The sequence below is a fragment of the Streptomyces flaveolus genome (assembly GCF_044765825.1).
Lineage (GTDB): Bacteria > Actinomycetota > Actinomycetes > Streptomycetales > Streptomycetaceae > Streptomyces > Streptomyces flaveolus.
Map to the genome: position 1 here is coordinate 375930 of NZ_JBIWKU010000001.1, position 110144 is coordinate 486073.

108 protein-coding genes, 1 tRNA gene, 1 other RNA gene and 4 pseudogenes (2 of these 114 cut by a window edge) are annotated in these 110144 nt (G+C 72.8%); 60 read left to right on the top strand and 54 right to left on the bottom strand.

Going from position 1 to position 110144, the window contains the following annotated elements:
* Both efeU and ACIRG6_RS01685 read left to right on the top strand, forming a co-directional pair.
* A protein-coding gene (efeU, locus tag ACIRG6_RS01680; RefSeq protein ID WP_364677417.1) for an iron uptake transporter permease EfeU crosses the window boundary here: on the top strand, positions 1 to 471 show its 3' portion. It extends 402 nt beyond the left edge of the window; the window shows 471 of its 873 coding nt (coding positions 403-873); its start codon lies off the left edge, out of view; it ends in the stop codon at positions 469 to 471.
* Positions 431 to 1423, top strand: a complete 993-nt coding sequence (locus ACIRG6_RS01685; protein ID WP_189228085.1) for a hypothetical protein — start codon at positions 431 to 433, stop codon at positions 1421 to 1423. The genes efeU and ACIRG6_RS01685 overlap by 41 nt, the downstream gene beginning before the upstream one ends.
* A 22-nt stretch (positions 1424 to 1445) precedes the next feature.
* Here ACIRG6_RS01685 and ACIRG6_RS01690 read toward each other — a convergent pair whose 3' ends face one another.
* Positions 1446 to 2177 (bottom strand): bifunctional DNA primase/polymerase, encoded by a 732-nt coding sequence (locus tag ACIRG6_RS01690; RefSeq protein ID WP_318218324.1) that lies wholly within the window; start codon positions 2175 to 2177, stop codon positions 1446 to 1448.
* 92 nt (positions 2178 to 2269) lie between these two features.
* Positions 2270 to 2893 carry a TetR/AcrR family transcriptional regulator gene (locus ACIRG6_RS01695; protein WP_239768468.1) on the bottom strand — a complete coding sequence of 208 codons (624 nt, stop codon included), beginning with the start codon at positions 2891 to 2893 and terminating at the stop codon, positions 2270 to 2272.
* 110 nt (positions 2894 to 3003) lie between these two features.
* On the opposite strand from ACIRG6_RS01695, the gene ACIRG6_RS01700 reads away from it, so the two are divergent.
* Positions 3004 to 3192 (top strand): DUF6243 family protein, encoded by a 189-nt coding sequence (locus ACIRG6_RS01700; RefSeq protein WP_318218326.1) that lies wholly within the window; start codon positions 3004 to 3006, stop codon positions 3190 to 3192.
* On the opposite strand, the gene ACIRG6_RS01705 is transcribed toward ACIRG6_RS01700, so the two are convergent.
* The 3 genes from ACIRG6_RS01705 to ACIRG6_RS01715 form a co-directional block, all read right to left on the bottom strand.
* Positions 3193 to 4185, bottom strand: coding sequence for a small ribosomal subunit Rsm22 family protein (locus tag ACIRG6_RS01705; RefSeq protein ID WP_403320216.1), 993 nt, complete (start codon positions 4183 to 4185; stop codon positions 3193 to 3195).
* Between the two features lie 327 nt (positions 4186 to 4512).
* On the bottom strand, positions 4513 to 5688 hold the full coding sequence (locus ACIRG6_RS01710) for a serine hydrolase domain-containing protein (RefSeq protein WP_364677414.1): 1176 nt from the start codon (positions 5686 to 5688) through the stop codon (positions 4513 to 4515).
* Positions 5640 to 6974 carry a multidrug effflux MFS transporter gene (locus tag ACIRG6_RS01715; RefSeq protein ID WP_364677413.1) on the bottom strand — a complete coding sequence of 445 codons (1335 nt, stop codon included), beginning with the start codon at positions 6972 to 6974 and terminating at the stop codon, positions 5640 to 5642. The genes ACIRG6_RS01710 and ACIRG6_RS01715 overlap by 49 nt, the downstream gene beginning before the upstream one ends.
* Positions 6975 to 7058: 84 nt before the next feature.
* Here ACIRG6_RS01715 and ACIRG6_RS01720 point away from each other — a divergent pair, with 84 nt between their 5' ends.
* Positions 7059 to 8096 (top strand): Gfo/Idh/MocA family protein, encoded by a 1038-nt coding sequence (locus tag ACIRG6_RS01720; protein ID WP_318218330.1) that lies wholly within the window; start codon positions 7059 to 7061, stop codon positions 8094 to 8096.
* Here ACIRG6_RS01720 and ACIRG6_RS01725 read toward each other — a convergent pair.
* The gene (locus tag ACIRG6_RS01725) at positions 8083 to 9750 is read right to left on the bottom strand and encodes an alkaline phosphatase D family protein (RefSeq protein ID WP_364677409.1); all 1668 of its coding nucleotides are present in this window, start codon (positions 9748 to 9750) and stop codon (positions 8083 to 8085) included. The two genes, ACIRG6_RS01720 and ACIRG6_RS01725, sit on opposite strands and share 14 nt — an antisense overlap.
* 143 nt (positions 9751 to 9893) lie before the next feature.
* Here ACIRG6_RS01725 and ACIRG6_RS01730 point away from each other — a divergent pair, with 143 nt between their 5' ends.
* Positions 9894 to 10688 (top strand): SDR family oxidoreductase, encoded by a 795-nt coding sequence (locus ACIRG6_RS01730; protein ID WP_364817623.1) that lies wholly within the window; start codon positions 9894 to 9896, stop codon positions 10686 to 10688.
* A 346-nt stretch (positions 10689 to 11034) separates the two neighbouring features.
* On the opposite strand, the pseudogene ACIRG6_RS01735 reads toward ACIRG6_RS01730, so the two are convergent.
* Together ACIRG6_RS01735 and ACIRG6_RS01740 are read right to left on the bottom strand one after the other, a co-directional pair.
* Positions 11035 to 11169 (bottom strand): annotated as a pseudogene (locus ACIRG6_RS01735) (aldo/keto reductase); the annotation flags it as partial.
* Between the two features lie 67 nt (positions 11170 to 11236).
* Complete coding sequence (locus ACIRG6_RS01740) at positions 11237 to 11563, bottom strand: nuclear transport factor 2-like protein (protein ID WP_189228074.1); 327 nt, start codon at positions 11561 to 11563, stop codon at positions 11237 to 11239.
* A gap of 162 nt (positions 11564 to 11725) precedes the next feature.
* Between ACIRG6_RS01740 and ACIRG6_RS01745 the strand changes: the two genes are divergently transcribed.
* The 3 genes from ACIRG6_RS01745 to ACIRG6_RS01755 are packed head-to-tail and all read left to right on the top strand — an operon-like array spanning position 11726 to position 13816.
* Positions 11726 to 12268: a DoxX family protein gene (locus ACIRG6_RS01745; protein WP_318218335.1), complete on the top strand. Its 543-nt coding sequence runs from the start codon at positions 11726 to 11728 to the stop codon at positions 12266 to 12268.
* 36 nt (positions 12269 to 12304) lie between these two features.
* Positions 12305 to 12700: a MazG-like family protein gene (locus ACIRG6_RS01750; RefSeq protein ID WP_364817621.1), complete on the top strand. Its 396-nt coding sequence runs from the start codon at positions 12305 to 12307 to the stop codon at positions 12698 to 12700.
* Positions 12701 to 12742: 42 nt separating this feature from the next.
* Positions 12743 to 13816, top strand: a complete 1074-nt coding sequence (locus ACIRG6_RS01755) for a PASTA domain-containing protein (RefSeq protein WP_364677404.1) — start codon at positions 12743 to 12745, stop codon at positions 13814 to 13816.
* A 57-nt stretch (positions 13817 to 13873) separates the two neighbouring features.
* Here the strand turns inward: ACIRG6_RS01755 and ACIRG6_RS01760 are convergent, their stop codons facing one another.
* The 3 genes from ACIRG6_RS01760 to ACIRG6_RS01770 all read right to left on the bottom strand — a co-directional run bounded on the left by ACIRG6_RS01760 (position 13874) and on the right by ACIRG6_RS01770 (position 17676).
* Positions 13874 to 14872, bottom strand: coding sequence for a polysaccharide deacetylase family protein (locus ACIRG6_RS01760; RefSeq protein WP_350721807.1), 999 nt, complete (start codon positions 14870 to 14872; stop codon positions 13874 to 13876).
* Between the two features lie 35 nt (positions 14873 to 14907).
* A complete protein-coding gene (locus ACIRG6_RS01765) occupies positions 14908 to 15906 on the bottom strand; it encodes a glycoside hydrolase family 11 protein (protein ID WP_364677402.1) in 999 nt (332 codons plus the stop codon).
* 213 nt (positions 15907 to 16119) lie between these two features.
* Positions 16120 to 17676: a hypothetical protein gene (locus ACIRG6_RS01770; RefSeq protein WP_364677400.1), complete on the bottom strand. Its 1557-nt coding sequence runs from the start codon at positions 17674 to 17676 to the stop codon at positions 16120 to 16122.
* A gap of 187 nt (positions 17677 to 17863) precedes the next feature.
* Between ACIRG6_RS01770 and ACIRG6_RS01775 the strand changes: the two genes are divergently transcribed.
* Positions 17864 to 19090: a cytochrome P450 gene (locus ACIRG6_RS01775; protein WP_239768437.1), complete on the top strand. Its 1227-nt coding sequence runs from the start codon at positions 17864 to 17866 to the stop codon at positions 19088 to 19090.
* Between the two features lie 70 nt (positions 19091 to 19160).
* Here ACIRG6_RS01775 and ACIRG6_RS01780 read toward each other — a convergent pair whose 3' ends face one another.
* The 10 genes and pseudogenes from ACIRG6_RS01780 to ACIRG6_RS01825 all read right to left on the bottom strand — a co-directional run bounded on the left by ACIRG6_RS01780 (position 19161) and on the right by ACIRG6_RS01825 (position 26893).
* On the bottom strand, positions 19161 to 20423 hold the full coding sequence (locus ACIRG6_RS01780) for a cytochrome P450 (protein WP_364677398.1): 1263 nt from the start codon (positions 20421 to 20423) through the stop codon (positions 19161 to 19163).
* Complete coding sequence (locus tag ACIRG6_RS01785) at positions 20420 to 21037, bottom strand: GTP-binding protein (protein ID WP_318218343.1); 618 nt, start codon at positions 21035 to 21037, stop codon at positions 20420 to 20422. Before ACIRG6_RS01785 ends, ACIRG6_RS01780 begins: the two co-directional genes overlap by 4 nt.
* A complete protein-coding gene (locus ACIRG6_RS01790) occupies positions 21018 to 21374 on the bottom strand; it encodes a DUF742 domain-containing protein (protein WP_364677397.1) in 357 nt (118 codons plus the stop codon). The genes ACIRG6_RS01785 and ACIRG6_RS01790 overlap by 20 nt, the downstream gene beginning before the upstream one ends.
* On the bottom strand, positions 21371 to 21790 hold the full coding sequence (locus ACIRG6_RS01795) for a roadblock/LC7 domain-containing protein (RefSeq protein WP_239768433.1): 420 nt from the start codon (positions 21788 to 21790) through the stop codon (positions 21371 to 21373). Before ACIRG6_RS01795 ends, ACIRG6_RS01790 begins: the two co-directional genes overlap by 4 nt.
* Before the next feature lie 118 nt (positions 21791 to 21908).
* Positions 21909 to 23711, bottom strand: a complete 1803-nt coding sequence (locus ACIRG6_RS01800; RefSeq protein WP_364677395.1) for an ATP-binding protein — start codon at positions 23709 to 23711, stop codon at positions 21909 to 21911.
* A 463-nt stretch (positions 23712 to 24174) separates the two neighbouring features.
* Positions 24175 to 24588: RNase P RNA component class A (gene rnpB, locus ACIRG6_RS01805), an RNA gene on the bottom strand.
* A 70-nt stretch (positions 24589 to 24658) separates the two neighbouring features.
* Positions 24659 to 25486, bottom strand: a pseudogene (locus ACIRG6_RS01810) (DMT family transporter); the annotation flags it as partial.
* 22 nt (positions 25487 to 25508) lie between these two features.
* Positions 25509 to 26333 carry an AraC family transcriptional regulator gene (locus tag ACIRG6_RS01815; protein WP_364677393.1) on the bottom strand — a complete coding sequence of 275 codons (825 nt, stop codon included), beginning with the start codon at positions 26331 to 26333 and terminating at the stop codon, positions 25509 to 25511.
* Between the two features lie 26 nt (positions 26334 to 26359).
* Positions 26360 to 26464 (bottom strand): annotated as a pseudogene (locus tag ACIRG6_RS01820) (Uma2 family endonuclease); the annotation flags it as partial.
* A 78-nt stretch (positions 26465 to 26542) separates the two neighbouring features.
* Entirely contained in the window at positions 26543 to 26893 is a 351-nt protein-coding gene (locus ACIRG6_RS01825) for a hypothetical protein (RefSeq protein WP_364817616.1), read from the bottom strand.
* A gap of 99 nt (positions 26894 to 26992) precedes the next feature.
* On the opposite strand from ACIRG6_RS01825, the gene yaaA reads away from it, so the two are divergent.
* Both yaaA and eda read left to right on the top strand, forming a co-directional pair.
* On the top strand, positions 26993 to 27775 hold the full coding sequence (yaaA, locus tag ACIRG6_RS01830; RefSeq protein ID WP_403320224.1) for a peroxide stress protein YaaA: 783 nt from the start codon (positions 26993 to 26995) through the stop codon (positions 27773 to 27775).
* A gap of 86 nt (positions 27776 to 27861) precedes the next feature.
* Positions 27862 to 28521 carry a bifunctional 4-hydroxy-2-oxoglutarate aldolase/2-dehydro-3-deoxy-phosphogluconate aldolase gene (gene eda / locus ACIRG6_RS01835; protein WP_364677387.1) on the top strand — a complete coding sequence of 220 codons (660 nt, stop codon included), beginning with the start codon at positions 27862 to 27864 and terminating at the stop codon, positions 28519 to 28521.
* Here eda and ACIRG6_RS01840 read toward each other — a convergent pair.
* The 3 genes from ACIRG6_RS01840 to ACIRG6_RS01850 are packed head-to-tail and all read right to left on the bottom strand — an operon-like array spanning position 28496 to position 31679.
* On the bottom strand, positions 28496 to 30022 hold the full coding sequence (locus tag ACIRG6_RS01840) for a bifunctional RNase H/acid phosphatase (protein ID WP_364817973.1): 1527 nt from the start codon (positions 30020 to 30022) through the stop codon (positions 28496 to 28498). The two genes, eda and ACIRG6_RS01840, sit on opposite strands and share 26 nt — an antisense overlap.
* A gap of 59 nt (positions 30023 to 30081) precedes the next feature.
* The gene (locus ACIRG6_RS01845; protein WP_239768590.1) at positions 30082 to 30825 is read right to left on the bottom strand and encodes a zinc ribbon domain-containing protein; all 744 of its coding nucleotides are present in this window, start codon (positions 30823 to 30825) and stop codon (positions 30082 to 30084) included.
* A complete protein-coding gene (locus ACIRG6_RS01850) occupies positions 30822 to 31679 on the bottom strand; it encodes a Nif3-like dinuclear metal center hexameric protein (protein ID WP_364677385.1) in 858 nt (285 codons plus the stop codon). Before ACIRG6_RS01850 ends, ACIRG6_RS01845 begins: the two co-directional genes overlap by 4 nt.
* Positions 31680 to 31877: 198 nt before the next feature.
* Here ACIRG6_RS01850 and ACIRG6_RS01855 point away from each other — a divergent pair, with 198 nt between their 5' ends.
* Together ACIRG6_RS01855 and ACIRG6_RS01860 are read left to right on the top strand one after the other, a co-directional pair.
* Positions 31878 to 33050 (top strand): hypothetical protein, encoded by a 1173-nt coding sequence (locus ACIRG6_RS01855; protein ID WP_364677384.1) that lies wholly within the window; start codon positions 31878 to 31880, stop codon positions 33048 to 33050.
* 97 nt (positions 33051 to 33147) lie between these two features.
* Positions 33148 to 33315, top strand: coding sequence for a hypothetical protein (locus ACIRG6_RS01860; RefSeq protein WP_239768414.1), 168 nt, complete (start codon positions 33148 to 33150; stop codon positions 33313 to 33315).
* A 92-nt stretch (positions 33316 to 33407) separates the two neighbouring features.
* Here ACIRG6_RS01860 and ACIRG6_RS01865 read toward each other — a convergent pair whose 3' ends face one another.
* Positions 33408 to 34271 carry a MaoC/PaaZ C-terminal domain-containing protein gene (locus ACIRG6_RS01865; protein ID WP_364677382.1) on the bottom strand — a complete coding sequence of 288 codons (864 nt, stop codon included), beginning with the start codon at positions 34269 to 34271 and terminating at the stop codon, positions 33408 to 33410.
* 139 nt (positions 34272 to 34410) lie between these two features.
* Here ACIRG6_RS01865 and ACIRG6_RS01870 point away from each other — a divergent pair, with 139 nt between their 5' ends.
* From ACIRG6_RS01870 to ACIRG6_RS01905, 8 genes are all read left to right on the top strand, one after another.
* Entirely contained in the window at positions 34411 to 35628 is a 1218-nt protein-coding gene (locus tag ACIRG6_RS01870) for a sensor histidine kinase (protein ID WP_403320227.1), read from the top strand.
* A 100-nt stretch (positions 35629 to 35728) separates the two neighbouring features.
* Entirely contained in the window at positions 35729 to 36355 is a 627-nt protein-coding gene (locus ACIRG6_RS01875; protein WP_364817611.1) for a response regulator transcription factor, read from the top strand.
* 167 nt (positions 36356 to 36522) lie between these two features.
* On the top strand, positions 36523 to 38262 hold the full coding sequence (locus ACIRG6_RS01880; protein WP_350724604.1) for an MFS transporter: 1740 nt from the start codon (positions 36523 to 36525) through the stop codon (positions 38260 to 38262).
* 98 nt (positions 38263 to 38360) lie between these two features.
* Positions 38361 to 39011 carry a class I SAM-dependent methyltransferase gene (locus ACIRG6_RS01885; RefSeq protein WP_364677379.1) on the top strand — a complete coding sequence of 217 codons (651 nt, stop codon included), beginning with the start codon at positions 38361 to 38363 and terminating at the stop codon, positions 39009 to 39011.
* Positions 39012 to 39057: 46 nt separating this feature from the next.
* The gene (locus tag ACIRG6_RS01890) at positions 39058 to 39321 is read left to right on the top strand and encodes a hypothetical protein (protein WP_189228049.1); all 264 of its coding nucleotides are present in this window, start codon (positions 39058 to 39060) and stop codon (positions 39319 to 39321) included.
* A gap of 47 nt (positions 39322 to 39368) precedes the next feature.
* The gene (locus tag ACIRG6_RS01895; RefSeq protein WP_403320230.1) at positions 39369 to 40352 is read left to right on the top strand and encodes an N-acetylmuramoyl-L-alanine amidase; all 984 of its coding nucleotides are present in this window, start codon (positions 39369 to 39371) and stop codon (positions 40350 to 40352) included.
* A 158-nt stretch (positions 40353 to 40510) separates the two neighbouring features.
* On the top strand, positions 40511 to 41356 hold the full coding sequence (locus tag ACIRG6_RS01900) for a hypothetical protein (RefSeq protein ID WP_403320233.1): 846 nt from the start codon (positions 40511 to 40513) through the stop codon (positions 41354 to 41356).
* A 109-nt stretch (positions 41357 to 41465) separates the two neighbouring features.
* Positions 41466 to 41753, top strand: a complete 288-nt coding sequence (locus ACIRG6_RS01905) for a hypothetical protein (protein ID WP_350724595.1) — start codon at positions 41466 to 41468, stop codon at positions 41751 to 41753.
* 16 nt (positions 41754 to 41769) lie between these two features.
* On the opposite strand, the gene ACIRG6_RS01910 is transcribed toward ACIRG6_RS01905, so the two are convergent.
* Genes ACIRG6_RS01910 through ACIRG6_RS01920 form a run of 3 tightly spaced genes read right to left on the bottom strand, consistent with a single transcriptional unit; the run spans position 41770 to position 44950 of the window.
* Positions 41770 to 42840: a prenyltransferase/squalene oxidase repeat-containing protein gene (locus ACIRG6_RS01910; protein ID WP_403320236.1), complete on the bottom strand. Its 1071-nt coding sequence runs from the start codon at positions 42838 to 42840 to the stop codon at positions 41770 to 41772.
* The gene (locus ACIRG6_RS01915) at positions 42837 to 43571 is read right to left on the bottom strand and encodes a class I SAM-dependent methyltransferase (protein WP_189228044.1); all 735 of its coding nucleotides are present in this window, start codon (positions 43569 to 43571) and stop codon (positions 42837 to 42839) included. The genes ACIRG6_RS01910 and ACIRG6_RS01915 overlap by 4 nt, the downstream gene beginning before the upstream one ends.
* Positions 43565 to 44950 carry a glycosyltransferase family 4 protein gene (locus tag ACIRG6_RS01920; RefSeq protein ID WP_318218361.1) on the bottom strand — a complete coding sequence of 462 codons (1386 nt, stop codon included), beginning with the start codon at positions 44948 to 44950 and terminating at the stop codon, positions 43565 to 43567. The genes ACIRG6_RS01915 and ACIRG6_RS01920 overlap by 7 nt, the downstream gene beginning before the upstream one ends.
* A 202-nt stretch (positions 44951 to 45152) precedes the next feature.
* Between ACIRG6_RS01920 and ACIRG6_RS01925 the strand changes: the two genes are divergently transcribed.
* The 7 genes and pseudogenes from ACIRG6_RS01925 to ACIRG6_RS01955 all read left to right on the top strand — a co-directional run.
* Complete coding sequence (locus tag ACIRG6_RS01925) at positions 45153 to 45809, top strand: TetR family transcriptional regulator (protein ID WP_364677373.1); 657 nt, start codon at positions 45153 to 45155, stop codon at positions 45807 to 45809.
* A gap of 267 nt (positions 45810 to 46076) precedes the next feature.
* Entirely contained in the window at positions 46077 to 47330 is a 1254-nt protein-coding gene (locus tag ACIRG6_RS01930; protein ID WP_364817597.1) for a prenyltransferase/squalene oxidase repeat-containing protein, read from the top strand.
* Positions 47327 to 47983 (top strand): SCO2322 family protein, encoded by a 657-nt coding sequence (locus ACIRG6_RS01935; RefSeq protein WP_403320240.1) that lies wholly within the window; start codon positions 47327 to 47329, stop codon positions 47981 to 47983. The genes ACIRG6_RS01930 and ACIRG6_RS01935 overlap by 4 nt, the downstream gene beginning before the upstream one ends.
* A gap of 187 nt (positions 47984 to 48170) precedes the next feature.
* Positions 48171 to 49367 (top strand): energy-coupling factor transporter transmembrane component T, encoded by a 1197-nt coding sequence (locus tag ACIRG6_RS01940; protein ID WP_403320242.1) that lies wholly within the window; start codon positions 48171 to 48173, stop codon positions 49365 to 49367.
* The gene (locus ACIRG6_RS01945) at positions 49364 to 51040 is read left to right on the top strand and encodes an ABC transporter ATP-binding protein (RefSeq protein WP_403320244.1); all 1677 of its coding nucleotides are present in this window, start codon (positions 49364 to 49366) and stop codon (positions 51038 to 51040) included. Before ACIRG6_RS01940 ends, ACIRG6_RS01945 begins: the two co-directional genes overlap by 4 nt.
* Positions 51037 to 51861, top strand: a complete 825-nt coding sequence (locus ACIRG6_RS01950; protein WP_189228037.1) for an ECF transporter S component — start codon at positions 51037 to 51039, stop codon at positions 51859 to 51861. The genes ACIRG6_RS01945 and ACIRG6_RS01950 overlap by 4 nt, the downstream gene beginning before the upstream one ends.
* A gap of 297 nt (positions 51862 to 52158) precedes the next feature.
* A pseudogene (locus ACIRG6_RS01955) lies at positions 52159 to 52284 on the top strand (lytic transglycosylase domain-containing protein); the annotation flags it as partial.
* Between the two features lie 107 nt (positions 52285 to 52391).
* Here ACIRG6_RS01955 and ACIRG6_RS01960 read toward each other — a convergent pair.
* Entirely contained in the window at positions 52392 to 53393 is a 1002-nt protein-coding gene (locus ACIRG6_RS01960; RefSeq protein ID WP_364677363.1) for a GlxA family transcriptional regulator, read from the bottom strand.
* Positions 53394 to 53602: 209 nt separating this feature from the next.
* Between ACIRG6_RS01960 and ACIRG6_RS01965 the strand changes: the two genes are divergently transcribed.
* Complete coding sequence (locus tag ACIRG6_RS01965; RefSeq protein WP_364677361.1) at positions 53603 to 54739, top strand: hypothetical protein; 1137 nt, start codon at positions 53603 to 53605, stop codon at positions 54737 to 54739.
* A gap of 18 nt (positions 54740 to 54757) precedes the next feature.
* On the opposite strand, the gene ACIRG6_RS01970 is transcribed toward ACIRG6_RS01965, so the two are convergent.
* Positions 54758 to 55195 (bottom strand): ATP-binding protein, encoded by a 438-nt coding sequence (locus ACIRG6_RS01970; RefSeq protein ID WP_364677359.1) that lies wholly within the window; start codon positions 55193 to 55195, stop codon positions 54758 to 54760.
* Between the two features lie 92 nt (positions 55196 to 55287).
* On the opposite strand from ACIRG6_RS01970, the gene ACIRG6_RS01975 reads away from it, so the two are divergent.
* The 3 genes from ACIRG6_RS01975 (at position 55288) to ACIRG6_RS01985 (ending at position 58036) form a co-directional block, all read left to right on the top strand.
* Entirely contained in the window at positions 55288 to 56136 is an 849-nt protein-coding gene (locus ACIRG6_RS01975; RefSeq protein WP_364677358.1) for a helix-turn-helix domain-containing protein, read from the top strand.
* Positions 56096 to 56299 (top strand): DUF397 domain-containing protein, encoded by a 204-nt coding sequence (locus ACIRG6_RS01980; protein ID WP_364677356.1) that lies wholly within the window; start codon positions 56096 to 56098, stop codon positions 56297 to 56299. Before ACIRG6_RS01975 ends, ACIRG6_RS01980 begins: the two co-directional genes overlap by 41 nt.
* A gap of 99 nt (positions 56300 to 56398) precedes the next feature.
* Complete coding sequence (locus ACIRG6_RS01985; protein WP_403320249.1) at positions 56399 to 58036, top strand: hypothetical protein; 1638 nt, start codon at positions 56399 to 56401, stop codon at positions 58034 to 58036.
* Here the strand turns inward: ACIRG6_RS01985 and ACIRG6_RS01990 are convergent.
* Positions 57990 to 60086: a bifunctional glycosyltransferase 87/phosphatase PAP2 family protein gene (locus tag ACIRG6_RS01990; protein ID WP_364677354.1), complete on the bottom strand. Its 2097-nt coding sequence runs from the start codon at positions 60084 to 60086 to the stop codon at positions 57990 to 57992. The genes ACIRG6_RS01985 and ACIRG6_RS01990 overlap by 47 nt on opposite strands.
* Before the next feature lie 473 nt (positions 60087 to 60559).
* Between ACIRG6_RS01990 and proP the strand changes: the two genes are divergently transcribed.
* Complete coding sequence (gene proP / locus ACIRG6_RS01995; protein ID WP_403320253.1) at positions 60560 to 61948, top strand: glycine betaine/L-proline transporter ProP; 1389 nt, start codon at positions 60560 to 60562, stop codon at positions 61946 to 61948.
* Between the two features lie 527 nt (positions 61949 to 62475).
* Entirely contained in the window at positions 62476 to 63147 is a 672-nt protein-coding gene (locus tag ACIRG6_RS02000) for an O-methyltransferase (RefSeq protein WP_239768366.1), read from the top strand.
* An 18-nt stretch (positions 63148 to 63165) separates the two neighbouring features.
* Here the strand turns inward: ACIRG6_RS02000 and ACIRG6_RS02005 are convergent, their stop codons facing one another.
* Complete coding sequence (locus tag ACIRG6_RS02005; RefSeq protein WP_239768364.1) at positions 63166 to 63558, bottom strand: FHA domain-containing protein; 393 nt, start codon at positions 63556 to 63558, stop codon at positions 63166 to 63168.
* Positions 63559 to 63650: 92 nt separating this feature from the next.
* Between ACIRG6_RS02005 and ACIRG6_RS02010 the strand changes: the two genes are divergently transcribed.
* Positions 63651 to 64058 carry a DnaJ family domain-containing protein gene (locus ACIRG6_RS02010; RefSeq protein WP_364677352.1) on the top strand — a complete coding sequence of 136 codons (408 nt, stop codon included), beginning with the start codon at positions 63651 to 63653 and terminating at the stop codon, positions 64056 to 64058.
* A 10-nt stretch (positions 64059 to 64068) separates the two neighbouring features.
* Here the strand turns inward: ACIRG6_RS02010 and ACIRG6_RS02015 are convergent, their stop codons facing one another.
* A complete protein-coding gene (locus ACIRG6_RS02015) occupies positions 64069 to 64755 on the bottom strand; it encodes a hypothetical protein (protein WP_364677351.1) in 687 nt (228 codons plus the stop codon).
* 5 nt (positions 64756 to 64760) lie between these two features.
* A complete protein-coding gene (locus tag ACIRG6_RS02020; protein WP_350719617.1) occupies positions 64761 to 65423 on the bottom strand; it encodes a hypothetical protein in 663 nt (220 codons plus the stop codon).
* A gap of 163 nt (positions 65424 to 65586) precedes the next feature.
* Between ACIRG6_RS02020 and ACIRG6_RS02025 the strand changes: the two genes are divergently transcribed.
* Positions 65587 to 66090, top strand: coding sequence for a GNAT family N-acetyltransferase (locus ACIRG6_RS02025; protein WP_189228022.1), 504 nt, complete (start codon positions 65587 to 65589; stop codon positions 66088 to 66090).
* Between the two features lie 6 nt (positions 66091 to 66096).
* On the opposite strand, the gene ACIRG6_RS02030 is transcribed toward ACIRG6_RS02025, so the two are convergent.
* Complete coding sequence (locus tag ACIRG6_RS02030; protein WP_403320257.1) at positions 66097 to 68145, bottom strand: MDR family MFS transporter; 2049 nt, start codon at positions 68143 to 68145, stop codon at positions 66097 to 66099.
* Positions 68146 to 68329: 184 nt separating this feature from the next.
* Between ACIRG6_RS02030 and ACIRG6_RS02035 the strand changes: the two genes are divergently transcribed.
* Positions 68330 to 69424, top strand: a complete 1095-nt coding sequence (locus tag ACIRG6_RS02035; protein ID WP_403320260.1) for a peptidoglycan-binding domain-containing protein — start codon at positions 68330 to 68332, stop codon at positions 69422 to 69424.
* 546 nt (positions 69425 to 69970) lie between these two features.
* Here ACIRG6_RS02035 and ACIRG6_RS02040 read toward each other — a convergent pair.
* Positions 69971 to 70633 (bottom strand): HAD family hydrolase, encoded by a 663-nt coding sequence (locus tag ACIRG6_RS02040; protein WP_403320262.1) that lies wholly within the window; start codon positions 70631 to 70633, stop codon positions 69971 to 69973.
* 193 nt (positions 70634 to 70826) lie between these two features.
* A complete protein-coding gene (locus ACIRG6_RS02045; RefSeq protein WP_239768346.1) occupies positions 70827 to 71408 on the bottom strand; it encodes a TMEM165/GDT1 family protein in 582 nt (193 codons plus the stop codon).
* 396 nt (positions 71409 to 71804) lie between these two features.
* On the opposite strand from ACIRG6_RS02045, the gene ACIRG6_RS02050 reads away from it, so the two are divergent.
* From ACIRG6_RS02050 to ACIRG6_RS02065, 4 genes are all read left to right on the top strand, one after another.
* Positions 71805 to 72449, top strand: a complete 645-nt coding sequence (locus ACIRG6_RS02050) for an HNH endonuclease family protein (RefSeq protein ID WP_350719626.1) — start codon at positions 71805 to 71807, stop codon at positions 72447 to 72449.
* A 79-nt stretch (positions 72450 to 72528) separates the two neighbouring features.
* Positions 72529 to 74175 carry an alkaline phosphatase D family protein gene (locus tag ACIRG6_RS02055; protein WP_403320264.1) on the top strand — a complete coding sequence of 549 codons (1647 nt, stop codon included), beginning with the start codon at positions 72529 to 72531 and terminating at the stop codon, positions 74173 to 74175.
* A 233-nt stretch (positions 74176 to 74408) separates the two neighbouring features.
* A complete protein-coding gene (locus ACIRG6_RS02060) occupies positions 74409 to 74861 on the top strand; it encodes a DoxX family protein (protein WP_364817579.1) in 453 nt (150 codons plus the stop codon).
* A gap of 210 nt (positions 74862 to 75071) precedes the next feature.
* Positions 75072 to 75719: a DedA family protein gene (locus tag ACIRG6_RS02065; RefSeq protein ID WP_239768341.1), complete on the top strand. Its 648-nt coding sequence runs from the start codon at positions 75072 to 75074 to the stop codon at positions 75717 to 75719.
* Between the two features lie 33 nt (positions 75720 to 75752).
* On the opposite strand, the gene ACIRG6_RS02070 is transcribed toward ACIRG6_RS02065, so the two are convergent.
* Positions 75753 to 75986: a DUF2277 domain-containing protein gene (locus ACIRG6_RS02070; RefSeq protein WP_225638283.1), complete on the bottom strand. Its 234-nt coding sequence runs from the start codon at positions 75984 to 75986 to the stop codon at positions 75753 to 75755.
* Positions 75987 to 76101: 115 nt separating this feature from the next.
* Here ACIRG6_RS02070 and ACIRG6_RS02075 point away from each other — a divergent pair, with 115 nt between their 5' ends.
* A complete protein-coding gene (locus tag ACIRG6_RS02075; RefSeq protein WP_350719632.1) occupies positions 76102 to 76446 on the top strand; it encodes a hypothetical protein in 345 nt (114 codons plus the stop codon).
* A gap of 67 nt (positions 76447 to 76513) precedes the next feature.
* Here the strand turns inward: ACIRG6_RS02075 and ACIRG6_RS02080 are convergent.
* A tRNA-Val gene (locus tag ACIRG6_RS02080) sits at positions 76514 to 76588 on the bottom strand.
* A gap of 215 nt (positions 76589 to 76803) precedes the next feature.
* Between ACIRG6_RS02080 and ACIRG6_RS02085 the strand changes: the two genes are divergently transcribed.
* The 4 genes from ACIRG6_RS02085 to ACIRG6_RS02100 all read left to right on the top strand — a co-directional run bounded on the left by ACIRG6_RS02085 (position 76804) and on the right by ACIRG6_RS02100 (position 80066).
* Positions 76804 to 77574 (top strand): DUF4097 family beta strand repeat-containing protein, encoded by a 771-nt coding sequence (locus ACIRG6_RS02085; RefSeq protein ID WP_364677336.1) that lies wholly within the window; start codon positions 76804 to 76806, stop codon positions 77572 to 77574.
* 71 nt (positions 77575 to 77645) lie between these two features.
* Positions 77646 to 79052, top strand: coding sequence for a coiled-coil domain-containing protein (locus ACIRG6_RS02090; RefSeq protein WP_364677334.1), 1407 nt, complete (start codon positions 77646 to 77648; stop codon positions 79050 to 79052).
* Positions 79053 to 79107: 55 nt separating this feature from the next.
* Positions 79108 to 79332: an FmdB family zinc ribbon protein gene (locus ACIRG6_RS02095; RefSeq protein WP_189228009.1), complete on the top strand. Its 225-nt coding sequence runs from the start codon at positions 79108 to 79110 to the stop codon at positions 79330 to 79332.
* A 77-nt stretch (positions 79333 to 79409) separates the two neighbouring features.
* A complete protein-coding gene (locus tag ACIRG6_RS02100) occupies positions 79410 to 80066 on the top strand; it encodes a DedA family protein (RefSeq protein WP_381687654.1) in 657 nt (218 codons plus the stop codon).
* A 22-nt stretch (positions 80067 to 80088) separates the two neighbouring features.
* Here ACIRG6_RS02100 and ACIRG6_RS02105 read toward each other — a convergent pair whose 3' ends face one another.
* The 3 genes from ACIRG6_RS02105 to ACIRG6_RS02115 all read right to left on the bottom strand — a co-directional run bounded on the left by ACIRG6_RS02105 (position 80089) and on the right by ACIRG6_RS02115 (position 84731).
* On the bottom strand, positions 80089 to 80898 hold the full coding sequence (locus ACIRG6_RS02105) for an HAD family hydrolase (RefSeq protein ID WP_364677332.1): 810 nt from the start codon (positions 80896 to 80898) through the stop codon (positions 80089 to 80091).
* Entirely contained in the window at positions 80898 to 83501 is a 2604-nt protein-coding gene (locus tag ACIRG6_RS02110; RefSeq protein ID WP_403320754.1) for a phosphoribosyltransferase, read from the bottom strand. Before ACIRG6_RS02110 ends, ACIRG6_RS02105 begins: the two co-directional genes overlap by 1 nt.
* Positions 83502 to 83564: 63 nt before the next feature.
* The gene (locus ACIRG6_RS02115) at positions 83565 to 84731 is read right to left on the bottom strand and encodes an HpcH/HpaI aldolase/citrate lyase family protein (protein WP_364677331.1); all 1167 of its coding nucleotides are present in this window, start codon (positions 84729 to 84731) and stop codon (positions 83565 to 83567) included.
* A 208-nt stretch (positions 84732 to 84939) separates the two neighbouring features.
* On the opposite strand from ACIRG6_RS02115, the gene ACIRG6_RS02120 reads away from it, so the two are divergent.
* Complete coding sequence (locus ACIRG6_RS02120; protein WP_318218391.1) at positions 84940 to 85866, top strand: TerD family protein; 927 nt, start codon at positions 84940 to 84942, stop codon at positions 85864 to 85866.
* 7 nt (positions 85867 to 85873) lie between these two features.
* On the opposite strand, the gene ACIRG6_RS02125 is transcribed toward ACIRG6_RS02120, so the two are convergent.
* From ACIRG6_RS02125 to ACIRG6_RS02150, 6 genes are all read right to left on the bottom strand, one after another.
* Positions 85874 to 86611 carry a TerD family protein gene (locus tag ACIRG6_RS02125; protein WP_318218392.1) on the bottom strand — a complete coding sequence of 246 codons (738 nt, stop codon included), beginning with the start codon at positions 86609 to 86611 and terminating at the stop codon, positions 85874 to 85876.
* A 152-nt stretch (positions 86612 to 86763) separates the two neighbouring features.
* Entirely contained in the window at positions 86764 to 87903 is a 1140-nt protein-coding gene (locus ACIRG6_RS02130) for a DUF475 domain-containing protein (RefSeq protein ID WP_318218393.1), read from the bottom strand.
* A 49-nt stretch (positions 87904 to 87952) separates the two neighbouring features.
* Positions 87953 to 88528, bottom strand: a complete 576-nt coding sequence (locus ACIRG6_RS02135) for a TerD family protein (protein WP_318218394.1) — start codon at positions 88526 to 88528, stop codon at positions 87953 to 87955.
* Positions 88529 to 88639: 111 nt separating this feature from the next.
* Positions 88640 to 89215 (bottom strand): calcium homeostasis/redox stress adaptation protein, encoded by a 576-nt coding sequence (locus ACIRG6_RS02140; protein WP_239768326.1) that lies wholly within the window; start codon positions 89213 to 89215, stop codon positions 88640 to 88642.
* 142 nt (positions 89216 to 89357) lie between these two features.
* A complete protein-coding gene (locus tag ACIRG6_RS02145; protein WP_239768325.1) occupies positions 89358 to 89816 on the bottom strand; it encodes a peroxiredoxin in 459 nt (152 codons plus the stop codon).
* A gap of 124 nt (positions 89817 to 89940) precedes the next feature.
* Entirely contained in the window at positions 89941 to 90378 is a 438-nt protein-coding gene (locus tag ACIRG6_RS02150; protein WP_161165332.1) for a DUF3052 domain-containing protein, read from the bottom strand.
* 377 nt (positions 90379 to 90755) lie between these two features.
* On the opposite strand from ACIRG6_RS02150, the gene aceE reads away from it, so the two are divergent.
* Positions 90756 to 93503: a pyruvate dehydrogenase (acetyl-transferring), homodimeric type gene (gene aceE, locus ACIRG6_RS02155; protein WP_403320272.1), complete on the top strand. Its 2748-nt coding sequence runs from the start codon at positions 90756 to 90758 to the stop codon at positions 93501 to 93503.
* An 86-nt stretch (positions 93504 to 93589) separates the two neighbouring features.
* Here aceE and ACIRG6_RS02160 read toward each other — a convergent pair whose 3' ends face one another.
* Positions 93590 to 93898, bottom strand: coding sequence for a small hydrophobic protein (locus ACIRG6_RS02160; RefSeq protein ID WP_318218396.1), 309 nt, complete (start codon positions 93896 to 93898; stop codon positions 93590 to 93592).
* 251 nt (positions 93899 to 94149) lie between these two features.
* Positions 94150 to 95766 (bottom strand): MFS transporter, encoded by a 1617-nt coding sequence (locus tag ACIRG6_RS02165; RefSeq protein ID WP_364677323.1) that lies wholly within the window; start codon positions 95764 to 95766, stop codon positions 94150 to 94152.
* 136 nt (positions 95767 to 95902) lie between these two features.
* Between ACIRG6_RS02165 and ACIRG6_RS02170 the strand changes: the two genes are divergently transcribed.
* From ACIRG6_RS02170 to ACIRG6_RS02180, 3 genes are all read left to right on the top strand, one after another.
* Positions 95903 to 96583: a TetR family transcriptional regulator gene (locus ACIRG6_RS02170; RefSeq protein ID WP_350719652.1), complete on the top strand. Its 681-nt coding sequence runs from the start codon at positions 95903 to 95905 to the stop codon at positions 96581 to 96583.
* A gap of 72 nt (positions 96584 to 96655) precedes the next feature.
* Entirely contained in the window at positions 96656 to 97873 is a 1218-nt protein-coding gene (locus ACIRG6_RS02175) for an alpha/beta hydrolase (protein WP_403320275.1), read from the top strand.
* A 66-nt stretch (positions 97874 to 97939) separates the two neighbouring features.
* Positions 97940 to 98788 (top strand): DUF4429 domain-containing protein, encoded by an 849-nt coding sequence (locus ACIRG6_RS02180; protein ID WP_364677318.1) that lies wholly within the window; start codon positions 97940 to 97942, stop codon positions 98786 to 98788.
* Positions 98789 to 98897: 109 nt separating this feature from the next.
* Here ACIRG6_RS02180 and ACIRG6_RS02185 read toward each other — a convergent pair whose 3' ends face one another.
* Together ACIRG6_RS02185 and ACIRG6_RS02190 are read right to left on the bottom strand one after the other, a co-directional pair.
* Positions 98898 to 99914, bottom strand: coding sequence for an aldo/keto reductase (locus tag ACIRG6_RS02185; protein WP_364677316.1), 1017 nt, complete (start codon positions 99912 to 99914; stop codon positions 98898 to 98900).
* The gene (locus ACIRG6_RS02190) at positions 99911 to 100402 is read right to left on the bottom strand and encodes a MerR family transcriptional regulator (RefSeq protein WP_239768315.1); all 492 of its coding nucleotides are present in this window, start codon (positions 100400 to 100402) and stop codon (positions 99911 to 99913) included. The genes ACIRG6_RS02185 and ACIRG6_RS02190 overlap by 4 nt, the downstream gene beginning before the upstream one ends.
* Positions 100403 to 100498: 96 nt before the next feature.
* Between ACIRG6_RS02190 and ACIRG6_RS02195 the strand changes: the two genes are divergently transcribed.
* A complete protein-coding gene (locus tag ACIRG6_RS02195) occupies positions 100499 to 100969 on the top strand; it encodes a GNAT family N-acetyltransferase (protein ID WP_364677314.1) in 471 nt (156 codons plus the stop codon).
* A gap of 19 nt (positions 100970 to 100988) precedes the next feature.
* Positions 100989 to 101804, top strand: coding sequence for a serine hydrolase domain-containing protein (locus tag ACIRG6_RS02200; protein WP_403320279.1), 816 nt, complete (start codon positions 100989 to 100991; stop codon positions 101802 to 101804).
* On the opposite strand, the gene ACIRG6_RS02205 is transcribed toward ACIRG6_RS02200, so the two are convergent.
* Positions 101801 to 102451: a pirin family protein gene (locus ACIRG6_RS02205; protein ID WP_364677490.1), complete on the bottom strand. Its 651-nt coding sequence runs from the start codon at positions 102449 to 102451 to the stop codon at positions 101801 to 101803. The two genes, ACIRG6_RS02200 and ACIRG6_RS02205, sit on opposite strands and share 4 nt — an antisense overlap.
* A 62-nt stretch (positions 102452 to 102513) precedes the next feature.
* Between ACIRG6_RS02205 and fasR the strand changes: the two genes are divergently transcribed.
* The 5 genes from fasR (at position 102514) to ACIRG6_RS02230 (ending at position 107455) form a co-directional block, all read left to right on the top strand.
* Positions 102514 to 103719, top strand: a complete 1206-nt coding sequence (fasR, locus tag ACIRG6_RS02210; RefSeq protein WP_239768312.1) for a fatty acid biosynthesis transcriptional regulator FasR — start codon at positions 102514 to 102516, stop codon at positions 103717 to 103719.
* A gap of 89 nt (positions 103720 to 103808) precedes the next feature.
* The gene (locus ACIRG6_RS02215; RefSeq protein ID WP_364677311.1) at positions 103809 to 104720 is read left to right on the top strand and encodes an ACP S-malonyltransferase; all 912 of its coding nucleotides are present in this window, start codon (positions 103809 to 103811) and stop codon (positions 104718 to 104720) included.
* Positions 104721 to 104736: 16 nt separating this feature from the next.
* The gene (locus ACIRG6_RS02220; RefSeq protein ID WP_239768310.1) at positions 104737 to 105768 is read left to right on the top strand and encodes a ketoacyl-ACP synthase III; all 1032 of its coding nucleotides are present in this window, start codon (positions 104737 to 104739) and stop codon (positions 105766 to 105768) included.
* A gap of 79 nt (positions 105769 to 105847) precedes the next feature.
* Complete coding sequence (locus ACIRG6_RS02225; RefSeq protein ID WP_077795951.1) at positions 105848 to 106096, top strand: acyl carrier protein; 249 nt, start codon at positions 105848 to 105850, stop codon at positions 106094 to 106096.
* Positions 106097 to 106183: 87 nt separating this feature from the next.
* Entirely contained in the window at positions 106184 to 107455 is a 1272-nt protein-coding gene (locus tag ACIRG6_RS02230) for a beta-ketoacyl-[acyl-carrier-protein] synthase family protein (protein ID WP_239768308.1), read from the top strand.
* 173 nt (positions 107456 to 107628) lie between these two features.
* Here ACIRG6_RS02230 and ACIRG6_RS02235 read toward each other — a convergent pair whose 3' ends face one another.
* The gene (locus ACIRG6_RS02235; RefSeq protein ID WP_225638308.1) at positions 107629 to 108123 is read right to left on the bottom strand and encodes a DUF3145 domain-containing protein; all 495 of its coding nucleotides are present in this window, start codon (positions 108121 to 108123) and stop codon (positions 107629 to 107631) included.
* 256 nt (positions 108124 to 108379) lie between these two features.
* On the opposite strand from ACIRG6_RS02235, the gene ACIRG6_RS02240 reads away from it, so the two are divergent.
* Positions 108380 to 109294, top strand: a complete 915-nt coding sequence (locus tag ACIRG6_RS02240) for an SGNH/GDSL hydrolase family protein (protein WP_403320283.1) — start codon at positions 108380 to 108382, stop codon at positions 109292 to 109294.
* Between the two features lie 48 nt (positions 109295 to 109342).
* Positions 109343 to 110144 carry the 5' portion of an aldose epimerase family protein gene (locus ACIRG6_RS02245; protein WP_364677306.1) on the top strand. Its footprint extends 170 nt past the window's final position, so only the first 802 of its 972 coding nucleotides appear in the window; the start codon lies at positions 109343 to 109345; its stop codon lies beyond the right edge, outside the window.

A 110144-nucleotide genomic window follows, 5' to 3' on the forward strand; every position in this document is an offset into this window, starting at 1 on the left:
GTGTGGGCGTCGGTGCACGCGGCGAGCGACGGCACCCCGCGTCCGCTGATCGGCGTGGCCCTGGGCCTGGCGTCGGCGGTGCTGCTCGGCTGGCTGTTCTACAAGGGCGCGTTGCGCATCAACCTGGCCAAGTTCTTCACCTGGACCGGCGGCATGCTGGTCGTCGTGGCCGCGGGCGTGCTGGCGTACGGGGTGCACGACCTGCAGGAGGCCGACCTGCTGCCCGGCCTGACGAACCTGGCCTTCGACATCAGCGGCACCATCGATCCGTCGAGCTGGTACGGCACCCTGCTGAAGGGCGTGTTCAACTTCCAGCCCGACCCGACCGTCCTCCAGGTCACGGTGTGGCTGCTGTACCTGGTCCCGGCGCTCGCGCTGTTCCTCGCCCCGGTAGGGTTCGCCTCCGGGAAGGGGAAGGTGAAGGTACCTGATGAGCAGGGATCGCGGCCCTCGAAGGCCCCGCAGGCTTGACCGGAGCGCACTGATAGCGGCCTCGGTGACGGCATTGTCGTTGTCGGCGAGCGGCTGCGTGGTGGTGCACGGCGAGCGCGAGGTGCTCCCCGCGACCACCCGGGCCGAGGCCGCGAAGGCGCTCGAACAGTTCACGGACGCGTACAACAAGGCCGACAAGGCCTACGACGGCTCCCTGGACGCCGAGTACACCACCGGCGCCCTCGCCGCGATCGACTCGGCGCGGCTGAAGGCCGGCCGGGCCAACAACCCGGGCGGCAATCCGGCGCATTCGCCGCTGGAGCTGACGGACGCGAAGTTCACCATCCCCAAGAAGGCCGGCTGGCCGCGCTGGTTCGTCGCGGACACGAGGGCCAACAAGGGCGGTGAGGCGCGCTGGCTGCTGGTGTTCACCCGGGACGGCCTGGAGGACACCTGGGAGGTGGCCTACCTGACGCTGGTCGCCCCCGGTGACGTGCCCGAGTTCAAGACCGACGAGGACGGCTGGGCCGAGGCCGTCCCCGCGAACTCCACCGAACTGGCCGCCGTGCCCGCCGGATTGAGCGAGGACTACACGACGTACCTCAAGGACGGCGGGAAGACCTTCGCAGACGGCGCGCACACCAGCGAGTGGCGGGAGTTGCGCAAGAAGCGGTCGATCAGGCCGGGTCTGGTCACCCAGTACATCGACGAGCCGCTGACCGACGGCGACTACGCGCCGCTGGCGCTGCGCACGAAGGACGGTGGGGCGATGGTGTTCTTCACCACGCGCCACTTCGAGAAGCAGACCGCCGCGCAGGGCACGTCCGTGCCCACGCCGAACAAGGACGTGCAGGCGCTGACGGACGGCGAGATCAAGCAGTCGCTGACGATGGAGTTCGTCTCCAACGAGGTCGCGCTGGACCCGGCGGGGAGCGGCCAGGTGTCGGTCCTGGGCCGGATTCAGGGCATGACGTCGGCGAAGGGCGAGTAGCGCCCTCGCGGCCGGCCCGCGCTCAGCGGCGCAGCGGCCAGGCGGTGCCGACGGGGTCGCTCTCCTCGCCGACGTGCCGGGCGCAGGCGTCGGTGAGGGTCTCCAGCAGGGTCAGCGGGTCGGGCAGCGGATGCTCGGGGCCGCGTACCCAGTGCACCGCGCGGTCCTCGCCGGGCAGCCGTGCGGGGGGTACGAGCACGTAGGAGCCGCGGCAGTGCCAGCGCAGACCGGGGTGCTCGTCCATGGTCTCGGGGTGGCAGTCCAGCTCGCACGGCCACCACTCGTCCTCCTGCTCGGGGGTGCCGCGGGTGAGGGTGAAGAACAGCATGCGGCCGTCGTCGCTCTCGGCGACGGGCCCGACCTCGACGCCCGCGTCGAGCAGCCGCCGCAACGTCTCGCGACCGGCCTCCAGGGGCACGTCGAGGACGTCGTGCACCATGCCGGTCGCGGTGATGAAGTTGGCCTGCGGCTGGTGCCGGACCCAGCGCTCGAGCTGTGCCCGGTCGGTGGTGGACTGCGTCTGCCAGGCGAACGACACCGGGTGCCGGGCGGGGGTGGGACAGCCGACGCGCTCACAGGAACAGCGGTAGCCGACCGGATGGGCGGCGGGCGCGAGCGGCAGTCCCGCGGCGGCGGCGGCGAGCAGCAGGGCCTCCCGGTCGCCGTCGCCGGCGGCCTCCTTCGGGCGGCTCTTGCGCAGCCACTGGGAGAGTTTGTCCCGCAGGCCGGGCCGGCCACCGAAGTCCGCGCTCATCTATCCCCTCGCCTCGCCGTCGTGCGCATCAGCATGCCCTATGGTCCCACCATTCCGCGCTTCAGGGGTCGGGAAGGGACAAACCTCACTGGTCAGCGGGGAGCGAGCCCGTACAGCGCGTAGTCGACGAGGGTGTCGGTGTAGTCGTAGCCGAAGGGGGCGGTGCGCTGGAGCCAGCGCTGGGCGAGCGGCGAGACGAAGAGTTCGAGGGCGATGCGCGGATCCACCTCCGGCCGGACCTGGCCGGCGTCCTGGGCGGCACGCAGCCGGTCGACGTAGAGCTGGAGCGAGGGCTCCAGGAGCTTGGTGACGAACTCCCGCCCGAGCTGTTCGTTGACGACGCCCTCCGCGGCGAGGGCTCGCGAGGGCGCCTCGAACTTCGGGTCGGTGAGCTCGTCGACGGTGGCGCGCAGCACGGCCTTGAGGTCGGCGGCGAGATCGCCGGTGTCGGGGATGGCGTACGACTCCTGCCCCGCCGCCTGCGCGGCCTGGTCGCCGAGGTCGAGGAAGGCCTCCAGCAGGACGTCGGCCTTCGAGGACCACCAGCGGTAAATGGTCTGCTTGCCGACGCCGGCGCGGGCGGCGATGCCCTCGATGGTGGTCCTGGGGTAGCCGACCTCGGCGACGAGTGCGAGGGCGGCGTCGTAGATGGCCCGGCGGGACCTGGCGCTGCGGCGTGTGACGTCGGGGACCTGGGTGGGTTTCTGGGTGGCCATGACGCGAATTTACCAGTTGACAAGACGGTGCGTCTCGCTTGACAGTGGTGAGGGTGAAGAAACGAGACGAACCGTATCGTCACTCTGGAGTGAAGGGAAGTGAGCCTCTGATGACCCGAGGCGGAGCCGGGAACATGCTGGGTGTGGGCGGCGCGCGCCGCAACCTCGGCCGCAAGGCGCTGCGCGGCGGCGGCCGGGGCGACCGGATCGGCGGCGCGCAGGACGCGCGGGCCCAGAAGCGGGAGCTGTTGCGCAGGCTCCAGGAGAAACGGGAGCAGGAGACCCGTGAGGAGTCGTGACTAGCGCTCCGCCGCCGGGGGCCACGGGTCGCCCCAGTCCGCGTCGCGGGCCGCCTTGTACAGGTCGCCGTGGCGCTTGGTGACCGTCCGGCGGCGGAGCTGCTCGTCGGTCTCGCACAGGTCGAGCAGGACCTGCCCCTTGCGGATCTGGGGGCGCCGGACCACGCGGGAGGGGGCGGGGGCGACCGGGAAGCGGGCGGCGGCGACGTAGCTGAACTTCTCGTCCTCGTAGGCGAGGGAGCCGCCCTTGACCTGGCGGTGCAGGGAGGAACGGCTGACCCGCGCCGCGAAGTGGCACCAGTCCGTGCCGGGGACGATGGGGCAGGCGGCGCTGTGCGGGCAGGGGGCGGCGACGTGGAAGCCGGCGGCGATCAGCCGGTCGCGGGCCTCGATGACGCGGGCGTAGCCGTCGGGGGTGCCCGCCTCGACGATCACGACGGCCTGGGCGGCGCCGGCGGCGGCGTCGACGAGGGCGGCGCGGTCGGAGGGGGTGAGCTCGTTGAGGACGTAGGAGACGGTGACGAGGTCGGTGCTCTCCACGGTGAGCGCGGCGCCGATCCGGGAGCGCTGCCAGCGGGTGTCGCGCAGGGCCGGGTGGGTGGCGGCGATCTCCTTGCCGAGGGCGAGCGCGGGCTCGGCCCAGTCGAGCACGGTCACCGGGCGGGCACCGCCCCAGGTGTCGCTGACGGCCCAGGTCGCCGCGCCGGTCCCGCCGCCCACGTCCACGTGGCTCGCGGGGGCCCACTCGGGCACGGCGTCCGCGAACGCGGTGAGCGCCGACCGCACGGCGGCGAAGGTCGCCGGCATGCGGTACGCGGCGTACGCGACGACGTCGGCGCGGTCCCGCAGGATCGGGGCGTCGGTGGGGGTGGCCCCGCGGTAGTTGGCGATCAGCCGCTCGACGGCCTGCGCGGCGTGGCGGGGCGGAAGCCCGTCGACGAGGTCGGCGAGGGCGGTGCGCAGGGTGTCGGCGGGGGTGGCGGGGGCGTTCACCCGGGGATTCTACGGGGCGGGGGTGAACGCGGGTGCTGCCCGGCAAGGTCACGGGGTGCCCGGCGCTGATGCGGGCCGGGGGTAGGTCAGATGGCCCGGCGCCATCGGGGCACCCGGCGCGGGGGCGGGCCGGGGCTGGGTCGCGTGGCCCGGCGCTGCCGGGTGCCGCTGCGCCCACCCGTGCCGCCCCAGCGGCACGACTGCCCGCAGCTACGGCGGCACGGCCCCGACCCACAGACCACCGAAGGCGCTACGCGCACCCCCACCGAACCCCCACAGGCCGCCGCAGGCACGACGCCCCACCGCCGGAGGCACCCGCAGCCGCCGTCAGATCGCCCGCACCGCCCTCGCCACCCGCGTCCCCAGCAATGCCCGCGGGCCGTTGGCCGGTGGGCGTCGGCGGGGGTGGACCGTGTTGGCGAGCAGGATCGCGAACGTGTCCGTCGCGCGGTCGAGGACCAGCATCGTGCCCGTGAAGCCCGTGTGCCCGGCCGCCCCCCGCCCCGCCAGCTCCCCCATGAACCACGGCTGGTCCAGGGCGAACCCGAGCCCCGGCTCGGCGAGGAGCAGCTCCACGAAGTCGGGGCCGAGGATGCGCGCGGGCCCGTACGAGCCGCCCGCGAGCAGCGCCCGGCAGAAGACCGCGAGGTCCCGGCCGGTCGAGAACAGCCCCGCGTGACCGGCCACCCCGCCCAGCGCCCAGGCGTTCTCGTCGTGGACGACGCCCCGCAGCATCCCCCGGTCCGCCTTGGCCCACGGCCGCCGCTGGTCCTCCGTCGCCGCCGCACCCGGGCACGGCCCGAAGTGCGTCGCGGTCATGCCCAGCGGCCGGGTGATCCCGTCGCGCACGAGGACGTCGAGGCGGCGCCCGCTGACGCGCTCCAGCACGTGCTGCAGGAGCAGCATGTTCAGGTCGGAGTAGCAGTACGTGCCGGGCACCCCCACCGGCGGCTCCGCCCGCAGCCGCCGCAGCCGCTCCCCGTCGTCGGCGCAGTCGTACAGCGGCAGTTCGGGCCGCAGCCCGGAGGTGTGCGTGAGCAGTTGCCGCACGGTGACGCCGTGCGCGGCGGCCCCGCGGAAGTCGGGCAGGTACGCCCCCACCTCCGCGTCGATGCCGAGCGTGCCGCGTTCGATCTGCTGCACGGCGGCGACCGCGGTGAACAGCTTGGTCAGGGACGCCAGGTCGAAGGGCGTGCCGACGGTCATCGGCACCCGGGAGCCGGCCGGCAGCTCCACGCCGGTGTCGGTGGCCGGGTCGTAGGACGCGTACCGCACGGCCCACCCCGCCGCCTCCTCGACGGCGAGCACGGGCCCGCGCCCCACGGCCACGACGGCACCCGCGGCCCAGGGCCGCTCGCCGGCCGTGAGGGCGTGCACGTCCGCCACGACACGACGGAGCTCCCCGGGGTCGAGTCCGGCCCGTTCCGGGGTGTCGCTGCGCAGTCTCGGAGCGCTCAGCTCTCCGCTCCCCCCGCGGTCGTACGCCCGGCCGAGGGGCGGCACATGCCCAGGAAGAAGGCGAGCGCCACCAGCGCCGCCACCAGCTGGACGATCGCCATCGGCAGGGCGGTGTCCTTCCCGGCGACCCCGACCAGCGGGGAGGCGATGGCGCCGATGAGGAAGGAGGACGTGCCGAGCAGCGCGGACGCGGAGCCGGCGGACTGCTTGACCCGCATCAGCGCGAGCGCCTGGGTGTTGGGCAGACTGACGCCCATCGCGGACATCAGCACGAACAGCGCGGCGGCGACCGGCGCGAGCCCGACCTCGCCGAAGACACCGAGGGTCATCAGCAGCAGCGCGGTCGCGGCGGCGACGACGACGAGGAGGCCGATGCCCAGCACCCGGTCCAGGCCGACCCGTCCGACGAGGACCTTGCCGTTGATCTGTCCGACGACGACCAGGCCGATCGAGTTGAGCCCGAACAGCAGGCTGAACGTCTGCGGGGAGGCCCCGTAGATCTCCTGGACGACGAACGGGGACGCCGAGACGTAGGCGAACAGCGAGGCGAAGGCGAAGCCGCCGGCGAGCATGTACCCGGTGAAGGCCCGGTCGGCGAGCAGCCCGCGCATCGAGCGGAGGGTGTCGCCGACCCCGCCGGCGTGCCGTTCGGCCTCGGGCAGCGTCTCGGGCAGCTTGGCCCACACGACCCCGCCCAGCAGCACCCCGACCACGGTGAGCAGGACGAACACGCCCCGCCAGTCCGTCACTCGCAGGATCTGCCCGCCGATGAGCGGCGCCACGACCGGGGCGACGCCGGAGATCAGCATGAGGGTGGAGAAGAAGCGGGCCATGGCCACACCGTCGTACAGGTCCCGTACGACCGCCCGCGCGATGACGATGGCGGCGGCCCCCGCGAGGCCCTGCGCCAGCCGGAACGCGACCAGCAGCTCCACGGTGGGCGCGAGCGCGCACAGCGCGGTGGCGACGACGTAGACGGCGAGGCCGGTCAGCAGCGGCCGGCGGCGGCCCCACTTGTCGCTCATCGGCCCGACGACGAGCTGGCCGAGGGCCATGCCGGCCAGGCAGGCGGTGAGCGTGAGCTGGACGGTCGCCGCGGGCGCGTGCAGGGACTCGGTGACCTCCGGCAGCGAGGGGAGGTACATGTCCATCGCCAGCGGCGGGGTGGCGGTCAGACCGCCGAGGACGAGCGTGACGAGCAGTCCGGTGCGGCGGTGGGCGCGCAGCGGACGGACGGCCGGCTCCGTGTCCGGTCCGGCCGCCCGTGGCGTGTTCGGTTCTGTGGTGTTCGACGGTGACGCGTGCGGTATGGACGGACCGCGCTCGGGCATGTGCCCCTCCCTGTCCGAAGGATCCGGCACCTATGCTCTCAGCTCGTACGGACTTGTCTGAACGTGAGCGAGGGTGGGGACAGGGTGGCCGAGCAGAGGGTGCGCTGGGGGATTCTGGCGACCGGCGGCATGGCGGCGACGTTCACGGCGGATCTGGTCGATCTGCCGGACGCGGAGGTCGTGGCGGTGGCCTCGCGGACCGAGGCGTCGGCGAAGGCGTTCGCGGACCGGTTCGGGATACCGCGGGCGTACGGCGACTGGGAGTCGCTGGCCCGGGACGAGGACGTCGACGTCGTGTACGTCGCCACTCCGCATGCGGCGCACCGCACCGCCGCCGGCCTCTGTCTGGAGGCGGGCCGGAACGTGCTGTGCGAGAAGCCGTTCACGCTGAACACGCGGGAGGCGGGGGAACTGGTCGCGCTGGCGCGGGAGCGCGGGGTCTTCCTGATGGAAGCGATGTGGATGTACTGCAATCCGCTGGTACGGCGCCTGAAGGCGCTGGTGGCGGACGGTGTGATCGGCGAGGTCCGCAGCGTTCAGGCGGACTTCGGACTGGCCGGCCCCTTCCCTCCCGCGCACCGGCTGCGGGACCCGGCGCAGGGCGGCGGCGCGCTGCTCGACCTGGGTGTGTACCCGGTGTCGTTCGCGCAACTGCTGCTCGGTGAGCCGTCGGACGTCGCGGCACGGGCGGTGCTCTCGGAGGAGGGGGTCGATCTCCAGACGGGTGCGCTGCTCTCCTACGACAGCGGCGCCCTCGCCTCGGTGCACTGCTCCATCACCGGTGGTACGCCCAACTCCGCCTCGGTCACCGGTTCCCTGGGCCGTATCGACGTCCCGTACGGCTTCTTCTTCCCGGACCACTTCGTGCTGCACCGGGACGGCCGCGAACCCGAGAAGTTCACGGCCGACCCGGCCGACGGGCCGCGGGCGAGCCTCCAGCACGAGGCGCGGGAGGTGATGCGGGCGCTGCGGGCCGGTGAGACGGAGTCGCCGCTGGTCCCGCTGGACGGCACGCTCGCCGTGATGCGGACGCTCGACGCGATCCGGGACCGTGTCGGCGTCCGCTACCCGGGTGAGCACCCCGTCGGGCCGGCCGCGGCGCGTGAGGTCACGCCGGCTTGAGCCCCTGGTCCCCCACCTCCGTCACGAAGGAGGCGGCGGTCGTGAGCGGCGCGCCCTCGGTGGTCACGTGGGACACCGTCTTGAAGTCGGCGCGCGCCAGCTCCCGGCCGAGGGACACCGTCGCGTAGCCGCGCAGGCCGTTGTAGAACCGCAGGTGCGGGTTGGCGGCCAGGTAGGTGTCCCAGTTGGACGGCTTAGCGGAGCCGTTGCCGCCGCTGGTGACGGAGGAGGTGACGATCTCCGTGCCCAGGGTGCGGGAGTCCGGGTCTGAGAAGTCGCGCTTGATGTCGAAGCCGTAGTGCACGTGCACGTCGCCGGTGAGGACCATGAGGTTCTCGACACCGGCGGCCTGCGCGCCGGCCAGCACCCGTTCGCGGGAGGCCGGGTAGCCGTCCCAGGAGTCCATGGAGACCTTGGAGGGCGTGGTGGTGGAGTTGTACCGCTGGGAGAAGGTGACCTGCTGGGGCACCACGTTCCACACGGCGTCCGACCGGTGCCAGCCGTTGATCAGCCAGCGTTCCTGGGCGTCGCCGGTCAGGGTGCGGCCCGGGTCCTCGGACTCGGGGCCGGGGTACTGCCAGCCGTCGCCGTAGGCCTGGTCGGAGCGGTACTGGCGGGTGTCGAGCACGTCGAACTGGGCGAGCCGGCCCCAGTGCAGACGGCGGTACAGCTTCAGGTCCGGGCCCTCGGGCAGCTGCGGGCGCCGCAGCGGCATGTTCTCCCAGTAGGCCCGGTAGGCGGCGGCCCGGCGCAGCAGGAACTCCTCCGGCGGGACGCTGTTCTCCGGGGTGTCGCCCGCGTAGTTGTTCTCGGTCTCGTGGTCGTCCCAGGTGACGACGAAGGGGTGCGCGGCGTGCGCGGCCCGCAGGTCGGGGTCGGACTTGTAGAGGGCGTACCGCAGGCGGTAGTCCTCCAGCGTCACCGTCTCGTGGTGGAACAGGTCGGGCAGGGTGCCGGCCGGGTAGGCGCGGGAGCCGCCGGTGGAGTTGACGGCGTACTCGTAGAGGTAGTCGCCGAGGTGGAAGACGACGTCCACGTCCTCCTCGGCGAGGTGCCGGTAGGCGGTGTAGTAGCCCTGGTCGTAGCGCTGGCAGGAGACCAGGCCGAAGGTGAGCTCGGCGTTGCGGCTGCGGGCCGGGGGCGCGGTGCGGGTGCGGCCGACGGGGCTGATGAAGCGGCCGGCGCGGAAGCGGTAGTAGTAGACGTGGCCCGGGGCGAGGTGGTCGACCTCGACGTGGACGGTGTGGTGGAACTCGGGGTGGGCGGTGGTGGTGCCCCGTCTGACGACGCGGCGGAAGCGTTCGTCGAGGGCGAGTTCCCAGCCGACGTCGACGCGTTGCGCGGGCAGTCCGCTGTCGGCCTGGTACGGCGCGGGGGCCAGGCGCGTCCACAGCAGGACGGAGTCCGGCAGCGGGTCGCCCGAGGCGACGCCGAGCGTGAAGGGGTCGCCGGTGAGCCGGGCGGGGTCGAGTTCGGCGGCGCTCGCGGTGCCGGCGGTGGGCAGGTCGACGGAGAAGGCGAGCGCCGCGGCGGCGCCGGTGACGGTCAGGAAGCGGCGGCGGCCCAGGTGGCGGGCGGCGGCGCGGAGTTCGGGCGCGTGCGTGGCCGGGGTGGCCTGGGCACGGTGGGCGGCCTGGTGGTTCGCGGGTGTCATCCGTTCCTCCCCTTGCGGTGGGTGCAGGGGGCATTCGAATGGCCGGGGACGACGCCACCTTGGCGCGGACATGACGGTGCCATGTCGGACGGATGAGTTCCGCATGATCGCCGGTCGGTCCCCCACGCGTACGCTGCGACCTCATGAACACCGTGAGAACCGCCGACGAGGGGACGTACGACATGACCGGCCGGGAGAGGGTCGCCGTGGTCACGGGTGCCGGTTCCGGCATCGGCCGCGCGGTCGCCGCCGAACTGCTGCGCGCGGGCTGGACGCTGGCCCTGGCGGGCCGCCGCAGCGAGACCCTGGAGGAGACGGCCGCGCTCGCCCCCGGCGGCACCGCCCTCGCCGTACGGACCGACGTGTCACGGCCCGAGGACGTGGCCGCCCTGTTCGCCGCCGTGCGCGACCGGTTCGGGCGGCTGGACCTGCTGTTCAACAACGCCGGGACGTTCGGCCCGGGCGGCGTGCCGGTGGAGGAACTGTCCTACGACGCGTGGCGGCACGTGGTGGACACCAACCTCAACGGGGCGTTCCTGTGCGCGCAGGCGGCGTACCGGCAGATGAAGGAGCAGAGCCCGCAGGGCGGCCGGATCATCAACAACGGCTCGATCTCCGCGCACACGCCCCGCCCGCACTCGGTGGCGTACACGGCGACCAAGCACGCGCTGACGGGCCTGACCAAGTCGCTGTCCCTGGACGGCCGGCCCTACGGCATCGCGGTCGGCCAGATCGACATCGGCAACGCGGCGACCGACATGACGGCCGGCATGCAGACGGGAGCGCTCCAGGCCAACGGGGTGGTGGCGCCCGAGCCGGTGATGGACGTCGCCGATGTGGCGCGCACGGTACGGCACATGGCGGAACTGCCGCTGGAGGCGAACGTGCAGTTCGCGACGGTCATGGCGACGGCGATGCCGTACGTGGGGCGCGGCTGAACGGACCGCGCGGGCGGGGCCGTTGAGGATCCACACAATCGGAATTCAATAGTCCGCACTATTGCGGCCGGTGATGGACTTATGCTCAACTCTCCTTCACCGAAGCTTCACACTCGGAGCGTCGGCCTTCCGGGACCTCCGCAAGCCATACCGAGGGGGGAAGGCGGCAGCCGTTCCGGCCACCGGATGGGGGGTGGATCCCGCGGGGGACCGCGGGATACGCACCGGTGGGCGGACGGCTGCCGCACACACGCCCGTCGGCGTCAGCCCCGGAGGATCAGGCCGGCCGCGGCCGTCTGGCCGGCGGTGAGCGGCCCCTTCTCCAGGGCGCCCGCGTTCTCCTCGGCCCCCGGCCGAGCGGCTGCCCCGAGATGTCCCGCCACTCGCCGCCGGTGGCCCAGCAGCCGAAGCCGAGCGCGCCGACCTCGATGCCGCTGCGGCCGGGGGTTCTGGTGGCGCCGGTCGTTCCGGTGGTCTCCATGCCCGGGGACGCCAGGAGGTGAAGCGCACCCGAAGGCGGGAGCGACCGCGTGGCCCCCCGGTCCCGGTTACGCCTGCCCGGTCTCGAACCGCGCGATCCGGCCGTCGTCGTCGACGGTGAAGCTCCACCGGGTGCGCATCTCGCCCCAGGTGTCGTTGCGGTAGCGGGCGATGAGGGCGCGCCCGCCGTTCGACTCGTTGTCGACCTCCAGGTGACCGTTGGAGGAGAAGATCTCCTGGTCGATCCACTGGGCGAGGTCCCGGTCATCGCCGTCGTCGGCCATGGTGGCGTCCGGCGCGAGCAGCGCCATGAAGGCCTCGCGGTCGTGCGCGTTCACGGCGGCGACGAAGGCCCGGACGGCCGGGTCGCTGAGTCGGGTGGTCTGAATGGTCATGCCGGCCAGCGTCACACCGGCCGCGGCCCCCCGCCACCCGAACGGCGCCCGCCGCGGGCCGGTCGGGTGCGGACGGTGCGACGGTGGAAACCTGGGGAGCGTGGGAACCCTGAGAAGGCACACCACCGCAGTCACCGCCGTCACCGCCCTGAAGGAGCCGTCATGACCTGCTACGACCGACGCGACCTCGGCCTGCTGCTGCTCCGTCTGGGGACGGGCGGCGTACTGGCCGCGCACGGCGCGCAGAAACTGCTCGGCTGGTTCGGCGGCGGCGGCATCGAGGGCACCGGCAAGGCCATGGAGTCCATGGGCTACACGCCCGGCCGGGCGAGCGCGACCGCGGCGGGCCTCGCGGAGGCCGGGGGCGGCGTACTGCTGGCACTGGGCCTGGCCACCCCGGCCGCGGGTGCGGCGGCGGCCGGCGCGATGACGGGCGCCGCCGCGGTGCACGCCCCGAACGGCTTCTTCGCCCAGACCGGCGGCTACGAGTACGCGGCCTCCCTGGGCCTGACGGCCGCCGGCCTCGCGATCACGGGCCCCGGCAGGCTCTCCGTGGACCACGCCCTGGGCCACGCGGTCAACCGGAACTGGATGGTCCCGGCGGCCTTCGCGGCGACGGCCGCCGCCACGACGGTGATCGTCGGGGCGCGTAACCGGCGGGTGCGGAAGGCGGCGGAGGGCAAGCAGGAGCAACTGTTCGACTGACGCGTCGCCCTCCGCCTTCGTGGCAGGCTGCTCGGCATGACCGAGCCCCGAGGCGGCACGCCCGCCGACGACCCGTGGACCACCGTCGACGCCCTGTGGAAGTGGCTGGAGGCGGACCAGCCCGTCGCCGGCCGTGAGGGCCTCCTGCTGCGCATGCTGAAGCTGTCGGAGGAGGTCGGCGAGGCCGCCGAAGCGGTGATCGGCACGATGGGCCAGAACCCGCGCAAGGGGGTCACGCACACCTGGGAGGACGTCGAGGCGGAGCTGTGCGACGTGGTGATCACGGCGATGGTGGCCCTGCGCACCCTGACACCCGACGCCCGCGAGGTGTTCGGACGGCACCTGACACGGGTGGCGGGGCGGTCGCTCCGGGGTCCGGCCCGGCCGGGGGTGGACTGTACGATGCGGTCGCCCGACGGAAGGCCGGACTGACCTCACGGGCCATCACCACCCGCACCAGGAAAGACTCCGCCCATGCACCGCCCGCCCGCCCCTCCCGCGCCACCCGCCCCTCCCGGGCCCGCCCGCCCCGGCACCCGCTGGTGGGCGACCGGCCCGGCCCGCATCGGCTTCGTGGCCGCCGTGCCCCTGCTCGGTCTGGTCAGCGAGTACCTGGGTTTCCTCGCCCTGGTCGCCGCGATCGTCCTGGTGTGGAAGGACAGCCCCTGGCAGAAGGGTGCGAAGGTGGCCGCCACGATCGGGGCCATGGCGCTGCTCGGCGCGGTCCTCCCGGACCCGCCCGAGGACGGGGCGGCGAGCGTGGCGGCGGAGGCGGACGGGAAGGGCGTCGCGGCCGGCGCCCTCGCCCCGGCGTCGCCGTCGCCGGCCGGGACGACCCCGAAGCCCAGCCCCAGGCCCCGGCCGGAGGCCGCGGACTACCGGGGCATGACGCTGGACGACGCCCGGGACAGGGCCGAGGCCGCCGGGTTCGGCGTCGACGAGCACGACGCGTCCGACCAGGACAAGAGCATCATGATGCGGCTCAACTGGACCGTCTGTTTCCAGAAGACCGGCTGGACGTCGTCCGGGACGAAGACCATCGACTTCGGCGCGGTGAAGAACGGCGCCCCCTGCCCCCCGGCGGACGGCGGGGCCATCCCGTGGCCGACGATGCCGGATCTCGTCTGGAAGACGTGGAAGACGGCGCACAAGGAGGTCGCCGCCCTCGGGACCGTCCCGGGCGACCACATCAGGGCGTCCACCGCGTACGTCAACGACCAGCTCCCCGACGAGGGCGAGTACGACGACTGGCGGGTGTGCGTGACCGACCCGGCCGAGGGCGGGGACGTCACCGTCGACCTGTGGGTGACGCTCGAACTGACCCACCCGGAGAACGGCTGCCCGGACCCGGACCGGGAGGACGGCGACCGGCCGAACCTGCCGGACCGGGACGACGACGGCGACCCGGACTACCGGGACCCGTTCCCCGGCGACCGGAACCGCAACAGCGCCTTCCCGAACGGCCTGACGGGCGGCTCCGACGACTCGTCGGACGGGGACGGCGGCGGTGGCGGCCACTGGAACTGCCCGCGCACCCGGTGGTGCTGAGCCGGCGTCCGGCGCGGTGGTCGGACGACCACCGCGCCGCGGGCTCACTCGTTCCAGTCAGCCGGTACTGCAACTGACCGTCGGCCAGGTCCAGTTGCCGTTGGCCTGGATGGTGGCGCCCCAGGTGTTCCCGCTGCCGTTGGGCTTGGCCGTCAGCACCTGTGAACTCGGGTAACTGGCGCTGACGTTCCAGGTGGACAGGACCTTCGCCGGGGACGGCACGTTCATCGTCACGGTCCAGTTGCTCGACCCGCTCACCGAGACGTTGAGGTTGTACCGGTCAGCCCACGCCTGCCCCGCCGACAGCGTCGCGGTGCAGCCGCCGCCACCGCCCCCTCCGCCACCGGTGCCGCCGCCGTCGGGGGCGACCGCGCGCCCGGTCGACGGGGAGATCATGCCGGAGCACAGGCCCTTGCCCGCCAGGGTCTGGGCGATGCGGGGGATGGCCGCGAGCGTGTTGGCCGGCCAGTCGTGCATGAGGATGACCTGGCCGTTGCCCAGGCGGGACACGGCCTGCACGATGGCGTCGGTACTGGCGTTGTTCCAGTCCTGCGAGTCGACGTCCCAGATGACCTCGGTGAGGCCGTACTTGGCCTCGACCGAACGCAGCGTGGAGTTGGTCTCGCCGTAGGGCGGGCGGAACAGCTTCGGCGTACCGCCGCCCGCGCCGGCGACGGCCTGCTGGGTGCGGGAGATCTCCGCGTCCATCTGGGCCTGGCTGAGCTGGGTCATGTGCGGGTGGGTGTAGCTGTGGTTGGCGACCCACATGCCGGCGTCGACCTGGGCGCGGACGAGGGACGGGTTCTGGGCCGCGTACTGGCCCTGGTTGAACATGGTGGCCCGCAGCCCGTTCTGCTTGAGGGCGTTGAGCAGGGCTTGCGTGGTGCTCGACGGGCCGTCGTCGAAGGTGAGGCCGACATAGCCGTTGCAGGCGGCGGCCCGTGCGGGCGCGGCTGCGGGGGCGGCGTCGGCGGCGACGGTGCCCGCGGCGGCCAGCGCGGCGGCGGCCACCCCGGTGACCAGGGGACGCCATGACGGACGGGGTCTGGTGCGCATGCGAAGGGATCCTCCTCGCTCGTCGGTGGGTGGCGTCAGCCCGCGCTGCAACTCACCGTCGGCCAGGTCCAGTTGCCGTTGGCCTGGATGGTGGCGCCCCAGGTGTTCCCGCTGCCGTTCGGCTTGGCGGTCAGCGTCTGCGCGTTGGGATAGCTCGCGCTGACGTTCCAGGTGGACAGGACCTTCGCCGGGGACGGCACGTTCATCGTCACGGTCCAGTTGCTCGACCCGCTCACCGAGACGTTGAGGTTGTACCGGTCGTCCCACTTCTGTCCCGCCGACAGCGTCGCGGTGCAGCCACCGCCACCGCCCCCTCCGCCGCCACCGCCGGAGCTCGTCCCGCCGACCGTGATGTTGGAGCTGCCGCTGCTCTGGTAGCCCTCGGTCGCCATGATCATGTAGTAGTTGAAGCTGCCCAGCGGCATCCCGGCGCGCGACCAGGCGTCGAAGTGGTTGCCCGTGGTGATGGTGCCACCGGTCCGCCTGGACTGCCGCACACTCCAGTACTGGTCGAAGGTCCGGTTGCCCTCGACGGACGGGGCGTTGTACCGCGTCGTCCTGTAGATGTCGTAGGTGCCTCCGTCGCTGTTCACGGTGCCCATGAACGTGCCCGTGGGCCGGTAGGTGCCCCAGTTGTCGACGATGTAGTACTCGACGAGCGGGTTCGACGTCCAGCCGTAGAGAGCCAGGTACGCGTTGCCGGACGGGTTGAACGTGCCCGAGTACTGCACGGTCCTGCGCCCGCCGTTGCTCCAGCCCTTGCCCGCGACGAAGTTGCCGGTGTTGCTCCACGCGGTGCTGTACTGGCCGCCGGACCCCATGTTCATGGAGACGGTGCCCTGGCTGTCGGTCCAGAACGAGTAGTAGTAGCCGTTGTCGGTGCCGGTCTGGTTGGTGGTCACGACCGTGTCGGCGTGGGCGGTGGCCGGCAGCATCAGCGCGGCCAGGGCGGCCAGGGCGACGGCCCACGCGCTTCGGACGAACAACGCGACGCCGCGACTTCCGCGCCGCGCGGGTTGGACGAGCACGCTCATGGCGGTGCTTCCTCTCCTGGGGGGTTCGACAACGGCGCCAGTGTTGGCCTGTCCCCGTCAAGCGTCAATACTTTCGGTAATTGTTTCGAAAGCTTCGGACACGAAGAGATCGAGAGCGGATCGGATACAGGCAGCTCAGGAACCTACCGACCAGCAATGAAGTACTTCCCGGGAGGAACAGCCGCCAGGTAGATCAGAAACGCGAGGACAGCCCTACGAAAGTTTCGACTTGGCGGGCGGTCGTCCCGGGCACGTGACGTTTCCCGACTCCGCCGGCCCCAGCCACACCTGGTTCGCCGGCAGCTTCACCGGTTCGCGGGTGGCCGGATCCCACAGGACCGCCGTCTCTCCCGCGACACCGAAGGAGAGGTAGGGTATGCCCGGCTTCAACGGCGGTCCCTCTCCGGCGAGTTCACCGGCCGGCACCACGAGCCGTACGCAGGTCCACTCCGGCTCGACACCGAAGTACGACGGCGGGTCCTCGCCGCGCCCGGCCGCCGCGACCGTCCGGTCCACGGCCGTCGCGGCGGAATCCCAGGCCTGCAGCCCCGCACCGGCGAGCATCGCCACGAAGAGGCACACGTTCAGGATGATGTTCGTGCCGTCCCCCGGGGTGGCGTACCGATGGTGCCGGTGCTTGGCGAACCCCCACCAGGCGGGAACGATCATGACGAGGCTCAGCATCACCAGCAGCTTCACCGCGGCCGCGAACTGCCAGACCGGGGGCACGTCGAGATCCCCCGGGCTGAGCGAGAGCCCGTCCGCGTACAGGGCGTGCAGGACGGAACCCGCCGCCACGAACGCGGAGACGGTCAGGGTCACCGCCAGCGGAACGGCCCAGGCGACCCACTCGCCCCACGTCCACTGCCGTACCAGGAGCCACAGCCCCGCGAGGACGGAGACCACCACCGCGGTCGTGAGGGTCTCGCGCGGGGTCCAGGCCTTGCCGTCGCTGCTGAGGAGGCCCATCCCGAAGGCGGCGAAGATCAGCAGACAGAGCAGGGCGAGGAAGACGCCCTCCTGCCGCTTGCCCGCCCGGCTCATGTCCCAGCCGGACCAGAGGGAGCCGCAGGCGCCGAAGAGCGCCAGGGTCCCCAGGATCCACCGGGGGGCGCCGGGAATCGCCGCCGAGGCCAGCGTGAGCGCGCCCGCCGACATCAGGGTCCACAGGACCAGCCGGTAGATCGAGCGCTCCAGCTGCTCCTCCCGCCGGTAAGGGGCGGGCTCGCGCCGGCGTCCGTCCAGTGGCCTGACGGCCACGGCGGGACGGGGGCCACCGGCGGGAGCGTCCGCGCGGGCCAGTCGCAGTGCCTGGCGCGGGCCGCCGGCGACGAAGCCGCCGGTGTCGTGTCTGCCGAGCCGCGTGGCGGCGCGGATGAGGTGCCTCCGCCAGGCCGGCTGCCTGCCCGGGCGCCGGTGGGCCGTGCTGACGACCCTCCAGTGGGGGAACAACTCCCGGTCCCGCTCCACTGGTTCGGCCCGGCGGACGTAGCCTTCGAGGTGGGCGGCGCGCAGCACCTTGCGTACCCGGTCGGCCGCGCCCCGGTCGCTGCCCTTGGCCGCGCCGAAGAGGCGGACCTCCACCTCGTACACGCGCGACGCGGGGTCGGGTTCCAGCGCCGCGCCCAGCGGCCCGCTGCCCGCGGGGTGCGCGTCGCGCACCGGCCAGCCGTGCGCCTCGAAGCGGGCCTCCGCCTCCCGCCAGTCGTGCTCACCGCCGCAGACCTGGACGAACACCCGGACCCGTTGGTCGTATCGCGTGTGGGCCATGCGGTCTGCTTCCTCCTGCACCGGATGTTGCGCGAAACAGCCAGGAGACTACGGAACGTCAGGCGCCGGCCGTCACCCGGGATCCCCCCTGTCACCCCGGGCTCAGTCGGCCACCGGACACTCTGTCGCAACTGATGGTTGATCAATAACCTTGTGCGGTACACCAAGTCACGATCCTGGGAGCCCCATGTCCACCGCCCAGCAGGTGCCCGACATCCTCTCGCCCGAGTTCGCGGCGAACCCCTACCCCGCCTACCGGGTCATGCGGGAGACCGCGCCCCTCATCTGGCACGAGGCGACGCAGAGCTACATCGTCTCGCGCTACGAGGACGTCGAGCGCGTCTTCAAGGACAAGGCCGGCGAGTTCACCACGGACAACTACGCCTGGCAGATCGAACCGGTGCACGGCAAGACGATCCTCCAGCTCAGCGGGCGGGAGCACGCCGTGCGCCGAGCGCTCGTCGCCCCCGCCTTCCGCGGCAGCGACCTGGAGCGGAAGTTCCTTCCCGTGATCGAGCGCAACTCCCGCGAGCTGATCGACGCCTTCCGGCACACCGGCTCCGCCGACCTGGTCACGGACTACGCCACCCGCTTCCCGGTCAACGTCATCGCCGACATGCTGGGCCTGGACAAGGCCGACCACTCCCGCTTCCACCGCTGGTACACGGCCGTCATCGCCTTCCTCGGGAACCTCTCGGGCGACCCCGAGGTGACGGCGGCCGGCGAGCGGACCCGGGTGGAGTTCGCCGAGTACATGCTGCCGATCATCCGGGAACGCCGCGAGAACCTGGGCGACGACCTGCTGTCCGCGCTGTGCGCCGCCGAGGTCGACGGGGTGCGGATGAGCGACGAGGACGTCAAGGCGTTCTGCAGCCTGCTGCTCGCCGCCGGCGGGGAGACCACCGACAAGGCCATCGCCGGCATCTTCGCGAACCTGCTGCTCCACCCCGACCAGCTCGCCGCCGTCCGTGCGGACCGCTCGCTGATCCCGCGCGCCTTCGCCGAGACCCTGCGGTTCACGCCGCCCGTTCACATGATCATGCGGCAGTCCGCGACGGAGGTGACGCTCAGCGGCGGCACCGTACCCGCGGGCGCCACCGTCACCTGCCTGATCGGTGCAGCCAACCGCGACGAGAGCCGCTACCGCGACCCCGACCGCTTCGACATATTCCGCGACGACCTCACCACCACGACCGCCTTCTCGGCCGCCGCCGACCATCTCGCCTTCGCGCTCGGCCGGCACTTCTGCGTCGGCGCGCTGCTGGCCAAGGCGGAGGTGGAGACCGGCGTCGGCCAGCTCCTCGACGCCATGCCCGACGTGCGCCTCGCCGACGGCTTCGAACCGGCCGAGCAGGGCGTGTTCACCCGGGGACCGCAGAGCCTCCCGGTGCGCTTCACCCCCGTGAAGGACTGACCCGTACCGGTCCGTCCCCCTCGCCGTCCGCGCCGGAATCCGGGCCCTGGTCACGGGCCCGGAACTCGCGCTACCGCACCACCGGTGTGAACCGCACCGGAAGCGCCGACAGCCCGCGCATCCAGATCGACGGCCGCCAGGTCAGCTCCTCCGGGTCCGCGGCCAGCACCAGGTCCGGCAGCCGCTCCAGCAGCGTCTCGACCGCCGTCCGCGCCATCACGTCCGCGAGCAGGGGAGCCGGATAGGGACAGCGGTGCTCGCCGTTGCTGAACGACAGGTGCGCGGCGTTCTCCGCGCCCACGTGTCCCTCCGGCCAGATCTGCGGGTCGGTGTTGGCCGCCGCCAGCCCCAGCACCAGGCAGTCACCGGCCCGGATCTGCCGGCCGCCGAGCTGGACGTCCCGTGCCGCCCACCGCCCGATGAAGTTCTGCGTCGGCGTGTCCAGCCACAGCACCTCGTTGAGCGCCTCGCCCACGCTGAGCCGGCCGCCGGACACGTTCACGGCGAACCGCTCGTCCGTCAGCAGCAGCCGCAGCGTGTTGCAGATCCAGTTCGCGGTCGGCTGCTGCGCCGCCGCGATCACCGAGATCAGGTCCTGGACGACCTCCTCGTCCGTCAGGCCCGCCGGGTGCGCGAGCATGCGCGAGGTGACGTCCGGGCCTGGGGCGGCCCGCTTGTCCTTCACGAGCTGCCGCAGCCGCTCCCCCACGCGCCCGTACGCCGCCACCGGGTCGTCGCCCTCGCCCGCGTCCAGGGAGATCCGCAGGTCGTCGACGAGCCGGCGGGTGTCCTCGCCCGAGGTCGGCATCCCGCACATCTGCACCACGGTGCGCATCGGCAGGGCGTGCGCGTAGTCGGCCATCAGCTCCGCCTGGCCGCTCCCGGCGAACCGGGCGATGAGATCGTCGGCGATCAGCAGGCAGTCGTGGGACAGCTCGAACTGGTCGACCCCCTCCAACGCCTCGGTGATCACCCCGGCCCGCCGCCGGTGCTCGTCGCCCTCGGCGAAGAGCACCGACGGCTGGTACCCGACGAAGGGCAGCAGCGGCCAGTCCGGCGGGATGGCGTCCCACTGGTTCCAGCGCCGCGAGTCGCGCGCGAACAGCTCGTCATGGCTGGTCACGTACGTGACCTCGGAGTAGCCCAGCACCAGCCAGGCGGGGATGTCGCCGTCGAGCAGGACCGGCGCGACCGGACCGTGCTCCCGGCGCAGCGCGCGGTAGAGCTGCGACGGCGTCTGCTGGTACTCGAGCCCCCCGAGACGCACCGCCCCGGCGTGGGCGGGGCAGCCCGGGGGCGCCGATCGCGCGGAGGGGTAGCCGGAGTCGGTCACAGTGTCGCCTCCTGGGCGATGGCCATGTCGTGCAGGTGGTTGACGAGGGTGAGCAGGACGTCCTTGCCGGACTGCCTGACCCGCGCGTCGCAGTCGACCATCGGCACGTGCGCGGGCAGGGCGAGCGCCTGGCGGATCTCGTCCAGGGAGTAGCGGACGGCGTCGTCGTCGAACCGGTTCACGGCCACCACGAAGGGCGTGCGGTGGTGCTCCAGCCTGTCTATCGCGTACCAGGAGTCGTCCATCCGCCGCGTGTCCACGAGAACCACGGCGCCCAGCGTTCCCGAGAACAGCCGGTCCCACAGGAACCAGAAGCGCTCCTGGCCGGGCGCTCCGAACAGGTACAGCACCATGCGCTCGTTGAGGGTGATCCGACCGAAGTCGAACGCGACCGTCGTGGTGGTCTTCGCCGTCACCGCACCGGTCTCGTCGACGCCGACGCCGGCCTGGGTCATCACTTCCTCGGTGTTGAGCGGCCGGATCTCGCTCACCGAGCGGACCAAGGTCGTCTTGCCGACGCCGAATCCGCCCACGACGACGATCTTCAGACCGGTCTCCGCGGTGTCGTTCAGCGGTGTGCGGTGGGAGGGCAGCTCAGAGGTTGCGGAGCCCATGGAGCACCTCTTGGAGTAGGGCGGAATCAGGCAGGGAGGCGACGGACTGGGCCGCGCGCGGGTGGCGGGCGGTGATGCGGCCCGTGTCCAGCAGATCGCCGAGCAGGATCCGCACCACCGTGACCGGCAGTGCGAGCTCCGCGGCGATCTCGACGACGGCGGTGGGGTGCCGGCACATCTCCAGGATCCGGGCGAGCTCCGACTGCATCCCCGGCACCGGCCCGCTCTCGCTGACGACGAGGGTGACCAGGTCGAAGGACTCGTCGGCACGGCTCCGTCCACGGGTGACGGTGTAGAGCCGGTCGGGATCACCCGTGTCGACGGGCTTGCGCATCACGCGGTGCCGTTCGCCCTGGCCTGGTCCCGCGGCTCGGCCCGCAGATGCTCGCCGATCTGCTCGACCAGCTCCGTCATCTGGTGGCCGACCACTCCGGGATCGGCGTCCTCCCCGGCGACGACGGCGAGGTGCGCGCCCTCGCCGGCCTCCACGATGAACAGCAGGCCGCCGTGGAACTCGGTCATCGACTGCCGGACCCCGCCGGTGCCGTCGCCGAACTCCATGGAGGCCCCTTGGGCGAGGGCCTGGATGCCGGAGCAGATCGCCGACAGCTGGTCGGCCAGGTCGAGCGTCAGGTGCTCGCTCCAGCAGAGCTTCAGGCCGTCCCGGGACAGGACCAGCGCGTGGCGGGCGCCGGGGGTCTGCTCCAGGAGATTCTGCAGGAGCCAGCTGAGGCTGTTGTCGGTGGTCTGCATGATGGGTGATGGGACGGTGGTGCCCGGCTGACCGGCCACCGGCCCGTTCCTCCTATCTCACGAGCTCGAGCGGGAAGGGGCGCCGTCGCTCCGGACGCCGTACGGGAAGGGGTGGGGACTACGGAGCCGCGGGCGGCTCGGATCCGGGCCGGGCAGCCGGTCCGGCGGTACCGTCCGCGGACTGCCGTGCGCGGTGGAAGGCGCCGAACCGCGAGCCCGCGTCGCGTGCCGGGCGCCGGGCCGGCGGTGCGTCACCGGTCTGTCCGGACGCCGAGTGGCGCTGCTCGCGTTCGCGCTCGGCCTCGGCCATGGTGCGGCCCGGGGCTCGCACCGGCAGGCCGTTCGGCGTGGTGCCCTCGGGCCGCCGGTGGCGTCGCTGTCCGGGCAGCTCGGGCGGCTCGGGCCGTGCGGCGGTCGGCTCGGTGGCCGCCGGCAGGGCCGCCGCCGCGGGGCGCTCGGCGGCCGCGGGCAGGGCCGGGGCGGCGGGGGGCTCGGTGGCGTCGGGCACCGGCGCGGGCGCGAGCGCCGCCGGCATGGCCTCGGGCCGGGGGGCCGTCCGGTGCGGGACCAGGTCGCGCTGCTGGGCGAGCAGATGCAGGGGCAGCAGGACGACGACGCCGGTGCCGCCGCGGGAGGAGGGGCGGTAGTTGACGCTGATGCCGTACTTCACCGCGAGCCGTCCCACCACGGCCAGGCCGAGCCGGGTGCCCTGCAGCGAGGCGAGGTCGGTGACGCGGCCGGTCACGGCCTCCTCGGCGCGGCGCATCGCCGCGTCGGCCATCTTCAGACCGCTGTCCTCGATGGTGACGACGATGCCGGCGCTGCGGTCCTCGACGTAGACGTGCACTTCGTCGATGGGCGGGGAGAAGTTCGCGGCGTTGTCCATCAGTTCGGCGAGCAGGTGCATCACGCCCTCGGCGGCGAAGCCGGACACCGCGGCGCGGGTGGAGCAGTGCAGGCGCACCCGCTGGTAGGCGGCGATGCGGCCGACGGCACCGCGCAGGATGCTCTCCATCACGATCGGCTTGTTCCAGGCGCGGCTGGACCTGCCGCCCATGAGCAGCGCCAGCCGGTCGGTCATCAGGCCGAGCTGGGAGGTGCTGTGGTCCAGCTTCAGCAGGTCGCCGAAGACCTCTTCGCCGTGCCGCTCCTGCATGTCGCGCAGGTCGGCGAGCATCCGCACGGCCTTGGCCTGGACGCGGCTGAGCGCCTTGGCGGAGGCGGCCTGTGCCGCGGCGGCGCGCCGCTCACTGTGGGCGAGTTCGCGGATGAACGATTCGGCCGGGACCCGCAGCTCCGGCAGCCGGGGCAGCTCGGATTCGGCGAGCACGGTGTCGGCGGACCGGCCCTCGCGCAGCCGGGCGACCGCGGCGGGCAGCGTCTCCTTCACGAAGCGCTCGTGCTCGGCCGCCGCCTGGTCCATCTCGCCGCGCAGCGCGTGGTATTCGCCCTCCAGGGCGGCCACGCGTCGCGCGTCCTCCTCGACGACCGTGGCGAACGTGCGCGTCAGCCGCTGCAGGTGCGGGTCGGACGGCGGCGGCACGCTGGCCAGTACATCGGCGGCGCTGGTGCCCTCCCGCAGCCGCTCGGCCACGGCGGGCAGCGTCAGACCGGCCAGGTGCGAGATCTCGACCGACAGCCGGGCCGCCTCGGCCCGGAGACGGGCGTTCTCCGACTCCCGCTCGGCGGCCGCGCCGCGGGCCCGGTGGACCAGCCGGTGGCCGACGAGGACGGTGACGGCCACGCACACCCAGGCGACCACCACCACGGCCAGGACCCACGTGAAGGCGTCGGACGGTGCCAGGGCGACCGTCGCGCCGCCGGCGGCGGCGCTCGTCACCAGCACGACCGGCCGTGCGGCGGACGAGGTGCGCGGCGCCGCCGCCGGTCGGTGCTGGCTGGGCGAAGCAGGCACTGGCATGGAGCGGTCCCTCGGTCGGTGAGAGCAGGGGAATCGGGGTGACGGCACGGAGCAGCCGCGGGCCGGGAGAGAGGTCAGCCAACAGGAGGGCGATCTTCCGTCCACGTACGGCTCATGCTAATCACCCTGACGTGCGAGAAAACCCCGCTTGTTGCATGGTCCGTCAGCAATCCGAGTTCGTCGCGAACCCATCGCTCGTACGCCCCGCTGTGGTATCCGGGACGAGGCCGGGCGAGTCCGGCCAAGGGCGGTGATGCGGGCAGGAGCCGCACCGACGCGACGTCACATCGCCTCAATTGCTTGGGCTACACCGGTCCCCCGTCCGCACGTGCTGTCGATTTCCAGCCAACTATACGTACGCCGATCCCCGTTGCACGCACGGGCCGCCGGACCGGCCGGGCCGTCGGGGTGGGGGAATGCCGTTGATCGTGGAGGTTCCGTGACGGCGGCCCGGTGAGGGCGGCAGACGAGTCGGGCTGTACGCCGGGTTCTGTTCCGGCGGGTCCTCGCGGTCCCGCCGGCGACGGCCATCCATCTAGGACCGGCGTTGCCACCGGCCTCCAGCGGTCTACCCGCGGACTCGGGCGGGCAGCCCTCGATCGTCCGCGCAGAGCCGCCCCATCTTGCGAGGAGGCGTCTCCTCTTGACCTTGCTCCGGGTGGGGTTTACCTAGCTGCCCAGGTCGCCCTGGGCACTGGTGGTCTCTTACACCACCGTTTCACCCTTACCGGAGACCGAGGTCTCCGGCGGTCTGCTTTCTGTGGCACTGTCCCGCGGGTCACCCCGGGTGGCCGTTAGCCATCACCCTGCCCTGTGGAGCCCGGACGTTCCTCGGGAAGTCCCACAAGGGACTCCACGCGGCCGCCCGCCCGGCTCGTCTGCCGTATCGACCATGGTACCCGGCGGGCCTCCCGCCGCGGACCGGCGGCGGCCGTCGCGAGGACCGAGCCGGCCAGGATCAGGGTGAAGGCGACGCCGATGCCGAGGGTCAGGTCCTCGTCCAGGAAGAGGGCGCCGGCGGCGACGGCGACGGCGGGGTTGACGTAGGTGATGACGCCGGCGCGGGTCGGGCCGACCTCCTTGATCAGTTCCAGGAAGGCCACGAAGGCGATGGCGGTGCAGACGACACCGAGGCCGGCCAGGGCTGCCAGGACCTCGCCCGGGGGGAGGGCGGCGGGCCGGGTCAGGAAGGCGGCGGGAGCGTACACGACGGCGGCCAGGGTCAGGCAGGGAGTGATGAGCTGGAGGGTCGGGACGTCCTTGAGGTGGCGGGCGGCTATCAGGGGCGCGGTGGCGTAGCCGACCACCGTCACCAGCACCTCGGCCAGCGAGCGGGCGTCGCCGCCGGTGAGGTGCGGCACGGTGAGGACGGCGACGCCCCCGAGGCCGACGGCGAGTCCGGTGACCCGGCGGGCCCCGACCCTTTCCTCCGCGCCGAAGAAGCGGGCCAGGAGGACGGCGACGATGGGCACGCCCGCGATCAGCAGGCCGGCGGTGGAGCTGGAGAGGTGGCGTTCGGCGTCGGTCAGGGTCCACCACGGGCCGATGATCTCGATGACGGCGAAGGCCAGCATCGGTATCCAGTGTGCCCGGACCGTCCGGGCGAGGCCGCCCTGGCGGAGGGCGAACGGGAGCAGGAGGACGGCGCCGAGCGCGCACCGGGTGAACACGACCACGGACGGGGAGAGGTCCTCCACCGCCACCTTGATCATCAGATAGGGGATGCCCCAGACCATTCCCATCAGGGAGAACAGGGCCCAGCCGCGTGCAGTCATGCCCGCAGTCTGCGTGCCGCGCTCACCCGCCGTCTTGAACGCTGTTGCGGTACGCGGCCGGGGTCACGCCGAGGACGCGGCGGAACCACCGGGTCAGGTGCGCCTGGTCGGCGAAGCCCACCAGCGCCGCCGCTTCGGCGGGCCGCAGTCCCGCGTCCAGGAGCCCGCGCGCCCTGGCCACCCGGTGCTGGGCGAGCCAGGCGTACGGCGGTATCCCCATCGTCGTACGGAAGGCGCGCAGGAGTTGGTACCGGGACAGGCCCAGGTCGGTGGCGAGTGCCCCCAGGGAGGGCGGGGCGAGGAGTTCGTCGGCGAGGCGGTCGCGTACGACGCGGGCGACGCGGTCGGCTCCCGGGACCGCGTCGTCGGCCGCGCGGGCCGTGGAGTGGCGGTGGGCCAGGGCCGTGAGCAGCCATGGGAGGCGGGACTCGGCCTCCAGCGGGTCGGGGCGGCGGGCCAGGTCCGTGTGGGCGGCGCGCAGGGCGCGGGCGAGTTCGGGGTCCTGGAGGACGGGTTCGCGGAAGTGCGGCAGGCCGCCGCGCGTGCCGTCGGCGAGCAGGGACGGCGCCGCGTACAGGGCGCGGTAGGAGTAGCCGTCGGGGGCGGCGGGGCCGCCGGTGTGCATCTCGCCGGGTTCCAGGACGACGATGGACCCGGGCCCCGAGTGGATGTGCCCGCCCCGGTAGGCGATGACCTCCAGGCCGCCGACGGTGACGCCGACCGTGAACTCGTCGTGGGCGTGCGGGGCGTAGACGTGGCGGTCGAAGCGGGCGGTGAGCAGGTCGAGGGGCGGCCCGCCCGTCCCCAGCCGGGCCCTGGTCCACCGTGCCTGCTCGCGTGCGGTCACCTTTTTCCACCCCCGTCCCAGGGTGGTCAGAGGAAGTCGGCGGTGTCCAGGTCGAAGGAGAAGGGGGCGGGCAGAGTGAGCGGTTTCCCGAAGGCGACGGTGCAGTGCTGCCGGTAGTCGTCCTGGCCCGGATGGGGTGATCACCTGTCCGAGAGATCGGGAACCGTTCCCTCGCTCGTGGCACAGGATCACCGTCCCCGGGGCGCGGCTCAGCGGACGTACGTCTCGAAGCCGGCGTCCGTGCAGTAGGTCGCCGCGCGGCCTTCGGCTGCGGTGTCCGCGGTGTCGATGGCCAGGGCGGTGTCCTGGAGGACGTGGCTGCCGGACTTGTCGAGGCCCTCCCGGTCGAGCCGTCTCGCGGCGGCGAGGGCCGCGTATCCGGCGACGTCGGCGTTCTCGGACCGGGCTTTCGTCCGCTGCCAGGTCCCGAAGGCGGAGCAGTAGTGCTGTCGCGTCTCGTCGTCCTGCGCGGTGTCGCCCGACGAGCAGCCGCCCGTCAGGCCGACGACGACGGCCGTCAGCACTGTGGTGACGGTCCGCACTCTGCCCCTGCGCCCCATGAGACTCCCCTCCCGGTGATCGGCTTCGGCGAGTATCGGGCACCGGCCCCCCGGAAGGCACCCCGTACCCTGGCCCAGAGCTCGACCGAAGGAGTACGTGTGCTTGTCCTGCTGCCGCCGTCGGAGGGGAAGGCGCCGTCCGGCCGGGGCGCCCCGCTGAAGCCCGGGACGCTGTCCCTTCCGGGGCTGACGCCTGCCCGGGAGACCGTCCTCGGCGAGCTGGTCGAGCTGTGCGCCGGGGACGAGGAGAAGGCGCGCGAGGTGCTGGGGCTGAGCGAGGGGCTGCGCGGCGAGGTGGCCAAGAACGCGGAGCTGCGGACGGCCGGGGCCCGGCCCGCAGGCGAGATCTACACGGGTGTGCTCTACGACGCCCTGGACCTGGCCTCCCTCGACACGGCCGCCAGGAAGCGGGCCGCCCGTTCGCTGCTGGTGTTCTCGGGACTGTGGGGTGCCGTGCGGGTGACCGACCGGATTCCGTCCTACCGGTGCTCGATGGGCGTGAAGCTTCCCGCGCTGGGGGCGCTGGGCGCGCACTGGCGGGCGCCGATGGCCGAGGTGCTGCCCGAGGCCGCCGGGGACGGGCTGGTGCTGGACCTGCGGTCGGCGGCGTACGCGGCGGCGTGGAAGCCGAAGGGTGAGGTGGCCGGGCGGACCGCGTCCGTGCGGGTGCTGCACGCGCCGACCCGGAAGGTGGTCAGCCACTTCAACAAGGCGACGAAGGGGCGGATCGTGCGGAGCCTGCTGAGCTCCGGCAGCGCGCCCGAGGGCCCTGCGGAGCTGGTGGAGGCGCTGCGCGACCTGGGGTACACGGTGGAGGCCGAGGCGCCCGCGAAGGCGGGGAAGCCGTGGTCGCTGGATGTGCTGGTGGAGGAGATCCACTGAGCCAGTAGCCCGGTTTCCCGGGAGGCCCGTTGCGCTGTGCGCAACGTCAATTGCAGAGGATGCACATCGGAGGGCACGATGAGGTCATGACCTCACCGCTGCCCTCCTCCCCTTCCGCCTCGGTGCTCGATCTCGCGCCGGTCGTCCCCGTGGTGGTCGTCGACGACCTCTCGGACGCCGTACCGCTCGCCCGGGCGCTCGTCGCCGGCGGGCTGCCCGCGATCGAGGTCACGCTGCGGACGCCGGTCGCCGTCGACGCGATCCGGGCGATCGCCGAGGAGGTGCCGGGCGCGGTGGTCGGCGCGGGCACGGTCATCACTCCGGAGCAGGTCGGCGAGGTCGTGGCGGCCGGGGCACGTTTCCTGGTCAGCCCGGGGTGGACGGACGCGCTGCTGGAGGCGATGCGGGGCTCCGGGGTGCCGTTCCTGCCCGGGGTGTCGACCACCTCGGAGGTGGTGGCGCTGCTGGAGCGCGGGGTGCGGGAGATGAAGTTCTTCCCGGCCGAGGCCGCGGGCGGCACCGCCTACCTCAAGGCGCTCGCCGCCCCGCTGCCGCAGGCCCGTTTCTGCCCGACCGGCGGCATCGGACCGGCCTCCGCGCCGGAGTACCTCGCACTGCCCAACGTCGGCTGCGTCGGGGGAAGTTGGATGCTGCCGAAGGATGCCGTCGCCGGGCGCGACTGGGCGCGGGTCGAGGCGCTGGCCCGCGCGGCGGCGGGGCTCAGCGCAGGTGCGACGTCTCGTTGAACAGGCGGACGCTGGCACCGCCGTCGGCGTAGTACGCCACGGCCGACAGCGAGGCCGCCGACAGCTCCATGCGGAACAGCGACTCGGGCGGGGCACCGAGGGCGAGCTGCACGAACGTCTTGATCGGCGTCACGTGCGAGACCAGCAGGACGGTGCGGCCCGCGTAGGCGGAGACCAGCCTGTCGCGGGTGGCGGCGATGCGGGCGCCGGTCGCCGTGAAGCTCTCGCCGCCGCCGGTCGGCTCGGCGTCCGGGGAGGCCAGCCAGGCGTTCAGATCGTCCGGGTAGCGCTCGCGCACCTCGCCGAAGGTCAGCCCCTCCCAGGCGCCGAAGTCGGTCTCGCGCAGGCCCTCCTCGACCGTCACCTCCAGACCGAGGCGGGCGGCGACGACGGCGGCGGTCTCGCGGGTGCGGGCCAGCGGTGACGCGACGATCGCCTGGATCGTGCCGCGCCGGGCGAGGCCCTCGGCGACCCTGGCGGCCTGCTCGCGGCCGACGGCCGACAGCGACGGGTCGCTGCCGCCGCTCCCGGAGAACCGCTTCTGCGGTGTCAGGAGCGTCTCCCCGTGCCGCAGCAGTACGAAGGTGGCGGGGGCGCCCAGGTCGGGCGGGCCCCAGCCGGGCGTGGCCACGGTCCTGGCGGCCCGCGCATCGGCGTCAGCCGGGGCGTGGGCGGCCGTAGCGGTGGCGGAGGAGCGAGCACCCGACGCGGTCCCGGCGGCGGAGGAGCGGGCGCCGGGCATGGTCTCGGCGTCGGTCCGCGCCGTCTGCGCGATGCGCTCGCCCACGGCACCGCGCCCGCCCGGCTCGGCGGCGCCCGCGGCAGCCCGGCGTCCGCCCTCAGCGGTCTCCGCCTCGCCTCCGGACCCGGCGGAAGCGGCGCCGTCAGCGCCCGGCTCACCGGCGGTACGACCGTCCCGGACGACGTGACCGTCGGCGGCACCGGCCACGGCCCTGGGTCCCCCCGCGGCGGCCCCGGACGCGGCGCTGCCCGGCTCGCCCCCGGCGCGGCTCGCCCGGGCGGCGCGTCTGCTGCCGGCGGCACCCGCCGTGTCCGGTTCCGCCGTGGACGCCGACGGGGACCACTGCTCGCCGCGGGCCCCCGCGTCCATCGCCTCGTTGGCCAGGCGGTCGGCGTGCTTGTTGCTCGCGCGGGGGATCCACTCGTAGGTCACCCGGCCCGGCGGGAACACGCGTGCCGCCTCGGCCGCGAGCGGCTTCATGTCGGGGTGCTTGATCTTCCAGCGGCCCGACATCTGCTCGACGACGAGCTTGGAGTCCATCCGGACGTGCACGGACGCCGTCGGGTCCAGCTCGCGCGCGGCGCGCAGGCCGGCCAGCAGGCCCCGGTACTCGGCGACGTTGTTCGTGGCGACGCCGAGGTACTCGGCGGCCTCGGCCAGGGTCTCCCCCGTCACCGCGTCGCTCACCACCGCGCCGTAGCCCGCGGGCCCCGGGTTGCCCCGCGACCCGCCGTCGGCCTCCACGACGAACTCCCGCACCGGACCGGTCGCCGGCCCCGTCTCCGGATCTGCCCCCGCGCTCGCCACCGGCCCGGCCCCTACAGCCCGGAGTCGGCCGTGCGCACGAGGATGCGGCGGCAGTTCTCGCAGCGTACGACGGTGTCGGGCGCCGCCGACCGGATCTCGCTCAGCTCGGTGATGGCCAGCTCCTGGCGGCATCCCTGGCAGCTGCGCTGGTACAGCTTGGCCGCGCCGACGCCGCCCTGCTGCTCGCGCAGCTTGTCGTAGAGCTTCAGCAGGTCCGCGGGGATCGCGCCCGCGATGACCTCGCGCTCCTTGGTCACCGAGGCCGCCTCGCCGTCGAGCTGCTCGACGGCCGCGTCCCGGCGCCCGGTGGCGTCGTCGATCTTGCCCTGCACGGAGCCGACCCGCTCGGTCAGCTCGGCGACCCGCTCCTGCGCCGACTCGCGGCGCTCCATGACCTCCAGGACGATGTCCTCCAGGTCGCCCTGCCGCTTGGCGAGGGAGGCGATCTCGCGCTGCAGGTTCTCCAGGTCCTTCGGGGAGGTGACGGCCCCCGAGTCCAGGCGCTGCTGGTCACGGACGGCGCGCTGGCGCACCTGGTCCACGTCCTGCTCGGCCTTGGTCTGCTCGCGGGCGCAGTCGCTCTCCTCGGTCTGCGCGGCGACGAGCAGGTCGCGCAGCTGGGTGAGGTCCTTGGTCAGTGACTCGATCTCGTCGTGCTCCGGCAGCGACCGCTTCTTGTGCGCGATCTGCTGGAGGCGGACGTCGAGGTCCTGGACGTCGAGGAGTCGGATCTGGTCGGCGGGCGCGGCGTTCAGTTGGGGGCTCCCATGGTGTTGGCTGTGGTGGCGGACGCCGCGTGGGCGGTCCAGGGGTCGGTGACCGTCCTGGAGACATGGACCCTGAGGTCCCATCCGTTGCGGTCGGAGATCTCGTCGAGCTGGGCTGCGGCCAGCTCGCACCAGGGCCACTCGGTGGCCCAGTGCGCGGCGTCGAGCAGCGCGAGAGGACTGTGGGCGCGGGCTTCCGACACCGGGTGGTGGCGCAGGTCCGCGGTGAGGAAGGCGTCGACGCCCGCCGCCCGTACGTGGTCGAAGAGGCTGTCGCCGGAGCCGCCGCTGACGGCGATCGTGCGGACCAGGGCCTCGGGGTCGCCGGCGACGCGGATGCCCTGCGCGGTGGCGGGCAGCCGCTCGGCGGCGCGGGCGGCGAGTTCGCGGACGGTGAGCGGGTGCTCCAGCTCGCAGACGCGGCCCAGGCCACGGCGGCCCTCGGGGTCGGCCGGGTCCGGCACCAGGGGGCGTACGACGCGGAGGTCGAGCGCGCCGGCCAGCGCGTCGGAGACGCCGGGGTCCGCGGTGTCGGCGTTGGTGTGGGCGACGTGCAGCGCGACGTCGTTCTTGATGAGCGTGTGCACCACGCGGCCCTTGAAGGTGGAGGCCGCGACCGTCGTCGTCCCGCGCAGATACAGCGGGTGGTGGGTGACGAGCAGGCCGGCGCCCAGCTTCACCGCCTCGTCGACGATCTCCTGGACGGGGTCGACGGCGAACAGGACCCGGGAGACCTCCTGGTCGGGGTCGCCCACGACGGTGCCGACCGCGTCCCAGGACTCGGCCCGCTCGGCGGGCCACAGGTTCTCCAGCGCGGCGATGACTTCTGACAGACGGGGCACGAACGCAAGGCTACCTGGAGGTTCTGGACCGCTGTACCCGCCGCGTGCCGTCCCGGGCGCACCGGCCCCGCGCAGCACACCCCGCATCCTTTCCTCAGGCGAATCGTTCCTGTGCCACACGTACGTGTGATGGGTGCCCTTCCCGGTCCCCCGCCTGTGCGTACGAAAACTAGCTTCGTCGCCGGAGGTGACCGAACGATGACAGCCTGTGCTATCGAGCCTTCGGCGGACCACGGGGACGGTGGTCCGCAGAACGACGGGACCCCGCGGGCGGGCTGCGCCATCACCGCGGAGGGCGCCTACGCCGCGCGTCTCGCCCCGGCCGGCGACTCCTGGTACCCGGAGCGCTGGACGCTGGACGGTCCGGAGCCGTACGCGGTGCCGTTGCCGGGCCGGCAGCCGGAGGAGCCCGGCACGGAGGTGCAGCCGATGGCCGACGGGCGGGTCCTGGTCCACCGCGTCGCGGCCGGGCGGCATCTCTTCGCGCTGCTGTACCCGACCGGCCCCGGCACCGGTGAGCAGCCGCTCGGCGCGATCGAGTGCCCGGACGGCGCCGCCGGGCTGCGGCTGCTGCCGCCGGTACCGGGGGGCGAGCGGGCGTACGCCCTGGCCGTCGGCTCGCGTTCGACGGCGCTGTGGCAGGTGGCGGGGGGCGCCTTCGGGCCCGAGCACCTCGCGGAGATCCCCGGCCGCTGCTCGGGCGGGGTCTGGCTGGACCGCGAGGGACGGATGCTGGCCGTGGACCGGGAGACCGGCGGGCGCACCAAGGCGGTCGTGGTGGACCTGGGGTGCGGCGCCGAGGTGTCGCCGCTGCTGCAGATCGCCGCGGACAGCGACGACCGGATACTGCTGGCCGACCCGGACAGCGGGCTGGTGCTGATCCGCTCGGACGCGCCCTCGCCGGGCCACGCCCGACTGGGCTGGGGGGTGCTGGGCAGCACGCTGCCGGTGCGGTTCCCGGAGTGCCTGCGGATGCCGGACTGCGCGGTGACGCCGTTCGCGGTCCAGCCGGGCCAGATGCTGACGCCGGAGCGCTGCGGGGTGGCGTTGCGGGTGGACGGCGCGCTGGGCAGCTGGGTCGGGGTGTGGCGGCCCGCCGAGCGTGAGGTGCGGCATCTCGCGGCGCCCGACGGCTGGCTGGCCGGGGCCGGGGTGTGGACGGCGGGCGGCGAGCTTCATCTGCCGTACGCCACCCGGGAGTCGCCGTGCGGGGTGGCACGGCTGGCGGTGCCCTTCACCGAGGCCGGAGAGGCGGACGGCGCGGAGCGCCGGGCTCCGGTGGAGGCGGCGGAAACGGAGGCTCCGGCACCCGCTCCGTCGCGTCCGGTTCCGCTGCAACAGGCCCCGTTGGCACGGCTTGTAACGAACTAGTGCCGGTTGGCGTGGCCGCCTGGATTCGGGCTGTGGTGTGCCGGTTACACTCGCCCGGCTGTAGGAAAGATCATGTTGACGGGGTGAATTCCTTCCGATGAACGACACCAGCACGACCCAGCCGATCCAGGCCGCCGGTGCCGACGTTCGCGAGACCGACACCGGCCACGGCCGGCACCGAGGACCGGTCTCCAGTCGGGACGGCGCGGCCACGCCGCGCGGACGCCACCGCAAGCCGGTGGAGGAGACCGAATCGGCGGCCTGACGGCACGCCGGGCACAACGGGAGACACGGCCACGGCCCCGCTCGTCGCACGCGACGGACGGGGCCGTCGTCGTTGCCGTACGCGCCCCCAGCTCACCCGTGCCGGACGACGGTGTCGGCGAGGACGGCCGCGTCGTCGCGTTCGACGGCGCTCACGGCGGCCCGTACGACGTCGTCGCCCGCCCGCCACATGCGCACCCGCAGGGTCTCCCCCGGGTACACGACCCCGGCGAAGCGCGTGCGGTACTCGCGCACCCGGGTCACGTCACCGTCGAGCAGGGTGTCGACGACCGTCTTGAGCGTGCTGCCGTAGGTGCACAGTCCGTGCAGGACCGGCCGGCCGAACCCGGCGCGCGCGGCGAACTCCGGGTCGGCGTGCAGCGGGTTCCAGTCGCCGGAGAGCCGGTACAGCAGGGCCTGATCCTCGCGCAGCGAGCGCTCGACGACCAGGTCGGGTTCCCCGGCCGGCGGCGGTGCCGGGCGCCCGGACGGACCCCGCTGGCCGCCCCACCCGCCCTCTCCCCGGACGAAGACCTCGGCCTCGTCGGTCCACAGCGGTCCCTCGGCGTCCGCGGTCTCGGTGCGCAGGACGAGGACGGCGGCCGTGCCCTTGTCGTACACGGCGACGACGCGCGAGGCGGCGGTCGCCCGGCCCCGCACCGGGACGGGCCGGTGGATCCGCAGCCCCTGTCCGCCGTGCAGGACCCGGGCGAGGTCGACGTCGACACCGGGCACGGACAGCGTGCCGATCACGCCCGGGGGGCCGCCGCCCGCGACGGTGGCGAAGCTCGGCAGGACCCGCAGCCGGGACTCCAGCGTGTAGCGCAGCTCGCGCGGATCGGTGGCGGGGACGCCGGCGCCGATGCCGAGGTGGTAGAGCTGGACGTCCTTGTGGTCCCAGGTGATCTCGCGGACGCGGGGTGCGGCGGCGAGCGCCTGGGCTGCGTCGAGGGGCATGCGTCTCCTGTCGGCCCGGTGAGCACGGTGCTGGACGGCGACGACCGTACGGGACGCCGGCCACCCGGGACATTTGTCCTGCCGGACTCCGGACAATCGCATCTGCCGCGCACCCCGCCGGGTCCGTAGCTTCGTTGGTATGGGACGCACAGGACGTACGGACGGCACCGGCGCGGTGGAGAAGGACCCGGAGGAGGCCATGGGCTGGACACGGGGGCTGAGCCGGATCTCGTGCGGCCCGGACACGCGGGAGCCCACCGCGTCGCCGGAACGGGTCGGCCCGCCCCCCAGCGGCTTCACGCTGCTGCCCTGGCTGCTGATGGGCCTGGGCGCCCTCTCGAACATCTTCCAGGACCGGACGACCGACCCGGTCATCGGCGGCGCGGGCCTGCTGGCCTTCAACTCGCTGTACATCTACGTGGCCTTCAGGTCGTTCGACGAGGAGCGGCGCAGGTCGGTGTCCACCCTGGTGGCGCTCGGCCTCATGGCCGTACTGACCTGCGGTCTGGCGCTGGCGTACGGCGGTGGCTGGCTGCTCTTCTTCCCGCTGCTGGGCCTCGCGGCGGGCGCGGCGCTGCGTGGCCGCCGGCTGGGCCGGTGGGGCTGGTCCCTGGCGGTGCCGGCGGGTGCCGTCGCCGGGTTCAAGGACGGCTGGAACGGCATCAACATCGCGTACGGCACGTTCCTGTCCACCATGGTGACGGCCGCGATCCTGAGCCTGTCCGACGCCGTACGGCAACTGCGGGCGGCCCGCGAGGAGCTGGCGACGCGGGCGGTGGCGGAGGAGCGGATGCGTTTCTCCCGCGACCTGCACGACCTGCTCGGTCACACGCTGTCGGTGATCGTGGTCAAGTCGGAGGCGGCGCGGCGGCTCGCGCCCCGCGACCTGGACGCGGCCCTGGTCCAGGTCGGCGACATCGAGTCGGTAGGCCGGCAGGCGCTGACGGAGGTCCGGGAGGCGGTGACGGGCTACCGCGAGGGCAGCCTCGGCACGGAGCTGGACCGGGCCCGGTCGGCGCTGACGGCGGCGGACGTGGAACCGGTGGTCCGCCGCACCGGCCCGCCCCTGCCGCCGCAGACCGAGGCGCTGCTCGGGTGGGTGGTGCGGGAGGCGGTCACGAACGTCGTACGGCACAGCGGGGCGAGCCGGTGCGAGATCGCGGTGTCGGGCGGGGAGGGCCGGGTGCGGCTGGCGGTGACGGACAACGGCACGGGGGCCGGTGGCGCGTCCTCGGGGCCGGGGACGGGACTGACCGGTCTGACGGAACGACTCACCATGGCCGGGGGCTCGCTCACGGCGGGGGTGCCGGCGGGGGGTGGCTTCTCGGTGACGGCGGAGTTGCCGATGCGGGGCTGAGGCCGCGGGACCGGGTCACATGGATGGCCGCACAGGCCGCCGCAGGCACCCCGCACCACCGCCGGAGGCACCCGCAGGCGTTCGTCCTACGCTGAACCCCGTGACCAATCACGCGCCCCGCCCCATCCGCGTCCTCCTCGCCGAGGACCAGGGCATGATGCGCGGCGCGCTCGCGCTGCTGCTCGGGATGGAGGAGGACATCGAGGTGGTCGCGCAGGTGGCCACCGGGGACGCCATCGTCGGCGCCGTGCTCGAACACCGCCCCGCCGTCGCCCTCCTGGACATCGAGCTGCCGGGCCTCAGCGGCCTGGACGCCGCGGCCCAGCTGCGTGAGCGCGCGCCCGGCTGCCGGGTGCTGATCCTGACGACCTTCGGCCGCCCGGGCTACCTCCGCCGGGCCCTGGAGGCCGGAGCCGCCGGTTTCCTGGTGAAGGACGGCCCGGTGGAGGAGCTGGCCGGAGCCGTCCGCCGGGTGCTGGGCGGCGAGACGGTCGTCGACCCGGCGCTCGCCACCGCCGCGCTCAGCGCCGGCCCCAGTCCGCTCACGCCCCGGGAGTGCGAGGTCCTGCGGGCGTCCGCGGACGGTGCGACCGTCGCCGACGTCGCCGCCGCCCTGCACCTGTCGGAGTCCACGGTGCGCAACTACCTCTCGGCGGCCATCGGCAAGACCGCCACCCGCAACCGCGCCGAGGCCCTGCGCGAGGCCCGCCGCCAGGGCTGGCTCTAGCCACGACGCCCGGCCCGCCCCGACCCCCGGGACACGGGCCCGTGCCAAGAGAAGGTCAAGAAATCGTTAGGGACTCGAAGCAACGGAATAGTTGCCCGGGCGCACGAGGTTCAGCCTGCACACGTCACGCAACGCATTCGCCGAACCCGGCCTGGAGGCCTCACTCAATGTCCCACACGACGACCGACGAGCCCGCCCGCAGAGTGAGCGGGGCCACCGTCCCGGTGCTCGCCTTCGCGGGCATCGTCGTCGCGGTGATGCAGACCCTGCTCGTCCCGGTCATCAAGGACCTGCCCCGACTCCTGGACACCACGCCCAGCAACGCGACCTGGGTCCTGACCTCCACGCTCCTGTCCGGAGCCGTCGCCACGCCGATCATGGGCCGCCTCGGCGACCTGTACGGCAAGCGGCGCATGCTGATCGTCAGCCTGGCCGTGATGGTGGTCGGCGCGCTGGTCAGCGCCTTCACCGACGCCCTGCTCCCCATGATCGTCGGCCGTACCCTCCAGGGCTTCGCGATGGGCGCGATACCCCTCGGCATCGGCCTCATGCGCGACATGCTGCCCCGCGAGCGGCTCGGCTCGTCGATGGCCCTCATGAGCTCCTCGATCGGCGTCGGCGGCGGTCTCGCGCTGCCCGCCGCCGCACTGGTCGCGCAGCACACGGACTGGCACGCCCTGTTCTACGGCGCCGCCGGCCTCGGCGTCCTCTCCATCGTCCTGACCCTCCTCGTCGTACCGGAGTCCCCGCTCCGCGCGAAGGGTTCCTTCGACCTGCCCGGCGCGCTCGGCCTCTCCGCCGGCCTGGTCCTCTTCCTGCTGCCGATCACGAAGGGCAGCGACTGGGGCTGGGGCTCGGCCACCACGCTCGGCCTGTTCGCCGCCGCCGTCGTGGTCCTGCTGCTGTGGGGCCTGATGGAGCTGCGCGTCGCGGCCCCGCTGGTCGACCTGCGCACCACGGCCCGCCGCGAGGTGCTCCTCACCAACCTCGCCTCGATCATGGTCGGCGTCGCCTTCTACGTCGTCTCCCTCGTCCTGCCCCAGCTCCTCCAGCTCCCCTCCGCCACCGGCTACGGCCTCGGCCAGTCGATGGTCGTCGCCGGCCTGTGCGTGGCCCCGCTGGGCCTGACGATGATGTTCACGGCGCCCGTGTACGCCCGGCTGTCCGCCCGCTACGGCCCGCGGACCACCCTGATCATCGGCCTGCTGGTCATCGCGGTCGGCTACGGCGGCGGCCTCGGCCTGATGAGCGCCGCCTGGCAGACCGTCGTCACCTCGGTGCTGCTCGGCGCGGGCATCGGCCTCGCCTACTCGTCGCTGCCCGCACTGATCGTGGGCGCCGTCCCGGCCTCGGAGACGGGCGCGGCCAACGGCCTCAACACCCTGATGCGGTCCATCGGCACATCGGTGTCGAGCGCCGTCATCGGCATGGTGCTCGCCAACACCTCGACGACCGTCGGGGGCGTGGCGATCCCGACGATGCACGGCTTCCGGGTCTCCTTCCTGATCGCGACCGTCGCGGTCGCGGCCGGCCTCGTGCTGGCCTTCTTCCTGCCGCGCAGGCGCCCCGCGGCCACCACGCAGCTCCGGGCGAGCAGCGAGGAGGACGCGAACCTGGCCCGCGCCGAGGAGGTGCTGCGGGGCTTCCGCGGCCGGGTGCTGGCCGCCGACGGCGCGCCCGTCGCCCGCGCCAAGGTGACGCTGATCGACCGCCACGGCCGTCAGGCGGGCGCGACCCTCTCCGCCGGGGACGGCAGCTACACACTCGCCGTCCCGGCCGAGGGCCCGTACGTGCTGGCCGCCCGCGCCACGGGCCACGGCCCGCTCGCCCACGCGGCGACCCACGGGGGCGACGAACGCCCGGTCGACCTGGACCTGTCCCTGCCGGGCGACACGGTCTCCGCCTGACCCGCACCGCCCGCCCGTCCGCACCCCCTGTCGCACCGCGCGGCAGGGGGTGCGGCAGCATGGGGCGCCAGCACGCACGTACCACCGGGAGGAACCCCATGCCCGCGGCACCCACGCCGGAGATCCTGGCCGCCTTCGACGCCGCGAAGGGGTTCATGCCCGCGCACGAGGGACGGGCGCTGTACGCGGCGGCGGCCGAGGCGGGCGGGCTCGGACTGCCGCTCCTGGAGGTCGGCACGTACTGCGGGCGCTCCACCCTGCTGATCGCCGACGCGGCCCGCACGGCCGGGGTCACCGCGCTCACCGTCGACCACCACCGGGGCAGCGAGGAGCAGCAGCCGGGCTGGGACTACCACGACCCGGAGACGGTCGACGCCGAGCTCGGCGTGATGGACACGCTCCCCACCTTCCGCCGCACCCTGCGCCGGGCCGGCCTGGAGGAGCACGTGGTGGCCCTCGTCGGCCGCTCGCCGCAGATCGCGGCGGTCTGGAACTCGCCTCTCGGCCTGGTCTTCGTCGACGGCGGCCACACCGACGAGCACGCGAACGCCGACTACGAGGGCTGGGCCCCGCACGTGGCCGACGGCGGCCTGCTGGTCATCCACGACGTCTTCCCGGACCCGGCCGACGAGTTCACCGGCCAGGCCCCCTACCGCGTCTACCTCCGGGCTCTCGCGTCCGGCGCGTTCACCGAGGTCTCGGCGACCGACTCGCTGCGCGTCCTGCGGCGGACGGGCCAGGGAATCTGACGGCGCCTGCCGCCCTCGGCACGCGTCCGTGTGCGATCGTTCGGCCATGAGCAGTGACTACGACCGCGTCCGCACCGGTATCGAGTTCATGACCGCCTACGTCTCCGGGGACGACCTGCTGGCCGAGTACGTCGCCGAGCGGCGCCGCGAGGACCCGCTGGCGACGGAGGCCCTGATGGACGGCGCGGCCGCGCTCTGCGCCCAGTTGCTGCGGACCATGGCCCGGGTGACGGGCAAGACCGAGCACGAGCTGCTCCAGGAGCTGGCCCGCGGCACCTACCGGCACGAGCAGCAGTCCGACGACGACTGACCGGGCGCGCCCTGCGGAGGGCGCCCGGGGCCTCTAAGGTGGCTGACGTGTCGTACACAGGCCCGGACTTCGATCCACCCCAGCCCCGCCGTTCCCCCCTGCGTCGCCCGCTGACCGTGGCGATCGCCGCGCTCGTCCCCGGTGCGCTGCTCGGGTGGGGGGTGTACGCCGCGGTCGGCGGCCCGGGCGACGGGGGCGACGGTGCGGACCGGGCGGCCGGTGCGTCGGCGTCGTCGTCGCCGTCCTCCAGTGGCCCCGCCTCCCCCGGCGCGGACGCCAGGACGCCCACCGGTACGTCCTCTTCGTCCGCGGACGGCAAGCCCTCCGCGTCCCCGTCCGCGCCCGCCGCCGGAACCGGGCCGCTGAAGGGCAAGGTCGTCGTCATCGACCCCGGGCACAACCCGAGCAACTTCCGGCACGCGTCCGAGATCAACCGCAAGGTGGACATCGGCACGAACCGGAAGGAGTGCGACACGACGGGCACGTCCACCAACGCGGGCTGGCCGGAGGCGGAGTTCACCCTCGCCGTGGCCCACCGGCTGCGTACGCTCCTGGAGGAGCAGGGCGCCACGGTGAAGCTGACGCAGGACGACGACCGTCCCTTCGGGCCCTGCGTGGACGAGCGGGCCCGGATCGGCAACGAGGCGAGCGCGGACGCCGCGATCTCCATCCACGCCGACGGTGCGGGGGCCGGCGACCGCGGCTTCCACGTCATCCTGCCGGGCTCGGTGCACGAGGGTGTCGCCGACACCCGCGCCATCGTGGCGCCCTCCGCCGAACTCGGCCAGCGCATCGCGGGCAACTTCGTCCGCGTGACGGGCAGCGCGCCCGCCAACTACCTCGGCGGCGGCACCGGTCTGGTCACGCGTACGGACCTGGGCGGTCTCAATCTGTCAACGGTTCCCAAGGTGTTCATCGAGTGCGGCAACATGCGCGACAGCGCGGACGCGGCACTCCTGACCAGCGGTGCCTGGCGGCAGAAAGCGGCGCAAGGGATGTCTGAGGGAATCGTGAGTTTCCTGCGCGGGTAGCGATCGCCTCCCAGATCCCTCAGGACACGCCCGGCGTGCGGACGATAGTGTCATCCGTACGATGAGGGGTCACCCCCGCGCTTCCCATCAGGGCCGGACGGCGACATGGTGACAGCGACGCCTCTACCGACGACGAGACGACCTACGAAGGACCTGAAGTGAATATCCGCTCCCTCACTCGAGGCGACGGCGTGGTGATCGGAGCAGCGGTGTTGCTGTTCATCGCGTCGTTCCTCGACCTCTACTCGATCGACGGCGTGCCCGACAGCGTAGAAATGCCCAACTTGTGGGAAAGCGGCCCGGTCCTGATGGGGGTCGTCCTCGCGGGCATCATCGGCGCCGCCCTCGTCGTGGTCTCCCGGGGGCTGCCGCAGCCCAAGAAGGTCGCCGGGCTCGACCTCGGGCAGTTCGGTGCCGCCTTGGCGATTTTCGCCGCATGGAGCGCGCTGGGCAACGTCTTCGACCCGGCCGGCGGCACTGACAACTTCGGTGGCTCCTCCGACGGTCCGGACGCGGGCATGGGCCTGATCCTCGCCCTCATCGCGACGCTGGTCATGGCCGCCGCCGCCCTGGCCACCCCCCTCGTCCCCGCCCTCAAGGGCGCGCTCGTCCCCGCGCCCCGTCCGGCCGCGCCGCAGCCCTACGGCGCCCAGCCGCCGGGTGGTTACGGCTACCCGGGCGCGGGTGCGCCGCAGCAGCCGTACGGTGCGCAGCCGGGCCAGCCCGGTCAGCCGTCGTTCGGCGGTCAGCCGCAGCCGGGTCAGCCGCAGCCGCAGGCCCAGCAGCCGCAGGCCCAGCCGGCCGGGGACTTCTCGCCGTTCTGGTTCGCCGTGCCGGTGCCGCGTCCGCTGTTCGCGGAGGACGGCTCGCCGACGCCGATCGCCGAACTGGCGCCGGGCACCTGGTACCTGGCCGTCGAGCAGCGCGGCGCGAACCTGGTCGCCCAGACGCAGGACGGCCGTCGCGGCGTCCTCCAGGACACCTCGGGCATCCAGCGCGGCTGACCCCGCACCGCCCGCCCTTCACGGCAACGGCCCCTCGCCCACCGGTACTTCCGGGGCGGGGGGCCGTCGTCGTGGGTTTCGGCCGGGCATCCGGGGCCATACGCAAGGCATGTCTAGATACCACGGTTCCACCTCCGCGGGCCGGGCCATCGCGATCGTCGCGGACATCATGGCCCTCATCCTCGGCCTGTGGATACTGATGTACCTGTTGGACGCCAACCGGGCCAATGACCTGGTGCAGTTCGTCCATGACGCGGCCAACTGGCTCGCCGGCTGGTCACGGGACCTCTTCACGTTCGACGAGGCCTGGGCGCGTGTCGTCGCCGGATACGGCCTCGCCGCCGTGGTCTACCTCTTCATCGGCCACGCCATCGCCAACCGGCTCGGCCACCGCTGACCCGTCCGGGCGGCGCTCAGACGCAGCAGTCCGGGTCGAGGCCCCTGGGCAGCCGGTCGCCCGAGAAGACCTGGCAGGTCGCCTCGTGGCCGCCGAGCGCGGCGACGGCGAGCAGCAGGGAACCGGCCGTCCAGGTGGTCAGCTCGCGCGGCCAGACGACCTGGTCGTCGAAGACGTACCCCGTCCAGTACAGGCCGCTGTCCGCGTCCCGCAGGTGCTGGATGGACTGGAGTATCTCCAGGGCGCGGTCGGACTCGCCCACCGCCCACAGCGCGAGGGCGAGTTCGGCGGACTCGCCGCCCGTCACCCACGCGTTGGGGACGACGCAGCGCACGCCGAGGTCCGGGACGACGAAGCGGTCCCAGCTCTCCTCGATGCGTGACCTGGCCTCGGTGCCGGTCAGCGCGCCGCCCAGCACCGGGTAGTACCAGTCCATCGAGTAGCGGCCCTTGTCCAGGAACCGCTCCGGGTGGCGCCGGATGGCGTGCCGCAGCGCGCCGACCGCCAACTCCCAGTCGGGCTGCGGCTCCTCGCGCTGCTCCGCGATGGCGAGGGCGCAGCGCAGCGCGTGGTGGATGGAGGAGCTGCCGGTGAGCAGCGCGTCCTTCGTCGGGGTGCCGTCGTCGTCGCGCCGCCAGCCGATCTGCCCGCCGGGCTGCTGGAGCCGCAGGACGAACTCGGTCGCGGCGACGACGACCGGCCACATCCGGTCCAGGAACGTGTCGTCGCCGGTGGCGAGGTAGTGGTGCCAGACGCCCACGGAGACGTAGGCGACGAAGTTGGTCTCCCGGCCGCGGTCGGTGACGTCGGCGAAGTCGCCGTCGGCGTAGGCGGCGTACCAGGAGCCGTCCTGGTTCTGGTGCCGGGCCAGCCACGTGTACGCCCGCTCGGCGGCGTCGTGTTCGCCGGCCGCGTCCAGGGCCATCGCCGCCTCGACGTGGTCCCAGGGGTCGAGGTGGTGTCCGCGGAACCAGGGGATGGCGCCGTCCTCGCGCTGCACGGCGAGGATGCCGCGGACGGTGGCGGCGGCCTGCTCGTCGGTGAGGACGCCGGGCAGGACGAGGTGTTCCGTGCGGGGCGTGGTCACGTGGCGTCCACCGGCGGGAGGTGCGGCTTGGTCGCGTAGGCCACGAAGCTCTTGCCGATCAGCGGGTTGAGCGCCTGCTCGGCGACCCTCGTCGCCAGCGGCTTCTTCATGATGTCCCAGACCAGCAGCTTGTGGTACGCCCGCACGGGCAGCGCCTTGTCGTTGTCGACGCCGAAGGCGCACTTCAGCCACCAGTACGGCGAGTGCAGCGCGTGCGCGTGGTGGGTGCCGTACGGCTTGAGGCCCGCCTCGCGGATGCGCGCGAGGAGTTCGTCCGCCTTGTAGATGCGGATGTGGCCGCCCTCGACCTCGTGGTAGGCGTCGGACAGCGTCCAGCAGACCTTCTCGGGACCGTAGCGGGGCACGGTGATGGCGATGCGCCCGCCGGGCTTGAGGACGCGGACCATCTCGGCGAGGACGCCCTTGTCGTCGGGGATGTGCTCCATCACCTCGGAGATGATGACGACGTCGAAGGACTCGTCCGGGAAGGGCAGGGCCAGCGCGTCGCCCTCCATGGCGGTGGCGGTGGCACCGGCCGGCGCCTCGCCGGCCTCCTTCATCGCGGCGAACCACTTGGCGACCTCGCGGATCTCCTCGCCGTTCTGGTCCAGCGCCACGACCTGCGCGCCGCGCCGGTAACACTCGAACGCGTGCCGGCCGGCGCCGCAGCCGAGGTCCAGGACGCGGTCGCCCGGGGCGAGCGGGAACCGGGAGAAGTCGACGGTCAGCACGTGGCCCTGCTTTCGGGGTAGACGCCGGTGTCACTGGGGGTCGGGGTCGCGGGCACGACCGTCGGGGCGGTCGTGGCGGAGGGGCCGATGGCCTCGCGGTAGCGGGCGACCGTGCCCTCGGCGGCGCGGGCCCAGGTGAAGTGCCGCAGCACGCGTTCGCGTCCGGCCGCGCCGAGCCGGGCCCGCAGCTCCGGGTCGCCGAGCAGCCGGTTCAGCCCGGCGGCCAGCGCGCCCGCGTCGCCCGGGGGCACGGCGAGGCAGGTCTCCCCGTCGCGTCCGGCGACCTCCGGGACGGCCCCGCCGGTCGTGGCGAGCAGCGCGGTGCCGGTCGCCATGGCCTCGGCCGCGGGCAGCGAGAACCCCTCGTACAGGGACGGCACGCAGGCGACCTGCGCCGAGCGGACGAGGTCGACGAGTTCGGCGTCGGAGATGCCCTTGACGAACTCGACGGCGCCGTCGAGGCCGTAGCGCTCGATCGCCTGGGCGACGGGCCCCTCGGCGGGCCGCTTGCCGACCACGACGAGGTGGGCGTCGGGCTGCTCGGTGCGGACCTTCGCGAGCGCCTCGACGAGGAAGACCAGGCCCTTGAGCGGCACGTCCGCGCTGGACGTGGTCACGATCCGGCCGGGTACCTGCGGCACCGACGGGTCGGGCGAGAACAGGTCGGTGTCGGCGCCGATGTGGACGACGTGGATGCGGTCGTCCCGTACGCCGAGGTGGTCGACGATCTCCTGGCGGGAGGTGCCGGAGACGGTCAGCACGGAGGGCAGGCGGCGCGCGACGCGCTTCTGCATGCGGGTGAAGGCGTACCAGCGGCGCACGGCGTAGCGGCGCCCCCGGCCCTCGGCCGCGTCCAGCTCCAGCTGCCGGTCCACGGTGATGGGGTGGTGGATGGTGGTGACGAGCGGGGCACCGACGTCGCCCAACAAGCCGTACCCGAGGGTCTGGTTGTCGTGGACGACGTCGAAGTCGCCGCGGCGGGCGCGCAGATGGCGGCGGGCGCGCAGCGAGAACGTCAGCGGTTCGGGGAAGCCGCCGGTCCACATGGTGGCGACCTCGAGGGCGTCGACCCAGTCGCGGTACTCGCCGCGCTTCGGGGTGCGGAAGGGGTCCGGCTGGCGGTAGAGGTCGAGGCTCGGCAGCTCGGTGAGGGACAGCCGGTCCTCGTGCCCCTCGTCGAGCACGGGATACGGCTGGGCGCCTATGACCTCGACCCGGTGGCCGAGGCGGGCCAGTTCGCGCGACAGGTGGCGGACGTAGACGCCCTGGCCGCCGCAGAACGGGTTTCCCTTGTAGGTGAGGAGTGCGATGCGGAGCGGTCGCAAGCCGTCGGCGGCGGGCTCCTGACGGGGACCCGCCTGACTGGCCTCAGCGGTCACTCTGGGCCCCTCTCTCCCTGCTTCGTCCCGCGACACTACGCCGGGACGTTAATCTAGAACAAGTTTCAGACTTGATCGTCAGAGCCTCCGAATCTACCGGCAGGTAGGGGCGCTGTGACGAGTGGATCAGGTGATTCACGCCACGACGGCAGCCACGACGGGTCCCCCCGCCGGGCCGGGCGAGGGGAAGAAGGTGACCAAGGTGGACAACCCGGTAACGGGGACGGCGGCCGAGCCCGTGCGCCGCTCCGCGCCCTCCTCCCCGCCCCTGACGGAACGGCAGGCGGCGCGCCGCCGCCGCATCCTCCAGGCGAGCGCCCGGCTGGCCGGCCGCGGCGGTTTCGACGCGGTGCAGATGCGCGAGGTCGCGGAGTCCTCGCAGGTCGCCCTCGGCACGCTGTACCGCTACTTCCCGTCCAAGGTCCATCTGCTGGTCGCGACCATGCAGGACCAGCTGGAGCACCTGCACGCGACGCTGCGCAAGCAGCCGCCGACCGGCGAGACGGCGGCCGAGCGGGTGGCGCAGACCCTGATGCGGGCCTTCCGTGCCCTGCAGCGCGAGCCGCAACTGGCCGAGGCGATGGCCCGTGCCCTCACCTTCGCCGACCGCAGCGTCTCCCCGGAGGTCGACCAGGTCTCCCGCCAGACCACGGCGATCATCCTGGACGCGATGGGCGGGCTGGACCACCCGACCCCGCAGCAGCTCTCCGCGGTCCGCGTCGTCGAACACACCTGGCACTCCGCCCTGATCACCTGGCTCTCGGGCCGCGCGTCCATCGCCCAGGTGAAGGTGGACATCGACACGGTCTGCCGCCTGATCGACCTGACGGAGGCCGGGACGTCCGGGGAGCCGCGCTAGACGCCCCGTCTCCCCGTTCTTACGGCCGGGTAAAGTGGCGGCGTCGTATCACACCCGTACGGGGGGAAGCCGGTGCAATTCCGGCGCTGACCCGCAACCGTGAGCCGTCCGTTCCGGGCGGTGAGCCGGATCGCCCCGGGGCGGGACTGTGACCGGCTCACGTGCCCGGCGCCCGCCGTGCACGGGCACCGTCGAGGCATACGGGGCCGAGCCGCCGGGGGTGCCCCGTGCTGTCCGGCCCCGCACAGGGAAAGGCACCCGCCGATCATGAACGTCCGCCGTCGCAGCGCCGCGGCTCTCGCCGCCATAGCCGTGCTCGGCGCCGCCGCGCCCGCGGTCGCCGCCGACCCGTCACCGTCCGCCTCCGCGTCCACGCCCGCCGGGCTGTACGGCACCTCCGACCCCCAGTACGACGGCGTCTGGCGCCAGTCGCTCGCCCTGCTCGCCCAGGACACCGCGGGCGTGATGCCGTCCACGAAGGCCGTGAACTGGCTCACCGGGCAGCAGTGCGACAACGGCGCCTTCGCGCCCTACCGGGCCGACACCGGCAAGCCCTGCGACGCCAAGACCATGGTCGACACCAACAGCACGGCCGCCGCCGTCCAGGCGCTGTGGGCCGTCGGCGGGCACGGCGACGTCGTCGAGGACGCCCTCGGCTGGCTGAAGTCCGTGCAGAACAAGGACGGCGGCTGGGGCTACACCCCCGGCGGCCCCAGCGACGCCAACTCCACCTCCGTGGTCATCGGCGCCCTGACCGCCACGGGCACCGAGCCGGAGGCCGTCACGAAGGACGGCAAGTCGCCCTACGACGCCCTGTTGACGTTCGCCCTGCCCTGCTCGGAGAGCAAGGGCGCGGGCGCCTTCGCCTTCCAGCCCGACAAGGACGGCAAGCTCCTCGCCAACGACGACGCGACCGCCGCCGGTGTCCTCGGCGCGCTCGGCAAGGGCCTGGTCGCCGAGCCCGGCAAGGCGGCGGGCGGCGACGCCGGCTGCGCCGGCGCGGACAAGCCCACCCGCGAGCAGGCCGCCGCGAACGGCGCCGCCCACCTCGCCCGGGCGGTCGCCAAGGACGGCCATCTGACGTCCGCCCTCTCCGGCGCCGCCGCCCAGCCCGACTACGGCAACACCGCCGACGCCGTCGTCGCGCTCGCCGCGCAGGGCGGGGCCGGCAGCGCCGCGAAGCCGCTGGCCTGGCTGGAGAAGAACTCCGCGGCCTGGGCGAAGCAGAGCGGGCCCGCCGCCTACGCCCAGCTCATCTTCGCCGCCCACGCCACGGGCACCGACCCCCGCGCCTTCGGCGGCGCCGACCTGGTCGAGCAGCTCAACGCCACGGGACCGGCCCCGCAGGGCGTCAAGGTGACCGACCGGGCCACCGGCGCGGACGAGAAGCAGGACGACGGGGCGAAGGACGAGAAGGACGACTCCCCGTTCGGCGTCTGGTGGTTCGTCGGCGTCTGCCTCGTCTTCGGCATCGGCATCGGCATCTTCATCAGCGGTCGCAACCGGAAGCAGCAGCCGTGATACGCCGCTTCGCCCTTCTGCTGCTGGCCGCGCTCGTGATCGTCGCGGGCGCGGGACCGGCGCAGGCCGCCGGCTACCGCTACTGGTCCTTCTGGGACCGTGACGGCGACCACTGGACGTACGCCACCCAGGGCCCCTCCATGGCCCGCCCCTCCGACGGCGACGTCCAGGGCTTCCGCTTCTCGGTGAGCGAGGACTCCGGCGACGCGGCCCAGCCCCGCGGCACGGCGGACTTCGCGGCGATCTGCGCGAAGACGCCCGCGGAGGAGGGCAGGAAGCGGGTGGCTCTCGTCCTGGACTTCGGTACGGCGTCCGACGCCCCGTCCGGCGAGACCCCGCCCGCCGGCCGTACGGCCTGTGCCCGCGTCGCCCCCGACGCGACGACGGCCGACGCCCTGGCCGCGGTCGCCGGCCCCCTCCGCTACGACACCAACGCCCTGCTGTGCGCCATCGCGGGCTACCCGAGGACGGGGTGCGGGGAGCAGGTGACGCAGCAGCAGGACCCGACGACGAGCGCGGCCCCGGCGGAGAAGCCCGCACAGGACGACGACGGCGGCCCGTCGACCGGCCTCGTCACGGGCATGGCCGTCGTCGCAGCCCTGGCGGCAGCGGCAACCTGGCAGTCAAGGCGGCGCAGGAATGCCAACTCCTGACCCGACGAACCCCAACCGGCCCACGGGCAGCCGCCCCACCCAGTCGGCGGCCCAGCCTGAGGGCAGTCGTGCCGAACTGCCCGCCCAGCCCGCGCAGCCTGCGGGCACCCGTACCGCTGGGGCGGTCGAGCCCGCAGGCAGCCACCCCACCCAGCCTGCGGGCAGTCGTGCCGCTGGGGCGGCACGGGTGGGCGCTGGGGGTCCCCCCTCTGGGGGAGGCACCCCGTCAGCGCGGGCAAGCGCCCCCACCCCCCGCCCGCACCAGCGCCCCGCCACCACGCGACCGGCGTCCGGAGCGCACGCCCCGCTCCACCCCGGCGCCTGGTGGCTCTGGGCCTTGGCCCTCGGCACCGCCGCCACCCGCACCACCAACCCCCTCCTCCTCGCCCTCCTCGTCGCCGTCTCCGCCTACGTCGTCACCGCCCGCCGCCCCCACGCCCCCTGGTCCCGCTCCTACGGCGCCTTCGTCAAACTCGCCCTCGCCGTCCTCCTCATCCGCCTCGCCTTCACCACGGTCCTCGGCTCCCCCATCCCCGGCACCCACACCCTCGTCACCCTCCCCGAAGTCCCCCTCCCCCACTGGGCGCAGGGCATCCGCCTCGGCGGCCGCGTCACCGCCGAGGGCCTCGCCTTCGCCCTGTACGACGCGATGAAGCTCGCCGCCCTCCTCGTCTGCGTCGGCGCCGCGAACGCCCTCGCCAACCCCTCCCGCCTCCTCAAGTCCCTCCCCGGCGCCCTGTACGAGATGGGCGTGGCCGTCGTCGTCGCCCTCACCTTCGCCCCGAACCTCATCGCCGACGTGCACCGCCTCCGCGCCGCCCGCCGCCTCAGAGGCCGCCCCGACAAGGGCGTACGCGGCCTGCTCCAGGTCGGACTGCCGGTACTGGAGGGCGCCCTGGAGCGCTCCGTCGCCCTCGCCGCCGCGATGGACGCCCGCGGCTACGGCCGTACCGCCGAGGTCCCCGCCGCCGTACGCCGTACCACCGCCGCCCTCACCCTCGGCGGCCTGCTCGGCGTCTGCGCGGGGACGTACGGCGTGCTGACCGCCGCCGGCGGCACGTACGGCATCCCCGTGCTCCTCGCCGGGCTCGCCGCCGCGCTCGCGGGGCTGTGGCTCGGCGGCCGCCGGTCCCCGCGCACCCGCTACCGCCCCGACCGCTGGAACGCCCGCGCCTGGCTGGTCACCGCTTCCGGCGTGGCGGTCGCGGCCCTGATGTTCGTCGCCGCGTCCCGCGACCCGGCGGCGCTGCACCCGGGCGTGGTCCCGCTGGTCGCGCCGTCGCTCCCGCTGTGGCCGGCCGTGGCCGTGCTCCTCGGCCTGCTCCCGGCGTTCGTCACCCCCGCCCCCGAGCCCGTGTCCGCCCCCGCCAAGGAGCCGTCGTGATCCGCTTCGAGGATGTCTCCGTGACGTACGACGGAGTGGCCGAACCCACCGTCCGTGGCGTGGACTTCGAGGTCCCCGAGGGCGAACTCGTCCTGTTGGCCGGCCCGTCCGGCGTCGGCAAGTCGACCGTGCTCGGCGCGGTCGGCGGCCTCGTGCCGCACTTCACCGGCGGCACCCTGAGCGGCCGGGTCACCGTGGCCGGCCGCGACACCCGCACCCACAAGCCGCGCGAACTCGCCGACGTCGTCGGCACGGTCGGCCAGGACCCCCTGTCCCACTTCGTGACGGACACCGTCGAGGACGAGCTCGCCTACGGCATGGAGTCCCTGGGCCTCGCCCCGGACGTGATGCGCCGCCGCGTCGAGGAGACCCTCGACCTGCTGGGCCTGTCCGACCTGCGCGCCCGCCCCATCGCCACGCTCTCCGGCGGCCAGCAGCAGCGCGTCGCCATCGGCTCGGTCCTCACCCCGCACCCCGACGTCCTGGTCCTGGACGAGCCGACCTCCGCCCTGGACCCGGCCGCCGCCGAAGAGGTCCTGGCGGTGCTCCAGCGCCTGGTCCACGACCTCGGTACGACGGTCCTGATGGCCGAGCACCGCCTGGAACGCGTCGTCCAGTACGCCGACCAGGTCGTCCTGCTCCCGTCCCCGGGCGCGGCACCGGTCCTCGGTTCCCCGGCGGAGGTGATGGCGGTGTCCCCGGTGTACCCGCCGGTGGTGGACCTGGGCCGGCTGGCGGGCTGGTCCCCGCTGCCGCTGACGATCCGGGACGCCCGCCGCCGCGCGGCCCCGCTGCGGGAGCGGCTGGCCGGCCGGCGGCCTCCGGAGCGTGCGCCCTCGGGTTCCGCGCTCCCGGCGCCCCGGCCCGCGCCCGCCTCCTTCCTGCGCCGCCGCCGGAAGACCCGGGACGCCGTCCCCTCCCCGTACGCCGCCGAGGTCCGTTCCCTCGCCGTCCGGCGCGACCGCGTCCAGGCACTGCGCGACGTCGACCTCACCGTCTCCCCCGGCGAGACGGTCGCCCTCATGGGCCGCAACGGCGCCGGGAAGTCCACCCTCCTGTCGGCGCTCGTCGGCCTCGTCGAACCGTCCGCCGGTTCGGTCCGCACCGGCGACGCCGTACCGCACCGCACGCCCCCGCGTGAGCTCGTACGCCGTGTCGGTCTGGTCCCGCAGGAGCCGCGCGACCTGCTGTACGCCGACACGGTCGCCGCCGAGTGCGCGGCCGCCGACCGGGACGCGGACGCGGCGCCCGGCACCTGTCGCGCCCTGCTGACGGAGCTGCTCCCCGGCGTCACCGACGACACCCACCCCCGCGACCTCTCGGAGGGCCAGCGGCTGACGCTCGCCCTGTCCGTCGTGCTGACGGCCCGCCCGCCGCTGCTGCTCCTGGACGAGCCGACGCGCGGCCTGGACTACGCGGCGAAGGCCCGGCTGGCCGGCATCCTGCGTTCCCTGGCGGCCGACGGTCATGCGATCGTGCTGGCCACGCACGACGTGGAGCTGGCCGCCGAGCTGGCCGACCGGGTGGTCCTGCTCGCCGAGGGCGAGGTGATCGCCGACGGCCCGGCGGCGGACGTGGTGGTGGCCTCCCCCTCCTTCGCCCCGCAGGTCGCGAAGGTCCTGGCGCCGCAGGAGTGGCTGACGGTGACGCAGGTGCGGGAGGCCCTGGCATGAGCGACACGCGTCAGGCCCGCGCCGTCCGCCTGGGCCCCCGCTCCGTCGCCGCCCTGGTCCTGGTCAGCGCGGTGGGCGTGGCGGGCTTCGGCTGGCCCTTCCTCGCCCCGCCGGACGCCTCGGTGAACGCCCACGCCCAGGACGCCCCGTGGCTGTTCGCGGGCGTGCTGGTGCTGCTGGTGGCGGTGGTCGCGGCGACGATCTCGGAGTCGGGCCTCGGCCCCAAGGCCGTGGCGATGCTCGGCGTCCTGGCGGCGGCGGGCGCGGCCCTGCGCCCCATCGGCGCGGGGACGGCCGGTCTGGAACCGATGTTCTTCCTGATGGTCCTCAGCGGCCGGGTCCTCGGCCCGGGCTTCGGCTTCGTCCTCGGCTCGGTCACGATGTTCGCGTCCGCGCTGCTCACGGGCGGGGTGGGGCCGTGGATGCCGTTCCAGATGCTGTCGATGGGCTGGTTCACGATGGGCGCGGGCCTGCTGCCCTTCCCGGACCGGCTGCGCGGCCGGGCGGAGCTGCTCCTGCTCGCCGGGTACGGGTTCCTGGCCGCGTTCGCCTACGGCACGGTGATGAACCTGGCGGGCTGGACGTTCATGAACACGCTCGCCTCGAACATCGCCTTCGACCCGGACGCGTCGGTCCCCGACAACCTGGCCCGCTTCGTCGCCTACTGCCTGGCCACGTCCCTCGGCTGGGACGGGGGCCGCGCCGCGATGACGGTCGTGCTCACCCTCGCGCTCGGCACGCCCGTCCTGAAGGCGCTGCGCCGCGCCACCCGCAGGGCGGCCTTCGAGACGCCGGTCACGTTCGACGCGCCGCCGAGGTGAAGCACCCCACAGGCCGGTGGTCCTCTCCTAGGCGGGCTAGTAGCCGGACCACGCCACCGGCCACGCTTCCCCACCCCCTCTGACCTGCGCTGTGCGGCCCACGTCACACGGAGGACCTTTCCTCCTGTGCGACCACCACTAGTAAAAGGGGTGATTGCGGACGCCCTTCCCGCCTGTTTCTCTGGAGCGGTCGAAAGGCGCCGACGCCCTCACGGGTCGCGGCGCCGAGGCATGCCCCCGCCACGCACCACGCGGCCGGTCTGCGCCGACGCCCCTGTCCCGAAGAAAGGCACCCCGTTGACCGTCGCCTCCCTCCTCCGCACCGTCGCCACCCCGAGGAAGGCCCTCGCGGGTGCCGCCCTGGCCGCGGCCACCTGCGGCACGCTGATCGCCGCCGCGCCCTCCCAGGCCGCGACGCCGGCGCAGGCCAACGGCTGGTACTGACACCGGCCCCCACAGACCGAAGGCGGCGGCCCCCCGATCCCCGGGGCCGCCGTCTTCGTGCGTCCGGACGAGCCGGCGGGCCGGCGTCACCGCACCTGCGCCGCCCCCGTGCGGAACCTGCGCCGGTACTCGGTCGGAGTCGTGTCGAGCCGGCGGCGGAACGCCCTGACCAGGGTGTCGACGGTGCCGAATCCGCAGGCGGAGGCGACCCGTTCCAGGGTGGCGTCGGTGGATTCGAGCTGGTGGCGTGCCACCTCGACGCGGGCGGACTCGATGTAGGCGTGCGGAGTCGTACCGAGTTCGTTCTTGAAGATCCGGGTGAGCTGCCGGTCGCTGACGTGGGCGCACGCGGCGAGGTCCGCGACGGTGAGGGGTTCGGCGATGTGGCGCATGATGTGGTGGCGGAGGTCCTCGATGCGCCGGGTCGTGGAGACCTGCTCCAGGGGAACGCTGAACTGACTCTGCCCGCTGGGCCGTTTCAGGTACATCACGAGCTGCCGGGCCACGCGCAGCGCGACGGCCTCGCCGAGGTCGTCGGCGATGAGCGCGAGCGACAGGTCGAGGCAGGCGCTGATCCCCGCCCCCGTCCACACGTCGCCTTCGCGGATGAAGATCGGGTCGGCGTCGACCTCGATCGCGGGATGGTCGGCGGCGAGCTGCTGCGCGGTCGACCAGTGGGTGGTGGCGCGCTTGCCGTCGAGGAGTCCGGCGGCGGCGAGGATGTGCGCTCCGACGCAGACGGAGGTGACCCGCCGGGTGCGGCCGGCGAGTTGGCGCACCCGTTCCACCACGGCGGGGTCGGTGAGCGGGTGCACGCGGCGCTGCTCGTCCACCTCGACGGCACCGGGCACGATCAGGGTGTCGATGCTCTGCGTGACCACTTCGTCGAAGGTGGTGTCGGGCAGGACCCGGACCCCGGCGGCGGTGGTGACCGGTTCCCCGGTCTCCGCGGCGAGGACGACGTCGTAGCCCGCGGCCTCGTCCGTCTCGCGCCGTGCGAGGGAGAACACCTCCGGCGGCCCGGTGACGTCGAGCAGGTCGACACCTTCGAAGAGGACGACGACGATCAGCCGTCTCACGGTGCTCAAGAATCCCCCAAGTCCACGACAACCATGTCGGTTTCTGCATGTTGAATGACATTGCCGACACCGTCGGCGGGCCATAGTGTCACAGGCGCAGGTCACCGCATCGGCGACCTGCCCCCCACCGAACGACGCCTCGACTCCGAGGTCCCCCCACGCTGTTCCCCCCACGCCACAAGGCACTTTCACTCACGAAGAAAGCAGGAAAACGGGGCATGGCAACACGTAGAGGATTTCTGGGTACCGCGTCGGCCGTAGGGGCGGCGACGTTATTCACGGGCCAGACCGCCTCCACCGCCTCGGCGGCCACCACCGGAGCCACCGCGACCGACGAGAAGGCGGCACGCGACGCGATACGCGCCGTCAACGCGAAGATGCGTGCCAACTACGCGACCCTCAAGAGCGAACTGACCACTCAGCTCAGCCCGGTCGTCGTCGTCTCCAACAACGCGGTCGGCGGACGCTTCACCCTCATCAACGGCGGCAAGCAGGTCGAGACCGTCGACCCGGTTCCGGAGTACTTCGAACTGGCCAAGTCGATCGCCCACGTTCCCCTGGGCCTCTTCTCGATCCTCGCCTCCTACCTCAGCGACCAGGTCCCCAACATCCCCAACGCGGACCGCATCGACCCGCACGACCTCGACATGGTCGTCACCAGGGCACCGGGCGACAAGGGCTGGATCACCCCGCTGAACGCCTTCAGGACCACGCTCCAGGGGGCGTACACCAGGCTCGGCACCGCGAACCTCCCCCTCGACCTCGAGAACTCATGCGACAAGATCCTGAGCGAGGCCGTCAAGTTCATCGACGCGTCCGTCAAGGCCCAGGCGTTCGACATGGTGTCGTTCAACAGGTTCGCCGCCACGGTCTATCCGTCCATCCGCGTCAACATGACCTTCGCCGCCACCGCGCAGATCACCGGCATCGAGGGCCTCATGAAGCGGTGGCGCACGCTGATCGGCGAAGCGGCGTGGAGCAACCTCTACGTCACGGTGCTGTCGATCTGGACCACGGCCGAGCTGAACCAGGCGTCCATCATCATCCGCCGCACCATGAACCAGGCGAAGGTGGACACCCACCTGATCGACCTGCCGACCGTGGAGACGCCCTCGGACCCGATCGCCGTGGCCCTGGACAACCTGGCCCGCATCGTCCAGGACAACGTCGCCGCCGAGATGGTCTTCAACACCGACCTCAAGGTCGCCGACGCCCTCAAGGGCAAGGAGGACCTCCTCTCCGACGAGATCCTCCAGCAGATCGGCGGCACGGCGCCCACCGCCCGGACCGCCGCCTTCGGCGCGGCGGCGGCGGCCGGCGCCTGCCCGATCACCGGGCACACCGCGGCGGTGTGATCACGCGGCCTCCCCCGCTCAGCGAGCGGGGGAGGCCCCCTCGCACTCGAACCACACCGTCTTGCCGCGCCCCGGGCCCGGCCCCACGCCCCACTTGTCGGCCACCGCGTCCAGCAGCACCAGCCCCCGCCCGCCCTCGGCGTCGTCGGGCACCTCGTCGGCCAGGCGCGGGCGCCGCGGACTGCCGTCCGCCACCTCCACCCGGACGCCGGACCCGTCCGCCCGCCGCAGCAACAGCAGCGTGCAGCGGCGGTCCGGGACATGGCGTACGACGTTGGCCAGCAGCTCCGTCACGCCCAGTTCCACCGCGTCGGTCAGTCCGGCGAGCTCCCACTCGGTCAGGTAGGAGCGGACGATCCGCCGGACGTGCCGGGCCGAGTGCGCGCCGGCGGTGAAGCGCATCGTGTACTGGTCCGGGCAGTGACCCATGAGGGTCGGGGGAAAGTAATCGTTCACGGCACGAGCCTGACGTCGGACGACTACCGTGGGCTACCGGACGAATACAACCGGTCCGGCAGTGGGCCGAGTTGCGCGAGAGGGGCCTCTGCGTGACCCACGTCAACATCCTCGACCCGGGTGCCTCACCGCTCGACTACTACGGCTTCGAACTGCGCCGGTACCGCGAGGCCGCCGGACTGACCCAGCGGCAGCTCGGCGACATCGTGAACTACACGGGCTCCCTGGTAGGCCAGATCGAGACCGCCCGGAAGCTGCCGACGCCGGAGTTCAGCGAGCGGGTGGACGCGGCGCTGGGCACGGGTGGGTTACTGTCCCGGCTGGTCACGCTGGTGATGCGCAGTCAGCAACCCGCCTGGTTCCAACAAGTGGCCGAGTTGCAGGCGAGGGCCACCGAGATCTACTCGTTCGAGACACACGTCATCCACGGCCTCCTGCAGACCAAGGCGTATGCGCGTGCCGTTCTGGGTGCGCTGGACCGGAGCAACCTCGACGACCGCACCGCCGTCCGGATCGCCCGCCAGGCCATCTTCGAGAAGGAGGAGCCGCCGGTCTTCTGGGCCGTGCTCAGCGAGGCCGCGCTGCGCCAGGAGATCGGCGGCCGGAGCGTCATGCGGGAGCAACTGGCCCATCTGTTGGCCTTCGAGAGCAGCCCTCGGGTCAACATCCAGGTACTGCCGTTCTCAGCGGGAGCGCATGCGGGGCTACAAGGCTCGTTCGACGTCTACCGTTTCGGGAGCGATCCGTCGATCGTCTACACCGAGGGGTACGGGAGCGGGCATCCGACGGCCAATCCGGACACGGTCAAGGACTGCTCACTCCGATACGATCATCTTCAGGCCTCCGCGCTCTCCCTCAGGGAATCGGCGGAGCTCATCCAGCGCTTGATGGAGGAAAGCCATGGAGAGCAAGGCGATTCCGACGGATATCCAGTGGCGTAAGGCCAGTTACAGCGGCGACCAGGGCGGGAACTGCGTCGAAGTCGCCGAACTGCCCGCCGCCGTCGCCGTCCGCGACTCCAAGGACCCGGCAGGCCCCGTCCTGGCCCTCGCCCCCGCCGCCTTCGCCACCTTCCTCGACTGGGCCTCCGCAACGGCCGGATGACCCGGCCCTGGGTCAGGTCAACGTTTCTGTTCGATTTATCGTCTTCGCACGTGTGTCCACACCGGGCACCCCTGACGAAGCCGAACGGAAACCCCGACCGTGGTCCCTGCCGATCTCACCGTCTCCCGGCCCGACCAGCGGTCGGACAGACGCCCGGACGCCGCGCCGCGCGCCCTCTGGCACCGGCTCCGCGTCCCGCTGCTCGCCACGTTGCCCACCCTGCCCCTGTACGGGCTGTGGTGGGCTTTCCTCGCCACCGGCGGCGGTGACCTCGCCGCCCAGCAGGCATGGGCGGACTTCGCGGCGCGGCACGGCGGATCGGCGTACGGACTGTTCTGGTACGGCGGGATGCACACCGCCAACTACAGCCTGATCTCCCCGTACTTGATGGCCGCGCTCGGTGTGCGCACGGTCACCGTCGCGTCCGGGCTGGCGGCCACCTGGCTGACGGCCGTGCTGATCAGGCGGGCGGGGGTGCGCCGGCCGCTGTGGCCCGCGCTGCTGGCCTCTCTCGCGCTGTGGTGCAACGTCGCCTCGGGGCGGACCACCTTCGCCCTGGGCGTCGCCTTCGGGCTGGCCGCCTGCGTGCCGCTGGTCCGCGAGCGGCGGCTCGCCCTCGCCGCCGCCTACGCCGCGCTCGCCACCATGGCGTCGCCGGTGGCCGGGCTGTTCCTGGCCGTGGTCGGGGCCGGCTTCCTGCTGGTGCGGGACTGGGGACGGGCCCTGGTCCTGCTCATACCCCCCGCCGCCGTCGTCGGGCTGACCACACTGTTCTTCCCCTTCACCGGGGAGCAGCCGATGCCGGCGGACCGGATCTGGCCGCCCGTCGTGCTCGGGCTGGCCGTCACCGCGCTGGCGCCCCGCGCCTGGCGGGTGGCGCGGTGGAGCGGGGCCGTGTACGCGGTCGGGACGGTGCTGACGTACCTCATCGCCTCGCCCGTCGGGACGAACGTCGAGCGCTTCGTCGAACTGTTCGCGCCCGCCGCGCTGCTCGCCGCCCTGCTCACCGCGCCCCGGCTGCGGCGCGTCACGAGCGCTCTCCTGGTCGTCGCGCTCGTCTACTCCGTCGGGTGGGCGGGGAAGAAGACCGTCGACGATCTGAGGGTGTCCACGGTGGTGCCCGCCTGGGCCGCCGAGACGGACGGGCTCGTCCGGGCGCTGGACGGGCTCGGCGCCGACCGCACCCGCGTCGAGGTCGTGCCCGCCCGCAACCACCGCGAGGCCGTCGGACTCGCCCCGCACGTCAATCTCGCCCGCGGCTGGAACCGGCAGCTCGACGTGGAGCGTGGGCGCCTCTTCTACGACGGCAGCTTCTCCGCGGCGACCTACCGGGCCTGGCTGGACCGCTGGGGTGTCGGCCTCGTCGTCCTGCCGCTCGGCAGGCCGGACGGCCCCGCCGAGGCCGAGGCGGCGCTCGTACGGGACCCGGAGCTGCGGCCCGAGTGGCTGGAGCCGGTCTGGCAGGACGAGCACTGGCGGGTCTACCGGGTGCGGGACGCCGAACCGCTGGTCTCCGCGCCCGGCACCGTCGTGACGACCACCGGCACGGAGCTGGTGCTGCGCGCGGACCGGCCGGGCCCGGTCACCGTGAAGGTCGCCTGGTCGCCGTGGCTGCGGGCCGACGGCGGGTGCCTGGCCGAGGACGGCGAGTTCACGCGGCTGACCGTCCCGGCGGCGGGCGAGTACCGGATCAGCTCGGCGTACCTTCCTTCGCCGACGACGCCGGACCGCTGCTGACCTCGTCGACCGCGGGACGGGCGGGAGGGACCGGCGCCTGCGCCGCGGCCGTCACCGTCCGGGCCCGGGGGCCCTGGAACAGGTACGTCAGCCCGAAGCCCCCGCCGACGACGACCGCGCCGCCCACCGCGTCCAGCACCCAGTGGTTGCCGGTCGCCACGATCGCCGAGACCGTGAAGAGCGGGTGCAGCAGGCCGAGGGCCTTCATCCACATCTTCGGGGCGATGACCGCGATCGCCAGTCCGCACCACAGCGACCAGCCGAAGTGCAGCGACGGCATCGCCGCGTACTGGTTGGTGAGGGCCGTCAGCGTGCCGTAGTCGGGCTTGGAGAAATCCTGCACGCCGTGCACCGTGTCGATGATCCCGAGCCCCGGCATCAGCCGCGGCGGGGCCAGCGGGTACAGCCAGAAGCCGACCAGGGCCAGCAGGGTGGCGAAGCCGAGGGAGGCGCGGGCCCAGCGGTAGTCCACCGGGCGGCGCCAGTAGAGGACGCCGAGCACGGTCAGCGGGACGACGAAGTGGAACGACGTGTAGTAGAAGTCGAAGAAGTCCCGCAGCCAGCCGACCTTCACCACCGCGTGGTTGACCGCGTGCTCGATGTCGAGGTGCAGGAAACGTTCCAGGTCGAGGATCTGGTGGCCGTGCTCCTCCGCCCGCTCCCGGCCGGCCGAGTTGCTGCCGCCGGTCGCCGCGAGCCGGACCTTGGAGTAGGCGGCGTAGGTGACCCGGATGAGGAGGAGCTCCAGCAGGAGGTTGGGGCGGGTGAGGACCCGGCGCAGGAAGGGCAGCAGGGGGACGTGCCGGAAGCGGGTGGGGACCGGCGCCGCGTAGCTCGTCGGGACCGGGGAGTCGTAGTACGGCGAGGTGCGGGGCAGGAACGGCACGGCGACGGCCGCGGCCAGCGCCGCGAGCAGGACGACGTTGTCGCGCAGCGGGAACAGCGCCGCCATGTTCGGCAGCATCATCTTCGCGGGCAGCGTCATCACCAGGACGACGGCGACCGGCCACACGTACCGGTCGGAGGCGCGCTTGCCGACCCGGCCGACGACCGCGAGCAGCACCCACAGCAGCTGGTGCTGCCAGGTGGTCGGCGACACGGCGACCGCCGCGCAGCCGGTGACCGCGACGGCGAGCAGGAGCTGCCCGTCGCGGGCGTAGCGCACGGCGCGGCGCAGCGCGAGGACCGCGACGGCGGCGCCGAGGACGAGGAAGAGGGCGACCTCCAGGGGCCCGGAGAGACCGAGCCGCAGCAGGACGCCGTGCAGGGACTGGTTGGCTAGGTCGTCGGCCGCGCCGCCGAGACCGACGCCCGCCAGGTGGTGCACCCAGTAGGTGTAGGAGTCCTGCGCCATCGCCGCCCAGGCGATCGCCGTGCAGGCGGCGAAGCCGGCGGCCGTGGAGACGGCGGCCCGTCTGCGGTCGGTGAACCACAGCAGAGGCACGAACAGGAGCACGGTCGGCTGGAAGGCGGCGGCGATACCGATCAGCGCGCCGCCGACGCGTTCGCCGTGCTCACCGCGGACGGCGAAGCAGCCCAGCAGGACGAGCAGGACGGGGAGGATGCTGGTCTGCCCGAGCCACAGCGCGTTGCGCACGGGCAGCGAGAGCATCAGCAGGCTGACGGCGACGGGCGCCGCCAGCAGCGCCGTACGGCGGCCCACCGGCCTGGGCAGGGCGCGGGCGGCGACCAGGCCGAGGGCCACGACCAGCAGCAGCGAGCCGAAGGTCCAGCCCCAGCCGAGGGCCTGTTCGGCGGCGCGGGTGAAGGGTTTGAGGACGAGGCCGACGAAGGGGGTGCCGGTGAACTGCGTGGAGTCGTACAGCGAGCCCTCCACGTGCAGGACCCCGTGCTCCCCGACCCAGGTCTCCAGGTCCGTCAGCCGTTCCCCGCGCGGGGTGCCGAGGACCGCGGCAAGCTGGCGTACGGCGAGGATGGCGGCGACCAGCCACAGTCCCAGCCGCGCCGCGCGCAGCCGTGCTCTGGTCGCTGCGACGGCCGGTGCTCCGAAAGCCTCCGCCGGTCGCCCACTGTGCTCCGCATTCGCCACGCCCCGCGGCCTCCCGCCCCGCTCGTCCGCGCGCCCGTGTGCGCGGTGCTGTCCTTGCGAACCCTATGGGGCTCGCACCGCCCCCTGGGGGAGACGCAGGCAACCCCCGTTCCGCCTGACCGCCGCCGCCATCGGCCGGCCCTTTGGCCGTCTTTTGTCCGCATGACGATAGTCCGGTCGTGCTCGGGGTGCCTCTCGCCACCGTCCCGGGACCCCTCCCCGCCCCGGCCGGAGCGAGAAGGATCACAGGTCAGGGGCTCAGAACGCGCTCCGTACCGAGGAGACGTCCCTGCGTGCACGTCATATTGATGCAGTGAGCAGCGAACAGTTTACCGGGCGTAAGCGGCACACCACCGCCTATGGTCTCTTTTCGGCCTGTGGCGCATTGCCGCGGGTCCCTTCCGGCCCGGCGACAGTGCCGCCGTGCGGGTCGCGGTGTCCCTGTCCCCGTCGAAAGGTAGGCGAGCGGAGTTTTGTCGACTGCCACCGTCGCATCCCCCCTGTCCCTCGAGAAGCCGGCCCGCTCCGGCGCGTCATCCTCCGGCGCAGGCGTCACCGCCACCGACCCCGCCCTCGTCAGGCGCGCCGTGAAGGCGGCGGCCCTCGGCAACGCCATGGAGTGGTTCGACTTCGGCGTCTACAGCTACATCGCCGTCACCCTCGGCAAGGTCTTCTTCCCCTCGGGCAACCCGACCGCCCAGCTTCTCTCCACGTTCGGCGCCTTCGCCGCGGCGTTCCTGGTCCGGCCGCTCGGCGGCATGGTCTTCGGCCCGCTCGGCGACCGGGTCGGACGGCAGAAGGTCCTCGCCGTCACGATGATCATGATGGCGGCGGGCACGTTCGCCATCGGGCTGATCCCGTCGTACGCGACGATCGGCGTGTGGGCGCCGGTGCTGCTGCTGGTGGCCCGCCTCGTGCAGGGCTTCTCGACCGGCGGTGAGTACGCGGGCGCGTCCACCTTCATCGCCGAGTACGCGCCGGACAAGAAGCGCGGGTTCCTGGGGAGCTGGCTGGAGTTCGGCACGCTCGCCGGCTACATCGGCGGCGCGGGGCTGGTGACCCTGATGACGGCACTGCTGTCCGACGGCGACCTCACCTCCTGGGGCTGGCGCATCCCGTTCCTGATCGCCGGGCCGATGGGCATCATCGGGCTGTATCTGCGGATGCGGCTGGAGGAGACCCCGGCGTTCGCCGCCGAGGTCGAGAAGGCGGAGGCCGCGCGGCCCCGCGTGCCCCTGCGGGACATGATCACGGGGCAGTGGAAGACGCTGCTGCTGTGCGTCGGCCTGGTGCTGGTCTTCAACGTCACCGACTACATGCTGCTGTCGTACATGCCGAGCTACCTGACGAGCGAGCTGAAGTACGACGAGACGCACGGGCTGCTGGTCGTGCTGGCCGTGATGGCGCTGATGATGATCGTGCAGCCGTTCGCGGGCGCGCTGACCGACCGGGTCGGGCGGCGGCCGGTGATCGCGGCGGGCTGCGCGGGCTTCCTCCTCCTCTCCGTCCCGGCGCTGCTGCTGATCCGCCAGGGCAGCCTGCTCGCCGTGGGTCTCGGCATGGCCGCGCTGGGCCTGCTGCTGGTCTGCTTCACCGCGTCGATGCCGGCCGCCCTGCCCGCGCTGTTCCCGACGCGGGTGCGCTACGGCTCGCTGTCGATCGGCTTCAACGTCTCCGTGTCCCTCTTCGGCGGCACGACGCCGCTGGTGGTGACGGCGCTGATCGGGGCGACGGGCAACATGATGATGCCCGCCTACTACATGATGGCCGCGGCCGTGATCGGCGGCGCGGCGGTGTGGTTCATGACGGAGTCGGCCGGACGCCCGCTGCCGGGCTCGCCACCCGCGGTCGAGCGCCCCTGAGCCCTGCCGGACGGCACCCGTGCCGAGGGCGCCTGAACCCTGCCGGGCGGCACCCGGATCGGGGGCGCCTGAACCCTGCCGGGCGGCACCCGGATCGGGGGCGCCCGGCGTCCGGCACCTGATCCCTGCCGCGGGCACGTCAGGCCGGGATGTGCCCGCCCCACCCGGGGGCCCGTGCCGCCGGGGGCCGCGCAGCCTGGGGGCGTGTCGCCGGCGGGAACACACCAGGGCAGGCGCGGATGCGCAGGACCGGGCGGGACACAGCGGCGGGTACTACCCACCTGCCGGGGACCCGCCCTGCCGACGGGAACACCAGGACGCGCGCATACGCCCAAGGCCGCGCGGGCCCGACGCGACCGGGAATCCCGCTCCGCCGGCGGGGGCGCACCGCGGGCGGGATGGTGCGAGGGCGGAGACACGCCCCGGGGGACCTCCGTCGGCTCCGGGACGTGGCCTCCCCGCGCGTCTATATTCGTTAGCGCATCTATTTAGAAGTGCTAACCACGCGTACGGGAGGCCTCCCCGGCATGAGCGACTCACGGCTCTGGGACGACGTCGACGCCTACTTCACCCACCACCTCGCACCGGGGGACGACGCCCTGGAGGCCGCCCTGCGGGAGAGCGACGCCGCCGGGCTGCCGCCGGTGGCCGTCACCGCCACCCAGGGCAAGCTCCTCCATCTGCTCGCCCAGGTCCAGGGCGCCCGCACCATCCTGGAGATCGGCACCCTCGGCGGCTACAGCACCATCTGGCTGGCCCGTGCCCTGCCCGCCGACGGCCGCCTCGTCACCCTGGAGTACAGCGCCCGGCACGCCGAGGTCGCCGTCCGCAACATCGCCCGTGCCGGCCTGGAGTCCGTCGTCGACGTGCGCGTGGGCCCGGCGCTGGAGTCGCTGCCGAAGCTCGCCGACGACAACCCGCCCCCCTTCGACCTGGTCTTCATCGACGCCGACAAGGGCAACAACCCGCACTACCTGGAGTGGGCGCTGCGGCTCACCAGCACCGGCAGCCTGATCGTCCTGGACAACGTGGTCCGCGGCGGGCACGTGGCCGACGCCGGCAGCGACGCCGAGGACGTGCGCGGCACCCGCGCCGCCATCGAGATGATCGGCAGTCATCCGCGGCTCAGCGGCACCGCCGTCCAGACGGTCGGCAGCAAGGGCTACGACGGCTTCGCGCTGGCCCGCGTACTGGCCTGAGCGCGGCCGGGCGCCGGCTCACACCTCGTGGTAGAAGCCGACGTTGACGCTGCGCGGCTCGGTGCGGTCCTGGACGACGATCTCGCCGCTGCCGCCCCTGGGCAGCGGCACGGTGCCGCCGTAGACGAGGGTCTGCGTGTGCGCGCCGACGGTCAGCCGGACCTCCGAGGACGGGTCCGGCTGCGAGCCGCGCAGCCAGGTCAACTGCCAGGTGCCGTCGGGGCCGCAGCGGAACTCCAGGTGGACCCGGGAGACGAACAGCCAGTCGTCCGGCGTCGACAGCCGGCACACGGACCTGTCCCGGCCCACCCGCAGCACCGCGCCCGGCTCGCTGGGCGCGTCGGCCATCTGCATGCCGGCGGTGGCGCCCGCGTCCGCCGCGGTGACGGCGGCCATGGTCAGTTCGAGCACGTGCGCTCCTTCGAGACGTCCCGGCTGGGCGTTGGCTTGTCGCCGCCGCATGATAGATCGGCCGGTCGTGTGGTGTCCGGCACAATGGGGTCATGACCGAGCGAAAGCCACCCGGCGTCGACTTCGAGTCCTGGGTCGACAAGCAGATCCGCGACGCGGACGCCCGCGGCGAGTTCGACCGGCTGCCGGGAGCGGGCAAACCCCTCCCGAGCGACGTGGAGAGCACGTACGACGAACTGTGGTGGGTCAAGCGGAAGATGGCCCGCGAAGGTCTCTCCGTGCTGCCGCCGACGCTGGCCCTGCGCAAGGAGGCGGAGGACGCGCTCGCGGCGGCGGTGGACGCCCCGACGGAGGGCGCCGCCCGCAGGATCGTCGAGCAGATCAACGTCAAGATCCGCGACGTCATGTTCAAGCCGCCGCCCGGGCCCCCGCTGGGACTGAAGCCCTACGACGTCGAAGAGGTCGTAGGGCGATGGCGGGAGCGCCGGACGGAGCGGTGACGCCTGCGCGTCACACGTGCATGAGCCGGTCGGCCAGCTCGCGGTAGTCCCGCAGGGCCAGGCGGAGCTGTTCGGTGTCGGTGCTCGTCGCGCGGGTCTGCTCGCCGGTCTCCTGCCAGGAGGTGCGCAGGGTGCGGCGGCGGTGCGCGACGGCGTCCGTGAAGCGGGCGGCGAGCTCCTCCAGGACGCGGTCGGCCTCCTCCACGGAAGCCCGCGGGGCGTCGACGAACTCCGCCACGGCGTGCTGGAGCCGCTGCCCGAGCCTGTCGCACTCCTCGTGCGGCAGCAGCCCGTGCGTGCCCGCGGCGCCTTCGGCGCGGGTACCGGCGCCGGTGTCGTTGCCGGTGCCCGTACGGGTGCCCGTGCCGGTGGCGCGGGTCCGCAGGCCGGGGCTCACGTCGTCGCGGGTGCCGACGCCGTGGTCGGCTCGCGCGCCGGGCGCCGGGGTGGTGGCGCCGGGCGCCGGGCCGGTGCCGTGGTCGGCACCGATGCCCGCGTCGCGGCCGGCGCGGATACCGGCGCCCTGATCGGCGTGCGCGCCGGGCGCCGGGTCGATGCCGCCTGCCGGGCCGGCGCCGTGGCCGGCCTGGGTGCCGCTCGCCGGGCCCGTGCCCAGCGCGGTCTCTCCGCGGGCGTCGGGGGTCTGCGTGTCTCGTTCGGCGGGGTTGCCGCCGGGCTGCCGGGTCACGTCGGACATGTGGCTCAACTCTCCTTCGGCTGGCGCTTGCTGAACGACCAGGTGTGCTGCGCCCGGGCGGGTGCGGGCCGGTCGCCCTCCGCCTCGGTCCGGTGCCGGCCGCCGTCGTGGCGGGCCGGGCGCACCAGGTCCTCGAACAGGGCGCGCGCCTCGACGAGGGACGCGCGCATCTCCTCCGTGCCCGCACCGCTGTCCTGCGCGCCGTCCACGCGGGCGTGGGTCACGCGGTGCACGCGCCGGTAGCCGTCGACGTGGTGGGCGTGGTGCACGGACAGCGCGGCGAGCTGCTCCTCGTACTGTCCGCCGTCCGGGAAGCCGCGGGCGCCGGCCACCTCGGCGATCAGCCGGTCCGCCTCCGCGACCGCCTCGCGCGGGGAGTCGACGAAGCGCTCCTGCGCGGCCGTCCAGCGCGCCTCGAACCGCTCGCGCTCGGCCGCGTCCAGCTGCCTCGTGTGCAGCGACCCGTGCCGTTCGACACGCTCGGCCAGTTCACGCTCGGCGGCCTTGGTGTCGCCGTCGTGCCGGGCCACGGCCCGGTCGTACTCCGGCCCGAAGCGCCGCTTCAGGTTCCCGCCGTGGGAGCCCCGCGCGCGCGAGGCCAGGACGGCCGCGACGACGAGCACGGCCGCCACGATCACGATCAGAGCAATGATCACGCCTGTGGACATGTGTGCCTTCCGGGTTCTCGGCCCAACCGGCTCTCCGAGCGGCCGGTTCGCACTCCGTGTTGCCGCGCAGGGTCCCCTCAAACGGCGCACGGGAAGCGCCGGCGGCGCGGCGGTGGGAAAATACGCTCGCGCACCGCGCCGGCCGGTCCGGACAATGCAGGTCATGACCTGGACCGTCGCCCCGGAACCGTACGACTCCCCCGTCGCCGCCGCCCTGTGGCGCGCGTACTACACGGAGGTCAGCGACCGCTGGTACCTGCTGCACGAGGGCCGGCGCACCGACCCGGCCGAGCTGGAGCGGGAGATCGCCGCGCAGTCCGGCGCCGACCTGGCCCCGCCCCGGGGCCGGCTGCTGGTGGCGCGGTACGCCGGTGAGCCGGCCGGCACCGCGGGCGTGCGGCTGCGGGACGGCACGACCGCCGAGCTGACCCGGGTGTTCCTGCGGGAGGGCCTGCGCGGCCGGGGCGGTGCCGCGCTGCTCGTCGGGGCCGCCGAGGAGGCCGCACGGGAGCTCGGGGCCGCGCGGATCGTCCTCGACACGCGCGGCGACCTCGTCGAGGCCCGTGCCCTGTACGCGCGGCTCGGCTACACGGAGACCGAGGCGTACAAGGACGACCCGTACGCCGAGCACTGGTTCACCAAGCCGCTGGCCCGGGCCGCCGTCTGACGGGGGTCAGGCGGTCCGGGTCAGGGTGCGCTGGTCGTGCGGGCGCTCCCGCTCCGAGCCGCACAGCTCACCGCTGAGCTCCTTCACCAGCCGCACCAGGTCGGTCGGGCGGTCCGGCCCCCACCAGTCGCCCAGCAGCTCGGCCAGGGAGTCCTCCCGGGCCGTCGCCAGACGCTCGGCGGCCTCGCGGCCCCGGTCGGTCAGGACCAGGTCGGGGCCCTCACGGACGGCGAGGTGCCGCTCCTCCACCTGGCGGGCGGCCGCCATGACGGCGGCCAGCGGAACGGTGCTGCGCTCGGCGAGCACGGCCGGCTCCACCCGGCCGTACTTCCTGACCCGCAGCAGCATCCAGCTCGCCGCCGGCAGCAGGTCGTAGCCCGCCCGTTCGGTGATCCGCCGGTAGATCTCCCGGCGGCCCTCGCGGGTGCCGAGCACCGACAGGGCGCGGCACACCTCGTCGTGCGAGGACCGTTCGACCGGGTTGCTGGCGAAGGTCTGGCTGCCGTCGGGCGCCGTGACCGAGCCGCGCAGCCGGTCCTCCTTCAGGAACCAGGCCAGCGCGAAGCCGAGCAGGGCGACGGGGGCGGCGTACAGGAAGACGTCGGTGATGGCGGACGCGTAGGCGTGCAGGGCCTCCGGACGCAGGGCGGGGGGCAGGGCGCCGATGCCGCGCGGGTCGGCCTTGAGCGAGTCCGTGGAGAAGCCGGGCGGGAGCTGCGCGCCGCGGAAGGCGTCGGTGAGCTTGTCGCCGAGGCGGCTCGCGAAGACCGTGCCGAAGACGGCGACGCCGAAGGCCGCGCCGATGGAGCGGAAGAAGGTGGCGCCGGAGGTGGCGACGCCCAGGTCCTCGTAGGGGACGGCGTTCTGCACGATGAGGACGAGGACCTGCATCACCAGGCCGAGGCCCACGCCGAAGACGAAGAAGTAGACGCTCATCTCGGCGGTCGAGCTGTTCTCGTCGAGCCGGTGCAGCAGGAGCAGGCCGAAGGTGGTGACGGCGGTGCCCGCGACGGGGAAGACCTTCCAGCGGCCGGTGCGGCTGACGATCTGCCCGGAACCGGTCGAGGCCAGCAGGACGCCGACCACCATCGGCAGCATGTGCACACCGGACATGGTCGGACTGACACCCTGCACGACCTGGAGGAACGTGGGCAGGTAGGTCATGGCGCCGAACATCGCGAAGCCGACGACGAAGCTGATGACGGCGGAGAGCGTGAAGGTGCGGACGCGGAAGAGCTTGAGCGGCAGGACGGGCTCGGCGGCCCTGCGCTCCACCGCCACGAAGACGGCGGCCAGGGCGACGCCCAGCACCGCCAGGCCGATGATCTGCGGCGATCCCCACGCCCAGGTCGTGCCGCCGAGCGAGGCGACCAGCACCAGGCAGGTGGCGACGGAGGCGATGAGCAGGGTGCCCAGGTAGTCGATGACGTGCCGGGTCGCCCGGTGCGGGATGTGCAGGACCGCGGCGATCACGGCGAGCGCGACGACGCCGACGGGCAGGTTGATGTAGAAGACCCAGCGCCAGTTCAGATGCTCGGTGAAGACCCCGCCGAGCAGCGGCCCGAGCACGCTGGTCGCGCCGAACACCGCGCCGAACAGGCCCTGGTAGCGGCCGCGTTCACGAGGGGAGACCAGGTCGCCGACGATCGCCATCGACAGCACCATCAGCCCGCCGCCGCCCAGGCCCTGCAAGGCGCGGAAGGCGATCAGCTCGGGCATGCTCTGCGCGAGGCCGCACAGCGCGGAGCCGACCAGGAAGATCCCGATCGCCGTCTGGAACAGCTTCTTGCGGCCGTACTGGTCGCCGAGCTTGCCCCACAGCGGGGTCGCGGCGGTCGCGGCCAGCAGGTACGCGGTGACCACCCAGGACAGGTGCTCGAGCCCGCCCAGGTCGCTGACGATGGTGGGCAGCGCCGTCGACACGATGGTCTGGTCGAGGGCGGCGAGCAGCATGCCGAGGAGCAGGGCCCCGATCGGGACCAGGACGCTGCCGGGGACCTCTTCGCGGTCCTCGGGCCGTACCGGCTCCGTCACTTCGCGCACTTCCGCTGCCATCGAAGACCTCCCGGCGCTGAGTCAGGGGTGCCGCCACCCACACTCCATCCTGATCGGTGTGACCGGTTATGGCCTGTTCAGTCCTGCGGGAGGCGGGTGTTCCGGGGGCGTGTACGCGCGACTGTGGAGAAGATCTGCATAATCTCTGGAGGTCGCGAGGGGAGTCGCGAGGGGAGGGACGAGCGTGGAGCAGCAGCAGAAGCCGTCGCAGGAGCCGCGGAGGCCGCAGGGGCGGCCCCCGGAGCATCCGTGCCCGGAGTGCGGAGCGCCCAGGGAGGCGGACAACACGCCGTCCTGCGCGTGCGGGTCCCGCGCGGCCGACGCCCTGCGCGACGAGCGTGCGGCGCAGGCGGCGGCCGCGGAGGACTTCGATCCGCTGCGGATACGGCCGTACGTCGAGCTGGACGGCACCGGTGAGCCCACGGCGCCCCCGGAGCCGGCCCCGCGGGCGGCGGACCCGGACGCCACCATGACGCTGCGCGCCGTCGACGCCGGGGCGTCCGCCGTGCCCCCGGCCACGGAGGCGACCTCCGCGCTGCCCACGCCCCTGGCGCCCTCGGCCGGTGCGCCCAGCGACCAGGACCTGCGCCTGTTCGACACGACGGCGCCCCTGGAGCCCGTGCCGGAGGGCACCGGTGGCCGCCGGCCGCGCGGACGGCGGCGGGGCGTGCTGCTCGGCGCCGCCGGGGCGGTCGTGGTCGTGGTGGGGGCGGCCGGGTACGCGAGCGGGCTGTTCTCCTACGAGTCGCCGTCGCGGGACGACGCCCTGCCGGACGAGGTCCGGGCGAGCGTGCCGGCCCCGTCGGCCCCCGCGTCCTCGACGGCACCGGAGCCGAGCGCCACGCCGTCCGAACCGGCCACCGCGTCCCCGTCCGCGTCGGCGAGCGTGAGCCCCTCGTCATCGCCCTCGTCCTCGTCGTCGCCCTCGCCGTCCCCGTCGGCGTCGAGCACGTCACCGACACCGTCCCGGTCGCCGGAGCCGACCGCGACCACGCCGAGCGCCCCGGCCCTGGCCCCTGGGGCCGACGGGGAGGACGACGACCGCTACGACGGCGGCGGCACCCTGCACCGCGGCGACCGCGGCGCCGAGGTCACGGAACTCCAGCAGCGCCTGGCCCAGCTTCACCTGTACACGGGCGACATCAACGGCAACTACAACCACCAGGTGGAGGACTCGGTCCGCACCTACCAGTGGGCCCGCGGCATCCGCACCGACGACCTGGGCGTCTACGGCGAGACCACCCGCCACATGCTGGAATCAGAAACCCACCAGCCCTGACACCGGGCACGACAACCCCACCCTCACGGGCCTCCACCCGCCCAGCCGCGGACCTTTGCGCGCCCAACCGCGGACCTCCACCCGCTCAGCCGCGGACCTCCACCCGCCCAGCCGCGGACCTTTGCGCGCCCAACCGCGGACCTCCACCCGCTCAGCCGCGGGCCTCCACCCGCCCAGCCGCGGGCCTCCACCCGCCCAGCCGCGGGCCTTCACCCGCTCAGCCGCGGGCAATCGTGCCGCCAGGGGCGGCACGGGTGGGCGCGGCGGCACCCCGCCAACGCCGGGCCACGCACCCCACCCGCGGACCCCCGCACCCACGCCGTGCACCACGGACACGTGATCCGCGGGCAATCGTGCCGCCAGGGGCGGCACGGGTGGGCGCGGCGGCACCCCGCCAACGCCGGGCCACACACCCCACCCGCGGACCCCCGCACCCACGCCGCGCACCACGGACACGTGATCCGCGGGCAATCGTGCCGCCAAGGGCGGCCCCGCACCCACGCCGGCACCCCGGACACCGGGCGCCCTCGACGCCGGCCGGCGCCGTCAGCCCACGTGCAGCCGCAGTCCCCCACGCCCGTCGGCCTCCACCCGGACCTCCGTCAGGTCCCCCACCACCACATCCGGCCCGTGCACACCGGCCCGGGGCCCGACCCCCACGACCCGCATCCCCGCCGCCCGCGCCGCCGTGATCCCCGCCCCGGAGTCCTCGAAGACGATGCAGTCCGCCGGGGCGACACCCAGTTCGGCCGCGCCCTTGAGGAACCCCTCCGGGTCGGGCTTGCTCGCGCCGACCGACTCCGCGGTCACCCGCACGTCCGGCAGCGCCAGCCCCGCGGCAGCCATCCGCGCCGTGGACAGCGCGACGTCCGCGGAGGTCACCAGCGCGTGCGGCAGCCCATGCAGCGAGGCGAGGAACTCCCGCGCCCCGGCGATCTCCACGACACCCTCGGTGTCGGCGGTCTCCTCGGCGAGCATCCGCGCGTTGTCCGCGTGGTTCTGCTCCATCGGCCGGTCCGGCAGCAGCAGCGTCATCGAGGCGTACCCCTGCCGCCCGTGGACGACCTTCATGACCTCGTCGCCGTCCAGCCCGTGCCGGTCGGCCCAGCGCCGCCACACGCGCTCGACGGCGGCGTCCGAGTTGACGAGGGTGCCGTCCATGTCGAGCAGCAGGGCACGGGCGGGAAGAACAGTGGTGGTGGCCGTCATCGGCAGACTCCAAGGCGCGGGGAGGGAACAAGGCGGCCCCGCCCGCCGGTCAGGGAAAACGGGCGGGAGCCACTTTGTTTCTCTACGGTACAAAACAGCGTGGGGATCGCGCCACCGCCCGGACGAACGTTCACCCCCCGTTCGCCCGCACAGCAGCGCGACACGCGGCACGCGGCGCGCAGCGCATCGCCGCTCAGCCCGCGACCGCCTCCCACAGACTCCACACGCCGAGCCCCAGCATCAACAGCGCCGCGACCTTGGTGATCAGCGCCAGCGGCACCCGCTTCATCAGGGCCTTCCCGCCGACGATGCCGAGCCCGGCCACCGCCCACAGCGCGAGCACCGCACCCAGGCCGACGGAGATCGGGTCGTCGTAGCGGGCCGCGAGGTTCGCCGTCATGATCTGCGTGAGGTCGCCGAACTCGGCGACCAGGATGAGCATGAAGCCCGCCCCGGCGACCTTCCAGAAGGACTGGTCCTCGGGCTTGCGGATCTCCTCGTCCTCGTCGTCCTTCTTCATCAGCAGCACCGCGGCGCCGCCCAGGAACAGCACACCCGTCAGCGCGTGCACGATCTGCTGCGGCAGCAGGGTCAGCACGCTGCCGGCCGCGACCGCGAGCACGACGTGCAGGAGAAAGGCGGCGGCGACGCCGGCGAAGACGTACGACGCGCGGTAGCGGGTGCCGAGGACGAGACCGGCGAGCGCGGTCTTGTCCGGCAGTTCGGCGAGGAAGACGACGCCGAAGACGAGCGCCGTCACGGTCAGGCTGATCAAGGAATCCTCTATCGGTCGGGGCCACCCCGCCGAGAGTGCTGGTCCTGCGCGAACGACACCTCGGCACGGCAGCACACGGTCGCCCGCCGTACGGAACGGGCGTGCACTGCTTGCCGAAGGTCTCGCTGACGGCCCCGTGAACGAGGTCCGCCTCCGGGCGCCGGCTCAGACGAGCTGAGCAGTATGTCGACGGTCCGGCGAAGAGCTACTCCCCTTCTGCGCCGTCCATGGTACGCGAGCACCCGGTCGGCCCCAGGGGGCGAAAGTCCCGTCGCGCTTATAGACGTGCCATGCACACGTCACTAACTTCTTACCGGCCGCACATCTGTGCGCCATGCGGCGTCGCGAGCATTCCCTCGCTCGCGCCCAAGACCCCCACACCCCAAGGGAGTTCGCATGCCGAAGTTCTACGCGCGTCGACGCCTCGCCACGCTCGCCGCGCTCACCGGACTCATAGCCTCCGCCGGGCTGTTCAACGGCCCGGCCGCCTCCGCCGCGCTGCCCACCCCGGTGAGCGCCGCCACCGCCCGCTCCTACCTCGCCTCCCTCACGGTGGCCACCGAGAACCGCACCGGCTACGACCGCGACCTCTTCCCGCACTGGATCACCCAGTCGGGCACCTGCAACACCCGTGAGACGGTCCTCAAGCGCGACGGCTCGGGCGTCGTCACCGACTCCGCCTGCGCCGCCACCGCGGGCAGCTGGTACTCCCCCTACGACGGCGCCACCTGGACCGCCGCCTCCGACCTGGACATCGACCACCTCGTGCCGCTCGCCGAGGCCTGGGACTCCGGCGCGAGCGGCTGGACCACCTCCCGCCGCCAGGCGTTCGCCAACGACCTGACCCGCCCGCAGCTCCTCGCCGTCACCGACAACGTCAACCAGGCCAAGGGCGACCAGGACCCGGCCACCTGGCTGCCCTCCCGCACCGCCTACCGGTGCACGTACGTACGCGCCTGGGTGCAGGTGAAGTACTACTACGGCCTCTCCGTGGACTCCGCCGAGAAATCTGCGCTGCAGAACCAGCTCGCGAGCTGCTGAGGCCCCGGTTCCGGCGCGGACACTCCCCGCCGCCCTCCGTCGTTCCGTACCGTACGGGGCGACGGAGGAGGGGATCGCCATGGCGGGACTGCGCCTGGGACCACTGCTGAGGTACAACGACGGCTCGTCCGCGACCATCTGGGCCGAGACGAGCCGTCCCTGCACCGCCGAGGTGCGCTGCGCCGACGGCGCGATCGGCACGGCCCGCACCTTCCAGATCGCGGGCCACCACTACGTCCTGGTCCCGGTGACCGGACTGACGCCCGGGACGGCGACGGAGTACGAGATGTTCCTCGACGGCGCGCACGTGTGGCCGCCGCCGGACTCCCGCTTCCCGCCCTCGGTGATCGCCACGCCCGCCGGCGAGGAGGGCGTGCGCGTCGCCTTCGGCTCCTGCCGCTGGGCCGCGCCGCCGGCCGGCGGGAAGGACCGGGTGGGTCCGGACGCCCTGGACACCCTCTCGGCCCGCGTCGCGGCAGACCCGGAGGGCGCGCGGCCCGACGTCCTGCTGCTGCTCGGGGACCAGGTGTACGCCGACGAGGTCTCCGACGCGACCCGCCGCTGGATCGCGGGGCGCCGCGACCTGGCGGAGCCGCCGGGCGACCAGGTCGCCGACTACGCCGAGTACACCCGGCTCTACGACGAGTCGTGGGGCGACCCGGAGGTGCGCTGGCTGCTGTCCACCGTGCCCTCGTGCATGGTCTTCGACGACCACGACGTGATCGACGACTGGAACACCTCGGCCGCCTGGGTCGCCGACATGCGGGCCACCGACTGGTGGCGCGAGCGGATCCTGAGCGGCCTGATGTCGTACTGGGTGTACCAGCACCTGGGGAACCTCTCCCCGGCCGACCTGGCCGCCGACCCGCTCTACGCGGCCGTCCGCGCCACTCCCGACGGCACCGACGCGCTGCGCGACTTCGCCGCCCGGGCCGACACCGACCCGGCCTCCGTGCGCTGGAGCTACCGGCGCGACTTCGGCCGGGTGCGGCTGGTGATGGTGGACTCCCGCGCCGCCCGGGTCCTGGCCGAGGACCGGCGTTCGATGCTCGACCCGGGCGAGGCCGCCTGGCTGCGCGAGCAGGTGCTGGACGGGCGGGACGACGGCGAGGCCCCCTACGACCACCTCCTCGTCGGCACCTCCCTGCCCTGGCTGCTGCCCCATCTCGTCCACGACCTCGAAGCGTGGAACGCCGCGGTGTGCGGCGGCGAGCGGGGCGCCCGCTGGGCCCGGCTCGGGGAGCGGATCAGGCGCGGGGCGGACCTGGAGCACTGGCCGGCCTTCCCGGCCTCGTTCGACGCGCTCGCCGGCCTGATCGCCGACGCCGGGACGGGACCGGGGGCGCCGGCGACGGTGAGCGTGCTGTCGGGTGACGTCCACCACGCCTACGTGGCCGAACCGTCCTGGCCGGGCCGGGACACCGACGCCCGGGTCGTGCAGCTGACCTGCTCCCCCGTGCACAACTCCGTGCCGCTGTCGATGCGGCTCGGCTTCCGCTTCGGCTGGAGCGCCCCGGCGCGCGCTCTCGGGCGGCGCATCGCCCGGCACGGGCGCTGTTCGCCTCCGGCGGTCTCCTGGCGAAGGACCGGCGGCCCCTGGTTCGGCAACCAGCTCATGACGCTGACCCTGCGCGGGCGCTCGGCCCGGCTGCGCCTGGAGCAGGCCCGCGCGGAGCGCGACGGGACGACGGCACTGCGGACGGTCACGGACAGGGAGCTGGCATAGGCGACCGGCCGGTCCGGGTAGGAAACCAGTCACGCGGGGGCGGAGCGCTCCCTTCCATGGGAGCGCTCCCACCAGCCGGGACGGATGCGGAGCGTCGGCAACCGCTGGTGAAGTCATGGCCAAATGTTGAACTTGCAAGTACTGCTTAGGGACACCTAACGTGGGCAGCCCACTCGGTTCCGTCCCCACCGGCTCCCCCCACGGGCCGGCCCGACCGAAGGAGCACCCCCCACATGTCCGGACGCCTCGACAGCGCCCAGCCCTACGCCCTCGGCCTGTTCCGCATCGTCGTCGGCCTGCTCTTCGCCTGCCACGGCGCCGCCTCCCTCTTCGGCGTGCTCGGCGGCGCCTCGGGAACCGGCGGCACGATAGAGGCCGGCACCTGGCCGGGCTGGTACGCGGCCGTGATCCAGCTCGTCGCCGGCGGCTTCGTCCTGCTGGGCCTCGGCACCCGCGCCGCCTCGCTGATCGCCTCGGGCTCGATGGCGTACGCCTACTTCAAGGTGCACCAGCCGGGAGCCCTGTGGCCGATGGAGAACGGCGGCGAGGCCTCCGCGATGTTCTGCTGGGCCTTCCTGCTGCTGGTCTTCACCGGCTCCGGCGCCTTCGGCCTGGACCGGGTCCTGGCCCGTCGCACGTCCCAGCCGGAGCAGCAGGCGACGGAGCGGACGCCCGTCGCGGCCTGAGCCGGCCGGTGCGGCGCCCACCTTCCGCGAGGTGGGCGCCGCCTCGCGTTGTGCGGCGGCCGGGTGAACACTCCGTGCCGTGCCCGCGAGCCCCCTGTGAACCAGGTGTCACACCCCGGGCGTACGCTGTATGGCTGTCATCGACCGCTCCTGCCGTTTCCCCGCGCATCGCGGCACGGTCCGGTCCACGGGGGAGCCAGGGGAGTTGTGGTGGTCGAGGGTTTCGGGAATGTGGCGGCGCTGGTCAGCAGCCCATGGATCTATGTGCTGGTGGTCGTCTCGGTGCTGCTCGACGTCTTCCTGCCGGTGCTGCCGAGCGGCGTGCTCGTGATCACGGCGGCCACGGCCGCGGCCGCGGGCTCGGGTGCGGCGGCGGCCGGACGGGTGCCGGACGACGTCCCCGACATCCTGGTCCTCCTGCTGTGCGCGACGACCGCCTCCGTCCTCGGTGACCTGGTGGTGTACCGCCTGGCCTGGCGCGGCGGAGCCCGCCTGGACCGGGCGATCGCCCGGTCGCGCCGGCTGACCACCGCGCAGGAACGTCTGGGCGGCGCACTCGCCCGCAGCGGGGGCGCCCGAGGCGCCCTCGTCGTCCTGGCCCGTTTCGCCCCGGCCGGCCGCTCGGTCGTCTCCCTCGTCGCCGGAGCCGCCCACCGCCGGGTCCGCGAATTCCTGCCCTGGTCCGCCCTCGCCGGGCTGTCCTGGGCGGCGTACAGCGTCGCCCTCGGCTACTTCGGCGGCCAGTGGCTCGGCGCGAGCTGGCTGGCGACGGGCGTGTCCCTCGTCGCCCTGTTCGGTGCGGGGGCGGGCGCGGCGTACCTGATGCGCCGCCAGCCGCGGGCCACCGAGGCCTCGTAGCGGGCGTCCGGCAGGCCGGTCCCGGCAGCGGCGTCAGCTCGCCCGCCGCGCGCCGGCGCCTCCCCGCACCTCCAGGCCGGCGAGCAGCTCGGCCGTCGCCGCGGTGACGGCGTCCACGGCCTGTTCGAAAACCTCCCGGTTGTGCGCGGCCGGCGCCCGGAAACCGGACACCTTGCGCACGTACTGCAGGGCGGCGGCCCTGATCTCGTCCCCGGTGGCCTCCTCGGCCAGCGCGGGCGGGCGAAGCGTCTTGATGCTGCGGCACATGGCTCCAGTCTCCACCCGCGGGCCCGTCCAGGGGCCGCGCCCGCTGCGGCACTCGTTCGCATGAACCACCGAAGGGAACGCGCGCCTCAAATTCGAACAGGCGTATCATTGAGGGGTGGCTACGACCTATGACTTCCCCAGTGATCTCCTCGCCGGTCAGGAGGAACTGCATCAGGTCCGGGCCGAGCTGTCGGCCCTGTTGAAAAGGCTCCCCTGGTCCGTCGAGCCGCTGGACGGCTTCAGTGACGACAACGGCTGGCGCAAGGTCGAGCGCCCCGCCTCGCCCGGCTGGTCCGAGGACGAACAGGCCGAGGTGGAGAAGCTCCGGCAGCGCGAGCGCGAGCTCGCCGTCTTCGTCAGCACCCACCGGTACTGGTCCGAGATCACCGGCCCCGACCGCGTGCACGCCCGCACGGAACTGAAGCACGCCCACGAGCACAGGCCGGGGCAGGACACCTAGCGCAGGCGCACGCGAGAGGCCCCCGGACGATGTCCGGGGGCCTCTCGGCCGGCGCTGGTGCCGGTCCTGGTGGGCGCGGACGGTTTCGAACCGCCGACATCCTGCTTGTAAGGCAGGCGCTCTACCCCTGAGCTACGCACCCAGGACGAGTCGACAGCCTACATGGCCCCGGGCACTGTCCGGCAAACGCACCGGGGCCCGGCCCCGGGCGGGGGTTAACCCCACCCCGTATCCGGGAGCGGCCCGGATCCCCGCGCGGGGACCGGATCCGTACGGTCGAGGAGTATCACCGCACCGAGCCCGCCGACCGGGCCTTCCGGTGCGGTGCCTCGTCGTCCGTCCCAGGGGGAGATCGTCATGGCCGCCCGTACCGTCACCGCTCGTGCCCTCGCCGCCGCCGGCGTGGTCGCCGTCCTCGTCGCGGGGCTCAGCGCCTGCTCCTCCGCCGAGGAGGACAAGGACCCCGACCACCGGTCCTTCGCCCTGCCGGGCAGCACCCTCACCATCGACGCCGACGACTCCGCGCTGGAGATCGTCGCCGCGGACGGGCACGCGTCGGGCAAGGTCGAGGTCACCCGGTGGTTCAAGGGCTCGGTCGTCGTCGGCTCGGACCCCGAGGTGACCTGGAGCATGGACGGCGACCGGCTGAAGCTGCGGACGCACTGCTCCGGCGTGATCGCCGACTGCGCCACCAAGCACCGCGTGGAGGTGCCCCGCGGCATCGCGGTCACGGTGAAGACCGACGACGGCAGCGTCCGGGCGCGAGGATTCCGGGACCCGCTGGACATCCGCACGGCCGACGGGTCCGTGCGCGTCAGCGACTCCACCGGGCCGCTGGCGCTGCGCAGCGACGACGGATCGCTGCGCGCGGAGGTCTCCTCGCGCCGGGTGGACGCGACCACCAAGGACGGCTCGGTCCGCCTCGAACTCGGGGCCGTCCCCGACCGGGTGGAGACCCGCAGCGACGACGGCTCCGTCACCGTCGACCTGCCCCGGGCCACGTACAAGGTGTCCGCCGACAGCGACGACGGGTCGGTCGACGTGTCCGTGCCCCGGGACGACGCGAGCTCCCACGTGGTGACCGCGCGGACCCAGGACGGCAAAGTCACGGTCCGGACCGCGAACTGACCGGCCCGTGTGTTCGTCTCTTACGGGTGGGAGAATGAACCCGGGCAGGACGGACGACACGGGAGAGGGATGTGACGGCGACACCATCGCAGCCGTACTCGCCGATGGTGCCGCGCGTGCCGCGCCCGCCGCACCGGTCCCCGACGAGCCGCCCGCCCGGCGCGCTCCGTGACACCCTCACCCTGTTGGGCCTGCCGCTGCTCGCCGCGCTCGCCCTGCCCGCCGCGTTCGCCGGCGGCGGCACCCGGCGCTGGTTCGGCGGCCGGGCCGAGAGCCAGCGGGCCGAGGCGCAGGCCGCGAAGGACGCCGCCGCGGCGGCCTTCTACGACCTGGACACCGCCCAGCGGGACCTGCGGATCTCGATAGAGACGATCGCGGCCGTCGACTCCTCCCCCGCCGCCCGGCGCGCCGTCGACGGCTTCGCGGCACTGGGCCGGCGCATCGACGAGGCCAGCGGCCGGTACATCAGCGCCGTCGACGCCCACGACCTGGACCGGGACGACCTGGAGGCGTCGGCCGCCTCCCGTGCCCGCACCGAGCTGACCGCCGCCAAGGACGAGCTCGGCCGGGTCAAGCAGGAACTGGACCGCTTCGCCGAAGGACTCGGCCCGCTGCTCGGCAAGGCCGAGACCCAGCTGGCCCGGCTCGCCCCCGCCGTCGAGCGCGCCCGGCAGACCCTGCTCGCCGCCTCCGACGCCCTGGACGCCGTACGGGGCGCCGGGCTGAAGGCCGACGGCCTCGCCGCCCGCCTCGCCGCCCTGGGCCCGGAGCTGACCCGGCTGAACCAGGGCGCCGGACAGCACGGCGTGCCCCAGACCCTGGAGCGGGCCGAGCGGGTCACCCGGGAGGCCGAGGCGGTCCGTGCCGAGGCGGAACGCCTGCCCGAGCGGGCCGCCGAGACCGACCACCGGCTGGTCTCCCTGCGCACCCGCGCCCAGGCCCTGACCACCCGCGCCGGGCAGGTCGAACCGGTACTGAGCGAGCTGCGGCGGCGGTTCACGGCCGCCTGCTGGCAGGACCTCCAGCACGTGCCCGACCACGCCGCCGAAACGGTCCGCCAGGCCGAGGCCAAACTGGCCGAGGCACGGCGTGCCCGCGACGAGCAGCGCTGGCCCGACGCCACCGCCCTGCTGTCGACGGTCCGGGCCCTGCTGAACAGCACCGACGAGGCCGTCTCGGCCGCCGGTGACCGGCTGCGGCAGCTCAACGCCGTGCAGAAGGACCCGCAGCAGGAGATCGAACGCACCCGGTTCGCGATCCGCGACGCCCAGCGGCTCGCCATGGCGGGCCGCAACACCCCCGACCCGCGGCACGCGCGCCCCCTGGACGACGCCGTGGCCCGGCTGGAGCGGGCGATCACCACGCTAGAGGGCCGGCACCCCGACTACTGGCACTTCCTGACGGAGACCGACGCGGTCCGCAGGACGGTTGCCGACGTGGTGACGCACATCCGCGAGGAGCGGGGAAGCGGGCACTGAGACCGGCTTCCGTCACCGGGGCCGGCCGCCGGGGGCCGCCGGTTAACCTGTGCTCATGCCTCGCTACGAGTACCGCTGCCGCAGCTGCGGCGACACCTTCGAACTGAGCCGTCCCATGGCCGAGTCCTCCGCCCCGGCGCCCTGCCCCGCGGGCCACGACGACACGGTGAAGCTGCTGTCGACGGTCGCCGTCGGCGGCTCGGCCTCCGCACCGGCCCCGGCGCCCCGCGCGGGCGGCGGAGGCGGTGGCGGCTGCTGCGGCGGAGGCTGCTGCGGCTGACCGGTGACGCCGGGGCGCGCCCAGGGCCGCCCCGGTCGCTCAGGATCTCTTCAGGTTCACCCGCCTAGCGTGGAGCCATGGCAGTCATCGCGGCGGAGGCGACGGGCGGCGCGCCCCAGTGGATCAGCGACCTGATGGACACCCTCGGGGCGCCCGGGGCCGGGCTGGCCGTCGCCCTGGAGAACCTCTTCCCGCCGATCCCGAGCGAGGTCATCCTGCCGCTGGCGGGCTTCGCGGCCAGCACGGGCAGCATGAACCTGGTCGCCGCGCTCGTGTGGACCATCGCCGGTTCGGTCGTGGGCGCCCTCGCGCTGTACGGCATCGGGGCGCTCCTCGGCCGGGAGCGGACGATCGCCGTGGCGGCCCGGCTGCCGCTGGTGAAGGTCTCGGACATCGAGCGCACGGAGGAGTGGTTCCGCCGGCACGGCACCAAGGCCGTGTTCTTCGGCCGGATGCTCCCCGTCTTCCGCAGCCTGATCTCCGTCCCGGCGGGCGTGGAGCGCATGCCCCTGCCGGTGTTCACGGCGCTGACCACTGCGGGCAGCGCCCTGTGGAACACCGCCTTCGTCCTGGCGGGCTACTTCCTCGGCGACAACTGGCACCAGGTCAGCACGGTCGTCTCCGCGTACTCCAAGGTCGTGCTCGCCGCCGCCGCGCTGGCCGTGGTGGCCTTCGTGCTCCTGCGGCTGCTGCGCCCGGGCCGCGGCAGCCGCCGCAAGGCCGACCGGCGGTGAACGGCACCGGGCGCGGCGGCCGCTAGCGGCTGCGCGCCGCCGTGAGGAACTCCCGCAGGATCCGCTCCCCCGCCAGCACCCCGCGCTCGGGCAGGGCCTCGATCGCCGGTGCCGCCCAGCCGGAGTCGGCCAGCTCGCCGTGGCCGGGACGCCAGCCCCGGTCCGCGGCCAGCAGCAGGTCGGCGTCGAGAAGGGAGTCGCCGGCGGCCAGGGTGAGCTCGGCGCCGGTGCGGCGGGCCACCTCGCGCACGGCGGCGCTCTTGGTCAGCGGCTTGGGCACGGTGTAGATCTTGCGGCCCTGGAGGGAGACGGTCCAGCCGCGGTTCTCGGCCCAGACGGCGAGTTCCTTCACCCAGTCCTCGGGCAGCAGCTCGCGCTCGACGACGAGGTAGGCGAACAGGTCCTCGGCGACCCGCTGCTTGCGCACCCACACCGGGTCGGCGGCGCGCATCAGGTGGTCGCGGATCTCGTCCAGCGAGGCGCACTCGTCGGCCAGCCGCGCGGTCACCCGGGCGTGCCAGTCGGCGTCGGTGACGCCGTCGACCAGCAGGTGGCCGCCGTTGGCGCAGATCGCGTACTCCGGCGGGGGGCCGGGGAGGTTGATGCGCCGGTACTGCTCGCGGGTGCGGGTGGTGGCCGGCACGAAGACGGCCGTGCCGCCGAGGTCGGTCAGCAGTCCGGCGGCCGTCTCGGTCATGTAGGACAGGGGCTTGCTCTCGTAGACCTCCACGCACAGCAGCCGGGGCGCCCGCGGGTCCGGCATGGTCAGCCCCAGGGCGGCGGCGGAGTAGATGAGCGTGCGGTCGAGGTCGCTCGCGACGAGCACCGGCATCAGCGCGTCACCGCCCTGCCGTCGGCGCCGGTCGCGCCGCGCGTGTACTTCGGGTGGATCAGCCCGACGCACGTGTAGGGCAGGCCGTCGACCTCCTCCACGGGCACGCCCCGCTGCTCGGCCAGTAGCCGCACATGGTCCAGGTCGGCGCCCGCACCGGCCCGGGCCAGCACCTTCCAGGGCACCCGGCGCAGCATCACGCGGGTGGTCTCGCCGACGCCGGGCTTGACGAGGTTGACGTCGTGGATGCCGTACTCCTCGCTGATGCGCTCGACGGCGGCCCAGCCCTCCCAGGTGGGGGTGCGGTCGGCGGCCAGGAGTTCCTTGACCTGGGCGTCGACGGTGTCCGCGGCCTCCGGGAAGCGGGCGGAGACGGCGTCCAGGAAGGCCACCGAGAGGTCGGCGCCGGCGAGTTCGCGGTAGAACTTCGCGCCGTGGTAGTCGTGCGGGCCGACCAGGTCGGCGCGGAGCACGGTGCGGGATATCAGGCCGGAGACGGTGGAGTTGAGGCAGGCGGACGGGATGAGGAAGTCGTCGCGGGTGCCGTAGGTGCGTACGCAGGAGCCAGGGTCGGCGAGAACGGCGATCTCCGGGTCGAAGCCGGTGATGCCGTCGGTGACCTCGAAGTCGCGCAGGGCGGCGGCGAGTTCGCGGGTGATGGCGCCCTTGCCGGTCCAGCCGTCGACGAAGACGACGTCGGCCGGGTCGTGGTCGGCGGCCAGCCGGCGCAGCGCGTTGGCGTCGATGCCGCGGCCCCGGACGATGGACACGGCGTAGTGCGGCAGGTCGAGGCCGTGCCGGTACTGCGCCCAGCGGCGCATCAGGATGCCGACGGGGGTGCCCGCGCGGGCGAGGGAGACCAGGACGGGGCGCGGCGACCTCTCGGTCAGCACGATCTCGGTGACGGCGCCGACGGCTCGCGCGAGGCGTGCCGCGGACGTCTTGAGCGCGGCGTGGAACAGTTCCTGGTACTGCTCGCTGGGCTGGTACTCCACGGGCAGCGACTCCGCGTAGTGGGCGCCGCCCCGCTGGATGGCCTCCTCGCGCTCCTCGGTCGGCGCCTCCAGCGTCACCTCCGAGAGGTCCTGGAGCAGCCAGCCGACCTCGTCGGGGGCGTACGAGGAGAAGGCGGGACCGCGCAGGGGCTCGGGCAGCATCGGGGGCCTTTCGGGGGCGTGCGGGGACTCGGCGGACCCGGGCACGTACGACGGGACGACCGCGAGCAGGACGTGCGGGACGTGCGCGGCGAGCCGGGCCGTCAGTCCGCCGGGCGCGTGCAGCGCGGGGGTGTCGGCGACCGAGTCGACGACGGCGACGACGGCGTCGAAGCCGCCGCCCGCGACGTTGTAGGCGTAGCGCTCGCCGGGGCCGTCGGCGGGGTCGTCGTGCGCGGGGAAGACCAGACGGGTGCGTATCGCGTACCCGGGGTCGTCGACCGCGAGGACGGGCGAGCGGGTGGTGGTGGAGTAGCGCACCTCGGCCCCGGTGGTCCGCTCCAGCTCGGCGGCCAGGCGCAGCGGGGCGTACATCAGCTCCTCGAAGCCGAGGACGAGCACGCGGCGGGCTCCGGCGGGCAGCGCCCGCGCGATCCGGGCGGCCATGGCGGGGAGCGCGGATTCGAGGCGGGCACGGTGGCCGGGGGTGAAGCCGTGCCGACCGCCGTCGGGAAGGCCCGGGGGCCAGCACAGGTCTACGGGGGTGGCGTAGGGGCGGGCGCGGTCATCGTGCGCGTGCGGGTGGCCGGAGGCCGGCCGCGCGGTTCCCCGCGCCCCTGGGCGGGTGGTCCGAGCGTCGGCTTCACGGCTCACGGGGGTCACGGGGCCGGCGTCCTTCAGGGGCGCGGACGACAGACCACCGGCCCCGGCGCCTTCCGTCTCGTACCGCGCCACCAGTGCCTGCCCCTTCTCCAGCACCCCTTCCGGCAACCGCACCGTCCCCGAAGCCGCCGTCACGAGATCCACCCGCGCGCCGATCTCCCGCCCGAACGCCTCGAGCCGCCCCACGTCCGCCGCGGACCGCATGTCCACCAGGGCGACGACCACGTACCGCTCCCGCGGATACCGCTCATGGAGATCGCGCACGGTGTTCAGCACCGTGTTCCCCGTGGAGAACTCGTCGTCGACCAGGACCAGCGGCCCGTCGCCCGCGAGCAGCGCCGGGTCCTCGGGCAGCAGCAGGTGGGAGGTGGCGTGCGAGTGGGACTCCTCGAAGCCGCCCGCGCGGGCGACGCCGGTGACCGGACGGCGGGTGGAGTGCAGGTACGGGGCGGCGCCCAGGCCGTCGGCGACCGAGTGGCCGAGTCCGGTGGCGGTCTCCGCGTAGCCGAGGACGACGGCCCGGCCGGCCTCCTCGGCGCCCAGCAGCTCGCGGACGCGCCGCCCGAGGGCGACACCGTGGCCGTACACGACGGACGGGGACTGCGGGACGTGCTTGCCGAGCACGTTGGACACGAGCAGGTGGGCGCGCTTGGGGTTGCGGCGCAGGGCGAGTCCCAGCATGCCGGTGAGGGCGTCGTCGCCCGCGAGTTCGACGCCGAGCCGCTCCGCGACCCAGCTGCCGGACCAGACGCCCGCGTGCTCCCCGGCCCGCGCCCCCTTGTCCATGTGCTCGTGCCTCCCGTGGTCCACTGCGTCGTTCATCGGTTCCTTGCGTTCGGTGGGACGGGTTCAGTCGGAGAGGCCGGCGGCGAGGAGTTCCACGAAGCCGATGTCCTCGTTGGCCACGCCGAAGACCTCGGCGCGCAGCAGGGTCCGCTCGGCCCAGGCGCGGTGCGGCTTCACCTCGTTCATCTTGTTCGTGTACGCCGACCTCAGCACGCCTCCGCCGCCGCGCTCGGGCCGCAGGATGTCCTGGGCGTCGCTGAACTCCTCGCGGCTGACCACGGACAGGGCGTGCACCGGCAGCACGTGCGAGGGGTGGATGCAGGTCTTGCCGAGCAGGCCGTTGGCCTGGTCCAGGGAGATCTCCCGCAGCAGGCCGTCCATGGAGTGCTCGATCAGCTTCTGGCGCAGCTCCACGGCCTGTACCTCCAGGAACGGGCTCTGCCGCAGTTGCGGTTTGAACATCCTCTCCTGGACCCGGAAGTACTCCCACACCGGCCCGGTCACGGTGAATCCGGTGCCGTCGGCCCGGGCGAGCATGTTCACCACGTCGGCGATCACGGAGGCGACGATCTGGACGTCGTACGCCGTCATGTCGGGGGCCCGGCGCAGCCCGTAGGAGGAGCAGAAGTCGGTCACGCCGAGGCGCAGGGCGAGTACCCGGTCGCGGTACTTGTCGACGGCGCGGAAGATGCCCTCCAGCGTCTGCACGCGCGACTCGCGGTAGAGCAGGTCGGGCGACTCCAGCACCGGCATGGCGAACAGGCGCCGGCCGCTCGCCGCCTCGGCCGCGGTGAGCGCCTCCAGGAACGGCACGCCGCGTTCCTCGGTGAACTTGGGCAGCACGAATCCGGACAGCAGCCGCACGGCCGGGCCGAAGCGCCGTACGAGGTCGGGAATCTGACCGGGGGTGCGGACCCGGACGAACAGCAGCGGCACGTCCGCGCCGGGGCGGTCGGCCAGGTCCGCGAACTGCCGTACGAGGTTCTCCTCGCCGGCCGCCACATCGGCGTCGTCGATCGAGTCCTCCAGGCACAGCACCATCGACACCACCCCGCGCGCGCCCTGCTTGAGGACGTCGTCGGCGAGCTTCGGCCGGGTGGCCGGGCTGTAGAGCGTGGCGCCCAGGGCCGCGGACAGCAGCCGGGCCGGGGAGTCCGCGGTGAACGCGCAGGGCTCCCGGTGGAAGAGGCGCTCACGCGCTTCAGGGGCAAGGTGCCCGAAATGACGCATAAATACTCCCCCGCGGTATCTGGACGACCGGACAACAGTCCAAGGTGGCCGGTAATAGTACGTACGTATCCATGTCGGTGGTTCCCACCGGGCATGAATTCCAGGTAACCCCGCCATGTCGGCGGCGGGCGACCGGGGCCGCGCGGACACGCCCCGCGTACCCGCCCCCGCGTTGTCGTGAGCAGGACCGAGAGGGCAGGATGACGGCATGACGCACGCGATGCTGAAGGGGTCGAACGTCCCGCTCCGAGCCACCACGGTACGCGCCGTGCTGCGCTGGTCACCCGGGCAGGGGGTCCCCGACGTGGACGCCTCCGCGTTGCTCCTCGGCCCCGACGACCGTGTGCGTTCCGACGAGGACTTCGTCTTCTACAACCAGCCCCGGCATCCGTCCGGGCAGGTCTGGCGGCTCGGCAAGAAGCGGGTCCCCGAAGGCCTGACCGACACGATCCAGACAGATCTCTCCGGCGTCGAGCCGTCGGTGGGCCGGATCCTGCTGGTCGCGTCGGCGGACGGCGTCGCCTTCGACCGGGTACGGGAGCTGCGCATCCTGCTGTACGACGCCACGGTCGCCGACGGGGAGCCGCTGGCGTACTTCGACGTCAAGCCGGAGACGGGCCAGGAGACGGCGCTGATCTGCGGGGAGCTGTACCGGCGCGGGGAGGGCTGGAAGTTCCGGGCGCTCGGCGAGGGCTACTCCAACGGGCTGAAGGGTCTGGCGACCGACTTCGGCATCTCCGTGGACGAGTCCGAGGCGGCGCAGGAGCCGGCGGCGGCCCCTTCGCCGGAACCGTCCGCGCCCGACCGGCCGGTGGTCGGCCCCGAGGAGCCGACGACCGTGCAGCCGCTGCCCGTCCCGCCCTCTTCGGAGGTCTCCTACCCGCTGCCGCCGGAGCAGCCGGCCGGGGTGCCGGCCCAGCCCGCGTACGGCTATCCGCAGCAGCCGCCGACGACGCAGCCGGCCTACGGCTATCCGCAGCCGGCCGCGCGCCCCGCCTACGGCTACCCGCAGGCGCCCGCCACCGCGGGGGCGGCCGGGGCGCAGTCCGGCTACGGCTACCCGCTTCCGGTGACCGCGGCGCCCGACCCGGACTTCCGGCTGCCGCCGCAGGGGCCGCAGTTCATCGGCCGGTGAGCCGCGCTCATCGCTCGACCTTGGTCTTGTAGCCCCGCCCCCATTGCAGCCCCCACCCGTAGAGCCGGTCCAGCTCCCCCTGGAAGCCGTAGACGAACTTCACCTCGCGGCGGACCATGATCTCGCCCTTGACGTTCTCGATCATCACCACGGCGCAGGAGCGGGCCTGCGGATGGCGTTCGTCGAGGCCTATCTCGATGCGCGGCCCGTTGCTCGGGTACAGCGTGACGATGGCGTGCGTACGGTCGAAGGCCGGCGTCTGGTCGTAGATGTAGGCGAAGAGCAGCAGCCGTTTGATGGCGTCCCGGTGGTCGAGGTTGACGTAGATCGTCTCGCCGGACGCCGAGCCGAACCGGTCGTCACCGCTGAGCTTGACGTACGGCGGGGCGTTGACGTCGCCCAGATAGCCGCCGAGCGGCTGGACGACGCCCCGGGTGCCGTCCTGCAGTTCGTAGAGGCAGCCGAGGTCGAGGTCGACGTTGACCATGCTCTGGCTGTGGCCGACGACCTCGGGGGGCTTGAGTGCCTTGAAGGGGTGCCGCAGCAGGCTCTCGCGCTGGTTGCCCATGATGTCCGACGTCCGCATCCGCCAGGTGAGGTTGATGCGCAGGTGCCCGGTGGCCGCGCCCTGTTTGGTCAGGGAGACCTGGCTGTGCCGTTTGGTCAGCTCGATGGAGTTGGTGGCCGCGCTGCCCGAGTCGAAATCGCTCTCACGGCCGCGCCACAGCCCGTCCAAGAAGCCCATTCCCGCCCCCACGTTCCCTTTCACCGCCGACGGGGCGGCCCCGAGGAGTCGTCCTCGTCGGCCGCCCCGCACAGAGCGTTCCTCGTCCGGGCCGTGTTCACACCGGTGGCGCAGGCGCACCGGGGGCGCACCGGCCCGGGATCACCGGGGTTTCACACCCCGGAGGAGACCGCCGCCTTCTCCGCGTCGCCGTCTCCCCCGGCCGCCGCGAGCCGCTTGTTGCGGCGTACGGAGGACCAGAAGGACCAGGCGATCAGGGTGACGCCGACGAGGCCGGTGATGATCTCGTGGATCTCGTACTGGATGGTGACGAGGAGGATGACGGCGAGGGCGCCGATCGCGTAGTGCGCGCCGTGCTCCAGGTAGACGTAGTCGTCGAGGGTGCCCTGGCGGACCAGGTAGACGGTCAGGGACCGGACGTACATGGCGCCGATGCCGAGGCCGAGGGCCATCAGGACGATGTCGTTGGTGATGGCGAAGGCGCCGATGACACCGTCGAAGGAGAACGACGCGTCCAGGACCTCCAGGTAGAGGAACATGAAGAACGCGGCCTTGCCGGCCAGCGCGACCGCCGACTTGGGCTTGCCGGTGCGGGCGGCCTGCTCCTCCTCCTCGTGCTCGCGTTCCTCCTCCTCTTCGAGCTTGTCCTCGAAGTACCCGGAGAGACCGCCGACAATCATGTAGGTGATCAGACCCGCGACGCCCGAGATCAGGACCGTCTCCGCCTTGTCGGCGTGGCCGGCGTGCAGGTGGGCCTGGGTGGCGAAGGTCATCGAGGTGATGAGCAGCACGATCAGGGCGATGCAGACCGACAGCATGTCGACCTTGCCGAGCTTGGCCAGCGGCCGCTCCAGCCACTGGAGCCACTTGATGTCGCGGTCCTCGAAGATGAAGTCGAGGAAGATCATCAGCAGGAACATGCCACCGAAGGCGGCGATCGACGGGTGGGCGTCGGTGACCAGCTCCTGGTAGCGGTCCTTGTCGGTCAGCGCGAGGTCGACGGCCTCGATCGGCCCGAGCTGGGCGCTGATCGCCACGATCACGACCGGGAACACCAGGCGCATGCCGAACACGGCGATGAGAATGCCGATGGTGAGGAAGATCTTCTGCCAGAAGGCATTCATCTTCTTCAGGATCCCGGCGTTGACCACCGCGTTGTCGAAGGACAGCGAGATCTCCATGATCGAGAGGATCGCGACGATGCCGAAGGCGGTCCACCCCCCGTAGAAGACCGCCGCGACCAGGCCGAGCGCGGTGACCGCGAACGACCAGCCGAAGGTTTTCAGAAGCACTGGCTACCCAATCGTGTGTGTACGGGGCTCCCCCGCGCCGTACTCGGCTTTACGAAACGTTGACTCCGAAGTCTAGAGCGATGCCGCGAAGCCCCGACGCGTACCCCTGCCCCACTGCACGGAACTTCCACTCGCCCTGGTAGCGGTAGAGCTCGCCGAAGATCATCGCGGTCTCCGTGGAGGCGTCCTCGCTGAGGTCGTAGCGGGCGAGTTCCTGGCCGTCGGCCTGGTTGACCACCCGGATGAAGGCGTTGCTGACCTGGCCGAAGGTCTGGCCGCGCTCGTCCGCCATGTGGATCGAGACCGGGAAGACGATCTTGTCGCAGTGGGCGGGCACCTTGGGGAGGTCGACGAGCAGCGACTCGTCGTCGCCCTCGCCCTCGCCGGTCAGATTGTCACCGGTGTGCTCGATGGAGCCGTCCGGGCTCTTGAGCTGGTTGTAGAAGACGAACCACTCGTCACCGAGCACCCGGCCCCCGCTGCACACCAGTGCGCTCGCGTCGAGGTCGAAGGGTGCGCCGGTGGTGGAACGCGCGTCCCAGCCGAGGCCGACGAGCACCTGCGTGAGGTTCGGTGCGGCCTTGGACAGGGAGACATTGCCCCCCTTGGCAAGAGTGACGCCCATGTGATGGTCCCTCCCCGGGTGATGGTTCTTGGGTTTCCTGCGCGTCCGGCGCCGCACGTAAACCGTGCGGCGCCGGACGATCGAGGCTGTCGCCTCGGACGGAGCGGTGACTCAGACGTTCACGCCGAAGTCCTGGGCGATGCCGCGCAGGCCGGAGGCGTAGCCCTGGCCGATGGCCCGGAACTTCCACTCCGCCCCGTTGCGGTACAGCTCGCCGAAGACCATGGCGGTCTCGGTGGACGCGTCCTCGGAGAGGTCGTAGCGGGCGATCTCCGCCTCGCCGGCCTGGTTCACCACGCGGATGAACGCGTTGCGCACCTGGCCGAACGACTGCTGGCGGTTCTCGGCGTCGTAGATCGACACCGGGAAGACGATCTTCTCGATCTCGGCGGGGACCGCCGCGAGGTTGACCTTGATCTGCTCGTCGTCGCCCTCGCCCTCACCGGTGATGTTGTCGCCGGTGTGCTCGACCGATCCGTCGGGGCTCTTCAGGTTGTTGAAGAAGACGAAGTTGGCGTCACTGCTGACCTTGCCGGAGCTGTCCAGCAGCAGCGCGCTGGCGTCGAGGTCGAAGTCGGTGCCGGTCGTGGTACGGACGTCCCAGCCCAGACCGACGATGACCGCGGTCAGTCCCGGGGCCTCCTTGGTCAGCGATACGTTGCCGCCCTTGCTGAGGCTGACTCCCACGAGTCCTCCCTTGATGTCCAGGGGCGGGAAGCCCCGTAGTGCGTTGGATGACGTGCTGTGGCTTGTCGGATCAACGATTCGATCCTAGTGACGGGTTCCCGCCCGCCGCAGGCCCTGGAGCCGACGAATCGCACGGTGTCGGTCAGAGGGCGTCGAGCGCCTTCACGTACTCGGTCAGGTCACGGGCGTCCGGCAGGCCGTTGACGACGGTCCAGCGGACGACACCCTCGCGGTCGATGATGAAGGTGCCGCGGACGGCGCAGCCCTTGTCCTCGTCGAAGACGCCGTAGGCGCGCGAGACGTTGCCGTGCGGCCAGAAGTCGGAGAGCAGCGGGTACTCCAGGCCCTCCTGCTCGGCGAAGACGCGCAGGGTGTGGATGGAGTCGTTGGAGACGGCGAGCACCTGGGTGCCGCGGTCGGAGAACTGCGGCAGGTTGTCCCGCACCTCGCACAGCTCGCCCGTGCACACGCCGGTGAAGGCGAACGGGTAGAAGAGCAGCACGACGTTCTTCCGGCCGTGGAAGTCGGACAGCTTTACGGTCGCGCCGTGGTTGTCCTTGAGTTCGAAGTCGGGGGCCTTGTCGCCGACCTGGATCGCCATGGTCCTGTTCGTCCCTTCGAAGGGTGATTCGCTGGAAACACCCTACGCAGGGATCATCACGAGCCCACGGACGGGCCGACGGCGGTCGGCCCGTCCGGAGCCGGGTGGTGCGGAGCCGGACCGGCTACCGCTTCGACTTGGCCGCCTTGGGGGTCGCCAGCCGGCTGCCGCTCCAGTCCTTGCCGACACTGACGCTCTTGGCCGCCGTCAGGCCGGCCGTCGTTGCGGCTTCGGAGATGTCGCTGGCCTCGACGTACCCAGGACGGCCGGTCTTCGGCGTGAGGAGCAGGATCGCCCCGCCCTCCTCGATGTACGTGGTGGCATCCACCAGCGCATCCGTCAGGTCGCCGTCGTCGTCACGGAACCACAGCACGACGGCGTCGGCCACGTCCTCGTAGTCCTCGTCCACCAGCTCGCCCTCGACGGCGCCCTCAATGGCCTCGCGGAGCTCCTGGTCGACGTCGTCGTCGTAGCCGATCTCCTGGACCACCTGCCCGGGCTGGAAACCCAGCCTGGCGGCAGGGTTCGTCCGCTCCTCCGCGTGGTCCGCGGTCGCGCTCACGGGTTGCCTCCTGATCATGTCTCTAGTGAATGTCTTCAGCCACGCGCGTGCGCGAAGCTTGGCCGTAGTCCACACGGACGGGACGGATCGCGCAAGTACCCGGCGACTGGGACCGCCGAAACGGTGACGATCCCGGCCGTGTCGCCGCAACTCCAGCCATGCCGTCCGAGCCAAAGGTGACGTACACCACACCCTTGTGCCCCGTTTGCGTATTTGGGAACCATGTGTGGGTACGAGACTCGAATGAACGTGCCCCCGGCCCTCATGGGAGAACCGGTTACCCCACGGTACAGATGACGTTTGCCTCCGCGAGGTACACGATGGGGAATCGGCGCAGACACCCGGCACAAATGGCCCTCTGACAGCGAAGGAACAGTGTGGCTTCCGCATCAGATCGCAATCCGATCATCATTGGCGGCCTGCCGAGTCAGGTTCCTGACTTCGACCCCGAGGAAACCCAGGAGTGGCTCGACTCCCTGGACGCCGCCGTCGACGAGCGGGGCCGGGAGCGGGCCCGCTACCTGATGCTGCGACTGATCGAGCGGGCCCGCGAGAAGCGCGTGGCCGTGCCCGAGATGCGCAGCACGGACTACGTCAACACGATCGCCACCAAGGACGAGCCGTTCTTCCCCGGCAACGAGGAGATCGAGCGCAAGATCCTCAACGCCACCCGCTGGAACGCCGCCGTGATGGTCTCGCGCGCGCAGCGTCCCGGCATCGGCGTCGGCGGTCACATCGCCACCTTCGCCTCCTCCGCCTCGCTGTACGACGTGGGCTTCAACCACTTCTTCCGCGGCAAGGACGAGGGCGACGGCGGCGACCAGGTCTTCTTCCAGGGGCACGCCTCGCCGGGGATCTACGCCCGCGCGTACCTGCTGGACCGGCTGACCGAGCAGCACCTGGACGGCTTCCGCCAGGAGAAGTCCAAGGCGCCGTACATGCTGTCGTCGTACCCGCACCCGCGGTCGATGCCGGACTTCTGGGAGTTCCCGACCGTCTCGATGGGCCTCGGCCCGATCGGCGCGATCTACCAGGCGCGGATGAACCGCTACATGCACGCGCGGGGCATCGCCGACACCTCGAAGTCCCACGTGTGGGCCTTCCTCGGCGACGGTGAGATGGACGAGCCGGAGTCGCTGGGCCAGCTGTCCATCGCCGCCCGTGAGGGCCTGGACAACCTGACCTTCGTGGTCAACTGCAACCTGCAGCGGCTGGACGGCCCGGTGCGCGGCAACGGCAAGATCATCCAGGAGCTGGAGTCGATCTTCCGGGGCGCCGGCTGGAACGTGATCAAGCTGGTGTGGGACCGCACCTGGGACCCGCTGCTGGCCCAGGACCGCGACGGCGTGCTGGTCAACAAGATGAACATCACGCCGGACGGCCAGTTCCAGACCTATGCCACCGAGTCCGGTGCCTACATCCGCGAGCACTTCTTCGGCGACGACCACCGGCTGCGCGCGATGGTCGAGAACATGACCGACGACCAGATCCTGCACCTGGGCCGCGGCGGTCACGACCACCGGAAGATCTACGCGGCCTTCTCGGCGGCCAAGGCGCACAAGGGCCAGCCGACGGTGATCCTGGCCAAGACGATCAAGGGCTGGACGCTGGGCCCGAACTTCGAGGGCCGCAACGCCACGCACCAGATGAAGAAGCTGACGGTCGACGACCTCAAGCGCTTCCGCGACCGGCTGCACCTGCCGATCTCCGACAAGGAGCTGGAGTCCGGCCCGCCGCCGTACTACCACCCGGGCCGGGACACGGAGGAGATCCAGTACATGCACGACCGCCGGCAGGGCTGCGGCGGCTATGTGCCGACCCGTGTGGTGCGGTCGAAACCGCTCGCCCTGCCGGACGACAAGACGTACGCGACCGTGAAGAAGGGGTCGGGTCAGCAGTCCATCGCGACGACGATGGCCTTTGTGCGGCTGCTGAAGGACCTCATGCGGGACAATGAGCTCGGCAAGCGGTTCGTGCTGATCGCGCCGGACGAGTACCGCACGTTCGGCATGGACTCGTTCTTCCCGAGCGCGAAGATCTACAACCCGCTCGGCCAGCAGTACGAGTCCGTGGACCGGGATCTGCTGCTCGCCTACAAGGAGGCGCCGAACGGGCAGATGCTGCACGACGGCATCTCGGAGGCGGGCTGCACGGCCTCGCTGATCGCGGCGGGCTCGGCGTACGCCACCCACGGCGAGCCGCTCATCCCGGTCTACGTCTTCTACTCGATGTTCGGCTTCCAGCGCACCGGCGACCAGTTCTGGCAGATGGGCGACCAGCTGGCACGCGGTTTCGTACTGGGCGCGACCGCGGGCCGTACGACCCTGACCGGCGAGGGGCTGCAGCACGCGGACGGCCACTCGCAGCTGCTGGCCTCCACCAACCCGGCGTGCGTGGCGTACGACCCGGCCTTCGGCTTCGAGATCGCGCACATCGTCAAGGACGGGCTGCGCCGGATGTACGGCGCGGACGAGCAGCATCCGCACGGCGAGGACGTCTTCTACTACCTCACCGTCTACAACGAGCCGATCCGGCACCCGGCCGAGCCCGAGAACGTGGACGTCGAGGGCATCCTCAAGGGCATCCACCGCTTCAGCGAGGGCACCGGCGGCGCGATCCCGGCGCAGATCATGGCGTCCGGTGTCGCGGTGCCGTGGGCCCTGGAGGCGCAGCGGATCCTCGCCGACGAGTGGAACGTGCGGGCCGACGTGTGGTCGGCGACCTCCTGGAACGAGCTGCGCCGCGAGGCGGTGGCGTGCGAGGAGCACAACCTGCTGCACCCCGAGGAGGAGCAGCAGGTGCCGTACGTGACGCGGAAGCTGGCGGGCGCGCAGGGGCCGTTCGTGGCGGTGTCCGACTGGATGCGGTCGGTGCCGGACCAGATCGCGCGGTGGGTGCCGGGGACGTACCAGTCGCTGGGCGCCGACGGCTGGGGCTTCGCGGACACGCGCGGTGCGGCGCGGCGCTTCTTCCACATCGACGCCGAGTCGATCGTGGTGGGCGTGCTGACCGAGCTGGCCCGGGAGGGCAAGATCGACCGGTCGGCGCTGAAGCAGGCGGTCGACCGGTACCGGCTGCTCGACGTGACGGCGGCCGACCCCGGGGCCGCGGGCGGTGACGCGTAGCGGCGGGCGAGCACAGACGCGAGGAGGGCCCCCGGCGGTGCCGGGGGCCCTCCTCGTTCGCGCTTGGCGTCGGGCTCGCCGGCCGGTCAGAGCATGCCGTTGCCCATGCCGGCCGATCCGGCGAGCCAGATGATCGCCAGGAGCGTGTCGATGGCACCCAGGGCGAGGGCCACCACCGCCGGCACCGGGCGGGAACCCGCCCAGCTGCGCCCCATGGCGAGCCATCCGCAGACCATCGCGGCGGGGCCGAGGATGATCCCCAGCGTGAAGAATCCCGCGACCGCGCAGACGACTCCGACGATGCCGAGCGTCGCGCGGTCCGGCCCGGTCCGTGACCACGTCCGGCCAGGTGAGCGGGGGTTCCTGCGCGTTCCGTGTCCAAAGCTCGTCATCATCAACTCCCTGAACCACTCGTCGAGTTCGGTTCGTCTCGGGTTGATGTGCGAGTACCCCCGTTCGGGTGGACAATCCCCCCGCGGTGTGCTGCCTGCGCGCTGCCCCCCTCCAGCAGCGCGCCGCAGCCTCTCGCCCTCCCATGCCCTGCGGAGGACTTGACCCACTGTGACCCGCGAGGCCCTCCGGTGGGGAGGGTTCGCCGGCCCTGTCACCCTGATGGACGAACAGGGTGACAGGAGTGGACCCTCCGTCAGATGTGCCCCACGCCCGCACCGGCCTCGGCGTTGTCACCGCGCTTGGTGAGGAACGCGACGAGCACCGCCACGGTGGCCACACCCGCGGCGACGAGCGACGCCAGGCTCATGCCGGAGATGAAGGTGTCGTGCGCGACGTCCGCGATCTTCGCGGCGATCGGGGCGGGGGTGCCCTCGGCCACCGGGGGGACACCCTGTTGCACGAGCTGCGCAGCCTGGTCGTGCTGTTCGGGACCGAGCTTCGGCAGACCTGCGTCGGCCCAGTTGCCGGCCAGGTCACTGTCGACCTTGGACGCCATCACGGCACCCAGCACCGCCGTGCCGAGGCTGCCACCGATCTGCATCGCGGCCTGCTGGAGGCCACCGGCCACGCCGGACAGCTCCATCGGCGCGTTGCCGACGATGACCTCCGTCGCGCCGACCATGACGGGCGCGAGACCGAGGCCGAGCAGGGCGAACCAGATGGACATCGCCAGGCTGCCGGTGTCCGTCTCCAGCGTGGACATGCCGAACATGGCGACCGCGGTGAACACCATGCCGCCCGCGAGCGGGATGCGCGGGCCGACCTTGGTGATCATCGCGCCGGCCAGCGGCGAGGCGACGATCATCATGCCGGTGAGCGGGAGCAGGTGCAGACCGGCGTCGATCGGGCTCATGCCGTGCACGTTCTGCAGGTAGAAGGTGACGAAGAAGAGGCCGCCCATGAAGGCGATGGCCATCAGGACCATCAGGACGACACCCGCCGACAGCGGCACCGACCGGAACATCGCCAGCGGGATCAGCGGCTCCTTGACCTTCGTCTCCCAGAAGGCGAACAGGGCGAAGCCCACGACCGAGACCGCCACGAACAGCCACGTCCGGCCGGAGCCCCAGCCCCAGTCCGGGGCCTTGATGAGCGCCCAGACGAGGAAGAACATCGAGGCCGACAGCAGGGCGATGCCGAGGATGTCGAAGGACCGCGGGGCGTTCTCGGCCCGGTGGTCCAGCAGGATCAGCACACCGAGCACCAGGGCGAGGACGCCGACCGGCACGTTGATGAAGAACACCGACTGCCAGTTGACGTGCTCGACCAGCACACCGCCGAGGATCGGACCGCCCGCGGTGGAGGCGCCGATGACCATGCCCCAGATGCCGATGGCCATGTTGAGCTTCTCGGCCGGGAAGGTGGCCCGCAGCAGACCGAGCGCGGCCGGCATGAGCAGCGCGCCGAACAGGCCCTGGAAGACACGGAAGGTGACGACCATCGCGATGCTGTCGGACAGCCCGATGGCACCGGAGGCGGCGGCGAAGCCCGCCACACCGATGAGGAAGGTCTGCCGGTGACCGAAGCGGTCGCCGAGCTTGCCCGCGGTGATCAGGGAGACCGCGAGGGCGAGGAAGTAGGCGTTGGTGATCCACTGGAGCTGGGACCAGCTGGCGCCGAGGTCCTTGCCGATCGCCGGGTTGGCGATGGCCACGATGGTGCCGTCGAGGGCCACCATCATGACGCCTACCGCGACGGTGACGAGGGTGACCCACGGGTGGCCGCGCAGCCCCGAGGCAGGCGTGGCATCCGACGGCGTGGGCGGTCCGCTCCCCGGCCCGGTCTTGTCGATGGTGGTCTGACTAGTCATACCTTCGAGGCTAATGACAGCCGCTGACAGTTGACAAACCAATTCACCAGACAGTAACTGACACGTCATGCCCGTATAGCCTGAACGGAGCCTGATCTGCGCAAACGGGCAGGCACGGGAGACAGGGAGACACCTTTTGAAGACGGCGGACACGCCGGTGGCAGCGGAAGGCGCCCAGGCGGCTCCCCGGCCGGGCCTGCGCGAACGCAAGAAACAGCGCACCCGGGACACGCTGCTGCGCTCCGCCCTGGAGCTGTTCACCGAGCGCGGCTACGAGGAGACGACCGTCGACGACATCGTCGAGGCCGCCGACGTCTCGCAGCGCACCTTCTTCCGCTACTTCGCGAGCAAGGAGGAGGCGGCGTTCTTCGTGTCCCGGCTCGCCGAGTCGCACTTCGTCGACGCCGTGCGCCGCCGCCCGCCCGGCGAGGCACCGCTGGACGCGCTGCGCGGCGCCCTGGTGGAGAGCTGGGACACCATCGGCGACGCCGTCGAGCAGCTGGTGCCGCTCGACCTGCACATGCGCTTCTACCGGGTGATCGAGTCGACGCCCGCGCTGCTCGCCGCCCACCTGCGGCGCGCGACCGAGCTGGAGGAGGAGATCGCCCGCATCGTCGCCGCCCGCGAGGGCCTCGACCTGGACGCCGATCCGCGCCCGCGCGTGGTCGTCGCCGTCTTCGGCGCGGTGATGCGGGTGACCGAGCGGATCTGGTCGGAACGGGACGACGCCGGCCTCGCGGCGCTGCGCGATCTGGCGGCCTCGTACCTCGATCAGGTGGAACCGGCGCTCACCGGAAGCTGGCGGAGAACCCCGTAACACACGACCGAAACGTGATCCGTGCCACTTGATTCACGCGAGACCCCGCCGTTCTCCTAGTGTGTCCTCCCAGTGACTTCCTTCGACACCTCCCCGCAATTGAACGTCTGGCGCGCACTGCTCGCCCTGGCCGTGGTGTTCGTGATGCTGTCGACCACCGGCTGGACCGCCCTGCGCAACCACCGGGGGCCCACGGCGCTCGAAGCCTCGGTCACGGCCTGGGAGCACGGCCGGATAGACGGACGCCGGCTGCCCGACGCGCAGGCGGCCCCCGCCCGGCTGTCCCGCTTCTTCGCCTCGCTCACCGCGGCCCAGCGGGCGAGCCTGGCCCGCCGCTATCCCCTGGCCGTCGGCAACATGAACGGTGCGCCCGTCGAGCTGCGCTACCAGGCCAACCACGCGGCGCTCCGCGAGGCGCGCACGGTCGAGCGGCAGCGCATGCACGACAAGCGCCTCTCCCCCTCCGGGCAGCGGGAGGCGGGCCGGCGCATGCAGCGCTACGAGTCGCTGCTCGACCCCGGCCGCCACATCCTCGCCTTCGACCCGGCGGGCTCGGGCCGGATCGCCGAGGTGTTCGGGAACCTGGACCGCGCCGAACGCGTGTCCGTCGTCGTCCCCGGCGTGGACACCGAGCTGCTCACCTTCCAGCGCACCGACCGCAAGTACTCGGCGCCCGCCGGCATGGCCGAGTCGCTGTACGCGGCCGAACGCGCGGCGAGCCCGGCCACGCGTACGGCGGTGATCGCCTGGGCCGACTACACGTCCCCGAGCGGCCTCGGCATGGAGGCGGCCACCGCGACGCGCGCCGAACGCGGTGCCGTCCGGCTCAACGCGCTGCTGCGGGCGCTGCCGGGCCGCGCGCCCGTCTCGCTGTTCTGCCACAGCTACGGCTCGGTCGTGTGCGGCGTCGCCGCCGACACGCTGCCCCGCCGGGTCAGCGACATCGCCGTGGCCGGCAGCCCCGGCATGCGGGTCGCGAAGGCCTCCCACCTGCACACCGCCGCCCACGTGTGGTCGATGCGGGACGCCGACGACTGGATCCAGGACGTGCCGAACCTGGAGCTCGGCGGGCTGGGACACGGCGCCGACCCGGTGTCCGCGGCGTTCGGGGCGCGGGTGCTGTCGGCGCGGGGCGCCCAGGGGCACGCCGGGTACTTCGTACCGGGCACGGAGAGCCTCGAGAACTTCGCCGGGATCGGCGTCGGCGCGTACCGCACGCTGGCCTGCGCCCACGAGGACGACGTCTGCCGGGTGGGTTTGTCCGCAGCGGCGAAGGCCGGACGCGCGTAGAGGAGCAGAAACTCCGGTTTGCACGGGGAGGGGACGAAGAAGCGCGTGCCGCATACGATGAGCCGCATGGGTGACGTACTGGCCGGATTTCATGCCGCCTGGGAGTTCGAGTCCGACTCCGTGCTCATCCGCTACGAACGGGGGATTCGAACACCCAAGCTGTTCCAGGCGCTGGGGGAACGCCGCGTCCCGCTGGAGGCGCTCGCCGGGGTGACGCTGACGCCCGGGAAACGCGGCACCGTCGTGCTGCGCGCCGAGCCGCGTCCCGGCGCCGATCCGCTCATGGAGGCGGCGGCCGGTCAGCTCAAGGAGGGCTGCGATCCGTACCGGCTGGTCCTGCCCGCCGAGCGGGAGACCCTCGCGGAGTACTACGCCGACGAGCTGCGGGGGCTGCTGAGCGAGTCCGGCAAGACCGAGCGGTACCTGGTGGCGGCGCCCGAGGCACCGCTGCAGTTCAAGGCGTACGACGGCAAGGCGTCCTTCGACGGTACGGCGGTGACGTTCCGCTGGTCCTGGACGGGCGCGTCGTCGGCGAAGTGGAAGGCCGGCGACCAGAGCTTCCCGGTCGCCGGACTGGGCGGGGTGGAGTGGCGGTCCCCCGAGGCGTTCGAGGGATACCTGCGGCTGCTGCCGCGAGACGCCGCGGCGACCGCTCCACAGGCCGACCAGGACCCCGCGTCGGTCGTGTTCGGGCTCGGGTACGGGCCGGTGCACGAGTCGCTGCCGTTCGCCGCGGCGGTGCTGGCCGCGGTGCGGGAGCAGGGCGCGGGCGTGCCGGTGCCGGTGCCGGCGCCTCGACGGGATCCCGCGGACATCGCCGAGCGCATCCGGCACCTCGGGGAGCTGCATCAGCAGGGGCTGGTGACGGACGAGGAGTTCACCTCTAAGAAGGCGGAGCTGCTGGCGCAGCTTTAGCGTGTGCCGGGCGCTGGTTCGTTGCCCGGTGCCGGTTGTGTGCGGCTGGTCGCGCAGGTCCCCGCGCCCCTGGCGGCGTTGCCTCCCCGGCGTCCGACAGCACCGCCCTCTACTCCCGGCCCGCCGACGTGAACGTCATGTCCGCGTAGCGGTCGCCCGCGACCTTGCCCGCGATCGGCTCCAGCAGGGACAGCTCCTCGTCGGTGAGGACGATCCTCGTGGCCGCCGTGTTCTCCTCCACCCGGGCCGGCTTGCGGGTGCCGGGGATCGGGACGACCGGCAGGCCGTGCACCCGCGCCCGCTGCTGGGCCCAGGCCAGGGCGATCTGGCCGAGGGTGGCGCCGTGGGCGTCGGCGACCGTGCGGACCGGGTCGAGCAGGGCCGCGTTGGCCGCCGCGTTGTCGCCGGTGAAGCGGGGCTGCTGACGGCGGAAGTCACCGGCCGTCAGGTCCTGGCCGGCGTCGGCGAAGGAGCCGGTGAGGAAGCCCCGGCCGAGCGGCGAGTAGGGCACGAGGGCCACGCCCAGTTCACGGGCGGCGGGCACCACGCCCGCCTCGATGTCCCGGCTGAACAGCGACCACTCCGACTGCACGGCGGCGATCGGATGCACCGCCTGCGCGGCCCGCAGCTCGTCGCCCGTCACCTCGCTCAGGCCGAGATGCTTGACCTTGCCCTCGCGGACCAGGTCGGCCATGACGGCGACGGTCTCCTCGATCGGCACGTTCACGTCGCGCCGGTGCATGTAGTAGAGGTCGATGACGTCCACGTCCAGACGGCGCAGGCTGGCCTCGACCGCCTCACGGACGTACGGCTCGTCATTGCGGATGACCCGCTTCGTGGGGTCGTCCGGCGGGATCGACAGGGCGAACTTGGTCGCGACGACGACCTCGTCGCGGTGCGCCTTGAAGAACGGCGCCAGGAACCGTTCGTTCTCCCCCGCGCCGTACGCGTCGGCCGTGTCGTAGAGCGTGACGCCCAGCTCCAACGCCCGTTCCAGGGTCGCCCGGGACTGGTCCGCGTCCGACGGGCCGTACCCGAAGCTCATGCCCATGCAGCCGAGGCCCTGGACGCCCACCTCCGGGCCGCCGTCGCCGAGCCGCACCGCCGGGATCCTGCTGTCGGTCATCGGGTCCTCTCCCCTTCGCGTTCACGGGCGCGTCCCGCGTCCCCGTAGAAACTGATCTTGCGGTCGAGCACGGCGAGGGTGTCCTGGAGTTCCGCGATCCGCGTCAGTACGTCGCGGCGGGTCGACTCCAGGAGTTCGCGCCGGTCGAGGTACGTGCTCTCGCCCTCGCGCACCAGCTCCGCGTACCGGACCATGTCGGCCACCGGCATACCGGTCATGCGCAGCTTGCCGACGAAGTCGAGCCAGTCGAGGTCGCGGTTGCTGTAGCGGCGCTGCCCGGTGTGCGAGCGGTCGATGGTGGACATCAGGCCGATCCGCTCGTACCAGCGCAGGGTGTGGGCCGTCAGCCCGGTGAAGGCGACGACCTCGCTGATGGTGTAGCGGTCCTGGCCGTCGGGGCGCGGGTGGCGCCGGGGCGGGGCGGCGCAGATGTCTGTTCTGGTGGCGTTCGGCTGGACGAGCCCGGCCGTGGTCTGCATCACCGTCATGACCCCCACGCTATGACCTTGGAGTGCACTCCAGGCAAGCACGGCAGGTGAGAAAGGGGCGGGACAGCCGGCGGGGCAGGTGACTAGCGTGACGGCATGAGTCTCGTACGCCGTGCCGTGGCCGAGGACGCGCGGGAAGTGCTGCGTCTGCGCCAGGTGATGATCGACGCGATGTCCCCCGGCTCGCCCACCGACTGGCAGGACGGCTCCCTGCCCGAGCTGCGCAAGCGGCTGGCCGCCCCGGACGGGGACTTCGCGGCGTTCGTCGTCGACCACCCCGACCGGCCGGACGCGCTGGCGGCCCTGGTGGTGGGGACGCTGGAGTACCGGATCGGCGGCCCGGGCAGGCCGGCGAGCGGGCTGATCGGGTACGTCTTCAGCGTCGCGACCGACCCGGACGCCCGACGCCGCGGATACGCGCGCGCCTGCATGGACGAACTGCTGGCGTGGTTCCGCGAACGGGGCGCCGGGCACGTCATGCTGACCGCGTCCGCCGACGCCGAGCCCCTGTACGCCGCCCTCGGCTTCACACGGGACACGGACCCCTCGATGCGGCTGTACCTGTGAGCCGCTTAGGCTCGGAGCCATGTCCTTGAAGAGCCTCTTGTTGATCGAGAACTGGCCGGTTCCCACCGCGGCGGCGGGTGTCGTGCGCGCCGACGGCACGGTCCTGGGGTCGCACGGACCCGTCGGGCAGCGCTTCCCCCTCGCCTCGGTCACCAAGCCGCTCGCGGCGTACGCGGCGCTCGTCGCGTACGAGGAGGGCGCGATCGAGCTGGACGAGCCCGCCGGTCCGGCCGGTTCGACGGTCCGTCACCTCCTCGCGCACACCTCCGGGCTGGCCTTCGACGAGCACCGGGTGACCGCCCCGCCCGGGGAGCGCCGGCTGTACTCCAACGCCGGTTTCGAGCAGCTCGGCGACCACATCGCGAAGGCGACGGACATCCCCTTCGCCGAGTACGCGCGGCAGGCGGTGCTGGAGCCGCTGGGCATGACGGACACCACCCTGGACGGCTCTCCCGCCAAGGACGGCGTCTCGACGGTCGAGGACCTGCTGCGGTTCGCCGCCGAGGTACAAACACCGCGGCTGCTGGACCCGCGCACGGTCGCCGAGGCGATGACGGTCCAGTACCCGGGCACCAAGGGTGTGCTGCCGGGCTACGGCCACCAGAACCCCAACGACTGGGGTCTCGGCTTCGAGATCCGCGACGCCAAGTCCCCGCACTGGACGGGCGCTTCGTCCTCGCCCCGCACCTTCGGGCACTTCGGCCAGTCGGGCACGTTCCTGTGGGTCGACCCGGACGCGGGTGTGGCCTGCGTGGCCCTGACCGACCGCGCCTTCGGGCCGTGGGCGGTCGAGGCGTGGCCGCCGTTCACGGACGCGGTGCTCGCGGAGGTCTAGGACATCTCCCACACGAGGAGTTCGGACGCGGTGAGGGCCACCGCGTCCGTCCCCTCCGCGTCCGTGATCCGCGCCGCGTCCCCCGCGTCCAGCTCCTCGCCGTCGACGCGTACGGAGCCGCGCACGACGTGGACGTAGACGTGCGCCGCGTCCGGCACCGCCGTCCGCTCGCCCGCCGCCAGGCGCCGCACGTGGAGCATGGCGCCCGCCTCCGGGACGGCGTACGGGGTGGAGTCGGCGATGCCGTGCACGATCTCGTAGGACGGGTCGCCGCCGGGCTCGCGCGGGGCCAGCCACATCTGGACGAAGGTCAGCGGCGCCGGGCCGTCGTTGCGCTCGACGTGGCGGACGCCGCCCGCAGAGCTGAGGCGCTGCACGTCCCCGGGCCGCACGAGCGTCTCGTGGCCCGCGCTGTCCCGGTGGGTCAGCTCGCCCTCCACCACCCACGTGACGATCTCGGTGTGGCTGTGCGGATGCTCGTCGAAGCCCGCGCCGGGGGCGAGGCGTTCCTCGTTGCAGGCGATCAGCGCGCCGAAGCGGAGGTTGCCGGGGTCGTAGTGGGGGCCGAAGGAGAAGGCGTGGCGCGACTCGATGCCGGCCGACCGGTCGCCGCCTGGATAGCGCTCGTCGGCGCGCCGTACGTCCATCACGCCGTCCACCGTAGACCCGGCGACACGCCCGCCCGTCCGGATAAGGCAGTCTTGTCCCCGTGCCCGAACCCGAAACCAGCAACCCCGAGCCCGCGGCGCGCGCCGTCCATCCGCATACCGCGACCCTGAAGCGGCTGGAGCAGTCCTCCGGATCACTCGCCGCGCAGGCGATCGCGCGGATGGACGAGACACTGCCGTGGTACCGGGCGATGCCCCCGGAGAACCGTTCCTGGATCGGGCTGGTCGCCCAGGCCGGTATCGCCGCCTTCACCGAGTGGTTCCGGCACCCGGACGCCCCGCAGGCCATCTCCACCGACGTCTTCGGCACCGCGCCGCGCGAGCTGACCCGGGCGATCACGCTGCGGCAGACCGTCGAGATGGTGCGGACCACGATCGAGGTCATGGAGTCGGCCATCGACGAGGTCGCCGCCCCGGGCGACGAGTCCGTGCTGCGCGAGGCGCTGCTGGTGTACGCCCGGGAGATCGCCTTCGCGACCGCCCAGGTGTACGCGCAGGCCGCCGAGGCACGCGGCGCCTGGGACGCGCGGCTGGAGTCGCTCGTGGTGAACGCCGTGCTCAGCGGCGAGGCCGACGAGGGGGCCGTGTCCCGGGCGGCGGCGCTGGGCTGGAACTCCCCCGAACACGTGTGCGTGGTGCTGGGCACCGCACCCGACGGGGACTCCGAACTGACCGTGGAGGCCATCCGGCGCGCGGCCCGGCACGCCAAGCTCCAGGTGCTGACCGGGGTGCTCGGGGACCGGCTGGTGGTGATCGCGGGCGGCAGCGACAACCCGCTGGCCGTCGCGAAGTCCCTGATCGGGCCGTTCGCCCAGGGGCCCGTGGTGGCCGGCCCGGTGGTGCCGGACCTGCTGGCCGCGACCCGGTCCGCGCAGGCCGCCGCGGCCGGACTCAAGGCCTGCACCGCCTGGCAGGACGCCCCGCGCCCGGTCCTGGCGGACGATCTGCTGCCGGAGCGCGCGATCGCCTCCGACCCTTCGGCCCGCGAGCAGCTGGTGGAGGAGATCTACAGACCGCTGGAGGACGCCGGGGCCGCGCTCCTGGAGACGCTCAGTGTCTATCTGGAGCAGGCGAGCAGCCTCGAAGGCGCCGCGCGCATGCTCTTCGTTCACCCGAACACCGTGCGCTACCGGCTCCGACGTGTGACTGACGTCACCGGCTGGTCGCCCTCTGATGTACGGTCTGCGTTCACACTGCGGATCGCGCTCATCCTGGGGCGTCTGGCCGATGGAGATCCGCAACTCTAGGCTTTTGTCGGGGGTCCACAAAACCCCCTCGTGTTCTTCGTCCTTGTCCCCACGGGCGGTCGTGGCCGTCCTCAAGAGAGAGTGTGAGAGTGCTCGTACTCGTCGCTCCCGGCCAGGGTGCCCAGACGCCCGGCTTCCTGACTGAATGGCTCGACCTCCCCGGCGCCGCCGACCGCGTCGCCGCGTGGTCCGACGCCATCGGACTCGACCTCGCTCACTACGGCACGAAGGCCGACGCGGACGAGATCCGCGACACCTCCGTGGCGCAGCCGCTGCTGGTCGCCGCCGGACTCCTGTCCGCCGCGGCACTCGGTGACGTGACGCCGGGCGCTGTCGCGGGCCACAGCGTCGGCGAGATCACCGCCGCCGCCTTCGCGGGCGTCCTCGACGACACCGCCGCGCTGACCCTCGTACGCCGGCGGGGCCTGGCCATGGCCGAGGCCGCCGCGGTCACCGAGACCGGCATGTCGGCGCTGCTCGGCGGCGACCCCGAGGTGAGCGTGGCGCACCTGGAGCAGCTCGGCCTGACCCCGGCCAACATGAACGGCGCGGGTCAGATCGTGGCGGCCGGCACCCTGAAGCAGCTGGCGGCGCTGAACGAGGACAAGCCCGAGGGCGTCCGCAAGGTCGTGCCGCTGAAGGTCGCCGGCGCGTTCCACACGCACCACATGGCGCCCGCGGTGGACAAGCTGGCCGAGGCCGCCAAGGAGCTCACGCCGGCCGACCCGAGGGTGACGTACGTCTCCAACAAGGACGGGCGGGCCGTCGCCGGCGGCGGCGAAGTACTGGAGCGTCTGGTCGGCCAGGTCGCCAACCCGGTCCGCTGGGACCTGTGCATGGAGACCTTCAAGGAACTCGGCGTCACCGCCCTGATCGAGGTGTGCCCCGGTGGCACGCTGACCGGCCTGGCCAAGCGCGCCCTGCCCGGCGTGAAGACGCTGGCCCTGAAGACCCCCGCCGACCTCGACGCGGCCCGCGCGCTCGTCGCCGAGCAGGCCTGACAAGGAGCCCCAGAGCATGCCGAAGATCAAGCCCAGCAAGGGCGCCCCGTACGCGCGCATCCTCGGCGTGGGCGGCTACCGCCCGACGCGGGTCGTGCCCAACGAGGTGATCCTCGAGACGATCGACTCGTCCGACGAGTGGATCCGCTCGCGCTCCGGCATCGAGACGCGGCACTGGGCCTCGCCCGAGGAGACCGTCGCGGCGATGTCGATCGAGGCGTCCGGCAAGGCCATCGCGGACGCCGGGATCGACGCCTCGCAGATCGGCGCGGTGGTCGTCTCGACCGTGTCGCACTTCAGCCAGACCCCGGCCATCGCCACCGAGATCGCCGACAGGCTCGGCACCGAGAAGGCCGCGGCCTTCGACATCTCGGCGGGCTGCGCGGGCTTCGGCTACGGCCTGACCCTGGCCAAGGGCATGATCGTCGAGGGCTCCGCCGAGTACGTCCTCGTCATCGGCGTGGAGCGGCTGTCCGACCTGACCGACCTGACGGACCGGGCCACGGCCTTCCTGTTCGGCGACGGCGCCGGCGCGGTCGTGGTCGGCCCGTCCCAGGAGCCGGCGATCGGCCCGACCGTCTGGGGCTCGGAGGGCGACAAGTCCGAGACGATCAAGCAGACGGTGCCGTGGGACCGCTTCAGGATCGGCGACGTCTCCGAACTGCCCGTGGACGACGCGGGCAACGTGAAGTTTCCTGCGATCACGCAGGAGGGCCAGGCGGTGTTCCGCTGGGCCGTGTTCGAGATGGCCAAGGTCGCCCAGCAGGCGCTGGACGCGGCCGGGATCAGCCCGGACGACCTGGATGTCTTCATTCCGCACCAGGCCAACGTGCGGATCATCGACTCGATGGTGAAGACGCTGAAGCTGCCGGAGCACGTCACGGTCGCCCGTGACATCCGCACCACCGGCAACACCTCGGCCGCCTCGATTCCGCTCGCCATGGAGCGGCTCCTGGCGACCGGTGAGGCGAAGAGCGGCGACACCGCGCTCGTCATCGGCTTCGGGGCGGGTCTCGTCTACGCCGCGACGGTCGTTACTCTCCCCTAGGCACTCCGTGCCGGATCATGCGGTCCGGGGCGGAACACAAGAGCCACACCCTCTGGAACATCTACGAAGGAGCGCCGCAATGGCCGCCACTCAGAAGGAGATCGTCGACGGTCTCGCCGAGATCGTGAACGAGATCGCCGGTATCCCGGTTGAGGACGTCCAGCTGGACAAGTCCTTCACCGACGACCTGGACGTCGACTCGCTGTCCATGGTCGAGGTCGTCGTCGCCGCCGAAGAGCGTTTCGACGTCAAGATCCCGGACGACGACGTCAAGAACCTCAAGACCGTCGGCGACGCGACCGACTACATCCTCAAGCACCAGAGCTGATCGACCGATCACGCCCTCTGGGCTGACTGCCCCGCCACCCGGCGGTGGCGCCGTACGAATCCGTATCCCGTTGGAGAAAGAATTCCCGTGAGCTCGACCAATCGCACCGTGGTCGTCACCGGTATCGGCGCAACCACACCGCTGGGTGGCGACGCAGCCTCTACCTGGGAGGGCCTGGTGGCCGGCAGGTCCGGCGCCAAGCCCCTCGAGCAGGAGTGGGCCGCCGACCAGGCGGTCCGCATCGCGGCCCCGGCCGCCGTGGACCCCTCCGAGGTCATTCCGCGGCCCCAGGCCCGCCGGCTGGACCGCTCGGCGCAGTTCGCGCTGATCGCGGCCCAGGAGGCGTGGAAGGACGCCGGCTTCACCGGCAAGGCCGGTGAGGACGGTTCCATCGACCCCGACCGGCTCGGTGCGGTCATCGCCTCCGGCATCGGCGGCGTGACGACCCTGCTGGACCAGTACGACGTGCTCAAGGAGAAGGGCGTCCGCCGCGTCTCCCCGCACACCGTGCCGATGCTGATGCCGAACGGCCCCTCCGCCAACGTGGGTCTGGCCGTGGGCGCCCGGGCGGGCGTGCACACGCCGGTCTCCGCCTGCGCGTCGGGCGCCGAGGCCATCGGCTACGCCATCGAGATGATCCGTTCCGGCCGTGCCGACGTCGTCGTCGCGGGTGGCACGGAGGCGGCGATCCACCCGCTGCCCATCGCCGCGTTCGGCAACATGATGGCGATGTCCAAGAACAACGACGACCCGCAGGGCGCCTCGCGCCCCTGGGACACCGCCCGGGACGGCTTCGTCCTCGGCGAGGGCGCCGGCGTCCTCGTACTGGAGTCCGCCGAGCACGCCGCCGAGCGCGGTGCCCGCGTCTACGCGGAGGCGGTCGGCCAGGGCATCTCCGCCGACAGCCACGACATCGTGCAGCCGGAGCCCGAGGGCCGCGGCATCTCCGCCGCCCTTCAGCACCTGCTGGACCGCACCGACCTGAACCCGGCGGAGATCGTGCACGTCAACGCGCACGCCACCTCGACGCCGGCCGGTGACCTCGCCGAGCTGAAGGCGCTGCGCAAGGTCCTCGGCGACGACGTGGACCACATGGCGGTCTCCGGCACCAAGTCGATGACCGGTCACCTCCTCGGTGGCGCGGGCGGCGTGGAGTCCGTCGCGACGGTGCTCGCCCTGTACCACCGGGTGGCGCCGCCGACCATCAACATCGAGAACCTCGACCCGGAGGCCGAGGCCACCGCGGACATCGTCCGCGGTGAGGCCCGCAAGCTGCCCGTCGAGGGCCGTATCGCCGCGCTGAACGACTCGTTCGGCTTCGGTGGCCACAACGTCGTCCTGGCGTTCCGGACGGTCTGAGAGGCCTCGCTGAACGTTTGATGGCCCGGACCCCTGGGAGGGGGTTCGGGCCATCGCCGTTCGCAGCGGGTTCTTTGCCGGGTGCGGGTCCGATGTGATTGCTCGCGCCCACGCGGCGGAGCCGCACATCGGCAGCGCCCCGCGCCCCTGAAGGGGCGCGTTCGCGGGCGTTCCTACACCACCTGGTGGAGCCAGCGGACCGGGGCGCCCTCGCCGGCGTAGCGGAACGGCTCCAGTTCGTCGTCCCAGGGCTTGCCGAGGAGCTTGGCGATCTCCTTCTCCAGGTCGGTCTCGCCGCCCTGGGAGCGGGCCAGGGCGGCCCGCAGCCGGTCCTCGGGGATCAGGATGTCGCCGTGGATGCCGGTGACGGCGTGGAAGATGCCGAGGTCGGGGGTGCAGCTGTAGCGCTCGCCCTCGGCTCCGGCGGACGGCTCCGCGGTGACCTCGAAGCGCAGCATCTGCCAGCCGCGCAGCGCAGAGGCGAGTTTGGAGGCGGTGCCGGCCTGGCCCTGCCAGGAGAACTCCGAGCGCCAGGTGCCGGGCGAGGCGGGCTGCCGGATCCAGTCCAGGGCGACGCGTGTGCCGAGCACCCCGGCGACGGCCCACTCGACGTGCGGGCAGAGCGCGCGCGGCGCGGAGTGCACGTACAGAACTCCACGTGTCGTCACCGGAACCTCCGGGCTGAGCGGGACATCTCGGAACGGGTGGAACGGCCGTGACCGGGCGGGCCACATGAGGGCGAGGCTACCGTGCGACGGCGCAAGGAGTGTGACGTACCGTCGGTCCCGGTGCCGGGAAACTCCCGGCATTCACCCGGCAGGACGCTTGTGCGGATGTGAGCCGCCGCATCGCCGCCGCCGGGAACCCTGGCGCGGTGTCATGGGTTGAGGACGTTGGAGGCACGAGGCGAGGGACGGTACGGGCATGGGGCAGGGGACGGATCGCGGGAGGCGGAACCGATTGCGCCGTTCGCGTGTCGTGCTCGCCGCTCTGACCGCCGCCGTCCTGGGCGCGGCCGGCTGTGACGCCTTCGGCGGCGACTCCCCCGGCGCGTCCGGCACCGGGTCCGGCCGGCCGTCCCCGAAGCCCACGCCGGCGTGGGACACGAGCCCTGAGTCGATCGCCGCGGTGGGCGACTCCATCACGCGCGGCTTCGACGCCTGCACGATCCTGTCGGACTGCCCGGAGGTGTCGTGGGCGACCGGCAGCAGTGCCGAGGTCGACAGTCTGGCCGTACGGCTGCTGGGGACCAAGGCGGCGGGGCGGAGCTGGAACTACGCGGTCACCGGGGCCCGGATGGCGGATCTGACCGGGCAGGTGACGCGGGCGGCGGCACGGAAGCCGGAGCTGGTGACGGTGATGGCGGGGGCGAACGACGCCTGCCGGACCACGATCGACGCGATGACCCCGGTGGCCGACTTCCGGGCCCAGTTCGAGGACGCGATGCGCACGCTGCGCAGGGAACTGCCCAAGGCGCAGGTGTTCGTGGCGAGCATCCCGGACCTGAAGCGGCTGTGGTCCGAGGGGCGCGCCAACCCGCTGGGCAAGCAGGTGTGGAAGCTGGGCATCTGCCCGTCGATGCTGGCCGACGCGGACGCCGTGGACTCGGCGGCGACGCTGCGGCGCAACACGGTGCGGGACCGGGTGGACGACTACAACGAGGTGCTGCGGGACGTCTGCGCGAAGGACCGCAAGTGCCGCACCGACGGCGGCGCGGTGCACGCCTTCCGGTTCGGCACCGACCAGTTGAGCCAGTGGGACTGGTTCCACCCGAGCGTGAACGGACAGGCCCGGCTGGCGGAGATCGCCTATCGCACCGTCACCGCGAAGAAGCCCTGATGAGACCGCTCCCCCGGGGGGTTCCTGACGTGTCCTAGAGTTCCGCACATGAACGAACTCTTCGGCACACTTTCCGACGGCACGCCGGTCCACCGCTGGACCCTGGAGCGGGCCGGCGTGCGGGTGCGGGTGCTGACGTACGGCGGGATCGTGCAGTCGGCCGAGGTCCCGGACCGGGACGGGCACACCGCGGACGTGGTGCTGGGGTTCGCGGACCTGGACGGTTATGTGACGCACCCGGAGCCGTACTTCGGCGCGCTCGTCGGACGGTACGCCAACCGGATCGCGGGCGGCCGTTTCCCGCTGGACGGGCGGACGTACGCGCTGGCGCTCAACAACGGGCCGAACTCGCTGCACGGCGGCGAGCGGGGCTTCGACAAGCGCGTGTGGGACGCGGAGCCCGTCGGGCACGGCGTCCGCCTCAGCCGGGTCAGCCCGCACGGCGAGGAGGGCTTCCCGGGCCGCCTGGAGATCTCGGCGACGTACACGCTGGACGAGTCCGGAGCGCTGCGGATCGCCTACGAGGCGGTCACCGACGCGCCGACCGTGCTGAACCCGACCAACCACAGCTACTTCAATCTGAGCGGCTCCGGTCACACCGGCGGCCACGAGCTGCGGATCGCCGCGTCCCGGATGACGCCGGTAGACGCGGACCTGATTCCGGCGGGTGCGCCCGCCGAGGTGGCGGGCACGCGCTTCGATTTCCGGGAAGCCCGCAAGGTCGGTGCGGGCTACGACCACAACTTCGTCCTCGACAAGGGGGTGACGGACACCGCGGTGCCGGTCGCCGAGCTGTACGACCCGGCGTCCGGGCGCGCGGTGACGGTCGCGACCACCGAGCCCGGTCTCC

What these genes read in the sequence shown, in the direction of transcription:
- ACIRG6_RS02160 (WP_318218396.1), bottom strand. Translation starts at nt 93,898, where the DNA reads ATGATGACGAGCTTTGGACACGGAACGCGCAGGAACCCCCGCTCACCT.
- ACIRG6_RS01750 (WP_364817621.1), top strand. Translation starts at nt 12,305, where the DNA reads ATGACCGAGCCCCGAGGCGGCACGCCCGCCGACGACCCGTGGACCACC.
- ACIRG6_RS01870 (WP_403320227.1), top strand. Translation starts at nt 34,411, where the DNA reads ATGGGACGCACAGGACGTACGGACGGCACCGGCGCGGTGGAGAAGGAC.
- ACIRG6_RS02070 (WP_225638283.1), bottom strand. Translation starts at nt 75,986, where the DNA reads ATGTGCCGCAGCATCAAGACGCTTCGCCCGCCCGCGCTGGCCGAGGAG.
- ACIRG6_RS02125 (WP_318218392.1), bottom strand. Translation starts at nt 86,611, where the DNA reads ATGGGCTTCTTGGACGGGCTGTGGCGCGGCCGTGAGAGCGATTTCGAC.
- ACIRG6_RS02145 (WP_239768325.1), bottom strand. Translation starts at nt 89,816, where the DNA reads ATGGCGATCCAGGTCGGCGACAAGGCCCCCGACTTCGAACTCAAGGAC.
- ACIRG6_RS01865 (WP_364677382.1), bottom strand. Translation starts at nt 34,271, where the DNA reads ATGCCCCTCGACGCAGCCCAGGCGCTCGCCGCCGCACCCCGCGTCCGC.
- ACIRG6_RS01765 (WP_364677402.1), bottom strand. Translation starts at nt 15,906, where the DNA reads ATGAGCGTGCTCGTCCAACCCGCGCGGCGCGGAAGTCGCGGCGTCGCG.
- ACIRG6_RS01860 (WP_239768414.1), top strand. Translation starts at nt 33,148, where the DNA reads ATGAACGACACCAGCACGACCCAGCCGATCCAGGCCGCCGGTGCCGAC.
- ACIRG6_RS01685 (WP_189228085.1), top strand. Translation starts at nt 431, where the DNA reads ATGAGCAGGGATCGCGGCCCTCGAAGGCCCCGCAGGCTTGACCGGAGC.
- eda (WP_364677387.1), top strand. Translation starts at nt 27,862, where the DNA reads ATGACCTCACCGCTGCCCTCCTCCCCTTCCGCCTCGGTGCTCGATCTC.
- ACIRG6_RS01890 (WP_189228049.1), top strand. Translation starts at nt 39,058, where the DNA reads ATGAGCAGTGACTACGACCGCGTCCGCACCGGTATCGAGTTCATGACC.
- ACIRG6_RS02195 (WP_364677314.1), top strand. Translation starts at nt 100,499, where the DNA reads ATGAGTCTCGTACGCCGTGCCGTGGCCGAGGACGCGCGGGAAGTGCTG.
- ACIRG6_RS01730 (WP_364817623.1), top strand. Translation starts at nt 9,894, where the DNA reads ATGAACACCGTGAGAACCGCCGACGAGGGGACGTACGACATGACCGGC.
- ACIRG6_RS01755 (WP_364677404.1), top strand. Translation starts at nt 12,743, where the DNA reads ATGCACCGCCCGCCCGCCCCTCCCGCGCCACCCGCCCCTCCCGGGCCC.
- ACIRG6_RS01930 (WP_364817597.1), top strand. Translation starts at nt 46,077, where the DNA reads ATGAACGTCCGCCGTCGCAGCGCCGCGGCTCTCGCCGCCATAGCCGTG.
- ACIRG6_RS01855 (WP_364677384.1), top strand. Translation starts at nt 31,878, where the DNA reads ATGACAGCCTGTGCTATCGAGCCTTCGGCGGACCACGGGGACGGTGGT.
- ACIRG6_RS01740 (WP_189228074.1), bottom strand. Translation starts at nt 11,563, where the DNA reads ATGACCATTCAGACCACCCGACTCAGCGACCCGGCCGTCCGGGCCTTC.
- ACIRG6_RS01770 (WP_364677400.1), bottom strand. Translation starts at nt 17,676, where the DNA reads ATGGCCCACACGCGATACGACCAACGGGTCCGGGTGTTCGTCCAGGTC.
- ACIRG6_RS02040 (WP_403320262.1), bottom strand. Translation starts at nt 70,633, where the DNA reads ATGACGGCCACCACCACTGTTCTTCCCGCCCGTGCCCTGCTGCTCGAC.
- ACIRG6_RS02030 (WP_403320257.1), bottom strand. Translation starts at nt 68,145, where the DNA reads ATGGCAGCGGAAGTGCGCGAAGTGACGGAGCCGGTACGGCCCGAGGAC.
- ACIRG6_RS01725 (WP_364677409.1), bottom strand. Translation starts at nt 9,750, where the DNA reads ATGACACCCGCGAACCACCAGGCCGCCCACCGTGCCCAGGCCACCCCG.
- ACIRG6_RS01700 (WP_318218326.1), top strand. Translation starts at nt 3,004, where the DNA reads ATGACCCGAGGCGGAGCCGGGAACATGCTGGGTGTGGGCGGCGCGCGC.
- ACIRG6_RS01745 (WP_318218335.1), top strand. Translation starts at nt 11,726, where the DNA reads ATGACCTGCTACGACCGACGCGACCTCGGCCTGCTGCTGCTCCGTCTG.
- ACIRG6_RS01950 (WP_189228037.1), top strand. Translation starts at nt 51,037, where the DNA reads ATGAGCGACACGCGTCAGGCCCGCGCCGTCCGCCTGGGCCCCCGCTCC.
- ACIRG6_RS01760 (WP_350721807.1), bottom strand. Translation starts at nt 14,872, where the DNA reads ATGCGCACCAGACCCCGTCCGTCATGGCGTCCCCTGGTCACCGGGGTG.
- ACIRG6_RS01695 (WP_239768468.1), bottom strand. Translation starts at nt 2,893, where the DNA reads ATGGCCACCCAGAAACCCACCCAGGTCCCCGACGTCACACGCCGCAGC.
- ACIRG6_RS02015 (WP_364677351.1), bottom strand. Translation starts at nt 64,755, where the DNA reads ATGTCCGACGTGACCCGGCAGCCCGGCGGCAACCCCGCCGAACGAGAC.
- ACIRG6_RS02180 (WP_364677318.1), top strand. Translation starts at nt 97,940, where the DNA reads ATGGGTGACGTACTGGCCGGATTTCATGCCGCCTGGGAGTTCGAGTCC.
- ACIRG6_RS01785 (WP_318218343.1), bottom strand. Translation starts at nt 21,037, where the DNA reads ATGGGCTCCGCAACCTCTGAGCTGCCCTCCCACCGCACACCGCTGAAC.
- ACIRG6_RS02110 (WP_403320754.1), bottom strand. Translation starts at nt 83,501, where the DNA reads ATGGACAAGGGGGCGCGGGCCGGGGAGCACGCGGGCGTCTGGTCCGGC.
- ACIRG6_RS02135 (WP_318218394.1), bottom strand. Translation starts at nt 88,528, where the DNA reads ATGGGCGTCACTCTTGCCAAGGGGGGCAATGTCTCCCTGTCCAAGGCC.
- ACIRG6_RS01775 (WP_239768437.1), top strand. Translation starts at nt 17,864, where the DNA reads ATGTCCACCGCCCAGCAGGTGCCCGACATCCTCTCGCCCGAGTTCGCG.
- ACIRG6_RS02060 (WP_364817579.1), top strand. Translation starts at nt 74,409, where the DNA reads ATGTCCGGACGCCTCGACAGCGCCCAGCCCTACGCCCTCGGCCTGTTC.
- ACIRG6_RS01885 (WP_364677379.1), top strand. Translation starts at nt 38,361, where the DNA reads ATGCCCGCGGCACCCACGCCGGAGATCCTGGCCGCCTTCGACGCCGCG.
- ACIRG6_RS02105 (WP_364677332.1), bottom strand. Translation starts at nt 80,898, where the DNA reads ATGCCGGTGCTCGTCGCGAGCGACCTCGACCGCACGCTCATCTACTCC.
- ACIRG6_RS02095 (WP_189228009.1), top strand. Translation starts at nt 79,108, where the DNA reads ATGCCTCGCTACGAGTACCGCTGCCGCAGCTGCGGCGACACCTTCGAA.
- ACIRG6_RS02020 (WP_350719617.1), bottom strand. Translation starts at nt 65,423, where the DNA reads ATGTCCACAGGCGTGATCATTGCTCTGATCGTGATCGTGGCGGCCGTG.
- ACIRG6_RS01825 (WP_364817616.1), bottom strand. Translation starts at nt 26,893, where the DNA reads ATGGGGCGCAGGGGCAGAGTGCGGACCGTCACCACAGTGCTGACGGCC.
- ACIRG6_RS02120 (WP_318218391.1), top strand. Translation starts at nt 84,940, where the DNA reads ATGACGCACGCGATGCTGAAGGGGTCGAACGTCCCGCTCCGAGCCACC.
- ACIRG6_RS01795 (WP_239768433.1), bottom strand. Translation starts at nt 21,790, where the DNA reads ATGCAGACCACCGACAACAGCCTCAGCTGGCTCCTGCAGAATCTCCTG.
- ACIRG6_RS02240 (WP_403320283.1), top strand. Translation starts at nt 108,380, where the DNA reads ATGGGGCAGGGGACGGATCGCGGGAGGCGGAACCGATTGCGCCGTTCG.
- ACIRG6_RS02165 (WP_364677323.1), bottom strand. Translation starts at nt 95,766, where the DNA reads ATGACTAGTCAGACCACCATCGACAAGACCGGGCCGGGGAGCGGACCG.
- ACIRG6_RS02200 (WP_403320279.1), top strand. Translation starts at nt 100,989, where the DNA reads ATGTCCTTGAAGAGCCTCTTGTTGATCGAGAACTGGCCGGTTCCCACC.
- ACIRG6_RS02010 (WP_364677352.1), top strand. Translation starts at nt 63,651, where the DNA reads ATGACCGAGCGAAAGCCACCCGGCGTCGACTTCGAGTCCTGGGTCGAC.
- ACIRG6_RS02025 (WP_189228022.1), top strand. Translation starts at nt 65,587, where the DNA reads ATGACCTGGACCGTCGCCCCGGAACCGTACGACTCCCCCGTCGCCGCC.
- ACIRG6_RS02055 (WP_403320264.1), top strand. Translation starts at nt 72,529, where the DNA reads ATGGCGGGACTGCGCCTGGGACCACTGCTGAGGTACAACGACGGCTCG.
- ACIRG6_RS01690 (WP_318218324.1), bottom strand. Translation starts at nt 2,177, where the DNA reads ATGAGCGCGGACTTCGGTGGCCGGCCCGGCCTGCGGGACAAACTCTCC.
- ACIRG6_RS02205 (WP_364677490.1), bottom strand. Translation starts at nt 102,451, where the DNA reads ATGGACGTACGGCGCGCCGACGAGCGCTATCCAGGCGGCGACCGGTCG.
- ACIRG6_RS01905 (WP_350724595.1), top strand. Translation starts at nt 41,466, where the DNA reads ATGTCTAGATACCACGGTTCCACCTCCGCGGGCCGGGCCATCGCGATC.
- ACIRG6_RS02220 (WP_239768310.1), top strand. Translation starts at nt 104,737, where the DNA reads ATGCCGAAGATCAAGCCCAGCAAGGGCGCCCCGTACGCGCGCATCCTC.
- ACIRG6_RS01715 (WP_364677413.1), bottom strand. Translation starts at nt 6,974, where the DNA reads ATGCCCGAGCGCGGTCCGTCCATACCGCACGCGTCACCGTCGAACACC.
- ACIRG6_RS01800 (WP_364677395.1), bottom strand. Translation starts at nt 23,711, where the DNA reads ATGCCAGTGCCTGCTTCGCCCAGCCAGCACCGACCGGCGGCGGCGCCG.
- ACIRG6_RS01880 (WP_350724604.1), top strand. Translation starts at nt 36,523, where the DNA reads ATGTCCCACACGACGACCGACGAGCCCGCCCGCAGAGTGAGCGGGGCC.
- ACIRG6_RS02050 (WP_350719626.1), top strand. Translation starts at nt 71,805, where the DNA reads ATGCCGAAGTTCTACGCGCGTCGACGCCTCGCCACGCTCGCCGCGCTC.
- ACIRG6_RS02225 (WP_077795951.1), top strand. Translation starts at nt 105,848, where the DNA reads ATGGCCGCCACTCAGAAGGAGATCGTCGACGGTCTCGCCGAGATCGTG.
- ACIRG6_RS02085 (WP_364677336.1), top strand. Translation starts at nt 76,804, where the DNA reads ATGGCCGCCCGTACCGTCACCGCTCGTGCCCTCGCCGCCGCCGGCGTG.
- ACIRG6_RS01980 (WP_364677356.1), top strand. Translation starts at nt 56,096, where the DNA reads ATGGAGAGCAAGGCGATTCCGACGGATATCCAGTGGCGTAAGGCCAGT.
- ACIRG6_RS01965 (WP_364677361.1), top strand. Translation starts at nt 53,603, where the DNA reads ATGGCAACACGTAGAGGATTTCTGGGTACCGCGTCGGCCGTAGGGGCG.
- ACIRG6_RS02000 (WP_239768366.1), top strand. Translation starts at nt 62,476, where the DNA reads ATGAGCGACTCACGGCTCTGGGACGACGTCGACGCCTACTTCACCCAC.
- ACIRG6_RS02190 (WP_239768315.1), bottom strand. Translation starts at nt 100,402, where the DNA reads ATGACGGTGATGCAGACCACGGCCGGGCTCGTCCAGCCGAACGCCACC.
- ACIRG6_RS02100 (WP_381687654.1), top strand. Translation starts at nt 79,410, where the DNA reads ATGGCAGTCATCGCGGCGGAGGCGACGGGCGGCGCGCCCCAGTGGATC.
- ACIRG6_RS02115 (WP_364677331.1), bottom strand. Translation starts at nt 84,731, where the DNA reads ATGCGTCATTTCGGGCACCTTGCCCCTGAAGCGCGTGAGCGCCTCTTC.
- ACIRG6_RS02185 (WP_364677316.1), bottom strand. Translation starts at nt 99,914, where the DNA reads ATGACCGACAGCAGGATCCCGGCGGTGCGGCTCGGCGACGGCGGCCCG.